Genomic DNA, 89,392 nt, shown 5'->3' on the forward strand with positions numbered 1-89,392 from the left:
TCAGTTTTCGTGTCGCCTCCAGCGTCATCGCCCCCCGGTTGTCGCCGGCGACAACCGGGGGGCGATCAGTTCCCCTCACCGGCCAACTTGATTGACGCCAATCGGCCAAGGGGCTTGACGCGGGACAAACCGCCGAGTAGTGGAGCAGGTCTCCATCAGCAGTAGGGATGGTCAGTCGCCCAGTGACCACCACAGCACCGCCAACCTCCTGAACGCTCTGAACCTCCCAGCACCAACCAGGAGCACGATGGTGAAGGTGACGGGCAATGGTGTTCCAAGGGCAGTAGGTCAGGGTTGCGGTTCCCTGCTTCCTTGTCTTGAGGTGCCGAGGGTCAATAGGGCGTGAGAGGTCTGCCAGGGTTTCGGCAGTGGGTCGCAAAGAAAACTTGATGGCAGTGGTTGCCTGAGTGCCGTTGCTGCTGGTCTTGAGCATTGGATTGACTCTCTGTGGAGTTCATTGTTTCAATTGTAATGCATATATGCTGCTTCCTTGAAGTCCTGTGCTCTGAGATCCTGCCTTCGCCCACAATGCTTCTACCACTTGAGCACTCTGGGTGTATTACCCCTCGTCACCGTTGCTTGATGCGCTGGATCACTTCCTTTATCGGATGGATGGGAACCGTGAGTTGGGGCGTGAGTTCTATGCCTCCAGCACCCCAGAGGAGATGGTTGAACTGGCAGAGCACTGCGGCATCTTGATTGATGCCGACGACTTCCGCGCTCTGCTCAGAAGTGGCAGCACTTAGTTTTGGGTTGTTGGTGGCGAGGCGGGTGCTAATCCCATTGCCCATCTACAGCAGGTCTTTAGCGTCTGATTCCTCAGAAGCAGCGCCCTCTCAATAAAAGGGCGCTACTCAGCGGATGATGTTGATTACCCTTCTTTTGAGTGTCGCTCTAGAAGGTGGGACGCAAGGTTGCTAAGTGACCTTCCCTCTTGTTCGCTTTTCATCACCAAATAACTATAGACATTGTGAGGGATAGTGACGCTGATTCGTTGTGGTTTTCTAAAGGCAAGAGGGGTTTGATCTCCGCCTAGGGATGCGTGAGTGCCCACGGTTGGTAAGTCTCGCCTGAGTTGAACGACGCAAGAATAACTTAAAAGTGAATTTGCGCAACCCTGCTAGTGCCATGACCCGCATTATGCCATTTGCGCATATTTTGCTTTTGTCTTTGCTGCTACAGCAAATCTTGCCTGGAAAGGATATCCGTAACCACTTCAGAGAATGAGCGACCAGTTCTCCCTGCTATCGCACTAATTTTTTCCACAATCTCATCGCTCAACTCTAGTTCTATTCGCTTAGGGAAGTCACTTGGGTCAAGGCGATAAGTGGTTTTATCGCCATCAATTACCATTATTTGTGGGTTTGTGAAAAAGGGATTTGGTGATTATTTCTTTTGTTCGTCACCTTTTTTATTTTATCCCCCCCCCCCTGTATCTATCTGGTTTTATTTGGAAATCAAAAGATAAGTGCTCACCAGCGGTTGTGCCCTCCCATCCCTTTGTGCCTGACCCTGTAGACCCTTTATCGCATCCCGAACTTCAGGGGCGTAGTCCCAACTGGTGCGGGTGCGTGAGCGTAGAACCCATCCACCAGGGGCACGAACACCAAAGCGGAGTTCGGCATCGCCAAAGGTGGAAAGCAGTTCGGCGTCTATGGCGTGGCGTTCCTGCTCCAGGGTCTTGATGGTGCCTGTGACCTCCACCCTCCTGCTGAGAAGGGCATCAGGCGTGAGAGATGCCAGATGGGGGAATGGATCTGGGCGTTCAGGTGGCAGGGTCTTGAGAACCCGTTGAAGGTCAGACGGTGAGATCGGTGGAGTCATCAGTCATTCTTGATGGCACCCTCCTTGACCAATCGGTTGTAGTGACACTGAATGGCGTCTTCCACGATGGAAGCGAGGGTGATGGGTTGATTGGTGCGCTGGCGGTGATGCTGGATTTCAGAGACCAGTTTCATCGCCTCCTCACTGAGGCGGATACCGAACTGCTTAGGAGCGTCGGGATGGTCGTATGCCATTGCTGCTGGTGCGTCTAGGGGGAGTGTGGCAGGGGATTCCGCCAGCACCAGCAACGGTCAGGGTTTTCATCGTGACGCCACCAGCACCTGCCTATCAGCGGCGGTGACTGCCTGATCCAGGGTTTGGCGACTGGAGAGGATGGTTGTCCGCCAGCACATCTCACCAACCTGGGTTCTGCGGGTAAAGATCAAACTCACCCGTGAAGCGGGAGAGGCGAATGGAAAGACCCTCGTGCTCAGGGGTTGTGAAGTGCCAGTGGCGGGGAATGGATTGCTGAAGCATCGGATGGAACCTCTGTGGGTTTCAAGGAAAAGGGTTGGAGGGGCGAACTGCTTTGAGTTTCTTGCCCCTCAACACTGAAATCATAGCACCTAATCAGCAAGGTGTGGTGCTTTGTGCTTGAAAGTCGTTAAACCGCAACCAGTTCTGGCACCTCCTGTGCTGCTGCCACCTCCAGAGCAACCGCATCAAGCATCTGATCGGCAACTGAGCGGTGAGTGGTGGGGGTCAGGTCACCAAAGCGGGCATTGAGTGCCTGGGAGAACAGATTCGTGAACTCGGTGCTGATGGTGGTGGAAAGCAGGTCAGCAGCAAATGCCCAGTGCTGAATCATTGAGGCAGCACTGAGGTTTCCGCCCGCAGCAGCATCAGCAGAATCCTGTTCCCACTGGCAGCAGCGGTCACGAAGGGCAGCAACCATCACGCCCTGGGCAGCGTTGAGGGTCGCAAGGTCAATGGTGGAGAAATCGGTAGGCATTGGTCTGAACCTCTGTGGGTTGCTGGTGAGTGGGTTGAGAGGGCGGGTTTCTTTGAACCTCTTGCCCTCAACGCAGTAATCATAGCACAGGGAACTGAGCAGAGGGCGCTTCACGCTTAGAAACCTGCGAAATGCCCCAGTGGATTCCACTGTATGTATCGCTACGGCATCGTTTCCGATTTGCTTTAGAAATGGGGTCGTAAGCGGAGTCGGTATGGTCGCAACTGGTTTCCCATCACTTCTTGCCTTGGTCGCCCTGGTGGGGTTTGTCGTGGTTCAAGCAGTGCTTAAGTTTGGTGCCTAACACTCTGATATCTGTGCCTAGCACGGGAGCATTGTCAGCAAGCACTGCTTTGCCCTTTCAGGGTGCTTGAGGTATTGTGCTCCTTATGGCAAAGCAAGTTCGTCTGACACTCGCCAAGGCACTTGCCAAGGCAAATCTGCGTCGTGCTGAGGCGGGTGAGAAGGCAATCACGATGAACGCTCTGGCAGTGGCGGCAGGAGTGGCAGCAACCACCATCACCCGACTGGCACGGAACGATCAGAAGGCGGCATCAGCACTGTCCCTGGATCTGGCATCCAAGATCGTGACGGTGCTGGATTGTGGGATTGAGGATTTGTTGGAAGTTGTTGAGGCGTGATCCTCCTTACTCTCTGGATAGCAGTGGTATCCCGAGTCTTTCTGCGATTAACTCAAAACCAAGTTCGTTCTTGAATTCCTCAATCTCGTCAAGCACTCCAGATAATCTGACTTTTTGCCAAACGCTGCGGTTGTCATGATGTTCTCTAATAAAGTCACTGCTAAGAGTGTAAAACTCAGGATCTCGCTTTCCTGATTTGCCATCCTTTTTCCCAGTTAGGAAGTTGCCTGCATTGAGGAAGGCAACAACCAGAAAATCAAAGCAGTCCAACTTATCTTCTTTGATTGGGAATGCTCGGTCGCAGTCGCTTGCATAGCGACTTTTCACCTGAATCCTGAGTGAAGGGGCGTCGTTGCTCCCTTTCCCGTCACGCCTTGGATCTGGGTGAATGCAGATAAGGTCATATCCCTCGTTCATGGGAGGTGCCTTGTAGGTGAGGATGTTTCTTCTCATCAGGTGCCCCATGACCAGATACTCTGCACCCTCTGAAAGAACGGGAAATCTCAGCATCTTAATTACGCCTTGATAAGGTCAAATCTGACCTCGTACCTATAGAACTCAATATTGGGAGCAACCTTCAGTGCCCGCCTGATGCGCAAGTCATCTTCCAGTGCAATAATCACTCCACTTACCCGCTGATGCTCTTCGGCGATCACTTCTGCAATGTACCCCATATACCTTTGAATTTGTCCGACCACTGAATCGCTTGCTCTCCCTTTCTTTAATTCAACCACCAGGATCTCATTCTTGTCTTTGCTGATCGCAAGTATGTCTATCGGTCCAGTATCAGTTGGGAACTGCCTGCCGAAGTTGTCTTCTTCTTGATAGATGTCATATTCCCTCCCGAGTGGGGTCTGCGACCAGTTGGCGACAAGGAAATCCTCTAGGTGCTTTTCTAAGGCAAAGACCGCTGGATCCTCAATTGTTTCGTCAGTACTGATTAAAACAGGTTTAGGAGCATCCCCCTTGATCAGACCTTCCAGTTCCTCTCGGTATTTGCTTATCTGACTGACGGTCCCAATTGAACCTGTTGAGTTCTTGAGAGAGTCACTCATTTCAGAGCGATCTATCTTTTCTTCAAACCAGTTGACCTGTCTTTGGTGCGGTTGGTCTACGCCAGGAACAAATCTGTATTCACTTTGTACCTCTCCAACAAAGTATTTTCCTTTGCCATCTGGAGACAGAATGATGTCCCCAATCATGATTCCTTTGCATATAGTCCAAAGTGCACCACAGCGTAAACCTGCAGAAATCTTGCTTTTGCCTGGATTCGCTTCCAGGTAAATGGGGATGAATTGTTTGTTGAATTTCCTCCACTCCTCTGGCAATGAGTTACTCAAATCTTGGTTGATGTCAAATCCAGCGCCGATATACCCTTGCTCTCGGCACTCCTGGGCGTACATACTGCCCTGACCGAGCATGACCCTGTAGAAACTTTTCATTGGTTACCTACTCCAAGTTTTTCTTCAATCAGATCCCATCGCCCTTCGTATTCGCTTATATCCCAACCATTGAACCCTTTTCTTGGTGGCAGGGCAACAGTGCGGATTGCACTTTCTTCGTGCATTCGTCCATTCATGCCTGGAGTCAATAACCACTTTTCATGTGCTTCCTTGATATTGTAGGACATCACTGCTGCTGGGATGATAAAATATTGGAAACCATCAGTTGATTCTGGTGCAGGTATGCCACCTAGGACCCAAAAGAAATTATCTTCATATGGTTTTTCTGCTTTCTTGCCGACGCTGCAAGTCCTTCGTCCTGGGATAAAGGTCTTGACTTGGATGTGAACAAATCTTGTACCATCAATATTGCTGCATAGAATATCGGTATTAGGCGTATTCCCCAGTGTAACGACTGCTGAGTATCCTCTTCTGCAGAGTTCGCCCGCAATAAAAAATTGACTGGCGTTGCCTCTTGTACTTTTATCCATTAGAGCAATCCCACCCCCTGCTCCTTCAACCACTGCCTGTGACCAAGGTAGTCCGTATCAAAGCGACCTACCAACTCCCAGAAGTCCTTGGAGTGGTTGGGGTGGATGAGGTGGCACAACTCATGGATCACTACATAATCCACGATGCTGTGAGGTGCCTTGATGATGTTCCAGTTGAAGACCACCTCTCCCTTTTTATCGCAGGACCCCCAGCGGGACTTGAAGTTACGGACGCTCACGCTTGCTGGCGATACCCCGATCTGCTGGGCATAGCGGTGTGTCTTGTCCTGCAGGCGTTCAAGTGCCCTGGAGCGATACCAGTTCTGCAGGTACTGCTGAATCCTTAGCGCCTGATGCTCACCTTGTTCTGCTGGGCGGATGGTTGCTCTGAGGTATCCACCCGAAAGGCAGACACCCACCTGATGACCCTCTTGAACCTTGAGGCGATAGTTGCGACCCAGGTATGGGAATGATTCACCACTGACCAGTTCCTTGGTGCGGTGAGGGGGGAGGAGTTGGATCTCTGCGACCTTGCTTCTGATCCAGGGGCGTTTCCGTTTGAGGAACGCTGCCACCCGCTCATCGCCCACATGATCAGGGACCCTCACCTGCAAGTCTCTGCCAATTATGTGGAGAGCAGCAGTCCGTCTGATGGATCGGACCACCTCCACCCGCAGACCCAGCACCTCCTCAGGAATAGCAGTCACCTGAAGTGCCTCTTGCCCAGGACCATGAACCTTTCGGTCACTGCATCCACCAGTGCCTTGTCGCCAAAGGGTTGATCCAGGATGGTCCGCTTGATCTGCTTTTTGATTCGGGTGACCTCATCCCATTTGTCAAAGAACCCGACGATCTGAGTTGCCTCTTGAAACTCGGTGACCAGTTCCTTGGTGAGGTCCAGAACCTTCTGGTGAGTTTCTTCGTCCAGGGTGTCGTCGCTTGATGCCTTGGTTATCTCTGCCATCAGTGACCTGTAAAAGGGTCCCTCTATCTCGCTCAGTCCCAGGTCCTCGTTCTGCTGGGTCTTCTCCTGCTCCATCCCGTCACGGAACAGCAGTAGTTGCTGGACAAGTTCCTCCCATTTCTGCTGGCATTTTTGAATGATCTCCTCTAGGCGTAGTGCCAGGGACTGGTAGTACTCAGGGTCATCGTCCATCCGCTCCTTCAGGACCTGCTTTGTGGCATGTTCTATTTCGGACGCCTTTGCTCTGTCGTTGGTCTGGGAGGCGAGAACCTGCTCAAACTCCACATCAAAGAGTTTGGTAGGGGGTACCCGTGGATCAACGCCCGTCGCTCGGACATGCTCTTCAATGAGTGCACGGACCTTCTCACCGCATCCCACGATGTTCAACTGCTCGTCCCGATAGCGGTTACGGCAACCGATGACCACCTTGCCCAGTGCTTTGAGGTCAGGCAGGAAGGGGGTTGCTGCTGGGTCAGGTAAGACGATCTCTACCTGCTTAGCGAAGGTCCGAAATTCCGTTTCAAATTTTTGCCGCTTGAGTTCGTCCTCCATTGCCTCAATGCAGGCATCAATGTCCTGGAGGTCCAGACCCTTGAGGTGCTGCTTGACCCTGGTGTGTGCTGCCTGAAGTTTGGGTATCTCGTCCTTCAGGTTCCTGAGGGCACCTTGGACATCGGTGGAGGAGAAAACCTTGAGGGCATCAGCGAGGTAGTCAGTCAGACCGAAGTAATCAACGATGTACCCGCTGAACTTGTTTGCCTTGGTCCGATTTACCCGTGCGATTGCCTGCAGCAGGGTGTGGTCGGTCAGTTTGCGGTCCAGATACATGACCTGAGCAATGGGGGCATCAAACCCCGTCAGCAGCATGTCCTTGACGATCAGGATGGATAGCGGGTGTTCTGATATGGGTTTTTTGAAGTTCTCAATCGCCTTCTTGTGGTCAGCAGGATTGGTCCATCTTGCGATATGTGCCTTGTCGTTCTGCTTACTTGAGATCACCACTGCTGACTCGGGTGCCCCTGGAATGGAATCCAGTTTTTGCTTGTAGATGACTGCTGCCTCCCTACTGGAGGTCACGATCATTGCCTTGAATCCATTGGGGAGGATCGTCTTGCGGTAGTGCTCCACCAGATCCAGTGCCACCCACTCAATTCGTTGGGGTGCTTCCAGTACTGCCCGCTCTGTGCCGTACTTCTTCTTGATCGCTGCTTTTTCCTCTGGGGTCTTGCCCTGGAAGTAGCGATCAAACAGGGCATCCAGCGAATCGCCTGTGACCTTGGTGGTTGCTTCTCTGCCCTCGTAGAGGATCTGACAGGTGGCACCATCAGCGACTGCCTGCTCAATCGTGTAGGTGTCTATGTAGGACCCGAACTCCCCAGTGGTCTTCTCAGTGGTGATCAGGGGAGTACCCGTGAAAGCGATCTTGGGGGCATTGGGCAGAGCGGTGTTGATGGCAGTACCCAAGGTCCCGTACTGAGTGCGGTGTGCCTCGTCCGCCAGAACGATGATCCGATCTGAGTCGTTGAGGCAGGAGTACCCGAAGTCCCCTTCCTGCAGTTTCTGGATCGTGGCGGTGACCAGATCAGAAGCGTCCTTGGCGAGCAGTTCCTTGAGGTGACTGACCGAAGAGGCATTGAGAACGGATTCCCCTTGAGCGTTTCGGAAGGTGGCAGTTAGTTGCCCATCAAGTTGGGTGCGGTCGGTCAGGAAGACGAGTTTGTAGTCCCGTAGCAGTGGGTCCCTACGGATCTTCTGGGTGAGGAAGACCATGGTGAGGGACTTGCCTGAACCCTGGGTGTGCCAGATGACCCCGCCTTTGCTCTTGCGGTCTCCTGGTGCCCTGAGGCGTTCAATGGTCTTCTGGACTGCCCTGAACTGCTGGTAGCGGGCGATCTTCTTGATCGTGCGACCGCTGTCGGTTTCGTAGAGCGTGAAGTTCTGGATGATGTCCAGGAAGTTCTGCGGTTTCAGCAGACCCTGGATCAGCAGTTGCTGTGCATTGGCAGGGGACCCCAGTTCCTTGGCATCAGTTGGGTATGGGTCCTTCCATTCCAGGTAGTACTCCACTGGGGATGAGATGGTCCCAACCCTTGCTCCATCCCGATGGGTGGAGACCATCACCTGGTTGTAGTGGAAGAGTTTTTCGCATCCTTCTGTGTCGCTTGGATTTCTGAGGTTGGCGTAACGGCGTAGTTGGTTGATCCCCTCTGCCATCGGATCGGTGACAAAGGGTGCTTTGCACTCAATGACCCCCAACGGCAACCCATTCACGAAGAGCAGGATGTCGGGAATGATGTTCTGTGATGGTCCTTGAATCTTGAACTGATCAACGCAGAAGAACTCATTGTTCTCTGGGTTGTCAAAGTCAATCAGTTTCAGGGTCTGACCACGACGACCACTGCCCAGGTCCTGATCCACGCTGAAATATTGGGTGAGTCGTTCCCAGAACCACTTGTTTGACTCCATCAAGGTGGAGAACTGAATCAGGGTGACTTCTCGGACGACCTTGCGGAGGTTGTCTTTGCTGATCCAGGGGTTGATGCGTTGGATTGCTTGCTCAAGGTTGGGCGTGAGGACCACATCCTTGAGTGATGAGCGGTGATTTGAGGTTCCTGGGACGAGTGTTGTGCCATCCAGATGAGACCATCCCAGACCCTTGAGTTGTTCAAGGGCAGGTGCCTCTACAAATTGGCGCTCGTCTCCTGCCATTAGATGCTGACCCTCTTGCGACCTGAGAGGAGGTCAGAGGAAATACTCTCAAATAGACAAACCAATTTACTTTGCTTGGAAAGCAATGCATTTCGGAGCGAATCAATTGAACGGAGAATCCTGACAATTTCGTCTTGTCTTGTGGGCGACGGGAGCGATACAGGAAAATCCTTTAAGATTTCAGTTGTGAGATTGGTAAAAATGCCTCCATGAGTGGCACTTGAATCAAAGATTTGCTGAAGCGGTTTGAAAAAATAGTAAAGATACTCCGTGTTGCATTCAGATGAAATATCTACGATTGCAAGAAAACCGTCATGAATGCAGGCATCAACTGACAAGATAGAAGGTACTCCCACGACCCCACTGCATACGATGGTTAGGGTTCCAGCAGGGACTGGTCTGCTTAGTTTTGCTCCCGCATCTGTCAGAAAGTCAATCCGAGGGGTGACATATTTGCCATCTCTAGTTACATCGGCGACCATTAGGCGAGGTACTCTGCCGCCGTAGTAGCGAGGGTCGCCTTTTGGTCGGGGACTCGCCCCCCTAATGACTCGTCCAATATCAGTTACTGCCACTTTCTTCCATTCCCCTCCCTCATTTTCGGAAAACAATGAAGATAATAGGCATTTTTCTAGATTGTCAAGTTTAGCAATCTCTTCTGCGACTGAATTCAGGTTGCCTTGAGTTCCAGAGAGTATCTCGGCGATCTTCTTCTGCTCGGGGACTGGGGGGAGGTGGATTTCAATCGCTGAGAGGATGGATAGATTGAGTCCCGCTCTCCCGCTGCCGCCCGACAATGACCTTAGTTCTTCGTATCTGCTGGATAGGTTGTAATAGAGAAATTCTGGATCGCAAATATCTTTTGCGACAATGATTGCTGCTATTGATTGATTGGTGGTTAGTTCAAGTTCACTAATTGCTACTTTGCCTCTGGTTTTGCCCTGCCCTGCGAGTGCGACAAGCACGGAGTCCTTTGGAAAGAACTTTGCACTTGAGTTTTTCAAACCAAGGGTTGTGATGCATGAATCTGTCTCTTTGATTCGCTGCTTATGGACCTCGCCTGAAGACATCCAGGGTATAGTTCCGTCTTCCCAGTATTCCTTAATGGAAGTGTCGGGCGTGCCACCTGCTGAAACCTCGCAGAAATCTCCAATCTGCAATCCTTTCCATTCGTCACTCATACCCCAACTCCTTTAAGAACCCGTGCATCACTGCTTCTGCTTCCTTAACCTCGACATCAATCTGAGCGAGTGAGACCCCGTACTTGTCCCACCACCTCTCAAATTGCTGAATCACCCCATCTGGTGCATTACCCAGGTGCTGACGGATCTGGGACTTCTCCTTGATGTCATCCCTAAACTTCAGATACTCCCCATCCTTCGGCACCAGAATCACGCTTACATCAAATCCTTCAAGAATCTCCTGGATGTAATCGCTCTGAGTTTCTTTGATCGGCACTCCACCATGAAGAATGCCACGAACATCAAAGGGTTCTGGCGGTGGTGATGTGTCTGCGTACCGACGGATGTTCAGGTTGTGGTCGTTCTCCCGTATCTCTTCAATCGGTACAATCCGTGAGAACCGCTTGATTTCGTTATAGGCGTCAAAGCATCCAACAATCTTTTCAATGTCTTGGTCTCTCAGGATATTTTGATTCTTGCCTTCCTGGTAGTCCAGTTCAGCGTTGATGAAGAGAACCTTTCCTTTTCGCTCGACACTCTTGTTCTTATTGATGATAATCAGTGAGGCAGGAATTCCAGTGCCATAGAACAACCCTGACGGCAGACCAATCACTGCTTCCACCAGATCATCTTCAAGGATGCCCTTACGGATCTCACCTTCTTGACCACCACGGAACAGGACACCATGAGGAACCACCACTCCCATGACACCTTCCTGATTCAGTGAGGCGATCATGTGCTGGACGAATGCCAGATCACCTGCATCCTTGGGAGGAATGCCGTAGCGGAACCTTCCATACCCATCGTGTTCGGCAGATTCCCGACCCCAGTTCTTCAAGGAGAATGGAGGATTGGCAATCACCCGATCAAACCGCATCAGTTCGCCGTTCTCCACATGCTGTGGTTCGCCCAGGGTGTCGCCCTTGCGAATGTCCGCATTGAAGAACCCATGCAGGAACATGTTGAGTTTGCAGATCGCCCAGGTGCTCAGGTTCATCTCTTGACCAAACAACTGAATGTTCTGCTCGTTCTCCCCGTGTCGTGACAGGTAGTTCCTTGATTGGAGCAACATCCCGCCTGACCCGCAGGTTGGATCCAGCACCTTCATCCCTGCATGAGGTTTGATGAGTGCCACCAGCAACTGCACCACCTCACCAGGCGTATAGAACTCACCACCTTTCTTGCCCGCAGAGTCAGCGAACATTTTGATCAGGTACTCGTAAGCACTGCCCAGAAGGTCAGGACGCTCAAAATCCTCCGTTCTCAGGCGGAACTTGGAGTAGTGGGAGAGGAGGTCCCGAAGTTTGCCGTCGTTGAGTTTGTTCTTGATGTTGAAGTCAATAGAACTAAGAACTCCCTCCAGCGTTGGATTCTGTTCCTCAATCGCTTCGGTTGCCTTGTTCATTTCGGCACCGATGTCGTGCTTGAGGTCCTTGAGGTTCTCCCACCTTCCTTTCTCTGGCACATAGAAGGTCTTGTCGTATTCGTCCTTGTCCTCTGCCAGTGCCTCTGCCTGCTCCTGGGTCTTGCCTTTGTCCAGGTAGTACTGGATCACTACCTCTTGTGCCTCGTCAAAGGCATCGGACAGGCGCTTGAGGAACAGCATCCCGAAGATGTAGTCCTTGAATTCCGAGGCATCCATGCTTCCCCGCAGGATGTCGGCACTCTTCCAAAGGAACCCCTCCAGTTGGGAGAGGGTCAGTTTCTGCCCGATCTGGAAGGTGGGTTCTTGGGTTACCCCATTGCCTCCAGTGGATCGGCGGGGTGTGGGTGCTGAGGGTGCCTCATAGCGACTGCCACCAGGGATTCCTTCCTCCAGTCCAATGGCACCACCACGACCACGACCCTTACGGACCATTCCCAGGGCGAGTGCTCTTTCCTTGACTGCCTCGTATTCCTCCTCGCTGATCTGGCGTTCTGCTGCCCGACTCAGTGCCTCCCGTGCTGACATGTTCCCGATGGTGGTTCCGTCCCCAGGAAGCACCTCCAACAGCAGGTCTCCTAGATCCACCTCTTGGTCTTCGTCGGTATCAGTTTCCTGGATCTGGGAGTCGGTCACTCGGTCTGGTCACTTCCGCCCATTCTCGCCTGCTGGACTGGGTTTTGCCCGTTATGTAGGCGTGCATAGAACCATCAGGATTTACGATGAACGCTTGCCCGACCGTCACATATGGCGTCATCCACCCCTCGCTGCATCAACTGCCAGAACTTCAACGGGTGCCAAGGCGCTAATGGCATCTGCAGGGTCTGGCAAGTCGTGTTGCCTGCTCAGGTGGCGACCAGTAACCGCTGTGAGCATTGGACGGCACCATTGGTTCGGTAGCAGCGCAATGGTTGCGCCTCTATCAACGCTTGGATGCCCCAGGTACTTCAAAGGCATGACTTGCTGGCGCTGGAGAAATTGACCACCATGAGCACCATCCTTGATGACAAGGCAGCGTTGTCACGCCCTTGGACCCCTCTAGAAAAACTGACCGTCCAGCAAGTGGGTATTGAGGATTTGCTTGAAGTTCATTGGCGGCGATGCCTCGATGACGAGGAATTCTCTCACTACCGACAAATCATACCCAGATTGGTTTCGAAAACTATTTAAGTGTCAACTCCGCTTCTCCTTGGGCAACCAATCCCAACCAGGTATATCATCAAGTAATTCTTGCTTATCTCGTGGCAGCATTCCTTTTCTATGCATCTGCCTTTGCCTGGCAACCCAATAGGAAAGTTGTGTTTCCGCTGGCACCTTTAATGTATTTGATGTTTTAACATGATCCACCAAAAATGTGTACATCTCGATCCACCTTGTTTCCGATGGATCCCATTGCCATCCAGGCAAATTTTCTAGTAGTCTAGTTTGATAGTCGCTTAGTTTCTGCCGATATCTGCGTTGATTTGTAATCCAGGTCTTGCTGCTGGTCGTCAATTCCTCTTGTCGACCAGTTGTGAGGTTTTCTCGGATACTTTCATATTGATGCAACCACTTTGAAAATAACGGGTCCCAAGACCAGAAAGGGAGTTTCTCCAGTTCTGTAATTTTCCACCCTTCAAGAATACCTTTAGCATAATTCTGCCTTTGTCTGGTTGCCCAGTAAGTCAATAAATGCTTTTCTGGCAGGCGTAAGTGGGCGTTTGATTCCCAAAACACACTCAACTCTTCGTATCTCAATTTCCATTCGCAGGTGTCCTTATTAAGTATGCACCTGGAAAGTTTATCAAGCATTTCTTGTTGGGTTTGACTGAGCACACCTTTTTTGCCTGCTTCTCGCACTTGTCTTAGTGCATCCTTGAAGATCTGGTCAAGACTGTCTGCTTCCTCAAGCAACTTTCTTTCCCATGCGTGCGGAAGTGTTTCGATTAACACTTTTATTTTTCCTTCAATGATATTGATCTGCTCCGAAACCTGGGACACATGACTTTTGGTAGCGATAATTAGTTTGCCTGTTTCGTCGATATAAATGCTTGGTTCTGGCATCTCAATTGATGCTTCCCTTCTCTGTATGCGTGGAAAATTAAGGCGATTAATTTTCGATGCCTGCTCTTCTGAAAGTTCATTTTCATTGCTGCGCTTGAACTGGTTCTTTAACCATTCTAATAATAGTCTACGCTCACTCCATGCTTCTGCTTGAAATCCGTATATTTCGATATTTTCCTTGGTGAGTCTATAATTCTTTTCCCAAATATCCATTTCTGGATTCCAACTCCATCCCGTGATGGAATTAAGCATGCTAATCCTTTCTTCGCTAAGTTTGCCTTTTCTATATTCTAATCTTTGCCAGTTTGCCCATTGATAATTATTTTGTTTGGAATCTTTATTGGCATTTGTTTCGCATAAACCCTTTGCCTCGTTGAATCTCTTGCGCCATTCGTCTTCCCTCGGATCCCATTGCCAACCTGGTAACGATGTAAGTTTTTCGCACCATTCCTGCTTTAGTTTATTCTGCTTGTACCTGCTTCGTTGCACACCAATCCACGAGTAATATTCATGACATATTGGAATTTCGTCTAATTTTCGATTCTCGGAATACTCTTTTACCCTTAAATACATAGATTGCCATGCTCCCTCGATTGGATCCCAACTCCACTCTGGCAGCGCAGAAAGCAAGTTGCACTCTTTTTGAGGTAGTCTATACTTTCGAAATTGTTTTCTTTGGTATACAACCCATTCTCCTAGTGAACTATGGGATGCGCGGATATTTGAACTTCCATTCTCTTCGACATAGTCCAGTAGTTCTCCATATTTCTCGAACCAGGCGCTCGTTGTTGACTTGACTATTAACGCTTTTAATGCGCTTTCCATTCCATTGCTGACGCTCTTTGGCAGGTCTATATGAATCTTACCGAGATCTATAAATGTGCTTTCCAAATTATTTCTTTTCCCCAGTTCAATCCTTAGTTTATCAAGTTGGTTGTCTAAGGTGTCATCCTGGGACCTCAGCGACAGGAGTACTTTCCACACGACTGCGAACCGACTTTTAAATAGTTCTTCCTCTATTTCGTCAGGTGAACTTATGTACACAGGGAGAATGATGTATCCAAAAGACTTCTCCTCACTCTTTCTGATTGCCCTCCCGACTGCTTGGATGATGTCAACCTGACTACTACGCGGATCTATGAATGCAATTCCATCAAGGGTGGGTACATCGACTCCCTCAGAAAGGCACCGTGCATTTGAAAGAATGCCAATTTCTCCATCCTTTAAATTGCGTAGTCGACCAATCTTGTTATTTCTCTCAAGAGAGGTCATTTCTCCAGAGACATATCCTGTCTGTATTGCTCGCTCTGTCTTTGATGAGATGGGCAACCAATCAACAATTGCTGGGTGATCTTCTGAAAATTTCTTTGCTCCCTTCACCCGACCATGGAAAGTGATCACCCTTTGCAAGTCATATTCGCGGATTGCCTTTGCAAGGGATATGTGATTCGCAAGTGTTTCGTAATCAGTTTCCACCCCGTTGCTGGTTGCAGATAGGGGTCTATGGATGATTTGTGCCTGGATTTCTGGATCATCCACCCCAATGACTACAACGCGATAATCGGTAAGAAGTTCTTTGCTGATCGCTTCAGAAAAATTGAGTCTGTGCAGGACTGTGCCAAAGAGATTCTCATCATCCATCGATGCAACCTCGATGTCCTCTGCGTCTGCTTTTGTTTTGATTTGATTAGATAGAACCCTCGGTGTTGCCGTCATGAACAGACGCTTTTGTGCTCGGATCTTCTGACTGTCGAGAACACATCCAAATGATTCTGAAACCTTTCCCGCACAACGATGCGCTTCATCAGCGAATACGACATCGAATGAAGGTATGCCTGTATCTTGTTGTGCTATTGTGACTAATGGGCAGGATTGGTAGGTGGAGAAAATAATTCCTTCTTCATTATTACTAAGGAACTGTCTGATTTCTGCTGGGTCACTTGTGACTGGGACACCTACTTCGGTTACATGCTCGATCCAGTCATCAACGCTCTTATCCTGCTTTGCTACCGACTTATCAGAACAGACACATATCCAGTTGAACTCTTCTCTGCTTGTTGCTGTCCACTCCCTCAAGGTCTGAGAGAGGAGACTGAGTGATGGAAGAAGAACCAGAGTCCTTTTCGCATTTAGTTCTTCCTTGATCCAAAGTGAGGTCAGGGTCTTGCCTGTGCCACACGCCATTAAGAGTTGCCCTCTGTCCTGGGTCTTGAGACCTTCCACGACATTTCGGATCGCTTCCTGCTGATGAGGTCTGGGTCTGCGCTTGTCCTTTCTGCGACCTGTTGCCAAGTCAAGTGCTGTGGATGGAAATTCGACCTCAGACTGCCTAAAGTGCTCACGGAGAAAGCAGACCACCTGCTTCTCTTGTCGCTCGATGACTTGCATGGCATTTTTCCCAATCCCGTCTGTTGACGCGATTAGAAGTCGCCCGTGAATTCTGGGATCGTTGGACTCACTAAGGAAACTATCAATCTCTGCCTTGGAGATTTCACGATCAGGTGATACGCATTTGGATTGGACTGCCCAGTGCTTGCCATTTCGATCTTCGTAGACAAGATCAATTCCGCAGTCTTTCCCCCATCGGTCAGGGTATTCATCCCACAACCAAATTTTCTGAATCTTGGTTGACCACTCAGGATCTTCCCTCAGGAACCATGGAACGAAGACCTTCTCAAAGAACTCCCCACGCTTCCCGCTGTCGTCAGGGAGAGACCTGTAGAACTCGTCAAAGGTCGCCATCGTTCAGACCTGCCAGCAGATTCCCAGGTGTTGCCCCAGCACACCATTGCCTGCTCGTACTGTGCTGTAGGTCGCTGAGTCGGTCACTCGGTCTTGTCACTTCCGACCATTCTCGCCTGAGTGCCTGGGTTTTGCCCGTTATGCAGGGGGTGCATGGTTCTGGATGGATGCCTGTGGGAACACTGTGAGCAGTCGCCACCAGACCGATGACCACACTCACTACTGCCTCTCTCTCCACAGAGGTGCTTGAGAGTGCTCTCCTGACGCTGGAGCAGGTCAGCACTCGCATCACGGTGCTCGCCCTCAATGCCTCAAGGAACCCAGAGCAGTCGCCCAGGGTGCGGATACTTCTGGGAGACCTGCTCGCGGATATTCAGGACTGTGAGAGCGAGTTGGGGACTTATGCCCCGCTGGATGCTTGAAACCGCTCCAGATAGACCCGCAACCATTGCGCTGCTACCTCTCCCGCTGTTCCTTCTTCCATATCCGCTCCAGTGACTTGCGGAACTCTCCACCGTTTTGCGGTTTTGCCAAGTCACGCTTCCAAAAAACGCTGCTGATCCACCAAACATGAAGACCGCCAAAGACCAGGGCGACAAGACCCACTAGTTATTCTACTCATTTCTAAGTTATCGATCCTAATAGTCGCTGCTTTGCTTAAAGCAATCTTGGTTCTACTTCGCAACCTTTATAAGTTCAATCACTGGGTCGCCTGATACTGCTTTTAGGATCGCTCCCGTGATACTTTCTTGTAACTTGCTGACAAGTGTGTCGTTTCCCCATTCCTTTAATACGACAAGGTACTCCGCGTAAGGGCAGATTGGTTTGTATGGAATAGGTTTTAGCGTTTTTAAGGAAAACGTTGTTAATGGAGTGCCCCAGTATCTCTTTTCTAACTCTATTTGACATTCTTTCGGGTGATTCGTCGTGAATATTTCGGCATCCATCTTTTCGCTACATACTGATGCCTCCGTTGGAACAAAATCTAGTTTTTCTAGTTTGCTTAGCGAGGCAATATCTGCTTTACTTAAACCCCTTTCCCTTGTGATTGCGGCACCGTTATTGGATAAGAGTTGCAGGAAGGAACTGTATAGCGGGATTATTGAGAAGTTTTGTGCGCTGACATTTGCAATGAGCGGGTAAGGAGCGCAGATTGCATCTATAACTCTTTCTTCAAGCAGGTTGACTGCGGGCGCCTTAGTCGCTGATATGCGTATTGGATTTACCTCCCAGTTTGTGGGAATCTCCTTGCGAATAAGTTCGTTTGTCCATTGATACAGATGAAGTCTCAAATGCCTTCCTTGCTTGAACCGTAGAGTTTGGTGAATCCTTCTTTCCGCAATCAGCAAGTCCTGCGCTCCAATTGCGACTAGTTCTGTTTTGGCAATATTAACTTGTTTTACTACTCTGCTAATGGTCGTTTGATGGCATTTTAGGTATTCGCTTGCCGCGATACCTGTCCCCAACCATTTATAGGCATCTGCAGTCCTTAATGCCTCTACTTCAAGCATTTACTTGCTTTTGCGCTTTTGCATTCTTGCGCCATTGCGCTTTCTTTGCAAGCATTGATGCCCTCTTTTGGGTACTTGACTGAACGTCTCAATGCTTCTCCTATTTTTCCCTGGTTCTGAAGACCACCAAAGACCAGGGCGACAAGACCCAGTTGGATGTATCCCCAGTTCAGGTGTTCCATTACGCCTGCTGCTTTGCCTTTTGACATCGCTTGGTCTGCTGGTGCTGCCTGAATGCCCACTGGTTGCCCTTCACGACCATTCCGCAGTGATCACAGGTCGTTGTTGGCACTTCTTTGACCCACTTGGCGGGGCGTTCACCTACAAGTTCCCTGCGTGTCGGGTCAATTCCTCTGCCGCGTTGGTAGCGACCCAGTGCAGGAGCAGTGGTTATGAATCCCGTTTCCAGGCAACGAAACACCAGATACTGCCCCCGAAGGTTTTGGAGTTTGGTCGGTTTGATGGTCGTGGGGATGTCTGGCACCGTTCAGGTATTTCACTAAAACTTACCCAGGTTAGGTTCTTTCGTCTGATCCTTTTTCAATTAATGTCCCCATATGGGGACTGGATAACCTCGCCTTAACCAGCGAATTCCGCTTACCTTGGATTTGGTCGCAATTGCAACGGTATGCGGATCACGCACTCGGATGGTGAGCATCTACTCGTGCTGAGTGACGCAGAAGCGGCGGCGCTTGTTGAGGCGTCTGCTCTGATTGTGCTCGCATCCCAGTCCATTGCTGGCGCAGCACTACCTCCAAGGATGGCAACGGTGCTGGGACAACTCTTTGATGGTCTCAATGTCCCTACTGCCGTCTCTGCACCTCAGCAGGACAACTGAGTTCACTGAACGCCAGGACTATGCGGGTTACATCAGTTGAAACCGATCACCTTTTGTGCCTCAGCGAGGAAGAGGTTGGTCTGCTGGTGGATCTGTGCCACGCAGGTGCCTTTTCAGAGCACATCGCATCTTCTTCTGAACGACGGGAGTGTGTGGATGCCTTTATGTGGCAGGTGCAGCAGTCGCTGTTGCCAGCAGTCCAGAAGCGTTACGGCAGAAAGGCGTTGAAGAGGTCTGGGGCGTAGGGGCAAGAGACCTACTTCTTGACGCCTTCCTGGGGTGTTGTGCCTTGCTGCCCATTCATCTGACCGCAGCAGCAGCACTGGGCATAAGCAGCAGTCCCCATCAGCAAGGTTCCAGTGGTCAGAGCAAGGAGCAGCAGGCGCTTCATTTGGGTCTTGTGCGGAGTCGTAAACGCACTCTATGGACGCTTTCTGCTGTTGGCGACTGCCTTGGCGATAAGGGACTCAATGGACTCCTTGACCTCACCACCTCAGCGTGAGTAGTACAGGTGTATCTGCTCTTGTGCGATGCCTGCTGCTGCTCCTGTGCCACCTGCCGTCCCCGCTGAGGAATGGGAGTTCCTTGAGTGGAATGTCCTCAAACCATCCCGCCCCTCAAGCGTCTGTATCACCTGCCAGCACTTCCGCTACGAGGTCGGCAGGCACTGCGTCACCCTGTTGACCTGTCCGATCCATCAGGGTCTGATTCCCCAGGGGGAGCACCTCACCAAGCGATGCTCTCAGTGGGTTGCTCGGCAGGAGGTGGCGGTTGGGTGGTGTCCCGAGGGTGGGTAGTGCCTTGAGGGTGTCCACATGAACACCTTCGGCAATCACCCCATGTCGTGAGTGTAAATGCCTAATAGCGTTGGGGAGTCGTCATGAGCGACGGGAAGTATGTCCTTGGCGGAGTCGAACACGCCAGGGATTTTTTTGTGAACAAACCTTGCTGCTGCTCGCGTTCAACGCCTGTGCCTGACTCAAATACCGCTCTATGGCGGAGTTCGACCCGTCCATAGGTCGAGGAAGTGGGCGGAGATTTCGTCCCCGTCGCTCACGCCCCACTTCTCTCCCTTTTCCCTAACACCGATGAAGACCGTCATTGCTACTGGTCTGACGGGCGTTCTGGCATCCCTTGCTTTTATGACCAGTTCTGCCCTTGCTCAGCAGATGTTCCCTGCTGGCGGTAGTGGTGGGACCTCCTGCCCAGGTGGTTCCAGTTACAAGGGCAGCGGGTATTGCCGTGCCACCAAACCAGGGCAGCAGTTCTTCCCTGCTGGAGGCAGTGGCGGCACCTCTTGCCCAGGAGGTTCCAGTTATGCGGGGTCTGGATACTGCAAGACGCGCTGATCCTTCCGATTCATCAGGGTCTGATTCCTCAAGGCGAGCATCTGACCAAGCGGTGCTCTCAGTGGGTTGCACGGCAGGAGGTCGCGGTTGGGTGGTGTCCTGAGGGTGGGTGAGGTGCCTTGCTTACGGAAAAAATCCGCTTCTGCCAATGGATTTGAGAAAAAAGCATCGACTTGAACGTATCGACTTCCTGATGGGCACTGGGAATTACGTCTGTCTCCTCCGTAAGCGTTCCGTAAGCGTCACCCAGTTACCCCTCAAAACCCTTCCAGCGCAATGGATTTGCCTCTACGTCGTGTAATCGGCGTTGATGCGGACATATTGAGCCGAAAGGTCGCAGCCCCAGGCGACGCCTGTGCCGGGGCCATTGCCCACCACCAGGCGAATAATCACCGTGTCGCTCTGCAGATAGGTGCTGGCGGCGGCACGATCAAAAGCCAGGGGCTGGCCAGCGGCCATCAGCTGGTGCTCGCCCAGCCAGAGGGCCACCGCCTCGGAATCCAAGGGCACGCCGGCCCGGCCGACGGCAGCCACGATCCGGCCCCAGTTGGGATCGCGGCCATGCACGGCGCATTTCACCAGCGACGAGCCGCAAACAGTGCGGGCAATGGCACGAGCGCCGGCGTCATCCGCCGCGCCCTCTACCTGCACCTCGATCAGGCAGGTGGCGCCCTCGCCATCGCGGGCGATCGCCTTGGCCAGGTGTTGCGACACCGCCGTCAGGCCGGCCTCCAGCGCTTCAAAGTGCTCGTGGCCTAGGAGCTCCCCGGCTGCAAAGGCCAGGAACGTGTCATTGGTGCTGGTGTCGCCGTCCACCGTGATCGCATTAAAGGAGCGATCCACCGCCCGCCGCACCATCGCCTGCCAGACCTCGGCGGGCACGCCCGCGTCGCAGCTGAGGTAGCCCAGCATCGTGGCCATATTTGGGTGGATCATTCCCGAGCCCTTGGCCATGCCGCCGATGCGCACGCTGCGGCCGCCCAGATCCGCCTCTAGGGCGATCTGCTTAGCCACCAGATCGGTGGTGAGGATGGCAGTGGCTGCGGCGGTGGCTGCCGCGGCGCCACCCTCGGGACTGAGGGCCGCCACCAAGGGATCCAGGCCCGCCAGCAAGGTGTCCATCGGGATCGGCACGCCGATCACACCGGTGGAGCAGATCAGCACCTCTTCTGGCGCTAGTCCCAACCGATCGGCGACGGCCTGGGTGGCCCGCAAGCTATCGATCAGGCCCCGATCGCCGGTGCAGGCATTGGCCTGGCCGGAATTGGTGAGCACCGCCCGGGCCTGACCGCCGGAGGCCGCCAGGCGCTCGGCGCAGAGGTCAACGCAGGCGGCCCGCACCACCGAGGTGGTGAAGGTGCCGGCGCAAACCGCGCCTTCGGGCGCCAGCAGCAGGGAGAGGTCGGGATTGCCGGAAGCCTTCAGGCCCGCGGTAACAGCGGCTGCTTGGAAGCCCACCGGGGCGGTAATGCCGCCGGGGATCGGGTGCCAGGGGTGGGTCAAGGGCTGCAGCTGCTGCGAACCTGAGCATGGAATAGCGCCACGCCCCTCCTCAACCCATGGTTGCTGCACGCCGCATCGGCCTCACCGGCGGCATCGCCAGCGGCAAGAGCAGCGTGGGCCGGCTGCTAGCGGCGCGAGGCCTGCCGCTGCTTGATGCGGATCTATATGCACGCGAAGCGTTGGCACCCGGGAGCCCGGGAGCTCAAGCGGTGCTGGAGCGCTACGGGGCTGGGGTCCGGGCACCCGGCGGAGAGATCCATCGCGCCGCCCTGGGGCAGATCGTGTTTGGCGATCGCACCGAGCGGCGCTGGCTGGAGCAGCTAGTCCATCCGCTGGTGCGGGCGCGCTTCGCAGCCGAGCTGGAGGAGCTGGGGGCGGCGCCGATAGTGGTGCTGATGATTCCGCTGCTGTTTGAGGCGGGCCTCGAAGCGCTCTGCAGCGAGGTTTGGCTGGTGGACTGCGACGAGATACAGCAGCTGCAGCGTTTGATGGCCCGGGATGGCCTGGGCGAGGCCGATGCCCGCGCCCGGATAGCCGCCCAGTGGCCGCTGGCGCGCAAGCGCCAGCTGGCAGATGTGGTGCTCAACAATCGGGGCACGCCCGAGCAACTCGCCGCCGAAGTGGAGCAGGTGCTCAGCCGTTGAGCTTCTGGATCAGTAGCTGGTTGGCGAGCTTGGGGTCGGCCTTGCCGCCGGTTTTTTTCATCAGCTGACCCACAAAGAAGCCCTGCAGCTTGGTTTTACCGCCGCGGAAGGCTTCCACCTCCTCGGGGTGGGCGGCAAGCAGCTCCTCCACAATCGCCGTTATCGCGGCAGGGTCGCTAATCATGCCAAGACCACGCTCCGCCACGATCGCCTTGGCGGAACCGCCCTGCTCAAGCAACTCGGGCAGAATCTCTTTAGCAATCTTGCCGCTAATAATTCCGCCCTCAATTAGCTGCACCAGCTCAGCTAGCTGCTCGGGCTTAAGGGGCAACTCGGCAATAACCAGCCTGTTGGCATTTACATAGGCAGCAATATCGCCGGTGACCCAGTTGGCGATGCCCTTGGCGTCAGCGCCGGCGGCCACCGCGGCCTCGAAGTATTCAGCCATCGAGCGCTCATCGGTGAGCACTCGGGCGTCGTAGATCGATAGACCCAGCTGCTCGGCGTAACGGTGGCGCTTAGCAGCGGGCAACTCGGGCAGCTCGGCTCGCCAGCCCTCCCGCTGGGCATCACTTACCTCGATGGGGCCAAGATCGGGATCGGGGAAGTAGCGGTAGTCGCTGGCACCCTCTTTACCGCGCATGCTCTTAGTGAGCTGCTTGGACTCGTCCCAAAGGCGAGTTTCCTGCCGCACCGGCTCACCGGCTTCGTAGGCCTTGATCTGGCGCTGAATCTCGTAATCAATCGCCTTCTGAATAGCCGAGAAGGAATTCATATTCTTGATCTCCACCTTCGTGCCAAAGGGGGCATCAGGGCCGCGCCGCACGGAGATGTTTACATCGCAACGCAAGGAACCCTCCTGCATGTTGCCGTCACTCACGCCCAGATAACGCATGATCCGGCGAATCTCCGAGGCGTATTCCGCCGCTTCTCGGCCGGTGCGCAAATCCGGTTTGCTGACAATCTCAGCAAGAGCTACCCCGGCGCGGTTGTAGTCCACCAAGGAGTGGGTGGAGCCGTCTAGACGATCACTGCCGGCGTGCACCAATTTGCCGGCATCTTCTTCCATGTGAAGCCTTTCTATACCGATACGCTTCAAATAGGTTTCTTTGCCTTTTTCGGCCACCTCCACCTCAATCCAGCCGTCCTCGGCGATTGGCTCGTCAAATTGGGAGATTTGATAATTCTTGGGCAGGTCGGGATAAAAATATTGCTTGCGATCAAACTTACTGTGCTCAGCAATATGCAGGTTGAGGGCAAGGGCTGCCTTTACTGCATACTCGAGCACCTTTTGATTAAGCACTGGCAAGGTGCCAGGCAGGCCACACACCACGGGGTCGATATGGGTGTTGGGGGCATCGCCGAAGGCGGTGGAGGCGCTGGTGAAAATCTTGCTGGCGGTGCCCAGCTGCACATGGGTCTCCAGGCCAATCACCGCCTCCCAAGGAGCCTGCTGAGATGGGGCTAGTGATGCTGGTGCTACTGCCGCGCCTGCCATGGCCTGTATCAATGCCTCAGCTGATCCTATGGGGAGGCACTGGACGCCGGCTTAACAGGGACTAGGGGACTAGGGGACTGGGGGACTGGGGACTGGGGCTCCCGGGCGGACAGTAATTTGAGTTGGTTAGCTAAGCTAAAACTAAGTCCAGAGGTTTTTGCAGCCGTGGCCTTCCCGCCATTCCCCACTGAGCCAACACCAAGCAACCAGCCCCAGCTGGTGAATGTGCATGAGGCCAAAACCCAGCTCTCACGCCTGCTGCTCCAGGTGGAGCAGGGCGAGGAGATATGGATCGCTAGAGCAGGCAAACCGGTAGCCCGCCTCAGCGCCTGGGTGCCAACCCCCAGCGCCGCCCACGCACCGGGCGCCATGCGCCACGCCATTGCCATCGCCGCCAACTTCGACGCACCGCTGCAATGAAACGCCTGCTGCTCGACACCCAGGTGCTGCTCTGGTGGCTAGCCGACGACCCGCGTCTGCCGGCCTGGGCCATCGCGGCCGTGCAGGCGCCGGGAGCAGAGGTGTTCGTGAGCCAGGTGAGCCTCTGGGAACTGGCCCTCAAGCAACGACAAGGGCGGGTGCAGCTGGACCTGGCTCGCCTGGAGCAGGAGGTGACCCGTCAGCATTTCCATTGGCTGCCCCTGCGCAATGAGCACCTGCTAGCCCTGGCCGAGCTGGATTGCAGCGCCACCCCCAGCGACCTGTTCGACCAGCTGCTGCTCGTGCAAAGCCGCCAAGAACCACTGCTGCTACTCACCGCCGACGCTGCCCTGCGCTCCTGCGGAGCCACGGTGCTGGGGCTGGAGCCAGCGGCGCCTGCCCAGCCATGACTGCAGCCAAGGGGCCAGCCATCACGGTGCTGGGAGGCGGCCTGATGGGCCTGGCCATGGCCCACCAGCTCGCCCGCCGCGGCGAAGCAGTGCGGGTGTTGAGCCGGCGCCGCAGCGAGGCAGCAGGATTCGTAGCCGCCGGCATGTTGGCGCCCCACGCCGAGGGGCTCAACGGCGACCTACTCGCCCTGGGGCAGGCCAGCCTGCAGCTCATCCCCTCCTGGGTGGCCCAGATCGAAGCCGACAGCGGCCTGAGCTGCGGTCTACGGCCCTGCGGCATCGTCGTGCCCTTCGCCACCTCGGCGGAGCGTGATGCCTATCCCACCGCCGCCTTCGGCCAGGGGCTCGATCGCCGCGGCCTGGAGCAAGAGATACCGGGCATCGGCGAGCGCTGGCAGACCGGCCTGCTGTTTGAACAGGACGGCCAGATCGACAACCGCCGCCGGCTGATGCGCGCCCTGGAGCGGGCCTGCGTGGAACTGGGGGTGACCTTTCAGGAGGGCAGCCAGGTGCTGGAACTGGTCTGCGGCCCGACCGGCGCCCTTAGCGGGGTGCGTCTACGCAGCGCCGAAGGGGAGGAGCACCATCTCACCGCTGAGCGGGCGGTGCTGGCCTGCGGTGCCTGGAGCGCCCAGCTACTGCCCCAGCTGCCGATCGCTCCTGTGAAGGGCCAGATGCTGTCGCTGCAGGGGCCGCGGCAGGCCTTGGGGCGGGTGATTTTTGGGCCCGGCACCTACCTGGTGCCGCGGCAAGACGGTCTGCTGGTGGTGGGGGCCACCAGCGAAGCCGAGGCCGGCTTCAGCGAGGGGCTCACCCCCGCTGGCCAGCGCCAGCTGCAGGAGGGGCTAGCCAGCCTGCTGCCGGAGGCGAGCGCCTGGCCGCCGATGGAGCGCTGGTGGGGCTTTCGGCCCCACACCCCAGACGAAGCACCCCTGCTTGGAACCAGCCCCATCCCCGGCCTGTGGCTGGCCGCGGGGCACCACCGCAACGGCGTGCTGCTGGCAGCGATCACCGCTGAATTGGTGGCGGGAGCGATCCTTGGCGACCTAGGAACGGCAAAACAGGACCAGCTGAATAACTTCAGCTGGCGGCGATTTGAGCGGAACTGATCAGCCCTCGACGCGCCACACCTGATCGGCGGGGCTCCAATCGCTCAGCTCGGAAGGCTGGAACCACAGGCCAATTTCGAATTCAGCGGTTTCGGGGGCATCGGAACCGTGGATCACGTTGCGACCGATGTTGACGGCCAGGTCGCCGCGGATCGTGCCGGGCTCGGCCTCGAGGGGCTTGGTGGCGCCAATGAGCTTGCGGGCGCTGGCGATGACGCCGTCGCCTTCCCACACCATCGCCACCACTGGGCCGGAGGTGATGAAGTCCACCAGGCCGGCGAAGAAGGGGCGCTCGCTGTGCACGCCGTAGTGACTTTCAGCCAGCTCGCGGCTGGGGGTGAGCTGCTTAAGGCCCACCAGCTTGAAGCCCTTGCGCTCGAAGCGGCCGAGGATTTCGCCGACCAGACCGCGCTGAACGCCGTCGGGCTTGATGGCAATGAAAGAGCGTTCGGCGGCCATGGAGGAGAAGTCAATCCGGCCCATCGTCCGCGGCGGCCCTGCCCATTGGCAAGCACAGTGGTGCCGTGATCACCGCCCCCCACCAGCCCCCTGCCGTGAGCGCGTCGAACAGCGACACCTGGACAGCCGCCGCCGGCGCCGCCCTCTACGGGCTGGATCGCTGGGGCGACCCCTATTTCTCCGTGAGCGATCGCGGCCACGTGATGGTGCAGCCCCGGGGCGACCGGGGCGGCTCCCTCGACCTGATGGAGCTGGTGCAGGAGCTGCAGGGCCGCGACCTCAGCCTGCCCCTGCTGATTCGCTTCGACGACATCCTCGAAGACCGGCTCGAACGCCTGCACGGCGCCTTCGAGCGGGCCATCGCCCAGTACGGCTACGCCGGCCGTTACCAGGGGGTGTTTCCGGTGAAGTGCAACCAGCAGCGCCACGTGGTGGAGGAACTGGTGAGCAGCGGCCGGCGCTGGCACTTCGGATTGGAAGCCGGCAGCAAGGCGGAGCTACTTATTGCCCTGTCGCTGATCGACGACCCCGAGGCCTTGCTGATCTGCAACGGCTACAAGGATCAGCGCTACATCGAGACCGCGATCCTGGCCAGGCGCCTGGGGCGCCAACCGGTGGTGGTGATCGAGCAGGCCGATGAGGTGGAGCGGATCATCAGCGCCAGCCGCGAGCTGGGTGCGGCGCCCCTGATCGGCATCCGCGCCAAGCTCTCGGCCCGCAGCACCGGCCGCTGGGGCAGTTCGGTGGGGGAGCGGGCCAAATTTGGCTTGGGCATCCCCGACCTGCTGGCCACGGTGGAGGCTCTAAGGGCTGCCGATCTGCTGGGCGAGCTGCGCCTGCTGCACTTCCACGTAGGCAGCCAGATCAATGACATCGCCGTGCTCAAGGACGCCCTGCAGGAGGCCGGCCAGATCTACGGAGAGCTCACCAAGTTGGGGGCGCCGATGGGCTACCTGGATGTGGGCGGCGGCCTGGGCATCGACTACGACGGCAGCCGCACCGCCAGCGCCGCCTCCACCAACTACTCGCTGCAGAACTACGCCAACGACGTGGTGGCCACGGTGAAGGAGTGCTGCGAACCCCACGGCATCCCCGTGCCCACCCTGGTGAGCGAAAGCGGCCGGGCCTTGGCGAGCCATTTCTCGGTGCTGGTGTTCGACGTGCTCGGCGCCGGCAGCCTGCCCGGTGCCGTGCCCACACCCCAAGAGGGCGAAGCCCTAATCCTGCGCAACCTGCGCGACACCTACGCCGCCATCACAGCGCCTGAGGCCAGCGTGGAAGCCCTGCAGGAGGCCTGGAACGACGCCCTCAAGTTCAAGCACGACGCCTTGGCCGCCTTCCGCCTCGGCTACCTGAGCCTGCCGGAGCGGGGCCTGGCCGAGCAGCTCACCTGGGCTTGCTGCCAAGCCATCGCAGAACGGCTCAAAGGGCTGCCCGCGGCCACGGTGATCCCCGAGGAGCTACGGGCCCTGCCGGCAGCCCTGGCCTCCACCTACTACGCCAACCTCTCGGTGTTTCGCTCGGCCCCCGACACCTGGGCGATCGATCAGCTGTTTCCGGTGCTGCCGATCCACCGCCTCGACGAAAAACCAGAAGCCCTGGGCAGCTTCGCCGACCTCACGTGCGATTCCGACGGCAAAATCGCCCGCTTCATCGATCCGGCCGGGCACACGGGGCGGGGCCAGGTGAAACCCCTGCTGGAGCTGCACACGTTGCGTCCAGGGGAGCCCTACTGGATCGGCATGTTCCTCGGTGGCGCCTACCAGGAGGTGATGGGCAACCTGCACAACCTGTTTGGCAGCACCAACGCCGTGCACATCCGCCTCAAGGCCAGCGGCGGCTACCAGCTAGATCACGTGGTGCGCGGCGACACCAATGCCGAGGTGCTGGAGGTGATGGAGCACAACCCGGAGCTGCTGCTGGAGCGGCTGCGGGTGGCCAGCGAGGCAGCCATCGGCAAAGGCTCACTGGGCATCAGCGACGCCCGCCGGCTGATGGCCCACCTGGAAACGAGCCTGCGTCAGACCACCTATCTGCAGAACTAAATTTTCTGCAGATATTTTTCAATATCAACCTCGTTGATCTGCTCGGGGCGCAGGTAGCGCTCGGCATAGGTGCGGTAGAGGCCCGAGCGAAGCAACAGCTCAAACAGGTCGGGATCGATATGGTTGCGGTCGCGGAAGCCAGCCAGGATGTCGATGCACGACGACAGGGGCTTGCCCTTCTTGTAGGGCCGATCAGCGGCGGTAAGGGCTTCAAAGATGTCGGCGATGGCCATGATCCGCGAGGGCACAGAGAGCTCGGCCGCCGTGAGCCGGCGCGGATAACCCTTGCCATCGAGGGTTTCGTGGTGGGTGCCGGCGTATTCCGCCACCCGCGAGAGATTGCGGGGAAAGGGCAGGTTTTCCAGCATCACAATCGTCTGCACGATGTGATCGTTGATCTTGTAGCGCTCCTCGGCGGTGAGAGTTCCCCGTGAGATCGCCAGGTTGTGGAGTTCGCCCAGGTTGTAGAGATGCTCCGGCACCTCCATCTGGAAGCCATAGCGGGGATCGGGAAGCAGCTGGGGCGAGCGGGGAATCACGTGCCAGGCCTTATCTGCCAGCAGCGGCTCGCTCACCGGCAGCACCTCGGGCTCGGTGCCAGCGGGGCAGCGCCGGGCCCGCTCCTCCCAGGACAGTCCCAGGCTGTCGTCGAAATGGCGCTGCCAGCTGCGCTGGGCGATCTGCTGCAGACGCTCCACCTGCTCCGGCCCAAAAAATTCGCCCCCCTCGTTGCTCTCGGCCACGAAGTGAAATTCCTCCTGCAGCGCGGCGACCGTGGCGTCGTAGCTCTGCTGCAGTGCGGTGGCATCCCCGCCGGCCAACTGGCCCTCGAGCTGGGCGATGCGGGCGTCGCGCAACAGCACCTCAAAGCGGGTGCGCACCTCGTGGATGCGGTTGTAGTTGGTTTCGAGCTTGGTGGCCTTATCAACCACGTATTCCGGAGTAGTGACCTTGCCGCAGTCGTGCAACCAGGCGCCGATGCGAAATTCCCGCCAGGCCTCCTCACCCTCCAGGTGGAAGTCGGCTAGGGGGCCCTGCTGCACCCCATTGGCCGCTTCGGCCAGCAGCAGCGCCAGCTCCGGCACGCGCTCACAGTGGCCACCGGTGTAGGGGCTCTTGGCGTCAATCGCACCGGCCAGCAGGGCGATGATTGCGTCGATCAGCTGCTCCTGGCTCTGCAGCAGTCGGGTGCGCTCCACACAAACGGCCGCCTGGCTGGCCAGGGCCTCGATCAGGGTCTGGTCGAAGGCATCAAAGGGTCGGGTTTGGCCATGGGCTGTCTCTGGGGTGATCAAGGTGGCCGCATCGTGCTTGCGGTTGATCAGCTGCACTACCCCAACGATCTCGCCGTTGGTGGAGCGCATGGGCACCGTCAGCATCGACACGGCCCGGTAGTCGAGCTTCTGGTCCATGCCGCGGTCGAAGCGGTAGGGCAGCCCAGGATCGAGCTGATAGACATCCGGAATATTGAGCACCTCCCCCGACAGGGCACTCCAGCCCACCAGCCGCTCCGGCGACAACGGGAAGCGAATGTCGAGCACTTGGGCCTCCATGGCGCCACCGCTGCGGGCCTCGATGGTGGCGTTCTGGGACACCGCAAACCACAGCTGATCACTGGCCTCAGGCTGCTGGCGAGGATCGGGGCGCTCCACCAGGAAGATGCTGCCGGCATCGCTGTTGGTGAGCTGGCGGCACTTGCTGAGGATCAGGTGCAGCAGGGTGCGCAGATCGCTGGCGCTGCTAAGGGCGGTGGCGATATCCAGCACCTCCACCAGGGTCTGGTCGACCAACTGCTCAGCACTTTTCGTAGCCATGCCCAGAGCGCGGTCGTGAGCCAAGCCTATGGAAACTGGGCTAGAGCGTCAGCCCAGAGGCGGGGAAACAACTCACAGCCACCAAGGTCCAAACCAACTTGCAAAGCAGGTGCAGACCTTGATCCATGCCCATGCCGTAGGAGCGGCGGCACTTACCCAGATCAATCAGGCCATGGAGCAACCACTCCGCCAAGCCAAGCAGGGGCACGCCCGTAATCCAGGCCACAAAAAAGCCATGGATGCCGGCATGGGCAACCAACCACCAGCCCCAGCCCAACACCACCCCCTGGCCAGGGCACTTTTCAACGGCCATGCGATCACCTTGCAGGGCGAAATCAGCCACAAAGTGGCCCATCGCCAGCATCAAAAACAGGTTGAAAGCTTCAAATGGCGCCACGCCGTAGGGGAGAGAGGAGGCCTGAGGGCTCCACAATGGAGCCAATATCCAGGTTTGACCCCAATTGAATCGTTAGTGCACCTCAACGGGCGCAGAAACGCACCTGCAGGCTGAGGCGCTCCATCGGACCGGGCAGCTCAGCGGGGTCAAAGGGTGGAACTGCCGCATCAGCCATGGCCAGCGCCCGCATGGCCACTGGCCTGCCCCCACCTTCAAGCTGCACCTCCAGGGGCTGCAGTCCCCGCAGGCCGATCGCAGCAGCCACGTCCTGGGCCTGCTGCAAGGCGTCCTGGTAGGCGGCTCTCAACAACTGCCGCCTGGCGGCCCGATCACCCGCCGCATCCGCCTCGGTGGCCACGGGCGACAGGCGAACCCCCGGCAGCCCGCCCACCTGACGCACCAGTGGCTGCAGCTGGGCAGGCGCCAGCTGGCCAGACACCTGCAGGCTGGCCTGCACCGCCCCAGCTTTGTCACGGCTAGCGGGCCGCTGCCAGGTGGAAGGGGAGGTGACCTCCAGATCAACCACCTGCAGGCTTTTGAGCCTGGTGCGCACCTCGGCCAGGCGTCGCTGCAGGCGGGCCAGAGCCGCATCGGTGCTGGGCTCCTCCGCTTCCAGGGTCAGGGAAAAACGCAGGCGCTGGGTGGGTCGCTTCAGCTCAGCGCTGCCGCGAGCCTCAACCAGGGTGCCCGTGCAAGCAAGCTGCACCTGGGACTGGGCCAACCCAGCCGCGGGAAGCAAGGGCAACAGCAGCGGCAACAACCGGAGCAGATTCCAAGCCATGGAGCCTCGGTGATTTCTGGCAACAGCTTGGCTGAGTCAGGCTCAACCCAGCTCCGCCACGAGCTGGGCCTGGGCCTGCTCCAGGGCCCCATCCAGCGCCGCCCCATCGCGCCCGCCCGCTTGGGCCAAATTGGGCCGGCCGCCGCCGCCACCGCCGCAGGCCTTGGCCACCGCGCCGATGAAGGCACCAGCCTTGGGGCCGGCCGCGATCACCGCCTGGCCAAAGGCCGCCACCAGAATCACCTTGGCCAGATCGGCCGGATCCGGCAGACCACCCAGCACCACGGCGGCGCCAGCGCCGAGCTGATCAGCCAGGCCCTGGGCCGCGCTCTGCAGGCCAGCCCCCTCGACACCATCCAGGCGGGCCACCAGCAGCTGGAACTCGCCAAAAGCCTTGGCCTGGCCCGCCAGCGCTGAAGCCTTGGCCAGCGCCAACTCGCCGCGGGCCGCCGCCAGGGCCTTACCGCTGGCCTTCAGCTCGTCGGCCAGTGCCGCCACACGCTCAACGATCTCGCCGGGCTGGGCCTTGAAGCGCTCGCCCAGCTGCTTCACCACCGCATCGCGCTCATTGAGATAGGCCAGCACCGCCGGGCCTGCCACCGCCTCGATGCGGCGGATGCCGGCAGCCACGCCGCCCTCGCTCACGATCTTGAAGAGGCCGATCTCGGCGGTGTTGGCCACGTGGGTGCCGCCGCAGAGCTCCATCGAGACGCCTGGCACATCCACCACCCGCACCACATCGGCGTACTTCTCGCCAAACATCGCCACCGCACCGGCGGCCTTGGCCTGCTCGATCGCCATCTCCTGCACTTGAAGGGTGTGGGCATCGCTGATCCAGCCGTTGATCAGGGCCTCGATCTGCTCCAGCTCCGCCGGTGTCACGGCCCGGGGACAGTGGAAATCGAAACGCAGCCGATCAAAGGTCACCAGCGAACCAGCCTGGCCGATGCCGGGATCCACCACCTGCTTAAGAGCCGCCTGCAGCAGGTGGGTGGCCGTGTGATTCGCCTGGGCGCGGCGGCGGCAGGCCCGGTCCACCTGGGCATTCAGCAGATCACCCACCGCCAGGCTGCCGCGCTCGATGCGGCCGCTGTGCACAAACACGCTGCGGTTGCGACTCACCGCCTCGATCGCCACGATCACGCCATCGCCGGAGAGCACACCGCGGTCGCCGATCTGACCGCCGCCTTCGCCATAGAAGGGCGTGGTGTCGAGCACCAGCTGCACCGTGTCGCCGGCGCTGGCGCGCTCCGCCGGCTTACCGTTCACCACTAGGGCCAGCACGCAGCTGGGGTGTTCGAGCGCCTCGTAGCCCTTGAACGCGGTGGCGGCCGCAGCGGCTGTCACCTGATCAATAGCGCCCTGCAGGGTGAGGTCGATGCTCACCGCCGCGGCCTTGGCCCGCTGGCGCTGGGACTCCATCGCCACCTCAAAGCCGGCCAGGTCCACCGTGAGCCCCTGCTCCTCAGCGATCTCCTCGGTGAGCTCCAGCGGGAAGCCGTAGGTGTCGTAGAGCTCGAAGGCCTGCTCGCCGCTGATCTGGGTTGGCTTGGCTGCCAGCACCTCAGCCAGCAGCTTCTCGCCCCGCTCCAGGGTTTCCAGGAAGCGGGCCTCCTCGCGCTCCAGCTCGGCCAGGATCACCTCACGGCGCTCCAGCAGCTGGGGGTAGGCGGCCTGCATCAAGGCGATCGACGCCTCACCCATCGCCGTCAGGAAAGGCTTGTCGATGCCAAGGAGCCGGCCGTGGCGCACGACGCGGCGCAGGAGGCGCCTGAGGATGTAGCCACGGCCCAGATTGCTGGCCGTGACGCCATCGCAGATCAGCTGGGTGATGGCGCGGCTGTGGTCGCCGATCACCTTGAGCGATGTCTGGCCCTTGGCGTCGAGGCCGCGGTAGTCGACCCCAGCCAGCTGCGCCGCCGTTTCAATCAGCGGGAAGATCAGATCGGTTTCGTAGTTGTTGGGCACCGCCTGCAGGATCTGGGCCATGCGCTCGAGGCCCAAGCCCGTATCGATGTTGCGGTTGGCCAGCGGCGTGAGGGTGCCGCCTGCGTCGCGGTTGTACTGCATAAACACCAGGTTGTAGAACTCGATGAAGCGCGAGTCGTCTTCCAGGTCGATGCCGTCGTCGCCGAGTTCGGGCTTGAAGTCGTAGTAGATCTCCGAGCAGGGGCCGCAGGGACCGGTGGGGCCTGAAGCCCAGAAATTGTCGGCCTCATCCATGCGGATGATCCGCTTGGGGTTCACCCCCACCACATCGCGCCAGATCGCGCCGGCCTCATCGTCTTCGCGGAACACACTCACCACCAGGTTGTTGGGCGAGAGGCCGAACACCCCGGTGCTCAGCTCCCAGGCCCACTGGATCGCCTGCTCCTTGAAGTAGTCGCCGAAGGAGAAGTTGCCGAGCATCTCGAAGAACGTGTGATGCCGCGCCGTGCGGCCCACGTTTTCGATGTCGTTGGTGCGGATGCACTTCTGGGAGCTAGTGGCCCTAGGCGCCGGCGGCGGCGCCTGGCCAAGAAACACCGGCTTGAACGGCAGCATGCCGGCGATCGTGAGCAGCACCGTCGGGTCGTCCGGGATCAGCGAAGCGCTCGCCATCGCTTTGTGGCCCCGCTGCTCGTAAAAATCGAGGAAAGCGGCGCGGATCTCAGCACCGGTGCGAGGACGACCGGTATGTGCTGTGACGGCCATGGCGAAGCAATACAACCCTGAGCAGGGCATGATCGCTCAGCGCAGCGCCTGGGGCAGTCGACATCGATAACTGCTGAACAAACATTTTGCCTCCTCCTGCAGCTCCTGATCCAGCACCAAGCCCCTGGTAGCACCAATTAAAGAGTGGGAAAAGACGTTGTCCCACGGCTGAGCCCAAACCCGCTGGGCAAAACGCACGTTGCTGGCCCCAAGGCTTTGCTCCAGCAAGACAGGCAAGCGCCCCTGCCAACCGTTAAAGCGTTCATTAACCCAGCCTCGTTGACGCGAAAGGGTGCGAATCCTGGCCGTCAAACGATTTAACCCGTGCTCCGCAATCAGCCGGTTGCGGCGGATTGGCAGGGCATCAAGCTCGGCGTTCAGCAGGTAGGCCAGGCCCAAGCCGCGCCGACCCAACTGTTCATTGGCTTGTGCTGCAGGTGCCGGACGCCAGGCTGCCTGTGGCAGACCCACAGCATCGAGAAGCTGCTCAAACGGGTCCTGCCGCCTGGGCGCAAAAGGCAAAAAGCTGGTGCATAAACCCGGTGCCATGAGCAGGGATGCGAAGCGTTGCTCCAGGTCAAGGGCCAGCGGGGCAATGCGAATCCAGAGACGCCGGGCAGGGCCACGCAGGCGGCGACCACCGAGCTGGGCCTTCACATAGGCACCGAAACCTGGAGTGCCGTAGAGCCGCCCCAAAACATGGGCATAAAAGGAATTAAGCAGTTCTGCCTGGGGCCGTACAAAACTGATCACATGCAGGCCGAAGCCGTGCCTAGAGCTGACTTGCTGCAAATGGGCCAGGCTGCCGGCATCAGCCAATAGGGGCACAAAGTGTTCGGCGCTGAGCAGCAAATCGCCACTCCAGGGGCGTTGACGGCCCAAGAGCTGCTCCAGGGCTTCAAATCGACCCGTTTGCAGCTCCCGAGCGAGATGGCGATGGGAATCCTCTCCCCATGGCGTGGGATATCGCAGACCTAGTCCTGCCAAACCGCGCCGATTCAGCTGCAACCTCGCCTGCAAATAGGTGCTGGCGGTCTTGTGAGGACCAGCGTGGAGGTGGAGAGTGCGTTGGGGCTGCCGCAACGGTCCCTGACTCATCGACACTCAAACAGGCCTTAACAAGGCATGATCGCCCAGCCAAGACCCGACCCCATAGGGGCCCCAGCGTGAGTCAGGTCGCCTCCTCGCCATCTCGCCACCAGCTGCGCCTGCGCTCAATTGCCTGGGCCCTTGGCGCCGGACTGGCAGCCCTTGCCCTGGGGTTGCCCTTGGGCATCGAATCAAGCCTCCGGGCTGGCGGCTGCGGCTTTTTCTATGGCCTGCTGGCGTTCCATCTACAGCGGGTAGACCCTGATGACAGCCACCTCCAGGCGGGCCTGGTCGGAGCCGTCTGCGGCATCCACAGCCTGGGCTTGCCGTCTTTCGCCAGCTGGCCATCTCAGCTATCTCTGACAGCGGCGATGGTCAAGGTTGCGCCAACTGTGATGATGGGGATGGTTCGTGCCTGGTTGCCGCTGGTCGGCGCCGCTCTGCTGCTGCATCTGTTGCGGCACGGATCACGCCTGCTATCGCAACGCGTTCTGTCTGCCCCCGGGCCGACGCCCATGCCCTGATCCACCGGTGCTGATCCGCCGGCCCTGAATATTCTGGGATGAGCCTGCTGCACGCCACCTGGCTGTTTCCCCCCGAGGGTTCGGGCGGCCGCCTATTCCTGTGGGCCGACACCTGGCGGGTGGCGACCCCTGCCGTGCCAAAGCTGGAGGCCCCTGAGCACCCCCTGGCCCTCAACGAAGACGACCTGGCCACCTGGCTCGATGACAACGGGCTGTGGTCAGAGGCCCTGCGCCCAGCCCGGGCCACCCTGAGCCTGCCCAGCCGCAACCAGGCGGCCAAGGGCCGCCGCACCAGTGCCAGCAGCTGGAGCGGCCTGCCCCTGCAGGCCGGCGAACCGATTCCCAAACAGCTCGAATGGTGGCCCTGGCAGGTGGAGGGTTGGGCCCTCGATGCTGCCAATGCGGGCGAATGGCTCAGCCAGGTACCCCTGGCGGGTGAGCACCCGGAGATGGCCGATGAGCTGCGCTGGTGGAGTCACCTGCAGCGCTGGGCCCTGAGCCTGATCGCCCGCGGCCGCTGGCTGCCCCAGATCGCCGAGGGCAAGGCCCGCTGGCTGCCCCTGCTCAACCGCGAAGACGACCGCCGCCGCCTCGAAGACCTGGCCAGCGGCCTGCCCCAGGTGGCCACCTGCGCCCTGGCCGCCGGCCCCAGCGGCGACCCCTCCCTCGCCTGCCGCCGTCCCGGCAGCGGGCGTCTGCGGGTGGCCAGCCTGCTGGAAGCCCTGCTCGATGGCCAGCTGCGGGTGGGCTTCAATGCCAGCACCGAGGGGCTCGATCCCTTGCTGGCGGCCTGGCAGAAGGCCCTGGGCAAGGGCGATGGCAGCCTCAGCCTGGGCGAGGAGGAGCTAGAGCGGCTCAGCATCGCCACCCACCACTGGCGTGAAGGGGTGGCGGGCAAGGTGGAGCCAGCCCGCACCTGCCTGGAGCTATTCACCCCCGCCGAGGGCGAGGAGCTGTGGGAGCTGCGCTTCGGGCTGCAAGCGGAAGCCGACCCGAGCCTGCGGGTGCCCGCCGCCGCCGTCTGGGCCGCCGGCGATCGGGGCCTACAGATGGGCGAAGTGGCCGTGCCCCAACCGAGCGAGCTGCTGCTTGAGGGCATGGGCCGGGCCCTGACGGTGTTTGAACCGATCGTGCGGGGGCTGGATTCGGCCACCCCGGAAACGATGCAGCTCACGCCAGCCGAGGCGTTTGTACTGGTGCGCACCGGCTCCCACCAGCTGCGCGATGTGGGCGTGGGCGTGGTGCTGCCGGCCAGCCTCGCAGGGGGCCTGGCCAGCCGGTTGGGCCTGTCGATCACCGCCGAGCTGCCTGAGAAATCGCGCGGCTTCACCTTGGGCGAAACGCTCACCTGGGAATGGGAATTCATGATCGGCGGGGTCACCCTGACCCTGCGGGACCTGGATCGCCTGGAGACCAAACGCAGCCCCCTGGTGCAGCACAAGGGGGCCTGGATCGAGCTGCGGCCCCTCGATCTCAAGAACGCCAATAAATTCAGCGGCGCCAAACCGGGCCTGAGCCTCGACGACGCCCTGCGGCTCACCGCCAGCGAAGGCGACACCTTCCACCGGTTGCCGGTGCACCACTTCGATGCCGGCCCGCGGCTGCAGGCCGTGCTGGAGCAATACCACCAGCAGAAGGCCCCCGACCCCCTGCCCGCCCCACCTGGCTTCTCAGGCCAGCTGCGGCCCTATCAGGAGCGGGGCCTGGGCTGGCTGGCCTTCCTGCACCGCTTCGACCAAGGAGCCTGCCTGGCCGACGACATGGGCCTGGGCAAAACGATCCAGCTGCTGGCCTTCCTGCAGCACCTCAAGGCCGAAGACGAGCTCAAACGGCCGGTGCTGCTGGTGGCGCCCACCTCGGTGCTCACCAACTGGAAGCGGGAAGCCCACGGCTTCACCCCCGAGCTGGGCGTGTGGGAGCACTACGGCCCGCGCCGGCCCTCCAGCCCCGAGGCCCTCAAAAAAGCCCTCAAAGGCGTGGATCTGGTGCTCACCAGCTACGGCCTGCTGCAGCGCGACAGCGAGCTGCTCGAGAGCATCGACTGGCAGGGGGTCGTGATCGACGAAGCCCAGGCGATCAAAAACCACACCGCCAAACAAAGCCAAGCGGCCCGGGACCTGGCCCGCCCCAGCCGCGGCGGCAAAGGGGGCAGCCGCTTCCGGATTGCCCTCACCGGCACGCCGGTGGAAAACCGGGTCAGCGAGCTGTGGGCGCTGATGGATTTCCTCAACCCCAAGGTGCTGGGCGATGAGCCCTTCTTCCGCCAGCGCTACCGGCTGCCGATCGAGCGCTACGGCGACATGTCGTCGCTGCGGGATCTCAAAAGCCGGGTGGGGCCCTTCATCCTGCGGCGCCTCAAAACCGACAAGTCGATCATTTCCGACCTGCCGGAGAAGGTGGAGCTCAACGAATGGGTGGGCCTGGCTCCAGAGCAGAAGAAGCTCTACAACAAGACAGTCGACGAGAGCCTCGATGCCATCGCCCGGGCACCGCTGGGCCAGAAGCACGGCCAGGTGCTGGCCCTGCTCACCAAGCTCAAGCAGATCTGCAACCACCCGGCTCTGGCCCTAAAGGAAAACGCCGAGACCGCCCTGGCCAGCGGCAACGGCAGCTTCAGCAGCCGCAGCGCCAAGTTGCAGCGGCTCGAAGAGATCCTCGAGGAGGTGATCGAGGCGGGCGACCGGGCGTTGCTGTTCACCCAGTTCGCCGAGTGGGGGCTACTGCTCAAGGCCCACCTGGAGCGCAAATGGCGCCAGGAGGTGCCGTTCCTCTACGGCAGCACCAGCAAAACCGAACGCCAGGCGATGGTCGATCGCTTCCAGGACGACCCCCGCGGCCCCCAGCTATTTTTGCTGTCGCTCAAAGCTGGCGGTGTGGGCCTCAACCTCACCCGAGCCAGCCACGTCTTCCACATCGACCGCTGGTGGAACCCGGCCGTGGAAAACCAGGCCACCGACCGGGCCTATCGGATCGGCCAGCAAAATCGGGTGCTGGTGCACAAGTTCATCACCAGCGGCTCGGTGGAAGAAAAGATCGACCGCATGATCAAGGAAAAATCAAAGCTGGCCGCTGAGATCGTCGGCTCCGGTGAAGACTGGCTCGGCGGCTTTGATGTGGGCCAGCTCAAAGATCTAGTGGCCCTGAGCGAGGAGGATTGAATCCATGACCCTCACCCCCACCACCTACGCCAGCACCATCAACACCCAGCTCGGCGACCAGGGCCTGGCCCAGCAGCCCTGGTGGGTGGAGCAGTGGATGGAGCTGATCAACTCCTACCGCTTCAAGAAGCGACTGGAGCGCGCCTGGGAATATGCCCGCAGCGGCAATGTCACCTCGATCCGCTTTGAGGGGCGGCGAGTGCATGCCCGGGTGCAGGGCACCGATGAGGAGCCCTACAAGGTGAAGCTCTGGCTCGACGTGCTCCACGACGACGACTGGAACTACGTGCTCGACGCCCTCACCCAGAAGGCGCGCTGGTCGGCCCAGCTGCTGGCCGGTGTCATGCCCCAGGACATCGAGCGCGCCTTCGCGGCCAGCGGCAAGCGCCTGTTTCCGTTCAAGTTGCAGGAGGTGCGCAGCGAATGCAGCTGCCCCGATAAGGCGAACCCCTGCAAACACGTCAGCGCCGTTTATTACCTGATGGGCGATCGCTTCAGCGAAGACCCCTTTGTGTTGTTCCAAATGCGCGGCCGCACCCGGGCCCAACTGCTGGCCGACCTGGCCAAGCGACGGCGCAAGGCGCTGGCAAAACAGGCCAGACAGGCTGCCGCCAAACAGGGCTCCCAGCCGGTCGCCGCGGTGGCCCTGCAACCGGTGCATCCAGCCATCAAGGACCCAAACCGCTGGTGGCGCTACGGCGCAGCCCTCGATTCGGATCTGGTTGTGATCACTCCAGCCCTGGAGGGCGACACCGGCCTCGATGCCGCCGGTCCCCTGCCCCTTGCGGAAGAACCCCGCTTCCCCGAGGCCAATCTCCACTTCCTGGAGCACCTCAAGGCCCACGGCCAGCAGCTGGCTGCCCTAGCCATGGCCAAGGCCATGGGCCCGGCCAACGGTGATGACGGCTGATCCCCTAAGCCCGCCCCCCTGGCTAACGCCGGCGGCCCAAAGTCTGGCCCTGTGCCTGCTCAGCAATTACCAGCGCGCCTTCGGCACCCCCCTGATCGCCGGCCTAGCCGCCGACGCCTCGCCCCTGCTGGTGGCCCAGGAGCTGTTTGCAGCCGAACTGGTGCTGCTGGCCCATGACGGCGCCGATCCCAGCAGCGATCCAGGGCCAAGGCTGATCTATGCCAACCGGGCGGCCCTGCGCCTGTGGCAGCGCCCCTGGGCCGAGCTGGTGGGCATGCCGTCGCGGCTCACCGCCGAGCCAGCCGAGCGGGCCAGCCGCCGCCAGGCGTTGCTGGTAGCCCAAGCCCAAGAAGCGATCGCGGGCTACCGGGGCATCCGCATCGACAGCCGCGGCCGCCGCTTTGCCATCGAAGCCGCCCGCCTCTGGACCCTGCGCGACGGCAGCGGTCAGCCCTGCGGCCAAGCCGCCCGCTTCAGCCGCTGGTGGCTGTTGTGATGCACCCAACTGTTGTGAAGGCAAACCTGTTGTGATCGCCGCCATCCCAGCACCGCCGCCCCAGCTGCCCGCCGAGCTGCGCCCCCTGGTTAGCACCCTGCAGCAGCGAGGCTTTCAGGTGCGGCTGGCCCCGCCGCCAGTACGCGGCGCCTACGGCCTGTTCCAAGCCAAAACGCGCACCCTCTGGATCGCGCCGGTGGCCTTCGAGCTGGGCATCGGCCGGCAGGTGTTGCTGCATGAGGCCATTCACGCAGCCCAGAGCTGTCCCACCGGCGTGCTGCAGCCCTTGGGCTGGAGCGTGCGGCTCAACCCGGTGGTGGAGCAGGAAATCAGCGGCATCCTCACCACCCGATACCACCACGGCAAGCGGCAACTGGAGCGGGAAGCCTTCAGCGTGCAGGGCCATCCCGACGCCACCGGCCGGGTGATCGCCGCCTTAAAGCAGCGCTGCCGGTTGCCCCTACCTGCCAGTGGTGCCAACCGAACGGGGCCGTAAGGGCCGAACCAAATCGGGCGGTTGCCCCCTGCCGTCGCCCGGCTGGCCGCAGCACATTGGCTGTGTCCCGGAGAACATCCGATGCTCACCCTGCACCAACACCCCTTCGAGTTACTCGAGCAACAACTGCGCGCTGCCGAGCGTCCCGCCGCCGAGCGAGTGCCGGCCGCCGAGGTGCACGAAACCGACGACACCTATGTAATCGCCCTGGAGCTTCCCGGTGTCGATAAGACCTCGATCGACGTCAAGGCCACCGACCGCAGCCTGGTGATCAACGCCGAGCGCCGCCAGCCAAGCCCCGATGGCTCTCCCCCGGTCGCCAAACAGACCTCCTTGATCAGCGAATTCCGCTACGGCACCTGGAGCCGCAGCTTCCGCTTTCCCGGCGGCATCAACCGCGAAAGCCTGCAAGCCCACTACCGCGATGGCCTGCTCACCGTGACGGCACCAAAGGCCCAGAACCTCACCACGGTTCAGGTGCAGGTGGAGGGCTGATCAGGGCCGAGCGGACACGAGAGAGAAGAGAACCCTCCCAGGCCCGGCCGACCCGCCGGGCCTTTTTTATGGCCGTCGCCCGCGACGACTGTTGGGCCCTGCAGACACTCGGCTAATTGCCAATCCCAAAAAACAAATCAGGATGAGCTGAAACCCTTGCCATCGGCGGGAAGCCAGATTGATCACTTGGTTCAACCGCTGGTCTGAAGCGCAGGCGCGGATCGCCCGCTGGGCCCTGCTACTCGGCTGGCTCGGGCTGCTCGCTCTGTTGCTGAGGCCGGAACTAGGCCCTGCCTATCGCTCCATCGCCTGCCGGGAGGCGACCATCTACCGTCCCGGCATCGGCAACGACCTCTTCTGGAATGTCGGCCTGCCGCTGGTGATCCTGGCGGTGCTGCTCAGCCATGAACTCTGGCGGCGCATCTGCCCGCTGTCCTTTGTTTCCCAGCTATTCCGAGCGCTGGGATGGCAGCGCACGGTGCTGAACCGCGCCGGCAAGCCCCAGGTGGCGGCGATTTCGGAGTCGTCCTGGCTGGCGCGCCACCACATCCAGCTGCAGTGGAGCCTGCTGATCGCCGGCCTGAGCCTGCGGCTGCTGATCGCCAACAGCAACGGGCCGATCCTGGCCCTGCTGTTTGCAGCCTCCCTGCTGGCCGCCCTGATCAGCGGCTGGGCCTACGGAGGCAAAACCTTCTGCCAGTACCTCTGTCCGTTCGCTCCGGCCCAGCAGATCCTCAGCGGACCGCGCAGCCTGCTCAGCTCCCAGGCCCACTTGGGCGGCGGCAGCAAAACGACCCAGTCGATGTGCCGCACGGTGGGAGCCCAGGGCCAGGACATCAGTACCTGCGTGGCCTGCGCCAAACCCTGTTTCGATATCGATGCCGAGCGCACCTACTGGCAGAGCCTGAGCGGCAAGCGGGGCATGGCCTGGGCCTGGTACTCCTACCCAGGCCTGATCCTGGCGTTCTTTCTGCTGATCCAGAGCGACGCCCCAGCCGAAGCCAGCGGCCATGGGATCGACTACCTGCGCAGCAACCTGTACACCTACGACGGCCGCCTGGCAGCCATGGCGTGGCAATCGCTGCTGCCGGCGGGCTGGCCCCAGCTGCCGCGATTGCTTGCCGTGCCGGCCCTGCTCAGCGCGGGGGGCGTCGTGTCGGAACGGCTGTTCCACCAGATCGAACAGCTGCAACGGAACCAGCTCAGCTCCGCCGCCCCTGAGCTGGCGAAGGAACGGGCGATCCACCGCACCCGGCTGCTGGCCACCTTCACGGCGATCAACACCTACTTCTTCTTCAAGGGCAATCTGCTCGACAGCGGCACAACGCTGCTCTCGCTGAAGCTGGAGCTGAATCTGGTGATCGTGGCTATCAGCTCGGTGTGGCTTTATCGCAACTGGGATCGCGACCGCGGCCTCTACGAACGGGAGAGCACCAGCACCAGCCTGCGGCGGCGGCTGGCCAGGCTCGGACCTGATCTTCAACCCCTGCTGGCCGGGCGCCAACTGGACGATCTCAGCCCGGGGGAGGTGTTCGTGTTGGCCAATGCCCTGCCGGTGCAGGAAACCTCCCAACGCCGCAGCATCTACCTCGATGTGCTGAGGGATCTGATCAGCCAGGGGCGCCTGGATCGCACCGCCTCCCTCAAGGCCCTGGTCGACCTGCGCACCAGCCTGGGGCTCGATGATGCCGATCACCAGAGCGCCCTGGAGATCCTTACCAGCGAAGACGCACGAATCACCAGCCTGAGTGCCGAGGACCTTGCCGGTCTCAACCTCTGCCGCAACGCTGCCGCCCAGGAGATCGAAGACCTGCTGCTCCTGAGCGGATCCACGGTGCTGCATATCGATCGCCTCGATGCCCACGGGCGCGGGCGGCTCAACCGCATCCAGATCGAGAGTGGTCTCGATGACGACAGCTGGGCCCAGCTGCTGAACGACTTCGGCCCCGGATCCCAATTCGGCGAACGGCAGCTCAGCCAGCGATTGCAGCTCGTGAACCAGGCCATGGCCCGCAGAGAGAGCCTCGCTGAAATGAGCCAGCGGCTGCCCCTGGCCGCGCCGCTGGTACTCAGCCTCGACCGCCAGATCGCCCGTTTCCTCCCCGACCTGGTGGCCCTGATCCGCAGTGGCCTTACCGCCCGTGAGGAGCACCGGCCCGATGAAGCCTGCCTAGCCCTATTGCGCGGCCTCTCGCCCAATGTGCTGGCCTTCCTGGCCGCTGAGGATGACACCACCACGGCGATCAACACCTGGCTCGATGGAGTGACGTTGAGCCCGCTCCAGCTGTCCCCCTTACCAGCAGCAGGGGAAATACTGGAAGGGCTCTGGCTGGATACCGACCCCAGCGTGTCGCTGTGGGCCCTGATGGTGCTGCGCCAGCTGGACGCCCCGCGCTCCGAACGCCTGACTCAGACACCCCGCACCGGCCTGCCGACCAGCGCAACGCTGACGGCCTTTCTGCAGGGCGAGCAGCTGGCGAGCCGCGAGATCCTCACGCTGATCACCGAACAGCCCCTGATCCAGCGCCTCGAACCCGGCGCCCTGCTGGCCCTCCATCGCCTCTGCAGCCTGCAGCAGTGGCGTCAGGGGGATCCCATCGAGCTACCAAGCGCTGGGGTATTGATAATTTTAGATGGCTGCTGCGAGCAACGGGAGAGCCTGGTGCCGGGTTCGGCCCCGAAAACGCTCGCCGAGCATCGCGGGGGCTCGATCGTTGGGCTAGCCGATTATTTCGGTGATCACGGCAGTGCGGCGAAGGCCAGATTCGTGGCCGCCTCCCAGGGCTGCAGCGCCCTGGTGTTCATTCACACCGGCTTCAGTGAACTCATCGATGTGTCGCCGATCTTCGAGCAAGCGCTGATCCGCGAATTGGCCTTGCAGTGTGAATCCCTTCAACGCACGCTCCAGTCCGAACGGCAGCAACAACAGCACCAGCGCATGCGGCGCATGGACAGCGAGCAACTGGGCCGATCGCCCGAGGACACAAAGCCATAGCGGTGTTGAGCCAGCGAGCCTGGGGGGCCGAGAATTCAAACCTGATCCCGCCGGCAACAAAGGCGGAGGCGGGCCACAGCATCGACAATCCAGGCCGTGACCCGCTTGGAAGTGAAAGTGGAAATAGAGATGGAGATCCTTAGCGATCCTGGCAACCAACCCCGGCCCAGGGCTGGGTTTGGCCTGGGACAAACCGAGCCCAATGGAGCCTGCCTAAAGTTGCACTACCAAAGCCATCAGGGAGCCATGGAAGTAGCCAGCCACGGCACCAATCAGGCCAGTAGCACCGTTAACGGCAGCACGCCTGCTGCGGTGGGTGGCAGCCGCCTCAGCCTGCAGTGCGAGCCGATCGGCCCGGACACCACCGCGATCCGCTCGCTCGACTGGGACCGCTCCCGCTTCGATATTGAGTTTGGCTTACGCAACGGCACCACCTACAACAGCTTCCTGGTGCGGGGCGAGCGCACCGCCCTGATCGACACCAGCCACCTCAAATTTGAAGGCACCTGGCTGCCGCTGCTGCAGGAGCAGATCGACCCAAAAGCAATCGATCACCTGATCGTTTCCCACACAGAGCCCGACCACTCGGGCCTGATAGCCCACCTGCTCGAGCTCAACCCCGAGATCGAGATCGTGGGCTCCAAGGTGGCGATCCAGTTTCTTGAGAATCAGGTGCACCGGCCCTTCAAAAGCCGGGCGGTGAAAAGCGGCGAAGAGCTCGATCTGGGCACCAACCCCACCAGTGGCGTGGCCCACCGCTTCGAGTTTCTCAGCGCCCCCAACCTGCACTGGCCCGACACGATCTTTTCCTTCGACCACGGCACCGGCATCCTCTACACCTGCGATGCCTTCGGCCTGCACTACTGCTCCGATGACCTATTTGATGTGGATCCGGGGGCGATCGCGCCCGACTTTCGCTTCTATTACGACTGCCTGATGGGCCCCAACGCCCGCAGCGTGCTGCAGGCCTTGAAGCGCATGGATGGCCTGCCGGAGATCAGCACAGTGGCGGTGGGCCATGGGCCGCTGCTGCGCCACCACCTTGGCCTGTGGCTGGGCGACTACCGCGAGTGGAGTTCTCAGCGCAGCACGGGCGAAAACTATGCAGCCGTTTGCTATCTGAGCCAATACGGCTTCTGTGACCGGCTCAGCCAGGCGATTGCCCGCGGCATCGGCAAGGCCGGCGCTGCAGTGCAGCTGGTGGATCTGCGCGCCACCGACGCCCAGGAGCTCAGTGCTCTGATCGGTGAAGCCAGCGCCGTGGTGGTGCCCACCTGGCCAGCCCGGCCCGATGCCGAGCTGCAGGCTGCGATCGGCACCCTGCTGGCGGCCCTCAAGCCAAAGCAGTGGGTGGGCAGCTACGACGCCTTCGGCGGCGACGACCAACCAATCGACACCGTGGCAAGCCAGCTGCGCAGCCTCGGCCAGAAAACTGCCTTTGAACCGTTGCGGGTGCGCCAGGTGCCTGGCGGAAACGATTATCAGCGCTGCGAGGAAGCCGGCACTGACCTGGGTCAGCTGCTCACCAAGGAGAAGACAATCGCCGCGATGAAGTCTCTCGATGCCGATCTCGACAAGGCGCTGGGTCGCCTATCCGGGGGGTTGTATGTGGTGACAGCGCGGCAGGAGACACCGGAGGGGACGCGCAGCTCAGCGATGGTGGCCAGCTGGGTTAGCCAGGCAAGTTTCGAGCCCCCCGGCCTAACGGTGGCGGTAGCCAAAGACCGGGCCATCGAGGCGCTGCTGCAAGTAGATGATCGCTTCGTGCTCAACATCCTGCGGGAGGACAACCACCAGGAGCTGCTGCGCCATTTCCTCAAGCGCTTCCCGCCCGGCGCCGACCGCTTCGCCGGCGTAAGCACCCTCGAGGGCGCCGCCACTGGCGGGCCGGTGCTCGGTGATGCCCTGGCCTACCTGGGCTGCCGCGTGGTGCAACGCCTAGAAGGCCCCGACCACTGGATCATCTATGCCGAGGTGGAGCAGGGCAACGTGGCCGACACCGAAGCCAGCACCGCGGTGCACCACCGCAAAGTGGGGAACCACTACTGATGCTCAGGTGTCGTCCTTGATTCAGGTGTCGTCCTTAATAACGTAGTCACCCTGCCCGTTGACCCTCAAGGCGAACACCGGCACCTTCACGCGGTTGCCCGTGATCGGGTCGATGCTGATGCGTCCGGTCTGCCCCTCGTATCCCTTGGTCTGCCGCAACTGGTCCAGAACCGTCTTGTAGCGGGTGCTACCGACCTCCTCCATCGTTTTATCCAGAAGCTTGAGTGAGTCGTAAGTGAAGGCACCCCAAACGTTGGGTTCGCGATCGAAACGTTCCCTGTACGCGTTCACATAGTTCTGGGCGTCGGGGAGCTGGGCCGACTCAGGCGTGCCGCTGAAGGTGCAGCGGCGGGCCACCTTCAGGCCCGCTTCAGTCACAAAGGCCGCATCCACATTGCTGAGGCACATGAAGGGCTCAGCAGAGGTACCGCTGGCCACCAGGGCGCGGGCGATCTTGCTGCCCTCCGGGTAGTAGCTGCTCGAATAAACCAGCTGGGGATTGCTGGCGAGGGCTTGGGCGATCTCGGCCTGGTAGTCGGCACTACCGGGCGTGATGCTGAAGCGCTTCACCTCGACCCCATCGGCCTTGAGCCCCTTCTCCACCTGATCGGCCAGGTCGCTGGTGAAATCAGAGGGATCCACCAACATCGACACACGCTTCACCTGGCGGGAGGTGATGTAGGCAATATCAACAGGTGCAATCTGATCATTCTTAGGCTGCACAGTCACCCCCAGGCCATCTGTCTGGTTAGTGGAGGTGAGATGTACCGGCAGGATCTTTTGATCCACATACCAGGGCAGGTTGATCACGCCCACACCTGAGTTGTAGGGACCGATCACGGCATCGGCGCCACGGCGCAGCAGGCTACGCGCTACCGGTAGGGCCCGCTCAGGATCGGCTTGGTCGTCAGCACGCAGCAGCTTGACGCGCCGGCCGAGGATGCCTCCCTCAAGGTTGATCTGCTCCGCCGCGAGCTTGGCGCCACGCCACATGTCGCGACCATTGGCACGTTGGTCCCCACTCAGGGGGGCTTCCAGTCCAATCAGCAGGGGATCAGGGCGCGACCAGGCATGCCGTTTGGAGAAGCCGCCATTGGAACGACTTGCATCCCCTGTAAGGAGAAAACTATCGCCAAAGGAAAATGGTTCTTCGATGAAAAGTCGAGCCTGCTACAAGAACGTTAAGGACGCTCCATCGATGGGGCAAGTAAACAAATCGGTCGGGCTGTCTTTCTAGAGTCCTCTCCTCCCCAAAGGGCGAACCATGGGCGCAAAAAACCTGGAGCGTCGGGTGATCCAGCTCCCCATCGAGCCGGGGCTGATCTGCCTCAAGGGGCTGAGCCCCACCCGGCTGCGCTTCGAGGTGGAATACGGCCTGGAGCGCGGCACCACCGCCAACAGCTTCCTGTTCCAGCAGGTGCCCCTGCTGGTCCATCCCCCCGGGGCCTCCTTTGCCGAGCCCTTCCTGGCGGAGCTGGCGAAGCTGGTGCCGGCCGAGGCCCCCTTGAAGGTGGTGGTGGGTCACGTCAACCCCAATCGGGTAGCTCTGCTGCACCAACTGGCGGCCCGCTGGCCCAAGCTGCTGCTGGTTAGCTCCAACGCCGGCGCCAAGCTGCTCGAAGAGCTTTGGAACCTGCAGAAACCGGCCGCCCCCGGCAGCGAAACAACCCCAGAGCCGATCCCAGCGCTGCCTCGGATCGATGTGGTGAAGCAGGAGGCCAGCCGCAACCTCGTCGATGGCCACGTGCTGCGCCTGATTCCCACCCCCACCCCCCGCTGGCCCGGGGCGCTGATGGCCTTCGAGGAGACCAGCGGCCTGCTGATGAGCGGCAAATTTTTCGCGGCCCACCTCTGCAGCGAGAGCTTCGCTGAAGCCAACCGCAGCAGCAGTGAGGAAGACCGCCGCTACTTCTACGACTGCCTGATGGCACCGATGGCGCGCCAGGTGGAGTCGGTGGTGGAGCGGCTCGAAGCACTCGAAATCCGCACCATTGCCCCCGGCCACGGGCCGGCGATCAGCGAGAGCTGGCGCAGCCTGCTCAACGACTACCACCGCTGGGGCGCAACCCAGGAGCGGGCGCGCCTATCGGTGGCACTGCTATTTGCCAGCGCCTACGGCAACACGGCCGCCATCGCCGATGCCCTCGCCCAGGGGGTCGCCCGCACCGGCGTGCGGGTGGAGAGCATCAACTGCGAGTTCACGCCACCTGAGCAGCTGCTGGCGGCGATCCGCAGCTGCGATGCAATCTTGATCGGCTCTCCCACCCTCGGCGGCCATGCCCCCACACCGATCGTGTCAGCCCTGGGCACGGTGCTAGCTGAGGGCGACCGCAGCAAGCCGGTTGGGGTCTTTGGCAGCTTTGGCTGGAGCGGTGAAGCCCTGGATCTGCTGGAGAGCAAGCTGCGCGATGGCGGCTTCCACTTCGCCTTTGAACCGATCAAGGTGAAGTTCAGCCCCGATGCGGCCAGCCTCAAAGCCATCGAAGAAACCGGCACCGCCCTGGGCCGCCAACTGCAGAGCGAACAGCGCAAGGTGCAACGCCGAACCGCCAGTGGCGGCCTCAGCGAGAGCCGCAGCAATCCAGCAGTGCAGGCCCTGGGCCGGGTGGTGGGCTCCCTGTGCGTGCTCACCACCAGCAAAGGGGAGGGGGGGAGCCGCCTCAGCAGCGCCATGGTGGCCAGCTGGGTGAGCCAGGCCAGCTTCTCGCCACCAGGCTTCACCGTGGCCGTAGCCAAAGACCGGGCGGTGGAGGCCCTACTGCACGTCGGCGATCGCTTTGCTCTCAACGTGCTGGCCGCAGGGCGTGAAACCGGTCCGATGAAGCAGTTTTTGCAGCCGTTTGCCCCAGGCGCCGACCGCTTCGCCGGCCTGGAGCTCGAGCACAGCCCCAGCGGCCAACCGCTTCTACCTGAGGCCCTCGCCTGGCTGGACGCCACGGTGCAGCAGCGCATGGAATGCGGCGACCACTGGCTGCTGTATGCCCAGGTGAGCCAGGGCGGCGTGCTAGACGCCAGCGCCACCACGGCCGTGCACCAGCGCCGCAGCGGCGCCAACTACTGAGAACCGCAAGGCCCGGGGCCATCGAGCCACGCCAGCAGGGCTAACTCATAGTCGTTTCGACTTCGGGCAAGCTAAACTCTCCATTAACTGCAACACCTGCCAAGCCATGGATATCGCCAAGCCCAGCACCAAGGCGAATCTTGAAGCCGCTTTTGGCGGCGAGAGCATGGCCAACCGCAAATACCTATTTTTCGCGGAGGTGGCCAAGCAGGTCGGCAACCCCGAGCTGGCCAAGCTGTTTCGCGATACCGCTGCCCAGGAAACAGAGCACGCCTTCGCCCACTTCCGGCTGCTCCATCCCGAACTCGTCATCGACGATCCCGCCAACCTCTCCGGCGAGAAGAAGCAGGCCCTGCTCAACCGCTGCCTGGAGCTCGCAATCGAGGGCGAAACCTACGAGTACACCACCATGTATCCGGAGTTTGCCGACCAGGCCCGCATCGATCGCGATGGCGAAGCCGCAGCTGAATTCCAGGAGCAGATCGACGAATCACAGCAGCACGCCGGCATCTTTCGCACCGCCGCCAAAAACTTCGGCCTGCTGACGCCGATCGAGCAGCACCACGCCGAGCGCTATGGCATCGCCCTCGAAGCCCTGCAGGGCAAGGGGGTGGCCGGAGAGGCAGACGAGCCCGTAGCGGGCAAGTGGATCTGCAAACTGTGCTCGATGATTTACGACCCCACCGCCGGCGACCCCGATTCCGGCATCGCTCCGGGCACCCCCTTTGAAGCGATCCCCGACGACTGGCGTTGCCCGATCTGCGGCGCCCGCAAGGCCAGCTTCGTGCCCTACCGGGAACCCCAACTTCTGGGCGTTTGATACCCCAACCGGGCTGCAATTTTTGTAGCCCAGCACACCTTCTTCACCTATCGCTACGACGAGGGCAACAGAACAAAAACCCAGTGCTCCAAAGGGGTTTCAGGGGTCTAGGACTAGACCCGCCCAGGTTTTTTGCAGGGTGTAACGGCAATCCCAAAGCAATTCAGTAAACGGCCGCAAATTTGCCGCAAGCCCGCTGCAATGGCTGCAGTTTTGACCCCAGGGATGGCCAGCGCCAGCACAGCTATCGCCTCAACTGGCAACCATCCCCGCGGGGTGCGGGCAACGGTGCGTTATCGGGGGTTCGTGCTAATTCCCCAGGCCGATTTCACCTGGCTGGTGCGCCCGGAGCGCAGTCCCATGCATCTGCTGCCATTTCGGGCCCCCGCCAGCTCGCTGGCTGACGTCAAAGCCCTAGTTGATTGGCGCTTGGACGAAGCAATTTAAGCGGCTTGATTTAGCCAAACCCAACTTCAAGCTGCCTGGGGGGGTGGCGTTGGATCGTGGTGGATATGAAAAGGCAGCACCAGGGTGGCCCAGTGATCGGGGCGCTGGGGACGGGGGCGGCGGGAGCGACGCACACCAAAAGGAACACGCACCACGTTGGTGCCCTCCACCCGAAGCACCTGGCCCGTTCCTGTACCAGTTCCGTCGTTGCTGCCCTTCATGGTCCCGAAGATGAATGGCTTAGGCGCTGATTTTGCCTGTTAAGAGGCGTCAAGCCCGCACAGTGTGCGTCATGACGGCACTAAAGAACAGTGGCAGCTGCCACCACTTGGGCCAGTTCCTGCTCTGCCAGCGCCTGCCCTGCAAGCTCCTCCATGCTCGGGCAGGTGCACACCAGGTTGCGATCGCCGTAGGCGTTGTCAATCCGGGCCACCGCCGGCCAAAACTTCGATAGGCGCTGATCCTCACCAGCCGGAAATGCCGCCTGTTGGCGGGTATAGGGCCTGTCCCACTGGTCGGCAGTCACGGCGGCCAGGGTGTGGGGGGCTCGCTTGAGGGGGTTGTTGAGGGGATCGGCGCTGCCGGCCTCCAGCGCCGCGGCCTCCTGGCGGATCGCCACCATGGCCGCGCAGAAGCGGTCGAGCTCAGCGAGCGACTCGCTTTCCGTGGGTTCCACCATCACCGTGCCCGCCACTGGCCAGCTCACCGTGGGGGCATGAAAGCCGTAGTCCATCAGACGCTTGGCCAGGTCATCGACCTCCAGGCCGCAGCTGCGCTTGAGCGGCCGCAGATCGAGGATGCACTCGTGGGCCACGCGCCCGCCCATGCCCCGGTAGAGCACGGGGAAGTGGGGCTCCAGGCGGGCGGCCAGCAGGTTGGCAGCCAGCAGGGCCACCTGGCTGGCCTGGCGCAGGCCCGCGCCGCCCATCATGCGGATGTACATCCAGCTGATCGTCAGAATCGAAGCACTGCCCAGGGGTGCCGCAGCCACAGGCCCCACCCCTCCGCACTCAACCCCTACGGCACCCGGCAAGAAAGGCAGTAGATGGGATGCCACCGCAATCGGGCCCACGCCGGGGCCGCCGCCGCCGTGGGGAATGCAGAAGGTCTTGTGCAGGTTGAGGTGGCAGACATCGGCGCCGTAGAGGCCTGGCTTGCACAGGCCCACCTGGGCGTTGAGGTTGGCACCATCGAGGTACACCTGGCCGCCGCGGGCGTGCACCAGCTCGCAGATACGGCGAATAGCCGGCTCAAACACGCCGTGGGTGGAGGGATAGGTGACCATCAGCGCCGCCAGCTGCTCGGCGTGGGCAGCGGCCTTGGCCTCCAGGTCGGCGAGATCGATGTTGCCGGCCTCGTCGCAGGCCACCGCCACCACCTGCAGGCCAGCCATCACGGCGCTGGCTGGGTTTGTGCCATGGGCGCTGGTGGGAATCAAACAAACGGTGCGATGGGCTTCCCCCCGGCTGCGGTGCCAGGCCCGGATCGCCAGCAGGCCGGCATATTCCCCCTGGGAGCCGGCATTGGGCTGCAGCGACACACCGGCAAAACCGGTGATCAGCGCCAGCCAGCGCTCCAGATCCGCCGCCAGAAGCTGGTATCCGGCGGCCTGCTCAGCCGGGGCGAAGGGGTGCAGCTGGCTGAAGGCCGGCCAGCTCACCGGCGCCAGCTCGGCGGCGGCATTGAGCTTCATGGTGCAGCTGCCAAGGGGGATCATCCCGTGCACCAGAGATAGATCCTTGGCTGAAAGGCGCTGGATGTAGCGCAACAGATCGGTTTCACTGCGGTAGCGGTGGAAGACGCTCTGCCGCAACCAGGGCTGCTGGCGCAGGGGCATGGCCGGGCCAGAAGGCGGGCTGTTGCCCAGCTCCCGCCAGGGCTCAGCGCAGCCAGCCAGCGCCAGCAGCAGCCGCTCCAGCTCCGCGGCGCTGCTCAGCTCATCAAGGCTGATGCCAACGCCATCTTCTGCCTGGTGCAGGTTGAAGCCGGCCGCCAGGGCAGCGGCCACCAGCACCTCGGCCTGATCCGGAGGCAGGGGCAGCCACACCGTGTCAAAACCCTGGCCCGGCAACACCGGCAGAGCGAGGGCCTCCAGGCCAGCCACAAGGTCCGCCCGCAGGCTGAGCAAGCGCCGGGCGATCGCCTCGAGGCCATCAGGGCCATGGTGCACGGCATAAAAGCCAGCCATCACAGCCAACAGCACCTGGGCGGTGCAGATGTTGCTGGTGGCCTTGTCGCGGCGGATGTGCTGTTCGCGGGTCTGCAGGGCCAGGCGCAGGGCCGGCTGGCCTGCCGCATCCAGCGAGCGCCCCACCAGGCGGCCGGGGATCTGGCGCTTGAACTGCTCGCCCGTGGCAAAAAAAGCGGCATGGGGACCACCAAAACCGAGCGGCACCCCCAGGCGCTGGGCGCTGCCGACGGCGATATCAGCGCCGAGGTGACCCACCGGCTCCAGCAGCACCTGGGCCAGGGGATCGATCGCCACAGCCGTGATCACCCCGGCCTGGCGGGCGCTAGCCAGCAGTTCGCTGGGATCCCAGAGCCGGCCCTGGCGGCCAGGCAGCTGGATCAGCAAACCAAAAGCATCCGCTGGCATGGGGGCTGCAGCCAGCGACTCGGCTGCCACCAGCTCGAGCTGGATGCCCAGGGGCTCGGCCCGGGTTTGCAGCACCGCCAGGGTCTGGGGGAACACGGCCCGATCCACCAGAAAGCGCACTGCAGCGGGGCGCTTGCAGACAGCGCTGGCCATGGCCATGGCTTCGGCCGCGGCGGTGGCCTCATCCAATAAGGAGGCATTGGCGATCGGCAGGCCGGTGAGCTCGCTGATCAGGGTCTGAAAATTCAGCAGGGCCTCAAGCCGGCCCTGGGCAATTTCGGCCTGATAGGGGGTGTAGGCGGTATACCAGGCGGGGTTTTCAAACACCTGGCGCTGGATCAGCGCCGGCGTGGCGGTGCCGTAGTAGCCCTGGCCGATCAAGCTGCGCTGCAGCTGGTTGGCCGCAGCGATCTCGGCAAGTTCGGCCAGGGCCTGGGCCTCACTGCAGGGCTCGGGCAAACCCGCAGCCGAGGCCGCCGGATCTAGAAGCAAATCGGCGGGCACCACCTGGGCGGCCAGGGCCTCGAGGCTGGACGCTCCGAGTTCCGCCAACATCCGCTGCTGCTCAGCGGCGCTCGGACCGATATGGCGCCCAATAAAAGAGAGGTCTAGTGCGTCCGCAGCTGCCATCAGGCGCCTTGCACCTTGGCCGAGTAGGTGGCCGCATCCAGCAGGCCAGCGAGCTGGGCCGGATCAGCTGGCTGGAGCACCAGCAGCCAACCCTCACCGTAGGGATCGTTCTGCAGCTCCTCCGGGCTAGCGAGCACCGCCTCATTGCGGGCCAGCACCACACCGCTCACCGGCGCCAGCAGATCTTCCACCGCCTTCACCGATTCAACGCTGCCAAAACTGGCCCCCTGAACAAGGCTGGCGCCCACTGCAGGCAGCTCGACAAACACGATGTCGCCGAGCTGGTCGACGGCGAAGGCACTCAGACCCAGCCGCAGCCTCTCGCCCTCAGGGCGCACGTATTCGTGGCTGTCGGCGTAGCGGCAATCACCGGGGATGGGGAGCGCCATCACGCAGCAGCAAGGTGGCGCCAGTCTGTCGGCCCTGGAGTGATAACCAGCGGCGAGATCTGCGTAATCAGACCTGGTGGCCTGCCTGCGCCAGTGCCACCAGGGCCCGTTCCAGGGCGATCTGGGCATGGGCGCGGTGGGTGCCGCCCTGGGCAAACAGCACGTAGGGCTCCCGCAGCGGCGCATCGGCGGAAAACTCGCTGGTGCTGCCGTCGATGAAGGTGCCGCCAGCCATCACCAGGGCACTGGCGTAGCCGGGCATCGGCGCCGGCACCGGATCGAGGTAGGCGCCCACCGGTGATGCGGCCTGGAAGGCGCGGCAAACGGTTTTGAGCCGCTCGGGATCGCCGAGCCGCACCGCCTGGATCACATCGCTGCGGGGGGCACCGGGCAGGGGCTGCACCGCGTAGCCCAGATCCGAGAACACGGCCGCCACCAGCTCGCTGCAGATCAGGGCCTCAGCCACCATCTGGGGAGCCAGGAAAAGCCCCTGGGCCAGCAGGCGGTTGAGGTCGAAGCTGGTGCCCCCCTCGCCGCCGATGCCGGGCGCCGTGAGCCGGCAGCAGGCCTGCTCGACCAACTCAGCCCGGCCGGCCACGTAACCGCCGGTGGGGGCGATGGTGCCGCCGAGGTTTTTGATCAAGGAGCCGGCAATCAGATCGGCCCCCACCGCCGTGGGTTCCTGGGCCTCCACCAGCTCGCCGTAGCAGTTGTCGACAAACACGACGCAGCCGGGCTGGAGCGCTTTTACCCGCTCGCAGAGCAGGCCGATCTGGGCCACCGACAGGGACGGCCGCCAGCTGTAGCCGCAGCTGCGCTGGATCAGCACCATGCGGGTGGGCAGCGCCAGGGCCTCCTCCAGGCCGTCGAAATCGACCAGGCCTGCGTCGGTGAGCGCCAGCTCGGCGTAGGCGATGCCGAATTCCGCCAGGGAGCCCTGGCCGCTACCGCGGATGCCAATCACCTCCTCAAGGGTGTCGTAGGGGCGGCCAGTGAGGGCCAGCAGGCGGTCGCCGGGGCGCAGCACACCAAACAACGCCGCTGCTATGGCGTGGGTACCACTGACAAATTGCAGTCGCACGGCCGCGGCTTCCGCCTGCAGCACCCGGGCAAACACCCGATCGATTACCTCCCGGCCCTGGTCGCCATGGCCATAGCCGCTCACCGAAGCGAAGTGCTGGGTGCCGAGCCGCTCAGCGGCGAAAGCCTCAAGCACCCGGGCCAGCCGGGGCTGCACCTGGCTGGTGTGGTGGGCGGCGGCAGCGGCAGTGGCGGCCACGGCAGCGGCCACCCGTTCGGCGGCCTGACGGGCCAAGGCCTCCGCTGGATCCGCCATCTGCCTAACCCTCAGGGAGTCCCATGTTGCCGGGCGACGCCTAGCTAGATTTCCGCCGCTGCCCAGGCGTGAATCGGGCGAGCACCACCCGGAGAGTTCTTTGGTAGTCATCACCGATTCGGCCCAAGTTTTGGGTGCGGCCACACCCAGCGCGCTTGAGGATCAGCGCATCCGCGCTGCTGTATCCGAAAGGCGCCAACCCCTGCCGGGCCGCCAGCGCAAGTTCAAGGGGGGCACCACCAGCTTCATGCTGGCGATGCACGTGGGTGCGGTGTTTGCCCTGCTGCCGCGCTTCTGGAGCTGGCAGGCCGTGGTGGTGCTGGCGGTGCTCTATTGGACCACCGTGCTGGGGGTGACCCTGGGTCTGCACCGGATGCTGACCCACCGCAGCTTCAGTGCGCCCCTGTGGCTGGAGCACCTCCTGGTGCTGATGGGAGCCCTGGCCTGCCAGAGCGGCCCGATCGAATGGGTGGGACTGCACCGCCACCACCACAAGTATTCCGACCAACCCAACGACCACCACGACGCGGCCCGGGGCCTGTGGTGGGCCCACAGCGACTGGATGCTGCACGAAATCCCGGCCCTGCAACACGTGGGCCGGCTCACCGGCGACCTGCAGCGCGACCCCTTCTACCGCTGGCTGGATCGCTGGTTTCTGCTGCTGCAACTGCCGCTCGGCGTCGCGCTCTATTGGTATGGCGAGCTGGCCGGCGTCCATGGCGGCGGCCTGGGCCTGGTGCTCTGGGCGATCCCGTTGCGTCTGGTGATCGTGTATCACGTCACCTGGCTGGTGAATTCAGCCACCCACTTCTGCGGCTACCGCAACTTCAATTCCCCCGACCTTTCGCGCAATTGCTGGTGGGTGGCAATCCTGAGCTTCGGCGAGGGCTGGCACAACAACCACCACGCCTTCCCCCACTCAGCGCGCCACGGCCTGCGCTGGTTTGAGTTCGACATCACCTGGCAGCACATCAAGCTGCTGCGCAAGCTGGGCTGGGCTAAGCGAGTGCGGGAAGCGAGCTACAACCCCTCCTAAGGGCTAGCTGGCGGAGCCTGGAGCTGCTGCCTAATGGCAGCGGCTAGATCCAGTTTTGCCATGGCGCCGGTAGCCGTTAAACCCATGGCTTTGGCCTGCTGGCGCAGCAGCTCAAGAAACTGATCCGGCTCCAGCTCCGCCTCACCCGTCGCCCCAAGCCGAGCCAGGGTGAGGCGCAGATCTGGGAGTTCGCTGTCGAGCTCAGCTGCCGAAAAATCGCGCTGGCCGGCCATCACCTCGGCAAACCGCTCCCGCCGCTGCCGCTTCTCGACCGGATAGGCAGCCAGCACCGGCTCGCGGCACAAACGCCAGGGCCGCCCCGCCGTGAACAACTGGGCCAGGGCCGCACTCAAGGGCACCGCCTCGGCTGCATCGATACGCAGATCAAAGGCCACCGGCGGCTGGCGCAGGCCCACAAACACCTCAAGCAGTTCGCCGGGCCCCAGCACCGGAGCGCCCTCGTCCTGCACGGGCAGGGCGGATGTTTCCAGGGCCGCCACCAGCTCGGGGCTGTCGGCCAGGCGCTGGCGCAGGCCGTCGCCCAGGCTGCCGCCACGCACCTCGCAGGCCAGCAGCTGATTGATACGACCAAGGGCCAGGAACACCTCCGGGCCGGGGGAGGCCAGCTTGCCGTTGCGCAGCATTGAGAGCTGGGAGTTGTGGACCCGGCCCAGATCGAGGGCCTCAGCCAGGGCCGGCAACACCCGGTGCGACCAGCCGTTGCGCTCGTGCCACACCTTGATCAGATGGGCAAAAGCGACCCGGCCCGATAGGAGATCTTCCCGGTATCCCACGCGATATGGATCCGTATTGCTACTATTCTACCGATCAGTATGGAGTCGGTCCGTTATGGCCGCACCAGTTAGTCCCAGCGCACCAGCCACCCAGCGCCTTGCCACCCGCAAGCCCGCCTTCATCAACCAAGGCGTCAGCGGCCAGCGCCGCGCCGAGGCCCTGCACCGGCCGCGCCATGGCGAAGCCGCTAGCACCCAGGGGTCGAAAACCACCCCCTGGGTCACCATCGGCTTCATGGCCGTCATCCATGTGCTGGCGCTGGTTGCCCTGCTGCCCCAGTTCTGGAGCGTGCCCGCCGTGGCCAGCTTCCTGGTGCTCTATTGGGTCACCGCCTGCCTGGGCGTGACGATCGGCTACCACCGCATGCTCAGCCACCGTGCCTTCCGGGTACCCCAGTGGCTGGAGCGTTTCTTCGCCACCTGCGGCGCCCTCAGCTGCCAGCACGGCCCGATCGACTGGGTGGGCCTGCACCGCCACCACCACAAGTTTTCCGATACGGAAGTGGACCACCACACCAGCCTGAAGGGCTTCTGGTGGAGCCACATGGCCTGGATGCTCCAGCCCATCCCCGCCATGGCTGCCGTGCCCAGGTTCACCGGCGATATCGCCAGAGATCCCTACTACCGCTGGTTGAACACCAATTTCCTGTTGCTGCAGGCGCCCCTAGCGGCCCTGCTGTTTTGGATCGGCACCGCCACGGGCGCTGGTGGCTGGGCCCTGGTGCTCTGGGGCATCCCCCTGCGCCTGGTCGTTGTTTACCACTGCACCTGGCTGGTGAATTCAGCCACCCACCTTTGGGGCAGCGTTGCCCACGACAGCGGTGACGGCTCCCGCAACAACGCCTGGGTCGCGGCGCTCACCTTCGGCGAGGGCTGGCACAACAACCACCACTCCTTTCCCCACTCGGCTCGCCACGGCTTTGGCCCCCAAATCGATCTCACCTGGCAGCACATCCGCCTGATGCGCTTCCTGGGCCTGGCCAAGCACGTACGCCTGCCCGCAGCCGCTGCACCTCAGCGGACCTGAGGCCTGATCACCCCCTGATTTAAGGTGTTGGATCGGGTCTTGATCAATCTCCTAATTATTTGCCATGGCTAAGCGCGTTCAAGTCGTCCTCAACGCCGACGTTCTCAGCCTGGGAAAGAACGGTGATTTGGTGGAAGTAGCCCCCGGCTACGCCCGCAACTTCCTGGTTCCCACCGGCAAGGCCCAGCCCGTCACTGCAGCTGTGCTGCGCCAGGTGGAAGCGCGACGCGCCAAGGAGGCGGAGCGTCAGGCAGCCCTCAAGGCTGAGGCGATCGCCTTCCGCACCGCCCTCGACACGATCGGCCGCTTCACGGTCAAGAAGCAGACTGGCGGCGACGACGTGCTGTTTGGCACCGTTACCAACGGTGACGTGGCCGAAGCGATCGAAGCTGCCACCAAGAAAGAGGTCGATCGCCGCGACATCACGGTGCCCGAAATCCACCGCACCGGCTCCTACAAGGTTCAGGTGAAACTCCACCCCGAAGTCACCGCCGAGCTCAACCTGGAAGTCGCCAGCTTCTGAGGCCAAAGCCAGCAGTTGAAACCCCAGGGATAGGGCAGCTTGTGTGTTGAACCCCCACCGGTAGGGCCCGTGGGGTGGCCAAATAGCGCCGCGGCGCTCAAGATTGCCCTCCTGGCTAAGCGCCCCCAAGATCATGGTGAGCGTTCCCCTCAACCAATCCAGCAGCCGCGAATCCCGTTCAGACGGGCGCTCGGAAGCCCGTTTTGAGGCCCTGCCCGATTCGGTGCCGCCCCAGAACCTCGAGGCTGAAGAGGCCGTGCTGGGCGGCATCCTGCTGGACCCAGACGCCATCGGCCGCATCGCAGACGTGCTGCAGGCCGAGGCCTTTTATCTCGGCGCCCACCGCGAGATCTACCGCACGGCGGTGATGTTGCACAGCCAGGGCAAACCCACCGACCTCACGGCGATGTGCGCCTGGTTGGCGGACACCGGTGCCCTGGAGAAGGTTGGCGGTCAGGGCCGGCTGGTGGAGCTGGTGGAGCGCATCACCTCGACAGCCTCGATCGACCAGGTGGCTCGCCTGGTGATGGACAAGTTTTTGCGGCGCCAGTTGATTCGCTCCGGTAACGAGGTGATCGCCCTGGGCTTTGATCAGAGCAAGCCGATGGAGCAGGTGCTCGATGAGGCCGAGCAAAAGATCTTCGCGATCAGCCAGGAGAAGCCCAGCACCGGCCTCACCCCCACAGCCGAGATCCTCACCAGCACCTTCAACGAGATCGAGAGCCGCTCACTGGGCACCGCCGTGGCCGGCATCCCGTGCAACTTCTACGACCTTGATGCCATCACCCAGGGCCTGCAGCGCAGCGACCTCATTATTGTGGCCGGCCGGCCGGCGATGGGCAAAACCTCAATCGTGCTCAACATCGCCAAAAACGTCGCCCAGCTGCACCAGCTGCCGGTGTGTGTGTTCTCCCTGGAGATGAGCAAGGAGCAGCTCACCTACCGCCTGCTGTCGATGGAGGTGGGCATCGAAAGCGGACGGCTGCGCACCGGCCGGCTGCAACAGGAGGAGTGGCCCCTGCTGGGCCAGGGCATTAACAGCCTCGGCCAGCTGCCCCTTTTCCTCGACGACAAACCCAACTCCGGCGTGCTGGAGATGCGTTCCCTCTGCCGCAGGCTCATGGCCGAAACAGGCAAGGAGCTGGGCCTGATCGTGATCGACTACCTGCAGCTGATGGAGGGCTCCACCCCCGACAACCGGGTGCAGGAGCTCAGCCGCATCACCCGGGGCCTCAAGGGCATGGCCCGCGAGCTCAACGTGCCGGTGATCGCCCTTTCCCAGCTGAGCCGCGGCGTCGAATCGCGCACCAACAAGCGCCCGATGCTCAGTGACCTGCGCGAATCGGGCTCGATCGAGCAGGACGCAGACCTGGTGCTGATGATCTACCGAGACGAGTACTACAACCCGGAAACCCCCGACCGGGGCATCACCGAAGTGATCGTGACCAAGCACCGCAACGGCCCGGTGGGCACAGTCAAGCTGTTGTTTGAGCCGCAGTTCACCCGCTTCCGCAACCTGGCGGCTTGAGCGGTGCCGCCTACGCAAGCGCCCCTCAAAGTAGTGACGGTGCAAACCGGCGATCGCTACCCCGATCTTTGGGTGAGCCGGCTGGCGGCGATGGTGGCCAGGCAGTTGGGTGAACCCCATCACTTCATCATCTACACCGAAAGGCCCGAACCAGGTCGCTTTGGCGAGCCGTCCGCCAGCCATCAACAGCTGGTGCAACAGGACCTAGAGGAGGGCAGGCTGCGGGGCTATTTCAGCAAGCTGCGCCTGTTTGATCAGGCCCTCACGGGCAGCGATCCCTTCCTGTTTCTCGACTCCACGCTGGTGATCAGGGCCGACCTAGCCCCCCTAGTGGAGCTCGGCCGCAACGCAAGCGCCAGCCTGATGGGCGTGCGCGACTGGAACTACCCGATCCTCAATTCCTCGGTGCTGTGGTGCCGGCCCGACGCCCACACCCAGGCGGTGTGGCAGTGCTGGCAGGAGGGCCGCTACGCCGGAGCACATTTTGCTGGCGACCAGAACTTCATCTTCCGTGTCTTCCAGGAGCTGGCACCGGCAGCTCTTGCCTATTGGCCTGAAGAGCTGGTGCGCTCCTACAAGGTCCTGCGCAAGCTCGCCAGCCGCGATGCCGCCGCCGCCCGAAGCCAGCTAGAAGCCTGCACAATCCTCAAATTCCACGGCCGGCCCAAGCCCGAGGAAGTGCTGCACCCCTGGCGCCATCCCCAACGCACGATCCTGCGCCATCCACTCCAGCCCAAGCTCTGGGGCTACCTCGCCGGCGAGATCCGCAAACACTGGCACTGAAAAAGGCAGGTTTGGCTCTTAAATAAACAAATGCCGTTCAGCACCCCAGCCAGCCAGACGTGCGTCGAACCCTGCACCGAGCACTTCGACTTGATCGTGGTGGGCGGCGGCCACGCCGGCTGTGAGGCCGCCATCACCGCCGCTCGGCTAGGGCTAAACACGGCCCTGTTTTCACTCAACCTCGATCGCATCGCCTGGCAGCCCTGCAACCCGGCGGTGGGCGGTCCGGCCAAGAGCCAGCTGGTGCACGAGGTGGATGCCCTCGGCGGCGTGATCGGCCGGCTGGCCGATGCCACGGCCCTACAGAAGCGGGTGCTCAATGCCAGCCGCGGCCCCGCTGTGTGGGCCCTACGCGCCCAGACCGACAAGCGCCAGTACGCCCGCCAGATGCTGCAGCTGCTGCAGCACACGCCAAACCTGGCCCTGCGCGAAGCGATGGTGACCGGGCTGGTGGTGGCGGGCACCCCCGGCGAGGACGCCCGCATCAGCGGCATCAGCACCTACTTCGGCAGCAGCTACGGCGCCGCCGCCGTAATCCTCACCACCGGCACCTTCCTGGGCGGTCAGATCTGGGTGGGCAACCAGTCGATGAGCGCCGGCCGGGCAGGAGAGCAGGCCGCCGTTGGCCTCAGCGAAGCCCTCGAGGCGCTGGGCTTCCAAATGGGCCGACTCAAAACTGGCACCCCAGCCCGGGTAGACCGGCGCAGCATCGCCCTCGACCAACTTGAAGAGCAGCCAAGCGATGCCGTAGATCGCTTCTTCTCCTTTGATCCGGCCTCCTGGGTGAGCGGCGAGCAGATGAGCTGCCACATGACCCGCACCACGGCCGCCACCCACCAGCTGATCCGCGACAACCTGCACCTCACCCCCATCTACGGCGGCTTCATCGACAGCAAGGGCCCCCGCTACTGCCCCTCAATCGAAGACAAAATCGTGCGCTTCGCCGACAAGGAAAGCCACCAGATCTTTCTCGAACCCGAAGGCCGCGACACCCCGGAGATTTACGTGCAGGGCTTCTCCACCGGCCTGCCGGAGCGGCTGCAGCTCGAGCTGCTGCGCACCCTGCCGGGCCTGGAGCAATGCGTGATGCTGCGGCCCGCCTACGCCGTCGACTACGACTACCTGCCCGCCACCCAGCTCAAGCCGTCGCTGGAAACCAAGCGGGTAGCCGGGCTGTTTTGCGCCGGCCAGCTCAACGGCACCACCGGCTACGAGGAAGCCGCGGCCCAGGGCCTGGTGGCTGGCCTTAACGCCGCTCGCCTGGTGCGCGACCAAGAGCCGGTGCACTTCCCCAGGGAGGGCAGCTACATCGGCACCATGATCGACGACCTGATCTGCAAGGATCTACGCGAGCCCTACCGCGTACTCACCAGCCGCAGTGAATACCGGCTGGTGTTGCGGAGCGACAACGCCGACCGGCGCCTCACCCCCCTAGGGCGAGAGCTGGGCCTGATCGACGAGCGGCGCTGGGCCATCTACACAGCCAAACAACAAGCCATCAGCGGCGAAAAACAGCGCCTGGAATCGGTGCGGCTCAAGGGCAGCGATCCTGCCGCCGCCGCCGTGGAGACCCAAACCCAAGCGCCCATCAGGGGATCGATAACCTTGGCCGACCTGCTGCGCCGCTCCGGCTTCCACAGCAGCGATCTGGTGCGCCTAGGCCTGGCGCCGGCGGAGTTGCCAAGCGACGTGCGTGAGGGCGCTGAGATCGACATCAAATACAGCGGCTACCTGGCCCGTCAGCAGCAGCAGATCGACCAGGTGAAAAAGCAGGAGCACCGGGCCTTACCAGCAGACGTGGATTACGCAAACATTGCCACCCTTTCAAAGGAAGCCCGCGAAAAACTCAACTCAATCCAACCCCTCAGCCTCGGCCAAGCCGCCCGCATCCCCGGGGTTAGCCCTGCCGACGTCACGGCCCTGCTGCTCTGGCTGGAGCTACGCAAACGCCAAAACTCGTCAAGTCAGCAAAGGGCCGGTAATCTTGATCCCATTAGGTAAGAGGTAGCAGCAAGTGAGTCCGGTACGAGGCATACCCACCTCCCGGGCCTACTGGGAGCTCAAGGCAGAGCAGGTGCTCAATCGGGTGTTCGAACCCGAAAAGCCGATTGAGGTGGAGGTCTGCGACACGCCTGCAGCATTTTCCGATGCCGGCAGCATCCCCGTAGAGCTGCACGACCTGCCGCCAGCAGCAGTCTCTAACGCTGCTCCGTCTAATTCTGCTGCGTCTAAGCCCCCTGCCTCCAGGCCAGCCCCAGCTAAACAACCGACTTCCAAACCAAAGCCAGCTTCAGCAAGGCGCCGCCCAGCCTCGGCGGCCAAACCCTTGCAGCGGCTTGCAGATCAGGTTGGCCGCCAGCCCAGCCTGCTTCTGGCAGGCGCCAGTGTGACGGTGATGGTGGTAGCAGGAATGGCCCTGGCCGTGCTCGGCCTCTGGAACCAGAGCCAGCAGGCCATCCGCCAGGAGCGCAACATGCTGCTGATCGAGCGGCTGCGCACCATGGGGCCAGGCACAACCCCAGCCCAAGCAAACGAGCCCGCCCAGGCAGCCACCGCAGTTGGGGCAGGGGAAGACGGAGAGCTGCCCCCACCGCCGCCAGGCGAACCCTGGATGGAAGAGCTGGCAACCCTGCCAGCCAGCAGCGCCCCAGCAGCGGACGTACTCAAAGTACCCATCAACAGCCGCATCACCAGTCCGGCACCCGCTGCCACCGGCTCAGCCAGCAGCCCTGGGGGCAGCGCCTCGAGTGGTGGTGGTGGCAATAGTGGCGGTGGTGGTAACGCTCCCCAGCTCGTGGGAGTGGTGCAGGTGCCAGGGCAAAGCGGCTCAGCAATCTTTCAATTGGGGGGTAGCTCTACCAGCGCCGCCGTGGGCGAGAGCATCGGCAGCAGCGGCTGGCGCTTGCGCTCTGCCAGTGGTGATACGGCGGTCATTGAAAAGGGCGGCGAACAACGCCGCATCAGCATCAGCAGCGGCTACTAAGAACCCTTGCCCCAAGTCCCACCAAGTAGCCAGACATGGATGAGATAGCCATTGTTGGCAATGGCGAACTAAAACAAGCTGATCTAACCGCAATCGAGCAGGCAAATCTGATAGTTCGCTTCAACTCACCTCCCCCGAGCCATATATACGCAGCCGCGAAAACCGACATCCTCGTGCTTTCGAATTCATCCAAGCAAACCAGTCAGCTTTTAGGATGCAGCCAATACATCAAAGGACCAATATTTAGACAAGCTAAATCCCTAATGCTTCCCTATCACCCCCAAATAATTGCTAAATACATGCCAAAACCAAATCCCCTTTCCTGGCTAAAGGGGAGACGGGCCGACCTCACTCAGCAATGTAAAGACCTGGCAAGCCAGCACCAAAAGCCTTGCACAACTCTGAGCGCAGAGGCCTACCAGAAAGCTTGCCAGTCCCTTCAGATTGAAGGCATGGGGTTACGGAGCAGATTCCCAAGCAGCGGCTTGTTAGCCGTAAGGCATATTGTTGACCTGCATGCAAAGAGATCCAATATCAGACTATTTGGCTTTGGCTTCCAAGGCTGGAAGCGACACGACTGGAGCCGCGAAAGAGCGTACATTGAAAATTTAGCAGCGAACCAAGTACTAAACCTTAACTAATGCCAATGCGTCGAATTAAGGCCCTATTCATTAATGATACGGACGGCCGAGAGAATGTCGGCTGCCGGCTAACAAGCCGCTTACTTAAGCGAAATCTGACTCAGGCTTTTGCGCTCAATGGCTTAGAACTTCAGCTAATCCCAGCGCCATGGCGATTTGGGCGAAGTGTTGGGATTCAAATAGCATCTAGGCTCCTCATGGCAGACATGAGAAAACCAAGTCTTGCCGGAATGAACGCCCTTGCGGCCCATGAATATGGCGAATATTGCGTTAGAACACTAGGGTCTTATGATTTAGCCATCTTCCAGCCAGAGGGAACAGTTAACGAGTGGGATGGGCCGATGCGCATGCTCAGACTACTCTCCCTCCCCCTTTTATTTGGCAAAGCATATACGGCACCCCTAATTACAATAAACGGAACCTTCCCACTATTTAGCGACGAAAGATCGCAGCTCATTAAAACACTAATAAACTGGTCAGCACACTTCTCCGTGCGCGATCAATTCAGCGCAGAGGCTTACAAAGTCAACTTTGTTCCCGATGCCGCCTGCTCGTGGCAGCGCGCAAATATCAAACCACTATCTGATCGCACCCATCTACTGATAACCACCAGCGCCGGCCTAAACCGACAGGCCAATATTGAAACTGCAAGGCGGGCAATCGACTACTGCAAGCACTCCGGTCATTTGCCACTCGTGCTCACAAAGCAATGGCAAGATCTACTGCCTTTACGAGATACAATTTTAGAGCTTGGCGGTGAATTTTGCTATTATGAAGAACTGGAGGATGCAGCACAAAAAATCTCTAAATGCCGGCTTCATATCGGCGGTCGCTATCACATGGCAATTCTATGCGCCTGCATGGATGTACCCTCTTTTCTAGTTGCTGCCAATACCCACAAAAATGAGTGGCTAGCTCGCGATTCCCAGGGAATTACCCTCCTGGCGAATACAGGCCCAATAGCAGAAACAATCGAAGTAGAGCTGCAAAAGCTTTCACACGGCGACGTTATGCAAGGGATGCGCCAGCTAGGCAAAAAGCACACCCTGGAAGTATCAAAATTTGCCGAGATTTTTTCGCTCGGCCAATTAACTAAGGCTAGCCATAAAGATGCCACCTCCTATGACTTTAATGAATTGAGCACTTGCTGGCCTGGCGGCTCGAAACAATTAATTCAACGAACTCTTAGTGGTTTGAGAAATAAGTCATAGCCACTGATCTAAGCCAAGCTCAGCTCGCTTGATACGCAACCTGCGGGTCTCGGCACGTAACTCCTTGCTGCGATCCAGCATTTCAGGTGTGACATAACTATGGCGATGAAACAAATGCACAGGCACCGTAGAAAATCTTAGATGGCGCCCCCTAATGCCAGAGAAATTAAGTCGCCAGCCAAATTCCACGTCTTCGCCTCCATATTGCATCTGCTCATTAAATCCATTAACGGCAATAGCATCTGCTCGATAGCAGGATGAATTGTGTCCGTTCCAAGTTCGCTTCGTGGGGGTAAGACGATTAGCAAGTCGATCGAATGGCGCCACAAGCATTAGCTTGAGTAGCGATGCAGATGGCTGCAAACCATTACTGACCAGCCAAGCCGGCTTAAATACGCGACCCTGCTTAATATCCTCGAGCGAAATCAGGTGCGAAAGCGATTCTGGCAACTTCAAATAGCCACCAGTGAGAAAACTGCCAAAGCGCGCCCGCTCAGCATGCAGCTTCACCATATGAGGTTGGGGCACGCAGTCGCCATCAGTCAATAGCAGAAGCTCACCGGCGGACTTGGCAATTGCTTTATTGAGAATTCTACATTTCTGAAATCCTTGATCAGGCTGCCAGAGATGTATTAAAGGCACTGGACTGCGGCGACTCAGAGCTTCAATCAGTCGGCCCGTTTCCGCGGTCGAACCGTCATCGGCAACAATGATCTCAAAGGAACCATTAAAGCTTTGCAGAAAATAGCCCTCTAATACAAATTCAAGCCAACTCGGCGAATTATATGTGGAAATAATGACGCTTACATCTGGCCTGGCAGCCGCTCTCATTGCTGCTGACTCCTCGATTTGGTTAAGGACGTGGAGTACAGGGAATTGATCTGAGCCGCCTCCTCTTCAATAGAGAACTCCTGAAGCGCGACCATGCGGGCTTTCGCTGACATTACCTGGAGACGCCCTTCATCACTCATCAAGTCGCGAAGTGCGGCTGCCAACTGCAGGTGGTCACCGTTTTCGAAAATAAGACCAAATTCAGGCCGCACAATCCACGGCCAAGCTCCAGCCTGGGATGTGACCGGTACACAACCACTGGCCATAGCCTCCAGCGGGGTGAGGCCAAACCCTTCACGGCGCGATGCTGCAACACAAATCGAGGCCCGTTGATACCAACGCCGTATATCGACAGGATCAAGATCTCCCACAAAATGAATTCTTTGCTCTAGGCCAGCCAAGGCAATCTGCCGTCTTAAAGCGGCAAGATAAGCCTGATCACGGCGTTGACAAAGGCCCGTAATCACCCCCACCCAGCCAGGAAACTCGGGCAATAACGCAACCAATGCCTCCACCAGCAAATCAGTGCCCTTGCTGGGTCGGATTCGGCCAAAGCTGGCTATGCACTTGAGGCCTTCCATCCCCACTTCGGCCAGGGCTGCCTCTCGGTGTGCTGCAGGCTGAAACTGCTCGCAATCGACACCGTGAAAAATCACGGCATCACAGCGCTCAAGAAAGCCAGCTGATCGGGGCGATGTTGCGATCACCAAATCAGTGCAGCGGATCAACTGGCGCAACCACCAACCTGGTCGCTTTGGCGCTGCAGAGGTGAAGATCACCTGCCAGGGCTGACGCAGTAGGGAGCGCAGGACCAAACCCAGCAAGATCTCATTGTCACGACGCGCGTGCCAGATACGCCAGGGCCCTTTGTGGGGACTAGTCCAGCCCCAGCGCAGCAGGGCCCAGAGACCCAAACGGTCGGGCAATTCCAGGTTGCCTTGATCCCAGAGCCCAATTGCCAGGGTCTGGCGCTGACGCGGCAGCAGTGCCTTCACCGTGGCCGAAACGCCCGTGTAGCGGCGATGCAGGTTGAGCACGACCACGTCTGGAAGCATGCAGTTCGCCTCCTCCAGGCAGTTGCAAAGATTCTGACGAACGGGCAGCGTTCACGCTGGGCTAGCGAGCCTGATCAGGATGGGCCCAGATGATTGCGGAGCCCTCCGGCGTGAATCCCGGCAATTCCCTGATGGCCTCGCCCGTTCCAGTTGACGGCTGGGGGCAGGAAAACCTGCTGGGCTCCACGCTTGCGGCCAGGCTCAGCGGCCCCTGGCGCCTGCTGCTGCTGGGTGACGGCAGCCCCACCCGGCACCTGGAGTCGCTCACGGGCAAGCCGGTGGAGATCGAGCTGATCGCCATGGCGCCTGAGCCAGCCGGCCCCAGCACCGGCGCGCCACCGCCCCCGGAAATCGTCGAGCTCGATGGTCCCCTGCTGCGGCGTCAGGTATGGCTGCGCTGCGGCGACAAGACCCTGGCCTGGGCAGAGAGCTGGTGGAATCAAAGCCAGGCTGACGCCTACCTGCAGCAGCGGGAGCTACCGATCTGGCGCAGCCTGACGGTCAAGCGGGCTGAACTGTTCCGCGAGGTGGATGGCCTGGCCCTTGTTGCTGCTCCCTGGCTGGAGCAGCGCTTTGGCTTGCCGGGCCCCTTCTGGAGTCGCCACTACCGCTTCTTCCGCGGCGGCAAGGAGCTCACCGTGATTCGGGAGGTGTTCTCACCAGCCCTTGAGCACTGGCTGGGCCCAGCCAAGCTTTGTCACGATTTACAAACTCAGTAACGGCTTACAGCAATTCGAGGTTGACGGATTGACGCGCCTAGTGCTGTGCCCAGCATGGGGCCACTTGCGCCGGGGAGCCTGGCCATGACTACAAGCCCCTGGTTGAGCCTCACCGACCTCGGCCGCATCTACGGCATATCCGCCGTTCATTGCGGCCGGCTGCTCAGCGATGCCGGCCTGCGCCAGCAGAACGGTGCCCCCAGCAGTACGGCCCTGCAACAGGGCCTGGCCTATCAACACCATCCCCATGCCAGCTGCCCCAACGCCGTTTGGAACGGGGAAGGCTGCGCAACCCTGCTGCAGGAGCAGGGTCTGCGGCCAATGGCCGAGCGCAACCTGATCGACCAATGGGCAGACCTGCTCAGCGCCCTGGAGCAGGGGTCACCCTCGATCAACACCTCCGCCGAGGAAATGGCCAGCGACCTACCTGCAAATCTGGTTACCCAGGTGAATCAGGAGCTGCGCCAGCGGGGCTGCAACTTTCAGGTGGGAGCCCGCACCCCCAGCCCAGCGGCTCAACCCAAGCGCAGGGCCTCTGCCTGCAGGCGCGCCCGCTCCAGCAGCTCCCGCAACTGATCCTCGTCGGTATGGCTGAGGTTGCTGCGTAGCAACTTGGCGTGAGGAGCATGGGCGCGCAGGCGCTCAATCACCCGATCAGGCGTGGCTTCCCGCACCAGCAGGCACAGGGCCGCGCTGCCTCGGGGCAGGGTCTCGCCCAGCTCGCGCATGAAGCCATCGTTGATGCCGATGTCGGAAAGGGAGCCCGAGGCTGCGCCCACGCCCGCGCCCACGGCAGCACCCAGCAGGGGATTGAGAAACAACAGGCCCACCAGGGTGCCCCAAAAGCCACCGCCTAGGGCGCCAGCAGCGGTGAGATTGATGGCCTGACGCAGGTGCACCTGGCCCTCGCTGTCGTGCTCCACCACCACCGCATCCTCTAGGGCAATCAGCTGCTCACGCTGAATGTCCACCAGCTCGCGCCGCACCTGTTCGGCTTCTTCCGCCTTCGGAAAGCCAACCACCACAAGGCTGCCCATCTTGTAAATGCATTTGAGGCCAACCTAACCAGCTTGCCGGAGTGGGCCCTCAGCCACCAGCTCGGCGTCTGCTGGAGCGGGGCATGGCCCGCCCCGTGAGCTGGGACTGAGCTGGGGGCTGGGTTTGGGGCGCACTGGGCGGCTGCCGCTGCCAACGGGGCAGGGCGAAAGCGTCATCTTCGGGCCATTCTTCCTGCTCCCTTGCTTGCCTGGGCTGGCCCTGGGGTGGCGCGGCACTGCGACGAGAAATGGCATCAAGGCGGCGGCGCGGCCGGTCCTGGGAACCCAGTTCAGGGCGAGTCTCCTGCCAGGGCTCTCGCCAGTCGTCCTCGTCTTCAAGGATCCAATCGAGCTTGTTTTCCACCCAACGACCCAGGCCATCGAGCCGGCGGCCTTCACCCCGGTTGCCGCTGCGAGAGCCTGGGCGGGCGCCCGAGACGCCATCTACCAGCTGGCGGCCCGCACTCACCAGGCGATCTAGGTCTTTCCAGGATTCAGGCATGGTCCCAGGCTAAAGATCCAGCTAGCGACGACGACTCGCCCGCCAGCGCTCCCGGCCCATCCCCACCAAGGCAATGGTGAGGCCTCCGAATTCCAGGGTCCAGAGGAAAACGCCCATGGCAGTGCCGTGCTGCCGGGACCTTAGGTCGCCTGCTCAAATCGCAACAGACAACTGGCGTGCCAACGGCCGCCGTGCAGCCGATCGCAACAGAAGCGGCAGGCCAAACCCTGCACCCGGCGGCGGTAGGGGGCGCTGACGCCGCAATTGGGGCAACAGGCCAGCCAGCGGGGCGCCCTGGTGCTGGCGGGCACGGGATAGCGGTGGCGGATGCTCACCTTGAAGCCAGCCTGGGCGCCGTTGATAGCGGCCATGCGGGCGCGGAAGTGGGGGCCATGGGCCTCCTCGACACCCACCACCCGATCCACCCAGGCATGGATCATTTCGTGGCAGAGGGTGCTGAGGGTGGCTTCCTGGGGCAGGGGATCAAGCAGGGGCCGCGAAAGCACGATTTCGCACAGGGGCCGGCCATCGGCATGGCGTCCGCGCCGGTAGAGCCCGGCGGTGCGGCGCATGCGGCCGTCGCTCCAGCGCAGATCCACTAACCGCTGACCAGCAGGCGCCAGGCTGCCGTCAAACCATTCCCGGTCGAGCCGGTGAAACAGCGGCAAGAGAGGCTCAAGGGGCATGCCACCAGGCTGCACAGGGGCTGGGCGCATTGTGCCGAGCCCAGGCGCCAGGTCTCAAGATGCAGGGTCGTCGGTCAGACTCTGCACCTCTCAAGCGCAGCTGGAATCGAGATGGATTGGGGTATCGCCCGCGAGATCGGCACCAAGGCCCTAGCGGCCGGCGCAGGCTCCCTGCTGCTCTTCTGGACCGTGAACGCCGTGAAGCTGGTGCTCAGTGCCCGCGGCATCAACCCACTGATCAAGCAGTTCTTCACCCAGGTGGCCAGCGGCCAGGTGGACGGCGCTTACATGCTCACCACCAAGAACTACCGATCCCACGTCAACCGGCAGCAGTTCATCCGCTTTCTGGCGGGACTGCAGCTCAACAAATATCGCAACCTCAAATCCGGCCGGCCCCGGCTTGATGAAGGCCAGCTGATCCTCACGGTGAAGCTCAAAAGCGATGGCAAGGACGAGCTGCCCCTCGACTTCACCTTCGTCAAAATCGAAGAGCAGTGGCGGGTAGACCGGATCACCAAGCTCGCAGCGGCCTGATTCAGTTGCCGTGAGCGCCGCTCCCCCCAACCAGGCCCGCGCCGGCGAACTGAGGCGGCTGCTGCAAAGAGCCGCCCACGCCTACTACGTGCTGGATGCTCCAGAAATGGAGGATTCGGTCTACGACGGGCTCTACAAAGAGTTGCTGGAGCTGGAAGCAGCCCAGCCGGAGCTGATCACCCCAGATAGCCCTAGCCAGCGGGTGGGGGGCACTCCGGCTGAGGGGTTCAGCAGCGTGGAGCACCGCATCGGCCTGCTCAGCCTCGACAACGCCTTCAACCCGGGCGATTTAGAAGCCTGGTATAGCCGGCTGCTCAAGGTGCTCGACCGCACGGGCGATCTCGCCATGGTGGGGGAGCTGAAGATCGACGGCAACGCCCTAGCCCTCAGCTACGAGCAGGGGCTGTTGGTGCAGGCCGCCACCCGGGGCGACGGCGAGCGGGGCGAACAGATCACCGCCAACGTGCGCACCATCGCCTCGGTGCCCCTACGGCTGCAGCTCGAGAACCCACCTGCCTGGGTGGAGGTGCGCGGCGAAGCCCTGATCCCCGATGACACCTTTGCTGCCATCAACGCCGAGCGGGCGGCCCGCGGCGAGGCCCTGTTTGCCAACCCCCGCAACGCCTGCGCCGGCACCCTGCGCCAGCTGGATCCAAAAGTGGTGGCGGCGCGGCGGCTGGATTTCTTCGCCTACACCCTGCACCTGCCGGAGGAATGGCAGTCAGCTGGGGGGGACCCGCCGCGGCCCAGCAGCCAGTGGCAAAGCCTGCAATGGCTGCAGGCCGCAGGCTTCAAGGTGAACCCCAATGCCGAGCTGCTGCCGAATCTGGCGGCGGTGCAAGCCTTCTTCAGCGCCTGGGACACGGGCCGCCGCGCCCTGCCTTATGCCACCGATGGCGTGGTGGTGAAGCTCAACGACCTACGCCTCCAGGACGCTGCTGGCTTCACCCAAAAGGCACCTCGCTGGGCGATCGCCCTGAAATACGCCGCCGAGGAGGCGCCGAGCATCTTGCTGCGGCTGACCTGCCAGGTGGGGCGCACCGGGGTGGTAACCCCCGTGGCCGAATTTGAGCCGGTGCCCCTGGCCGGCACCACCGTGAGCCGAGCCACCCTGCACAACGCCGGCCGGCTGGCGGAACTGGATTTGCACGCCGGCGACACAATCGTGGTGCGCAAGGCCGGCGAGATCATCCCCGAGGTGGTGCGGGTGCTGAGCGAACTGAGGCCAGCGGGGGCCGTGCGGCTGGAGCTGCCCCAGGTATGCCCCGAGTGCGGCTCGGAGCTGGTGCGGGAGGAGGGCGAAGCGGCCACCCGCTGCGTCAATTCCAGCTGCCCGGCGATCCTGCGCGGCGCCCTGCGCCACTGGGTGAGCAAGGGGGCCCTGGATGTGGATGGCCTGGGAGCCAAGCTGATCGAGCAGCTGGTGGATCGGGGCCTGGTGGGCTCGATCGCCGACCTCTATGGCCTCGATGGGGCCCTGCTGGCCAGCCTGGAGCGCATAGGAGCCAAGAGCGCCGACAACCTAGTGGTCGCCCTGGCCGCATCCAAACAGCAACCATGGCACCGCCAGCTCTACGGCTTGGGCATCCACCACGTGGGCGAGGTGAACGCCAAAGCCCTGGCCAAGGCCTTTCCTAGTGCTGCTGATCTGGCGACCGCCACGGCCAACACACCCGAGTCGATCACCGCCGTGTTCGGCATTGGCGCTGAAATCGCCCAATCGCTGCAGCAGTGGTTTGCCACCCCCGCCAATCAACTGCTGCTGGAGGATCTGGAGCGGCTGGGCTTCTCGCTGGCAGCCGGGCCCGAGGAGCCTGGAACTGGGCCCGAGACGCCCCTAACCGGGCAGACTTTTGTGCTTACAGGCAGCCTGCCGTCTTTGAGCCGCAGCGCCGCCCAGGCCCTGATCGAGGCGGCCGGCGGCAAGGTGAGCGGCTCGGTTAGCAAGAAAACCAGCTACTTAGTGGCCGGAGAAGAAGCCGGCAGCAAGCTCAGCAAGGCCGAGAGTCTGGGGGTGGCGGTGCTGGATGAAGCGGGGCTACTGGAGCTGCTCAAGGCTGGATCTGGTTAAGGCTGGAGCAAAGCGATCACTTCAGCCATAGATCCCTCCTCATCGCCATCAAGGGTTTCCTTCACCTCAATGAGCTGCCTGCAAAGCTGCACGATCTGATTTTTTAGCGATGCATCCAGCAGCGCAAGCCGTTGCATGGCCAGCCTGAAATCATCGCGATTTGGCACAGGCTTCCAGGCCAGATCATGGGCGATCTCTTCAACTTGCAAGGCTCCACCTGTAAATCGCCCCGCCAGGTAGTGGGCAATTAGTTCTTTTTCGCGCCGCTGCAAAACCCCATCGGCACGCCCCACATATAAAATAACGGCCAATTCATCTTGGTGGCTTTGATAGAGACGGTCAAGCTGTCCCTGCTGACTAGCAGCATGGCTGGCCTCAAGAAAGGCGGGCAGATCATCGATCCGTTCGCCACTCTGCAAATCCAAACAGCGCTGCAGCGACTGGCTATTGAAATCCAGAAAACGCTTAAGTAGCTGACAGTGAGCTCCCAGAATTGCCTGATCTCCCTGCTTGCTAAGGCGATAGCGCTTAACGCGGATCTGCCCCCTCAAAGTTGTGCCATCAAGCTGAAGGTGATCAACCTCCAGCAACAGATTAATCGGTCGATCAGGCTGCCATTGCCCTAAATCGAAGGAGGTTGGCGCAGCAAAAGTTTTCTCGGCTAGGGGTTGCTCGGCTAGAGGTTGCCCGCCTTGGGGCCGGCGGCGTGAACGCCGAGCACCCAGTAGCCACAAAAGCAAGTCGATGGCCCTACCCCCAAGCAGGAAAAAGTTATGGGCAAAGATTAGGGATCAGACAGCGCTTCGGCGGGCCGCAACGCATCACTGCCGCAGCGCACACAAAAGCGGTGCTGGCCCGCTTGGCTGTAACCGCACTTGCCGCATACCTGCAGCACAGGCGCCACATTGCGCCCATCGGCAACCCCATCGCTCAAATCAAGCTCGGCCACCTTCTCCAGCAGCTGGGCTTCACTGAGCAGCCCTCCAGCCGCCAAGCTTTGCCTCAGCGCCTCAACGATGAGGGCAAGCCGCTGCATGCGCTCCTCAACGCCTACTAGGTAGGCAGTGAGGGCCTCCGGCGAGCCGATCTGACTTAGATCCGGGGGCTGGGGGGCTCGATCGATAGCCAGCCAATCCCAGGCGCTGGGTTGCGGGGGTTTCATCAGCTGTGAGCGCTCTACCCACTTAAGGCCCAAAAGCGAACCACAGTTCCCTTAAGGGGCTGCGCGGCAAGATGGCTTCATGGACCATCCCCTGCCGCAGGCCTACCGCTGGATCAAAACGGAGTGCGGTCGCGCCAAATACGACCAGCTCGCCGCCCAGCAGGGGCTGCTGGCAAAGCTGAGGCTGGCTTGGTTTGTGGTGATCGCAGCGCTGCGCGATTGGCGGCTGCCCTAAGGCAGGCAATAAAAAAGCCCCCCTTTCGGGGGGCAAGTGAATCCGAGCTGGAGAACTCAGATGGTTTGTTGAATCAGATCGATCTGACCACCTTCCCCCAAGTAGCCGGAGCCGCCGATGTTGCCGTCCTTGATGCTGTGGGCCTGAACATTGGCCAGGAAGTAAGACCCAGCTGTGGAGTCGTAAATCGCCGAGACATCGATAATGCCCGAAGACTCCCAGTTGCCAACGCCATTGAGGTCTGGGTTGGTGTAGGTGGGCTGGGTCTGCCCATAAGCCGTAGGAAAGGCGGTGCGGTCGATCTGGGCCCAGCGGGTGGGATCCCCAATGGAGTCACCGGTGATCGAGTCGATTTCCAGCTGCCAGATCGAGGCCTCCTGGGTGCCGAAGTTGCCGGCGCTGATGTCAGTGCCGCCGCCGTTGGCCCGGTCCTCCTGGAGGTAGGCAAAACCATCGGCACTGATGGTCATGTTGTCGGGGTTGCGGATGCCGGTGGTGGGGTCATCCAGCAGATCGCCGTCGTAGACAACCTTGAGCACCGATTCACCAGAGGCGGCAACCAAGCCATCACTGCCGAAGGCGTCACTGAAATCCAGGGTGTAGACGTTGCCGTAAAGATCACCCTTGTTGAAATCAGCCGTACCGGTGGATACGAACACCGCCTGCTGGCTGTTGAGAGGATTCACCTCGCCGTCTTCGATCCGGCTGAGCTGCAACGCACCGGCATTGACCGCCAATTCGCGCAGGGCGGGAGCGCCCAGACTGGCGTAATCGGCATTAAGGCTTGCCAGATCAACCCAGCTGCCGTTGATGGCTGTATTGATGCCATTCACCTCGGTGAAGGCGAACAGATCGGAAGAGTCCGGGCCTGTGCTCGCACCAGTCTCGTAACCATCGAGCGCCGTGGTGACGTAGGTGTAAAGCGTCCCCTGGCTAGCTGCCAGGCCATTGCGCTCCAGGAAGCTGGCATCTGCCGCTGTGCTCTTGGTGCCCACCCACATGTAAAGCGGGGCCTTGGCGTCGTCAAAGAGCAACACCGCCACCGTGTCGGTGCTGCCGGTGTCGATGCTTGTGGCCGACTCCCAGGTGCCCTTGCCGAAGCCCACCACCTCGTGGATGGCGCGGCCATTCACATCAAGGGCAAAGAAGGAGCCACCAGCACCCACGAACTCCTCTTCACCCACTAAGTAGATGCGATCGGCAAAGCCCATGTCTGCACCGAAGCTGTTGGCTTCCACCAGATTTGCGGCGCAGAAGCGCTTGAATCCGGCACCAAGATCGGCAGCCTCATCGATCGCCGTGTCTGAGCCATCTAGGTAGATGCTGTCGTAGGCCAGGCCACCGGCAATCACGGCACTCTGGTAGCCGTTGCTGGCGTCATCGTCGACGTCCTTATCGATCACCAGGCTGCTAACGCGGGCGCCAGTGAAGCCACCCTCAACCCCAGGCAGCAGGTAGCCATAGCCGCTGGTGGAACCGAGCTCGCTATTCACCAGGAGGGTATAGGTGCCATCGCCATTGTCGTAAGCACCCTGGCCATCAAAGATGCTGGTGGGGGCGTAGACGCTGTCGCCCGGGTTTAGGCCATTGGTGAATTCACCGGCCGTGAGCAGGCTGGTGATCTGCAGCTCCGGGCCACCCTCCACATCCTTGAGCATGGTGCTGGTGAAGGTGCCGGCACCGGCCACAGGAGGCGCCGCGATCAGGGCCTCGAGGTCGAAGATGTTGAGAGTGTTGGAGATTTCGTTAGACACCACCAACTGCGTGCGGCCCGTGGGGCTCTGCTTGGCATCTACCACCAGCAGGCCTTCAGGTGAAATACTTCCGGCGATCACCGTGCTGGTCACAAACTGACCGGCGGTGGGATCGCTCACGTCGAACACGGCCAGCATCGAGCTGACGCCCCGCTCCAGCGAGACGATGGCGTAGGTGCGGCCGTCCACCTTGGCGACCACCACGCCCTCGGGCTCCACGCCCTTGTCATCGCTTCGGCTATCGGCGTAGTTGCTCACCAGAATTGGATTGCCATTCTTATCAGTGGAGGGAACCCACGCCGCGAAAGCAATGGTCTGCAGAGTGTTGCCGCTGTCCCACAGGATTGCACCGGTATCAGCATCGAAAATACTGATGCTGCGGCTACCGAAGGTGGTGATTCGATCTTCACTGCCAACGGTGGCGTCATCTGTCAGGCGCTTCACTCGGTCATTGTCAAAACCGCGCTCTTCATCGATGTAGACGGGATCATCCTCATCAGGATCAGCACCGATGGCGAAATACTCACGGCCATCACCCTCGTTGGCGGTGATGAAGTAGTCCTTACCCTTGACGCTGTAGGCAGCGATGCCGTCGGCCATGCGCAGGCCCTCATAGTCCTGGCCCAGCACGGGCTTGAAACCACCATCCTTGTCGTTCAGATCCACCAGCAGGGTGCTGTAGTCGACCGTGCCCAGAGAGAAGATCTTTTCGATCGTGTTGGTGGCCAGATTCACCTTGGCCACGCCATTGTTCTCTTGCAACGTCACGTAGGCGTAGATGCCCTGGATCGCGACGTATTCAGGCTCGATGTCGGTGGCCTGGGTGGTGCCAGCGGGACCGGAGATGCGGATGCCCTCCGGCAGGGCAATATCATCAAACAGGAGTTCGGTATAGGTGAAAACAGGGTTCACGCGACCCTGAATGTCGATGATGCCGATGCTGCCAGGGCGATCCAGTGTGTAATCGGCCGCAGGCTGGCCCTCATTGGCAATCACCAGCTTGGTGCCGGTTTCATTGAAGGCGATCCCATCGGGCAGATAGCCAACCGGAACATCGGCAATCTTGGTGAGCGTGCCGTTGACGCCGACGCGATAGAAGCGCACCAGGCCCTGGCCGCCGGTGGTGTCGTAGTCGGCCGGCGACAGGGCCACAGCCAGGAGATCTCCGTAGCTGGCTACTGATGTGGAGACGTAGCCGTCGCCATAGGACTCACGGCCCACCAGCTCTGGCTGGGTGGCATCGGTGGCATCAGTCACCTGCAGGGTGCTGCCGCCGCCGCTGGAGAGCACAAACAACTTGCCGCCGATGGTGACGGTGGCGGAAATTTCGGTCTGGAACTGTTCTCCCGAGGTGCCAGTGGGCGTCAGGTTGAGAGTTCCCAGCAGGGGAGCTTCGGGTGCTTCAGCAGGCTGACCAGGGAATGCATTGCTGTTGGCCAGAGCCGGGGCAGCAGGCACTGCTGCTGGTGCGGCTGCAGGTGCTGGTGCGACTGCAGATGCTGCTACTTGAACGGCACTCTCAGATTTGCGGGCAGATGCCGGGACTTCGAAATTGACGCTGGATTTGGCCTTGGGGGCGGGAGCCCATGGATCAGACAAATTCGGTCTGACATCACCGTGGCTTGAGCACCAGCCCCCGCTGTTTATGGCCTGGTTAGGAATTTAGGCAAAATTGGCAGTAATGTCGTAAAGGCAACAAGTGCACCGCATAGCTCATCACAAAGCCCCTCTAATCACAATCAATCCTTAACTTGAAGTGCCCGCTGCGCCGCCTTGCCAGCCACCCACACCGAGACCACGGTGGCCAGCAGGCCCACAATCCGCAGGGCCCAGGTGCCGGCATCGGCCTGGCCGGAGAGCACTTCGCCGAAGCGGGCCACATCGCCGGCCAAGGCGCCCAGGCCGCAAAACAGGATCGTGCCGGGCAGGATGCCGATCAAGCCAATGGTGTAGTCGCGCAGGCTCACCTCACTGAGGCCATAGGCGAAATTGAGCAGGGAGAAGGGAAAGGCCGGTGAGAGGCGGGTGAGCAGCACCAACTTCAGCCCCTCCCGGCTCACCGCCTGCTCGATCGCCAGCAGCTTCGGCACCACCGCCAGCCGCCGGCGGGCCCAATTGCGCATCCAGGTGCGGCCGAGCAGGAAAGCGGCCTCGGCCCCCAGGCAGGCCCCTACAAACACGATCAAGCTGCCCCACCAGGTGCCATACAGGGCGCCAGCCAGCATCGAAGCCCATACCCCCGGCAGCAACAGGGTTACCCAGAGCGCGTAAAGGGGCACAAAGGCCAGGGCACCTGCAGGGGAGCGCAGGAGGTCAAGCAACTTGGCTGTCGTCTCAGGATCCAGCCAGTCGCCGGGGATGGGCATGGATGAACGGAAGCTGCGACAGCCATCCTGCAGCGTGAAGCGTGGGTCGGCTGGTCCTAGTCGGCGGCCGCCACCCGCTCTACAACGGGTAAAGAAAGAGAAGCTGCCATGGCAATCCGCCCCTCGGGTGCACCGAGTCGACCGTGGCCCCGCTGGCTGGTGCCCGGCCTGGCAGCCCTGGCCCTGGCCGGTGTGGGGATCGGGCTGGCGGTGCGGCAGAACCAGCGGCACCAGGCTGAACGGACCCAGCAGCAGCAACCACTGCCGCGGCGGATCGCCGCCCTAGGGAGGGTGGAGCCGCTCGATCGGGTGGTGAAGCTGTCGGTGCCGGCCTCGCTCAGCAACGATGCCGTGCGCGAGCTGCGGGTGAAGGAGGGCCAGCAGGTGAGCAAAGGCCAGGTGCTGGCGGTGATGGACAGCGCCCAGAGCCTCGATCGCAGCGTGCGGGAAGCCCAGGCGGCGGTGCAGGTCGCGGAGCGCAAGGTGACGGCCCAGGCCAGCGTGATCAGCCGCTACCGGGCCGAGCTGACCCAGGCGACGGTGGAGCTGCGGCGCTACAGCCAGCTCTACGCCCAAGGGGCCAGCAGCGCCGAGGTGCGCGACCGGCGGATCACGATCGAAAGCACCAGCCGGGCCAACCTGGAGCAGGCCCTCAGCGACGAGGCCACCCTGCGAGCCGAACGGGACGAATCGCGGGCGACCCTGGCCCGCGATCAGGCCGAACTGGCCAAGGCCACGATCCGTGCGCCCTTCGGCGGCACGGTGTTCAAGATCAATGCCTACCCGGGCGACAAGGTGGGAGATGAGGGCATTCTCGAGTTGGGCGACAGCAGTCGCATGGGGGTCATCGCCGAGGTGTACCAGACCGACCGGGGCGGCATCACCCTGGGCCAGCGGGCGGTGATCAGCGCCGACGGCTTCCCCAACAAACAGATGGAGGGCAAGGTGGTGGAGATCGCCCGCCAGGTGAGCCGCCAGAGCGTGTTCAGCGGTCAAGCAGGCGAAAACCTCGACCGGCGGGTATTCGAGGTGAAGATCGGCCTGGGGCCGGAGGCGGCCGCGATGGCCAGCGCCATCAACTACCTGCAGGTGAACGTGCTGTTCGAGCCACTCACGCCCGAGCAGCAGCGCGAGCAGCGCCAGCGGTTGGAGCAGCTGGTGGACCAGCAGCGGCGCGAACAGAGCGGCCTGTCGCAGCCGAGCCCACGATGAGCCAAAAGATCCCGCGCCTGCCACCTTTGCCCTTGGTGCTGCGCCGCACGCCCCTGGCCTGGCGCCAGGCGATCCACCGGCCAATGCGCCTGGCCGCCGCCATCGCCGGGGTCAGCTTCGCCAACGTGCTGGTGTTCTTCCAGCTAGGGCTCTCCGGCGGCCTCTACGACAGCCAGAAGCGCCCGATCCAGCAGATCAACGGCGAATTGGTGATGGTTAGCGGCCGCTACCTCTACCTGGGTGAGCAGGTGAACTTTCCCCGTGCCCGTCTCACCCAGGCCCTAGGGGTGGAAGGGGTGAAGGCCGTGACACCGCTGTATTTGGGCCTGAGCCAGTGGCTCAACAGCGACACCCGCCAGCAGAAACAGGCGCTGGTCTTCGGCATCGCGCCGGAGAACCCGGCTCTGCGACTGCCCGAGCTGGCCAACGATCGGCTGCTGCTGCAACGCGGCGATGCCCTGCTATTCGATGTGCGATCCAAGGCCAACGCCGGTCCGGTGGCTGCCACAGTGCGGCGCGAGGGCAGCTACGAGACCGAGCTGGGCGGCGTGCGGTCGGTGGTGACCGGTCTTTTCTCGCTGGGGCTCACCTTCGCTGCCGATATCAACCTGGTGACATCGGCCACCAACTTCAAAAACTATTTCCCCAACCAGAGCGCCGACGACATCCAGATGGGCGTGATTCAACTGCAGCCAGGCGTAGACCCGCTGCGGGTGAAGACCACCCTGGCCACCTTCCTCGATCCCTCGGTGAAGGTATTCACAATTGAGGAGCTAGCCGCCGCCGAGGAGGCTTACTGGCGCCGCAACAGCTCCTTCGGCCTGATCTTCGGCCTGGGAGTGCTGGTTGGTCTGGTGGTAAGCGGCATCATTGTTTATCAGATCCTCTACTCCGACGTGAGCGATCACCTAACGGAGTACGCCACCCTCAAGGCGATTGGCTACGACGACGGCTTCGTGGTGGGAATCATCCTGCAGGAGTCGCTGATCCTGGCCCTGCTGGCCTTCGCCCCCAGCCTGTTGCTCTCGCTGGGGCTCTACGGCTTCCTGGCCCGCTCCACCTCACTGATGGTGGTGATGAGCGCCGGCCGAGCGGTGCTGGTGTTTGCCTTCACCCTGGGGGTGTGCGGCGTGTCGGGCTGGCTGGCTACCGCCAAGCTGCGCCGCCTTGATCCAGCCGACATCTTCTGACTATGGCGCCACCAATCACGCCACCAATCACACCCCTGATTACGGTCGAGCACCTCGACCACGCCTTCGTGGAGGCTGGTGCGGCCAAGCCGGTGCTCCACGACATCAGCCTGACCGTGCAGCCAGGCGAGATCCTGATCCTCACCGGCCCCTCAGGTTCGGGCAAAACCACTCTGCTCACCATGCTGGGCGGGTTGCGGGCGGCCCAGTGCGGCAGCCTGCGCATCCTGGGATCGGAGCTTCTGCACGCTGATCGGACCACCCTCACCCGGCTGCGTCGCCAGGTGGGTTTCATCTTCCAGGCCCACAACCTGCTGCCCTATCTCAATGCGCTCGAAAACGTGCGGGTAGGCCTGGAGGTACACCCCAACTGGCTGGAGCGAGGCCGGCCGGCGATGGACGAACGCTGCGCGCTCATGCTGGCCGAGATGGACCTGGCCGAGCGAATCGGCTACTACCCCGAGAAGCTCTCCGGCGGCCAGAAGCAGCGGGTGGCGATCGCCCGTGCCCTGGCGCCCCAGCCCCAGCTGCTACTGGCCGATGAGCCCACTGCCGCCCTCGACAAGGATTCGGGCCGGATGGCTGTGGAGCTGTTCCGGCGCCTGGCCGACGAGCAGCGGGCGGCGATCGTGATGGTGACCCACGACAACAAGATCATTGACATCGCTGACCGAGTGGTGAGCCTGGAGGACGGCCGACTGGTGGCGAGCGCCTGAGCCCAGGCCCTGAGCCTGCCCCCGGTAGCTTGAGCGCCGCCACCCCATCCTGCCAATGGAGATCAGCCTGCTGGGCACCGGACTGCTGGGCGGCGCGATCAGCGAGCGGCTGCTGGCCTGCGGCCACCGGCTCACGGTGTGGAACCGCAACCCCAAGCGCTGCAAGCCCCTGCTGGCCCTGGGCGCCCGGGCCGCCGCCAGCCCCGCTGAGGCCGTAGCCGCCGGCGAGCTGGTGATCACCGTGCTCAACGACGGCCCCACCACCAGCTCCGTTCTGCTGGAGCAGGCCGGCATGGCCCTGGCGGGCAAGCTTGTGCTGCAAGTGGCCACGATCGCCCCTGGGGAAAGCGAGGCTTTGGCAACTGGCTTGGCTGAGCTTGGTGCCGAGCTGCTGGAGACGCCGGTGCTGGGCAGCAAGCCAGAAGCTCTCTCCGGCTGCTTACAGCTGATGGTCGGCGGCAGCGCCGCGGCCCTGGAGCGGGCCCGGCCCGTGCTCGCCCACCTGGGCGGCGGCCCCCACCACCTGGGGCCGGTGGGGGCCGCCCTCACTACCAAGCTGGCCCTCAATCAATTGATTGCCAGCCTCACCCATAGCTTCAGCCTCAGCCTGCACCTGGTGCAGAGGGCGGGCGTGGATGTGGAGAAATTCATGGCGATCCTGCGGGCCAGCGCCCTCTACGCCCCCACCTTCGACAAGAAGCTGGCCAAGGAACTAGCCGACGACTACGTCAACCCCAACTTCCCCACCGCCCATCTACGCAAGGACCTGCAACTGTTTTTACTCGCTGCAGCTGACGCAGGAATAAACAGCGAGGGGCTCAGCGGCCTGGCCCAGCTGCTGGAGCGATCCACCGCAGCCGGCCTAGACGACCTCGACTACAGCGCCCTGCATCGACTCACGGGAGGCTGCGACTAGGCCAGATCAGCCCAAATCCCCCAGGCGCCTGCGGGCCAGGGCCGCCTGGGCTTCGGCTTCGGCCAGGTTTGCCTTGCACTCCAGCACCACCTCAGGTGGGGCCTTATCTGCAAAGTTGGGATTGGCAAGGCGACCCGCCAGGCCCTTGATCTCCCTATCTGCCTTGGCGATGTCCTTCTCCAGGCGGCCGCGCAAGGCATCGAGATCCACTAGGCCCTCGATGGGCAGCAGCACCTGCAGCTCACCACTCACGCCGGCCAGGGCCCGCGCGGCAGAGCTGGCGGCGGTGGCGGCGGGATCGAGCACCGCCACGCTCTCGGCTCGGGTGAGGGCGGTGATGTCAGGGCTGGCCTCCTGCAGCAGGGCTGCCAGCTCAGCGCGGCCAGTCACAAACGACACCGGCGCGCTCTGATTGGGCTTGAGCCCCGCCAAAGCCCGCAGGTTGCGCACCACCCGAATCGCCTCGATCAGCTCGGCAAACTGGGCTTCAAGCTGGCCGTTTAGAGCGGCCTGATCAAGCGCCGGCCAGCTCTGCAGGGCCAGAAAGCTGCTCTCTGGCTGGCCAGTGAGGCCGTGCCAAAGCTCCTCACTCAGGTGCGGCATCAGCGGATGCAGCATCACCAGCAACTCGCCAAGAACCTTGGCCAACACGGCGCGGGCGGTGCGCTGGTCGGCAAGGGCTGCTGGGCTCGGGTTTTCACCTGGGTTGAGCCGCCGCTTGATCAGCTCCACATACCAATCGCACACCTCGTTCCAGGCGAACTCATAAAGCCCCTTGGCCGCCTCGCCCAGGCCGTAGTTGCCATAGCGCTCAGCCGTATCAAGGTTGACTCGCGCCAGCCGCGACAGGATCCAGCGATCCGCCAGCTGCAGCGCCGCCGGATCCGGCTCGCCCAGCGAAGCGGGCATCTCGCCCCCCAGGTTCATCAAGGCGAAACGGGTGACGTTCCAGAGCTTGTTGGCGAAGTTGCGCGAGGCCTCCACCGTGGCAGAGGTGTCGGATTTGCGGTCGTAGTCGAGGCGAATGTCCTGGCCGGCCCCCGCCACCTCACGCACTAGGGCAAAGCGCAGGGCATCGGCGCCATAGCGCTCAATCAGCAGCAGCGGGTCGATGCCGTTGCCAGAGGACTTGCTCATCTTGCGGTTCTGTTCATCCCGCACTAGTCCGTGGATGTACACGTCTCTGAATGGAATCCAAGGGGTTCCAGAACCTTCCCGGCCACTCATCAGGGCGCCGGCCATCATCGTCATCCGGGCCACCCAGAAGAAGATGATGTCGAAGCCCGTCACCAGCACGCTGGTGGGATACCAGCGCTCCAGGTCGGCAGCATCGGCATGAGGCCAGCCCAGGGTTGAGAAGGGCCAGAGGCCGCTGGAAAACCAGGTATCGAGGGCGTCGGGGTCCTGCTCCAGCACCACGGGATGGGCGTGGGTGCCAGTGCCGTAGATGGATTCGGCCTTCGCCATGGCTTCTGACTCATCACGGGCCACCACATAGGGCGTGGTGTCGGTGATGGCACCGCCGGTTTCGCTCACCACAAACCAGGCGGGGATGCGGTGGCCCCACCACAACTGGCGGGAGATGCACCAGTCGCGGATGTCAGTGAGCCAGTCGCGGTACACCTTGCTCCAGCGCTCCGGCACGAAACGGGGATCGGCGTTCTCGAGGGCCTCCCGGCAGCGGGCCGCCAGCGGCTCAGTTTTCACAAACCACTGGGTGGAGAGCAGCGGCTCCACCGGCACCTTGCCGCGATCTGAGAAGGGCACGCTGTGGCGGTAGTCCTCCACCTTCACCAGGAAACCGCCTTCCTCCATGGCAGCCACCACGGCCTGGCGGGCCTCGAAACGATCGAGGCCCTGGAAGCGGCCGGCGGCCTCGTTCATCGAGCCGTCCTTGGCCATCACCGTGATCAGCGGCAGGTTGTGGCGCTGGCCGATCGCGAAGTCGTTGGGATCGTGGGCCGGGGTGACTTTCACGCAGCCGGTACCGAACTCCGCATCCACGTGGTCGTCAGCCACGATCGGGATCTCGCGGCCCACCAGGGGCAGGGTCAGGGTCTGGCCCACTAGCTCGGCGTAGCGCGGATCCTTGGGATTCACCGCCACGGCCGTATCCCCCAGCAGGGTTTCGGGACGGGTGGTGGCCACTTCCAGGAAGCCGTTGCCGGTCGTGAGTGGATAGCGGAAGTGCCAGAGATGGCCGTCCACCTCCTTCATCTCCACCTCCAGATCGCTCACCGCAGATCCCGAGGCGGGGCACCAATTCACCAGGTATTCGCCCCGGTAGATCAGCCCCTGCTCGTGCAGGCGGTTAAAGGCCTCGATCACGGCGGCGCTGCAGCCGGCGTCGAGGGTGAAGCGCTCGCGCTGCCAGTCCACCGAGTAGCCCAGGCGCCGCAGCTGGCCCACGATCGTGCCGCCGCTCTCGGTCTTCCAGGCCCAGGCCTGCTCCAGAAAAGCTTCGCGGCCTAAGTCTTCTTTGCGTTTGCCTTCGGCTTTGAGCTGCTTCTCAAGGATCGTCTGCACGGCGATCGAGGCGTGATCAGTGCCGGGCAAGCACAGAACGTTTTTGCCGCGCAAGCGCTGGAAGCGCACGATCGTATCGATCAGGGCCGTGTTGAAGGCATGGCCCATGTGCAGGCTGCCGGTCACGTTCGGCGGCGGGATCACCACGCTGAAGGGCTCGCCGGGGGCGGCGGGATCCGGGTGGAAGGCGCCGCTGCTCTCCCAGGCTTGCTGCCAGCGGCTTTCCGTGCCCGCCGGGTCGTAGGTCTTGGGCAAGGCGTCGGTCACGGCGTAGCTGGGGCTGGGGGGCCATGGTCGCAAAGAGCCACCGCAGCGGGATGATGGGTTAGCTCGTGCCATCCATGGCCCCGCCTCCTGCCGCTCATAAATCCCAACGCCGGCGCGACCGCCTGCTCAGCCTGCTGGGCGGCCTGGCCCTGCTCGCCCCCCTCGGGGGCTGCACCCTGGGCCGTGAGTGGCCCAACGTGGTTTACGTGGCGATCGGAGCCAACAAAGACCAGCTCATCACCGCGGAGCTGAAAGAGCAATTTCAGGATCAATTGGTAAAGGTGGGAGCGCGATTCCGCCAGATCCACCCCGACACCCATTTTCAATTCGGCATTTACCCCGAAGATGAGATGGTGGAGGTCATGCGCCGGCGCAGCCGGAGTGGACTCGCCCCGGATCTGCTGCTGGTGAATGGCGACACGGCCCTGCGCTTGCGACAGGCCGGCCTGGTGGATCCATTCCCCATCCGCAAGGACCAACTGGCCATCTTCAACGAAGAAGAGGTGAGGCGGTTGCGCAGCCCGGATGGGCAACTGGCAGGCTTGCCTTTGCTGGTGCAGACCCAGTTGAGCTGCTTCAACCGCCAGCGCCTGAGCGAACCGCCGGCGACCTTGCAGGAGCTGCTCAATGCCAGTGCCAACGGTCACCCCATGGGCCTGTCGCTGGACGTCTATTACCTGTTCTGGATCGTGGGCAGCACCGGAGCCCTTCCCGCCATGGACCAAGCCGTGCTGGGACACTCGCTCAACCCGGCCGATCGCCAGGCCCTGACGGGCTGGCTGGCCTGGATGCAGAACGCCAGCAACCAGCAGCGGGTCACCTTCTTCCCCGACCAGCCAACAGCCGAAGCCGAATTCAAGGCCGGCCGGCTCGACTGGATCCCCTGTCGCAGCACCGTGCTGCCCCAGCTGCGCCGGGTGATGGGGAGCGCCCTCGGGGTGGCCCCTCTGCCGGATGGGGAAGGTCACCTGGCCAGCCCGATCAACCGGCTGCGGGTGCTGGCCCTGGGCCGCAGCTCGAGCGCGGCGGGGCGTCGCCGCGCCCTGGCCTTCAGCCTCTACAACGTCAACCCGCTCACCCAGCGCACCCTCACCCTGGGATCCCAGACGGTGCTACCCGCCAATCGCTTCGTCACCGTGCCGGTGCAGAGCTCCCAGGTGCTGGCCGCCATGGTGGCCGCCGCCAACCAGGGCCTCCAGGCCAACAGCCTGGTGACCCTGGTGCACACAAATGACCCCCGCCTTCCCCGCGTGCAGACCCTGCTGACCGAGCTGGTGTTCGGGGAGAGCAGCCCCGAGGGCGCCAGCACCGAGCTGATCAAGATCCTGCAGGCACGCCCATGAAAGAGCTGCTGCTGGAGATCTTCGGCTGGCTGGGCTACCTGGAACGGCCCACTGTGCTGCTGCAGCTGGGCCTGGTGATCGCCGTGGTGCTGCTCACCCGACGGGCGCGGCGCCGCCGCTGGCTGCCGGCGCTGCCGCTGCTCGCCTATACCCCCGTGGGGATATTGGCCCTGGCCTTGGGCTGCGGGGCCCTGGCCGCCCTGGGACTGCCCCAGGGGCTAGCGAGCCTGCTGGGGCTGCAATGGCTGGGCTGGTACGGAATCAGCCTGCTACCCCAGCGGCTGCATCAACTCGAATCCCGGCTGCTGCGGCCGGCCTACCTGATGGGATCTGCCCTGCTGCTGATCCGGGAGGTCGACAACTTCAACGACATCGCCGTGATCCAGCTGGGCGAGGTGCTGGGGGTGTCGGTGAGCTTCGGCAAGCTGTTCAACGCCCTGGTGGTGATCTATCTGGTGCTGGTGGGCTGCGGACCACCGGCGGCCGGTGTGGCCTGGCTGGCCCAGCGCAGCCTGGGCCTGAGCGACGGCAGCCGCAAGGCCATGGAGCTGATGCTGCGCTACCTGGTGGTGAGCCTGGGGCTGGTGGGCGTAGCCATGCACCTAGGCATCAACACCACAGCATTAATTGCCGTGGCGGGCGGCCTATCGGTAGGCCTGGGCTTTGGCATCAAGGAGGTATTTTCCAACTTTGTAAGTGGCATCTGGCTGCTGTTTGAAGGATCCGTACGTCCAGGCGAAGTGCTGATGCTCGACGGCGATCCCTGCGAAGTTCGAAGTCTTGGACTGCGTGCCACCTTGCTTTGGCGTGATCGTGACAATGCCGAACTACTGATCCCCAACCAGACCTTCTTCACCGAGGCGGCCACCACCTACACCGCTAGCGACCGCATGCGCCGCAGCCAGGTAAGCATTGGCGCCGCCTATCACCACAACCCAGCAGAAGTGATTGCCCTGCTCGAGGCCACAGCTCTGGAAGTGGCAAGGGTGCTTCCCCAGCCAGCCCCGAAAGCCCTACTGCTGAACTATGGCGACTACGCCATTAATTACGGCCTGCGCTTCTGGATTGCCAACCCGATGGATAACGTGGGCATCTGTAGCGAGGTGAACCAGGCGATTTGGCAGGCCTTCCGCAATAACAACATCGAAATTCCTTTCCCACAACATGTGGAATATTCTATGCAATGGCCGCCTGAGCAACATCAAACCAACAAATTTACTTAGAGGCAACCCTAAGGCGATCAACCGCCTTTTCCAACAATTCGATCGACACGTCCTCTGCCGAATTTATGTCAGACAGGCCGAAAGGATTATCAATATCGTCGATCAAGCGCAACAACAAAATTACAATAAAGGAAATTACTGCAAGAAAAAATACAGACTCGGGAAGGTTTTCAGCTTTTGCCATTACCAAACCCGCAAAGAGGAGCACTGCGGCTATGTCTGCCATCCAATAGACAAGCGGCACAAATGATGTATCTCGTATGGCTTGGACCCGATTAACCTTTGCAAGAACTACTGCTAAATCCTGCATAAGCCTTCCCCTCAAAGTAGACGCATCACCCTTGATCTGCAGCGCAGCACCCACCACCGCTGCATGAGCTTGAGTGTGGCACGCCAGCATTTGCTCAGTACTGATCCGCTCCTTCAACCAATCCAGCAAAGACTGGCCAAGGCCAGTTACCGCGGAGAGGGCTGGAGCAATCTGAGCCTCAGGGTGATAGATCTGAATCGCCTGGATTTCCAAATTGAGCGTCTGAAGAGAGGTCGCTAATTCAGCAGGTATTTTCTCACTTTCTTTAAAGTCGGTAAGCACACCATTCAACAAAAAGCCCAACAAAAAAATAGTCGATGCAACCATAGCCGAAAACAATTGATTAACGCTTATTCGCTCAAGACCACAAAAATGAACTGCAACTTTGACAGCACAAAGCACTAGGACCTGCATAAAGACGCCACGCACCTTGCGAAGACGCCTGAGCCTTGCAGCTGAAAACCTAATCAAAGGCAATTTTTTGATTTGACGCGGATCAAATGCCAAAGTTTATTCCGTTTCAATGAGAATTACAGCTCTCCCCTCCCTCCACAGGTATTGCAGAACACAAGCTGGTGCTCGCACTGCACCTTGGGCCCTAAATTAATTTAAAAGCTCCACGAAGCCATGGTTGAAGATTTCTTGCGCGCAGTTCGTAGCAACGAAGATCTGCAACGCCAGCTGCGCGGTGTCACAACTGCTGCTGGTCTAGGGAGACTCTGGAGAACCAGTGCCATTCGCGGGACAATGGCCCTGTAATCGCTGACCAGGACTGAGGTAATGGGTGGCAAGCAGCTCGGCTTCTCTGATTACGAGCTCACCACCGCCAAAAAGCA

Annotated in this window: 79 protein-coding genes; 39 read left to right on the plus strand and 40 right to left on the minus strand. The window is 61.4% G+C overall.

Annotation, left to right across the window (positions count from 1 at the left end; translation table 11 throughout):
* The first annotated feature begins 554 nt into the window (after positions 1 to 554).
* Complete coding sequence (locus tag KBY75_RS05885; protein WP_255023306.1) at positions 555 to 746, plus strand: hypothetical protein; 192 nt, start codon at positions 555 to 557, stop codon at positions 744 to 746.
* Positions 747 to 871: 125 nt separating this feature from the next.
* Here the strand turns inward: KBY75_RS05885 and KBY75_RS15370 are convergent, their stop codons facing one another.
* From KBY75_RS15370 to KBY75_RS05905, 5 genes are all read right to left on the minus strand, one after another.
* A complete protein-coding gene (locus tag KBY75_RS15370) occupies positions 872 to 1,054 on the minus strand; it encodes a ribbon-helix-helix domain-containing protein (protein ID WP_255023307.1) in 183 nt (60 codons plus the stop codon).
* Positions 1,055 to 1,176: 122 nt separating this feature from the next.
* Entirely contained in the window at positions 1,177 to 1,353 is a 177-nt protein-coding gene (locus KBY75_RS15440) for a ribbon-helix-helix protein, CopG family (RefSeq protein ID WP_396098023.1), read from the minus strand.
* A gap of 470 nt (positions 1,354 to 1,823) precedes the next feature.
* Positions 1,824 to 2,018, minus strand: a complete 195-nt coding sequence (locus KBY75_RS05895; protein WP_255023308.1) for a hypothetical protein — start codon at positions 2,016 to 2,018, stop codon at positions 1,824 to 1,826.
* 160 nt (positions 2,019 to 2,178) lie between these two features.
* Positions 2,179 to 2,301, minus strand: coding sequence for a hypothetical protein (locus tag KBY75_RS05900; RefSeq protein ID WP_255023309.1), 123 nt, complete (start codon positions 2,299 to 2,301; stop codon positions 2,179 to 2,181).
* A gap of 127 nt (positions 2,302 to 2,428) precedes the next feature.
* A complete protein-coding gene (locus KBY75_RS05905) occupies positions 2,429 to 2,776 on the minus strand; it encodes a hypothetical protein (protein WP_255023310.1) in 348 nt (115 codons plus the stop codon).
* Between the two features lie 389 nt (positions 2,777 to 3,165).
* Between KBY75_RS05905 and KBY75_RS05910 the strand changes: the two genes are divergently transcribed.
* Positions 3,166 to 3,417: a helix-turn-helix domain-containing protein gene (locus tag KBY75_RS05910; RefSeq protein WP_255023311.1), complete on the plus strand. Its 252-nt coding sequence runs from the start codon at positions 3,166 to 3,168 to the stop codon at positions 3,415 to 3,417.
* Positions 3,418 to 3,423: 6 nt separating this feature from the next.
* On the opposite strand, the gene KBY75_RS05915 is transcribed toward KBY75_RS05910, so the two are convergent.
* The 7 genes from KBY75_RS05915 to KBY75_RS05945 are packed head-to-tail and all read right to left on the minus strand — an operon-like array spanning position 3,424 to position 12,263.
* A complete protein-coding gene (locus KBY75_RS05915) occupies positions 3,424 to 3,927 on the minus strand; it encodes a hypothetical protein (RefSeq protein WP_255023312.1) in 504 nt (167 codons plus the stop codon).
* A 5-nt stretch (positions 3,928 to 3,932) separates the two neighbouring features.
* Positions 3,933 to 4,859 carry an endonuclease NucS domain-containing protein gene (locus KBY75_RS05920; protein WP_255023313.1) on the minus strand — a complete coding sequence of 309 codons (927 nt, stop codon included), beginning with the start codon at positions 4,857 to 4,859 and terminating at the stop codon, positions 3,933 to 3,935.
* The gene (locus KBY75_RS05925; protein WP_255023314.1) at positions 4,856 to 5,350 is read right to left on the minus strand and encodes a hypothetical protein; all 495 of its coding nucleotides are present in this window, start codon (positions 5,348 to 5,350) and stop codon (positions 4,856 to 4,858) included. The genes KBY75_RS05920 and KBY75_RS05925 overlap by 4 nt, the downstream gene beginning before the upstream one ends.
* Positions 5,350 to 6,057 carry a M48 family metallopeptidase gene (locus KBY75_RS05930; protein WP_255023315.1) on the minus strand — a complete coding sequence of 236 codons (708 nt, stop codon included), beginning with the start codon at positions 6,055 to 6,057 and terminating at the stop codon, positions 5,350 to 5,352. Before KBY75_RS05930 ends, KBY75_RS05925 begins: the two co-directional genes overlap by 1 nt.
* Complete coding sequence (locus KBY75_RS05935) at positions 6,054 to 9,023, minus strand: type I restriction endonuclease subunit R (protein WP_255023316.1); 2,970 nt, start codon at positions 9,021 to 9,023, stop codon at positions 6,054 to 6,056. Before KBY75_RS05935 ends, KBY75_RS05930 begins: the two co-directional genes overlap by 4 nt.
* Positions 9,023 to 10,204, minus strand: a complete 1,182-nt coding sequence (locus KBY75_RS05940; RefSeq protein ID WP_255023317.1) for a restriction endonuclease subunit S — start codon at positions 10,202 to 10,204, stop codon at positions 9,023 to 9,025. The genes KBY75_RS05935 and KBY75_RS05940 overlap by 1 nt, the downstream gene beginning before the upstream one ends.
* Complete coding sequence (locus KBY75_RS05945) at positions 10,197 to 12,263, minus strand: type I restriction-modification system subunit M (protein WP_255023318.1); 2,067 nt, start codon at positions 12,261 to 12,263, stop codon at positions 10,197 to 10,199. Before KBY75_RS05945 ends, KBY75_RS05940 begins: the two co-directional genes overlap by 8 nt.
* A gap of 297 nt (positions 12,264 to 12,560) precedes the next feature.
* On the opposite strand from KBY75_RS05945, the gene KBY75_RS05950 reads away from it, so the two are divergent.
* A complete protein-coding gene (locus KBY75_RS05950) occupies positions 12,561 to 12,797 on the plus strand; it encodes a hypothetical protein (protein WP_255023319.1) in 237 nt (78 codons plus the stop codon).
* 3 nt (positions 12,798 to 12,800) lie between these two features.
* Here the strand turns inward: KBY75_RS05950 and KBY75_RS05955 are convergent, their stop codons facing one another.
* The 4 genes from KBY75_RS05955 to argJ form a co-directional block, all read right to left on the minus strand.
* Positions 12,801 to 16,412 (minus strand): DEAD/DEAH box helicase, encoded by a 3,612-nt coding sequence (locus tag KBY75_RS05955; protein ID WP_255023320.1) that lies wholly within the window; start codon positions 16,410 to 16,412, stop codon positions 12,801 to 12,803.
* A 674-nt stretch (positions 16,413 to 17,086) separates the two neighbouring features.
* Positions 17,087 to 17,923: a hypothetical protein gene (locus tag KBY75_RS05960; RefSeq protein ID WP_255023321.1), complete on the minus strand. Its 837-nt coding sequence runs from the start codon at positions 17,921 to 17,923 to the stop codon at positions 17,087 to 17,089.
* On the minus strand, positions 17,911 to 18,165 hold the full coding sequence (locus KBY75_RS05965) for a hypothetical protein (protein WP_255023322.1): 255 nt from the start codon (positions 18,163 to 18,165) through the stop codon (positions 17,911 to 17,913). The genes KBY75_RS05960 and KBY75_RS05965 overlap by 13 nt, the downstream gene beginning before the upstream one ends.
* Before the next feature lie 2,233 nt (positions 18,166 to 20,398).
* Positions 20,399 to 21,613: a bifunctional glutamate N-acetyltransferase/amino-acid acetyltransferase ArgJ gene (gene argJ / locus KBY75_RS05975; RefSeq protein WP_255023324.1), complete on the minus strand. Its 1,215-nt coding sequence runs from the start codon at positions 21,611 to 21,613 to the stop codon at positions 20,399 to 20,401.
* Between the two features lie 56 nt (positions 21,614 to 21,669).
* Between argJ and coaE the strand changes: the two genes are divergently transcribed.
* Positions 21,670 to 22,257 (plus strand): dephospho-CoA kinase, encoded by a 588-nt coding sequence (gene coaE / locus KBY75_RS05980; RefSeq protein WP_255023325.1) that lies wholly within the window; start codon positions 21,670 to 21,672, stop codon positions 22,255 to 22,257.
* Here the strand turns inward: coaE and gatB are convergent.
* Positions 22,247 to 23,755: an Asp-tRNA(Asn)/Glu-tRNA(Gln) amidotransferase subunit GatB gene (gene gatB, locus KBY75_RS05985; protein WP_254935461.1), complete on the minus strand. Its 1,509-nt coding sequence runs from the start codon at positions 23,753 to 23,755 to the stop codon at positions 22,247 to 22,249. The two genes, coaE and gatB, sit on opposite strands and share 11 nt — an antisense overlap.
* A gap of 165 nt (positions 23,756 to 23,920) precedes the next feature.
* Here gatB and KBY75_RS05990 point away from each other — a divergent pair, with 165 nt between their 5' ends.
* Genes KBY75_RS05990 through KBY75_RS06000 form a run of 3 tightly spaced genes read left to right on the plus strand, consistent with a single transcriptional unit; the run spans position 23,921 to position 25,694 of the window.
* A complete protein-coding gene (locus KBY75_RS05990) occupies positions 23,921 to 24,175 on the plus strand; it encodes a type II toxin-antitoxin system Phd/YefM family antitoxin (protein WP_254935460.1) in 255 nt (84 codons plus the stop codon).
* Positions 24,172 to 24,585 (plus strand): type II toxin-antitoxin system VapC family toxin, encoded by a 414-nt coding sequence (locus tag KBY75_RS05995; protein ID WP_254935459.1) that lies wholly within the window; start codon positions 24,172 to 24,174, stop codon positions 24,583 to 24,585. The genes KBY75_RS05990 and KBY75_RS05995 overlap by 4 nt, the downstream gene beginning before the upstream one ends.
* Positions 24,582 to 25,694: an FAD-binding oxidoreductase gene (locus KBY75_RS06000; protein ID WP_255023326.1), complete on the plus strand. Its 1,113-nt coding sequence runs from the start codon at positions 24,582 to 24,584 to the stop codon at positions 25,692 to 25,694. Before KBY75_RS05995 ends, KBY75_RS06000 begins: the two co-directional genes overlap by 4 nt.
* On the opposite strand, the gene ndk is transcribed toward KBY75_RS06000, so the two are convergent.
* Entirely contained in the window at positions 25,695 to 26,153 is a 459-nt protein-coding gene (ndk, locus tag KBY75_RS06005) for a nucleoside-diphosphate kinase (protein WP_255023327.1), read from the minus strand. It abuts the gene before it with no gap.
* Between the two features lie 95 nt (positions 26,154 to 26,248).
* Here ndk and speA point away from each other — a divergent pair, with 95 nt between their 5' ends.
* Complete coding sequence (gene speA / locus KBY75_RS06010) at positions 26,249 to 28,198, plus strand: biosynthetic arginine decarboxylase (RefSeq protein WP_255023366.1); 1,950 nt, start codon at positions 26,249 to 26,251, stop codon at positions 28,196 to 28,198.
* Here speA and KBY75_RS06015 read toward each other — a convergent pair.
* The 5 genes from KBY75_RS06015 to KBY75_RS06035 form a co-directional block, all read right to left on the minus strand.
* The gene (locus KBY75_RS06015) at positions 28,195 to 30,036 is read right to left on the minus strand and encodes an HD family phosphohydrolase (RefSeq protein WP_255023328.1); all 1,842 of its coding nucleotides are present in this window, start codon (positions 30,034 to 30,036) and stop codon (positions 28,195 to 28,197) included. The two genes, speA and KBY75_RS06015, sit on opposite strands and share 4 nt — an antisense overlap.
* Positions 30,037 to 30,052: 16 nt before the next feature.
* Complete coding sequence (locus tag KBY75_RS06020) at positions 30,053 to 30,409, minus strand: DUF3307 domain-containing protein (RefSeq protein WP_315858391.1); 357 nt, start codon at positions 30,407 to 30,409, stop codon at positions 30,053 to 30,055.
* Positions 30,410 to 30,491: 82 nt separating this feature from the next.
* Positions 30,492 to 31,190: an SIMPL domain-containing protein gene (locus tag KBY75_RS06025; RefSeq protein ID WP_254935455.1), complete on the minus strand. Its 699-nt coding sequence runs from the start codon at positions 31,188 to 31,190 to the stop codon at positions 30,492 to 30,494.
* A gap of 42 nt (positions 31,191 to 31,232) precedes the next feature.
* The gene (alaS, locus tag KBY75_RS06030) at positions 31,233 to 33,884 is read right to left on the minus strand and encodes an alanine--tRNA ligase (protein ID WP_255023329.1); all 2,652 of its coding nucleotides are present in this window, start codon (positions 33,882 to 33,884) and stop codon (positions 31,233 to 31,235) included.
* A 36-nt stretch (positions 33,885 to 33,920) separates the two neighbouring features.
* Positions 33,921 to 34,982 carry a hypothetical protein gene (locus KBY75_RS06035; RefSeq protein ID WP_255023330.1) on the minus strand — a complete coding sequence of 354 codons (1,062 nt, stop codon included), beginning with the start codon at positions 34,980 to 34,982 and terminating at the stop codon, positions 33,921 to 33,923.
* 68 nt (positions 34,983 to 35,050) lie between these two features.
* Between KBY75_RS06035 and KBY75_RS06040 the strand changes: the two genes are divergently transcribed.
* From KBY75_RS06040 to KBY75_RS06075, 8 genes are all read left to right on the plus strand, one after another.
* Positions 35,051 to 35,497, plus strand: a complete 447-nt coding sequence (locus tag KBY75_RS06040; protein WP_255023331.1) for a hypothetical protein — start codon at positions 35,051 to 35,053, stop codon at positions 35,495 to 35,497.
* Positions 35,498 to 35,535: 38 nt separating this feature from the next.
* Positions 35,536 to 38,655, plus strand: coding sequence for a DEAD/DEAH box helicase (locus tag KBY75_RS06045; protein WP_255023332.1), 3,120 nt, complete (start codon positions 35,536 to 35,538; stop codon positions 38,653 to 38,655).
* A 4-nt stretch (positions 38,656 to 38,659) separates the two neighbouring features.
* The gene (locus tag KBY75_RS06050; protein ID WP_255023333.1) at positions 38,660 to 39,565 is read left to right on the plus strand and encodes an SWIM zinc finger family protein; all 906 of its coding nucleotides are present in this window, start codon (positions 38,660 to 38,662) and stop codon (positions 39,563 to 39,565) included.
* A complete protein-coding gene (locus KBY75_RS06055) occupies positions 39,555 to 40,061 on the plus strand; it encodes an MEKHLA domain-containing protein (RefSeq protein ID WP_254929306.1) in 507 nt (168 codons plus the stop codon). The genes KBY75_RS06050 and KBY75_RS06055 overlap by 11 nt, the downstream gene beginning before the upstream one ends.
* Positions 40,062 to 40,092: 31 nt before the next feature.
* The gene (locus KBY75_RS06060; RefSeq protein WP_255023334.1) at positions 40,093 to 40,557 is read left to right on the plus strand and encodes a hypothetical protein; all 465 of its coding nucleotides are present in this window, start codon (positions 40,093 to 40,095) and stop codon (positions 40,555 to 40,557) included.
* Positions 40,558 to 40,638: 81 nt separating this feature from the next.
* Positions 40,639 to 41,052: an Hsp20/alpha crystallin family protein gene (locus KBY75_RS06065; protein WP_254935623.1), complete on the plus strand. Its 414-nt coding sequence runs from the start codon at positions 40,639 to 40,641 to the stop codon at positions 41,050 to 41,052.
* Positions 41,053 to 41,230: 178 nt separating this feature from the next.
* Positions 41,231 to 44,047 carry a cyclic nucleotide-binding protein gene (locus KBY75_RS06070; RefSeq protein ID WP_255023335.1) on the plus strand — a complete coding sequence of 939 codons (2,817 nt, stop codon included), beginning with the start codon at positions 41,231 to 41,233 and terminating at the stop codon, positions 44,045 to 44,047.
* Positions 44,048 to 44,293: 246 nt separating this feature from the next.
* Positions 44,294 to 46,096 carry a diflavin flavoprotein gene (locus tag KBY75_RS06075; protein WP_255023367.1) on the plus strand — a complete coding sequence of 601 codons (1,803 nt, stop codon included), beginning with the start codon at positions 44,294 to 44,296 and terminating at the stop codon, positions 46,094 to 46,096.
* A 21-nt stretch (positions 46,097 to 46,117) separates the two neighbouring features.
* On the opposite strand, the gene KBY75_RS06080 is transcribed toward KBY75_RS06075, so the two are convergent.
* Complete coding sequence (locus tag KBY75_RS06080; RefSeq protein ID WP_315859066.1) at positions 46,118 to 47,251, minus strand: branched-chain amino acid ABC transporter substrate-binding protein; 1,134 nt, start codon at positions 47,249 to 47,251, stop codon at positions 46,118 to 46,120.
* 109 nt (positions 47,252 to 47,360) lie between these two features.
* Here KBY75_RS06080 and KBY75_RS06085 point away from each other — a divergent pair, with 109 nt between their 5' ends.
* The 3 genes from KBY75_RS06085 (at position 47,361) to KBY75_RS06100 (ending at position 50,424) form a co-directional block, all read left to right on the plus strand.
* On the plus strand, positions 47,361 to 49,157 hold the full coding sequence (locus KBY75_RS06085; protein WP_255023336.1) for a diflavin flavoprotein: 1,797 nt from the start codon (positions 47,361 to 47,363) through the stop codon (positions 49,155 to 49,157).
* Between the two features lie 106 nt (positions 49,158 to 49,263).
* Entirely contained in the window at positions 49,264 to 49,977 is a 714-nt protein-coding gene (locus KBY75_RS15325; protein WP_261347253.1) for a rubrerythrin family protein, read from the plus strand.
* Between the two features lie 225 nt (positions 49,978 to 50,202).
* Entirely contained in the window at positions 50,203 to 50,424 is a 222-nt protein-coding gene (locus KBY75_RS06100) for a hypothetical protein (protein ID WP_255023337.1), read from the plus strand.
* A 26-nt stretch (positions 50,425 to 50,450) separates the two neighbouring features.
* On the opposite strand, the gene KBY75_RS06105 is transcribed toward KBY75_RS06100, so the two are convergent.
* The 4 genes from KBY75_RS06105 to KBY75_RS06120 form a co-directional block, all read right to left on the minus strand.
* Entirely contained in the window at positions 50,451 to 50,645 is a 195-nt protein-coding gene (locus tag KBY75_RS06105; protein WP_254929651.1) for a hypothetical protein, read from the minus strand.
* Positions 50,646 to 50,725: 80 nt separating this feature from the next.
* Entirely contained in the window at positions 50,726 to 53,650 is a 2,925-nt protein-coding gene (gene gcvP / locus KBY75_RS06110) for an aminomethyl-transferring glycine dehydrogenase (RefSeq protein ID WP_255023338.1), read from the minus strand.
* On the minus strand, positions 53,650 to 54,039 hold the full coding sequence (gene gcvH / locus KBY75_RS06115; RefSeq protein ID WP_254960702.1) for a glycine cleavage system protein GcvH: 390 nt from the start codon (positions 54,037 to 54,039) through the stop codon (positions 53,650 to 53,652). The genes gcvP and gcvH overlap by 1 nt, the downstream gene beginning before the upstream one ends.
* A 67-nt stretch (positions 54,040 to 54,106) precedes the next feature.
* The gene (locus KBY75_RS06120; protein ID WP_255023339.1) at positions 54,107 to 55,375 is read right to left on the minus strand and encodes a methionine gamma-lyase family protein; all 1,269 of its coding nucleotides are present in this window, start codon (positions 55,373 to 55,375) and stop codon (positions 54,107 to 54,109) included.
* Between the two features lie 130 nt (positions 55,376 to 55,505).
* Here KBY75_RS06120 and KBY75_RS06125 point away from each other — a divergent pair, with 130 nt between their 5' ends.
* Positions 55,506 to 56,411: a fatty acid desaturase gene (locus KBY75_RS06125; protein WP_255023340.1), complete on the plus strand. Its 906-nt coding sequence runs from the start codon at positions 55,506 to 55,508 to the stop codon at positions 56,409 to 56,411.
* On the opposite strand, the gene KBY75_RS06130 is transcribed toward KBY75_RS06125, so the two are convergent.
* Positions 56,408 to 57,205 (minus strand): hypothetical protein, encoded by a 798-nt coding sequence (locus tag KBY75_RS06130; protein ID WP_255023341.1) that lies wholly within the window; start codon positions 57,203 to 57,205, stop codon positions 56,408 to 56,410. The genes KBY75_RS06125 and KBY75_RS06130 overlap by 4 nt on opposite strands.
* A 55-nt stretch (positions 57,206 to 57,260) precedes the next feature.
* Between KBY75_RS06130 and KBY75_RS06135 the strand changes: the two genes are divergently transcribed.
* From KBY75_RS06135 to KBY75_RS06170, 8 genes are all read left to right on the plus strand, one after another.
* Positions 57,261 to 58,232 (plus strand): fatty acid desaturase, encoded by a 972-nt coding sequence (locus KBY75_RS06135; RefSeq protein ID WP_255023342.1) that lies wholly within the window; start codon positions 57,261 to 57,263, stop codon positions 58,230 to 58,232.
* A gap of 64 nt (positions 58,233 to 58,296) precedes the next feature.
* Positions 58,297 to 58,755 carry a 50S ribosomal protein L9 gene (rplI, locus tag KBY75_RS06140; RefSeq protein WP_106502692.1) on the plus strand — a complete coding sequence of 153 codons (459 nt, stop codon included), beginning with the start codon at positions 58,297 to 58,299 and terminating at the stop codon, positions 58,753 to 58,755.
* Positions 58,756 to 58,888: 133 nt separating this feature from the next.
* Positions 58,889 to 60,283: a replicative DNA helicase gene (gene dnaB / locus KBY75_RS06145; protein ID WP_106502691.1), complete on the plus strand. Its 1,395-nt coding sequence runs from the start codon at positions 58,889 to 58,891 to the stop codon at positions 60,281 to 60,283.
* 3 nt (positions 60,284 to 60,286) lie between these two features.
* The gene (locus KBY75_RS06150) at positions 60,287 to 61,066 is read left to right on the plus strand and encodes a hypothetical protein (RefSeq protein WP_255023343.1); all 780 of its coding nucleotides are present in this window, start codon (positions 60,287 to 60,289) and stop codon (positions 61,064 to 61,066) included.
* A gap of 30 nt (positions 61,067 to 61,096) precedes the next feature.
* Entirely contained in the window at positions 61,097 to 63,067 is a 1,971-nt protein-coding gene (gene mnmG, locus KBY75_RS06155; protein ID WP_255023344.1) for a tRNA uridine-5-carboxymethylaminomethyl(34) synthesis enzyme MnmG, read from the plus strand.
* A gap of 13 nt (positions 63,068 to 63,080) precedes the next feature.
* Positions 63,081 to 64,049 carry a hypothetical protein gene (locus KBY75_RS06160; RefSeq protein ID WP_255023345.1) on the plus strand — a complete coding sequence of 323 codons (969 nt, stop codon included), beginning with the start codon at positions 63,081 to 63,083 and terminating at the stop codon, positions 64,047 to 64,049.
* A gap of 35 nt (positions 64,050 to 64,084) precedes the next feature.
* Positions 64,085 to 64,690: a hypothetical protein gene (locus KBY75_RS06165; RefSeq protein ID WP_255023346.1), complete on the plus strand. Its 606-nt coding sequence runs from the start codon at positions 64,085 to 64,087 to the stop codon at positions 64,688 to 64,690.
* Between the two features lie 197 nt (positions 64,691 to 64,887).
* A complete protein-coding gene (locus KBY75_RS06170) occupies positions 64,888 to 65,901 on the plus strand; it encodes a polysaccharide pyruvyl transferase family protein (RefSeq protein WP_255023347.1) in 1,014 nt (337 codons plus the stop codon).
* On the opposite strand, the gene KBY75_RS06175 is transcribed toward KBY75_RS06170, so the two are convergent.
* A complete protein-coding gene (locus KBY75_RS06175) occupies positions 65,896 to 66,732 on the minus strand; it encodes a glycosyltransferase family 2 protein (RefSeq protein WP_255023348.1) in 837 nt (278 codons plus the stop codon). The two genes, KBY75_RS06170 and KBY75_RS06175, sit on opposite strands and share 6 nt — an antisense overlap.
* On the minus strand, positions 66,729 to 67,787 hold the full coding sequence (locus tag KBY75_RS06180; RefSeq protein ID WP_255023349.1) for a glycosyltransferase family 4 protein: 1,059 nt from the start codon (positions 67,785 to 67,787) through the stop codon (positions 66,729 to 66,731). Before KBY75_RS06180 ends, KBY75_RS06175 begins: the two co-directional genes overlap by 4 nt.
* A gap of 89 nt (positions 67,788 to 67,876) precedes the next feature.
* Between KBY75_RS06180 and KBY75_RS06185 the strand changes: the two genes are divergently transcribed.
* Together KBY75_RS06185 and KBY75_RS06190 are read left to right on the plus strand one after the other, a co-directional pair.
* Positions 67,877 to 68,506: a chorismate lyase gene (locus tag KBY75_RS06185; protein WP_254935431.1), complete on the plus strand. Its 630-nt coding sequence runs from the start codon at positions 67,877 to 67,879 to the stop codon at positions 68,504 to 68,506.
* 84 nt (positions 68,507 to 68,590) lie between these two features.
* Positions 68,591 to 69,082 carry a hypothetical protein gene (locus KBY75_RS06190; RefSeq protein ID WP_255023350.1) on the plus strand — a complete coding sequence of 164 codons (492 nt, stop codon included), beginning with the start codon at positions 68,591 to 68,593 and terminating at the stop codon, positions 69,080 to 69,082.
* Here the strand turns inward: KBY75_RS06190 and KBY75_RS06195 are convergent.
* The 3 genes from KBY75_RS06195 to KBY75_RS06205 all read right to left on the minus strand — a co-directional run bounded on the left by KBY75_RS06195 (position 69,022) and on the right by KBY75_RS06205 (position 70,731).
* Positions 69,022 to 69,543 carry a DUF1269 domain-containing protein gene (locus KBY75_RS06195; RefSeq protein ID WP_106502683.1) on the minus strand — a complete coding sequence of 174 codons (522 nt, stop codon included), beginning with the start codon at positions 69,541 to 69,543 and terminating at the stop codon, positions 69,022 to 69,024. The two genes, KBY75_RS06190 and KBY75_RS06195, sit on opposite strands and share 61 nt — an antisense overlap.
* Before the next feature lie 49 nt (positions 69,544 to 69,592).
* Complete coding sequence (locus KBY75_RS06200; protein ID WP_255023351.1) at positions 69,593 to 70,045, minus strand: hypothetical protein; 453 nt, start codon at positions 70,043 to 70,045, stop codon at positions 69,593 to 69,595.
* A 140-nt stretch (positions 70,046 to 70,185) separates the two neighbouring features.
* Positions 70,186 to 70,731 carry a SprT family zinc-dependent metalloprotease gene (locus tag KBY75_RS06205; RefSeq protein ID WP_254935427.1) on the minus strand — a complete coding sequence of 182 codons (546 nt, stop codon included), beginning with the start codon at positions 70,729 to 70,731 and terminating at the stop codon, positions 70,186 to 70,188.
* A gap of 111 nt (positions 70,732 to 70,842) precedes the next feature.
* Here KBY75_RS06205 and KBY75_RS06210 point away from each other — a divergent pair, with 111 nt between their 5' ends.
* Together KBY75_RS06210 and ligA are read left to right on the plus strand one after the other, a co-directional pair.
* Positions 70,843 to 71,265 (plus strand): hypothetical protein, encoded by a 423-nt coding sequence (locus KBY75_RS06210; protein WP_254935426.1) that lies wholly within the window; start codon positions 70,843 to 70,845, stop codon positions 71,263 to 71,265.
* Positions 71,266 to 71,275: 10 nt separating this feature from the next.
* Positions 71,276 to 73,336 (plus strand): NAD-dependent DNA ligase LigA, encoded by a 2,061-nt coding sequence (gene ligA / locus KBY75_RS06215; protein ID WP_255023352.1) that lies wholly within the window; start codon positions 71,276 to 71,278, stop codon positions 73,334 to 73,336.
* On the opposite strand, the gene KBY75_RS06220 is transcribed toward ligA, so the two are convergent.
* Positions 73,333 to 74,076 (minus strand): TerB family tellurite resistance protein, encoded by a 744-nt coding sequence (locus KBY75_RS06220; protein WP_255023353.1) that lies wholly within the window; start codon positions 74,074 to 74,076, stop codon positions 73,333 to 73,335. The genes ligA and KBY75_RS06220 overlap by 4 nt on opposite strands.
* 44 nt (positions 74,077 to 74,120) lie before the next feature.
* Entirely contained in the window at positions 74,121 to 74,498 is a 378-nt protein-coding gene (locus KBY75_RS06225; RefSeq protein WP_255023354.1) for a hypothetical protein, read from the minus strand.
* A gap of 79 nt (positions 74,499 to 74,577) precedes the next feature.
* Here KBY75_RS06225 and KBY75_RS06230 point away from each other — a divergent pair, with 79 nt between their 5' ends.
* Positions 74,578 to 74,733 carry a hypothetical protein gene (locus KBY75_RS06230; protein WP_255023355.1) on the plus strand — a complete coding sequence of 52 codons (156 nt, stop codon included), beginning with the start codon at positions 74,578 to 74,580 and terminating at the stop codon, positions 74,731 to 74,733.
* A 56-nt stretch (positions 74,734 to 74,789) separates the two neighbouring features.
* Here the strand turns inward: KBY75_RS06230 and KBY75_RS06235 are convergent, their stop codons facing one another.
* Both KBY75_RS06235 and KBY75_RS06240 read right to left on the minus strand, forming a co-directional pair.
* On the minus strand, positions 74,790 to 77,945 hold the full coding sequence (locus KBY75_RS06235; protein ID WP_255023356.1) for a choice-of-anchor I family protein: 3,156 nt from the start codon (positions 77,943 to 77,945) through the stop codon (positions 74,790 to 74,792).
* Between the two features lie 281 nt (positions 77,946 to 78,226).
* Positions 78,227 to 78,853, minus strand: coding sequence for a TVP38/TMEM64 family protein (locus KBY75_RS06240; RefSeq protein ID WP_255023357.1), 627 nt, complete (start codon positions 78,851 to 78,853; stop codon positions 78,227 to 78,229).
* Positions 78,854 to 78,961: 108 nt separating this feature from the next.
* Here KBY75_RS06240 and KBY75_RS06245 point away from each other — a divergent pair, with 108 nt between their 5' ends.
* The 4 genes from KBY75_RS06245 to KBY75_RS06260 are packed head-to-tail and all read left to right on the plus strand — an operon-like array spanning position 78,962 to position 82,887.
* Entirely contained in the window at positions 78,962 to 80,065 is a 1,104-nt protein-coding gene (locus KBY75_RS06245) for an efflux RND transporter periplasmic adaptor subunit (protein ID WP_255023358.1), read from the plus strand.
* Positions 80,062 to 81,255: an ABC transporter permease DevC gene (devC, locus tag KBY75_RS06250; RefSeq protein WP_255023359.1), complete on the plus strand. Its 1,194-nt coding sequence runs from the start codon at positions 80,062 to 80,064 to the stop codon at positions 81,253 to 81,255. The genes KBY75_RS06245 and devC overlap by 4 nt, the downstream gene beginning before the upstream one ends.
* A 2-nt stretch (positions 81,256 to 81,257) precedes the next feature.
* Positions 81,258 to 81,971: an ATP-binding cassette domain-containing protein gene (locus KBY75_RS06255; RefSeq protein ID WP_255023360.1), complete on the plus strand. Its 714-nt coding sequence runs from the start codon at positions 81,258 to 81,260 to the stop codon at positions 81,969 to 81,971.
* Between the two features lie 55 nt (positions 81,972 to 82,026).
* On the plus strand, positions 82,027 to 82,887 hold the full coding sequence (locus tag KBY75_RS06260; protein ID WP_255023361.1) for an NAD(P)-dependent oxidoreductase: 861 nt from the start codon (positions 82,027 to 82,029) through the stop codon (positions 82,885 to 82,887).
* A 6-nt stretch (positions 82,888 to 82,893) separates the two neighbouring features.
* On the opposite strand, the gene KBY75_RS06265 is transcribed toward KBY75_RS06260, so the two are convergent.
* Entirely contained in the window at positions 82,894 to 85,680 is a 2,787-nt protein-coding gene (locus tag KBY75_RS06265) for a valine--tRNA ligase (protein WP_255023362.1), read from the minus strand.
* Between the two features lie 74 nt (positions 85,681 to 85,754).
* Between KBY75_RS06265 and KBY75_RS06270 the strand changes: the two genes are divergently transcribed.
* Both KBY75_RS06270 and KBY75_RS06275 read left to right on the plus strand, forming a co-directional pair.
* Complete coding sequence (locus tag KBY75_RS06270) at positions 85,755 to 87,023, plus strand: extracellular solute-binding protein (RefSeq protein WP_255023363.1); 1,269 nt, start codon at positions 85,755 to 85,757, stop codon at positions 87,021 to 87,023.
* Positions 87,020 to 88,246 (plus strand): mechanosensitive ion channel family protein, encoded by a 1,227-nt coding sequence (locus tag KBY75_RS06275; protein WP_255023364.1) that lies wholly within the window; start codon positions 87,020 to 87,022, stop codon positions 88,244 to 88,246. The genes KBY75_RS06270 and KBY75_RS06275 overlap by 4 nt, the downstream gene beginning before the upstream one ends.
* On the opposite strand, the gene KBY75_RS06280 is transcribed toward KBY75_RS06275, so the two are convergent.
* Positions 88,239 to 89,063 carry a hypothetical protein gene (locus KBY75_RS06280; protein WP_255023365.1) on the minus strand — a complete coding sequence of 275 codons (825 nt, stop codon included), beginning with the start codon at positions 89,061 to 89,063 and terminating at the stop codon, positions 88,239 to 88,241. The genes KBY75_RS06275 and KBY75_RS06280 overlap by 8 nt on opposite strands.
* Positions 89,064 to 89,392 lie beyond the last annotated feature (329 nt).

Origin of the sequence: Cyanobium sp. T1G-Tous, from assembly GCF_024345455.1 — a bacterium.
In the GTDB taxonomy this organism is placed as follows: Bacteria; Cyanobacteriota; Cyanobacteriia; order PCC-6307; family Cyanobiaceae; genus Cyanobium_A.

Excerpts from the sequence above, each read along its gene's own strand:
- KBY75_RS15440 (WP_396098023.1), bottom strand. The coding sequence starts at position 1,353 with ATGGTAATTGATGGCGATAAAACCACTTATCGCCTTGACCCAAGTGAC.
- KBY75_RS05895 (WP_255023308.1), bottom strand. The coding sequence starts at position 2,018 with ATGGCATACGACCATCCCGACGCTCCTAAGCAGTTCGGTATCCGCCTC.
- KBY75_RS05900 (WP_255023309.1), bottom strand. The coding sequence starts at position 2,301 with ATGCTTCAGCAATCCATTCCCCGCCACTGGCACTTCACAACCCCTGAG.
- KBY75_RS05905 (WP_255023310.1), bottom strand. The coding sequence starts at position 2,776 with ATGCCTACCGATTTCTCCACCATTGACCTTGCGACCCTCAACGCTGCC.
- KBY75_RS05910 (WP_255023311.1), top strand. The coding sequence starts at position 3,166 with ATGGCAAAGCAAGTTCGTCTGACACTCGCCAAGGCACTTGCCAAGGCA.
- KBY75_RS05915 (WP_255023312.1), bottom strand. The coding sequence starts at position 3,927 with ATGCTGAGATTTCCCGTTCTTTCAGAGGGTGCAGAGTATCTGGTCATG.
- KBY75_RS05920 (WP_255023313.1), bottom strand. The coding sequence starts at position 4,859 with ATGAAAAGTTTCTACAGGGTCATGCTCGGTCAGGGCAGTATGTACGCC.
- KBY75_RS05925 (WP_255023314.1), bottom strand. The coding sequence starts at position 5,350 with ATGGATAAAAGTACAAGAGGCAACGCCAGTCAATTTTTTATTGCGGGC.
- KBY75_RS05935 (WP_255023316.1), bottom strand. The coding sequence starts at position 9,023 with ATGGCAGGAGACGAGCGCCAATTTGTAGAGGCACCTGCCCTTGAACAA.
- KBY75_RS05940 (WP_255023317.1), bottom strand. The coding sequence starts at position 10,204 with ATGAGTGACGAATGGAAAGGATTGCAGATTGGAGATTTCTGCGAGGTT.
- KBY75_RS05950 (WP_255023319.1), top strand. The coding sequence starts at position 12,561 with ATGCCCCAGGTACTTCAAAGGCATGACTTGCTGGCGCTGGAGAAATTG.
- KBY75_RS05955 (WP_255023320.1), bottom strand. The coding sequence starts at position 16,412 with ATGGCGACCTTTGACGAGTTCTACAGGTCTCTCCCTGACGACAGCGGG.
- KBY75_RS05960 (WP_255023321.1), bottom strand. The coding sequence starts at position 17,923 with ATGCTTGAAGTAGAGGCATTAAGGACTGCAGATGCCTATAAATGGTTG.
- coaE (WP_255023325.1), top strand. The coding sequence starts at position 21,670 with ATGGTTGCTGCACGCCGCATCGGCCTCACCGGCGGCATCGCCAGCGGC.
- gatB (WP_254935461.1), bottom strand. The coding sequence starts at position 23,755 with ATGGCAGGCGCGGCAGTAGCACCAGCATCACTAGCCCCATCTCAGCAG.
- KBY75_RS05995 (WP_254935459.1), top strand. The coding sequence starts at position 24,172 with ATGAAACGCCTGCTGCTCGACACCCAGGTGCTGCTCTGGTGGCTAGCC.
- KBY75_RS06000 (WP_255023326.1), top strand. The coding sequence starts at position 24,582 with ATGACTGCAGCCAAGGGGCCAGCCATCACGGTGCTGGGAGGCGGCCTG.
- ndk (WP_255023327.1), bottom strand. The coding sequence starts at position 26,153 with ATGGCCGCCGAACGCTCTTTCATTGCCATCAAGCCCGACGGCGTTCAG.
- KBY75_RS06025 (WP_254935455.1), bottom strand. The coding sequence starts at position 31,190 with ATGGCTTGGAATCTGCTCCGGTTGTTGCCGCTGCTGTTGCCCTTGCTT.
- alaS (WP_255023329.1), bottom strand. The coding sequence starts at position 33,884 with ATGGCCGTCACAGCACATACCGGTCGTCCTCGCACCGGTGCTGAGATC.
- KBY75_RS06035 (WP_255023330.1), bottom strand. The coding sequence starts at position 34,982 with ATGAGTCAGGGACCGTTGCGGCAGCCCCAACGCACTCTCCACCTCCAC.
- KBY75_RS06045 (WP_255023332.1), top strand. The coding sequence starts at position 35,536 with ATGAGCCTGCTGCACGCCACCTGGCTGTTTCCCCCCGAGGGTTCGGGC.
- KBY75_RS06050 (WP_255023333.1), top strand. The coding sequence starts at position 38,660 with ATGACCCTCACCCCCACCACCTACGCCAGCACCATCAACACCCAGCTC.
- KBY75_RS06055 (WP_254929306.1), top strand. The coding sequence starts at position 39,555 with ATGACGGCTGATCCCCTAAGCCCGCCCCCCTGGCTAACGCCGGCGGCC.
- KBY75_RS06065 (WP_254935623.1), top strand. The coding sequence starts at position 40,639 with ATGCTCACCCTGCACCAACACCCCTTCGAGTTACTCGAGCAACAACTG.
- KBY75_RS06075 (WP_255023367.1), top strand. The coding sequence starts at position 44,294 with ATGGAAGTAGCCAGCCACGGCACCAATCAGGCCAGTAGCACCGTTAAC.
- KBY75_RS06085 (WP_255023336.1), top strand. The coding sequence starts at position 47,361 with ATGGGCGCAAAAAACCTGGAGCGTCGGGTGATCCAGCTCCCCATCGAG.
- KBY75_RS15325 (WP_261347253.1), top strand. The coding sequence starts at position 49,264 with ATGGATATCGCCAAGCCCAGCACCAAGGCGAATCTTGAAGCCGCTTTT.
- KBY75_RS06100 (WP_255023337.1), top strand. The coding sequence starts at position 50,203 with ATGGCCAGCGCCAGCACAGCTATCGCCTCAACTGGCAACCATCCCCGC.
- KBY75_RS06105 (WP_254929651.1), bottom strand. The coding sequence starts at position 50,645 with ATGAAGGGCAGCAACGACGGAACTGGTACAGGAACGGGCCAGGTGCTT.
- gcvP (WP_255023338.1), bottom strand. The coding sequence starts at position 53,650 with ATGGCAGCTGCGGACGCACTAGACCTCTCTTTTATTGGGCGCCATATC.
- gcvH (WP_254960702.1), bottom strand. The coding sequence starts at position 54,039 with ATGGCGCTCCCCATCCCCGGTGATTGCCGCTACGCCGACAGCCACGAA.
- KBY75_RS06120 (WP_255023339.1), bottom strand. The coding sequence starts at position 55,375 with ATGGCGGATCCAGCGGAGGCCTTGGCCCGTCAGGCCGCCGAACGGGTG.
- KBY75_RS06135 (WP_255023342.1), top strand. The coding sequence starts at position 57,261 with ATGGCCGCACCAGTTAGTCCCAGCGCACCAGCCACCCAGCGCCTTGCC.
- rplI (WP_106502692.1), top strand. The coding sequence starts at position 58,297 with ATGGCTAAGCGCGTTCAAGTCGTCCTCAACGCCGACGTTCTCAGCCTG.
- dnaB (WP_106502691.1), top strand. The coding sequence starts at position 58,889 with ATGGTGAGCGTTCCCCTCAACCAATCCAGCAGCCGCGAATCCCGTTCA.
- mnmG (WP_255023344.1), top strand. The coding sequence starts at position 61,097 with ATGCCGTTCAGCACCCCAGCCAGCCAGACGTGCGTCGAACCCTGCACC.
- KBY75_RS06165 (WP_255023346.1), top strand. The coding sequence starts at position 64,085 with ATGGATGAGATAGCCATTGTTGGCAATGGCGAACTAAAACAAGCTGAT.
- KBY75_RS06170 (WP_255023347.1), top strand. The coding sequence starts at position 64,888 with ATGGCAGACATGAGAAAACCAAGTCTTGCCGGAATGAACGCCCTTGCG.
- KBY75_RS06175 (WP_255023348.1), bottom strand. The coding sequence starts at position 66,732 with ATGAGAGCGGCTGCCAGGCCAGATGTAAGCGTCATTATTTCCACATAT.
- KBY75_RS06180 (WP_255023349.1), bottom strand. The coding sequence starts at position 67,787 with ATGCTTCCAGACGTGGTCGTGCTCAACCTGCATCGCCGCTACACGGGC.
- KBY75_RS06185 (WP_254935431.1), top strand. The coding sequence starts at position 67,877 with ATGATTGCGGAGCCCTCCGGCGTGAATCCCGGCAATTCCCTGATGGCC.
- KBY75_RS06190 (WP_255023350.1), top strand. The coding sequence starts at position 68,591 with ATGACTACAAGCCCCTGGTTGAGCCTCACCGACCTCGGCCGCATCTAC.
- KBY75_RS06195 (WP_106502683.1), bottom strand. The coding sequence starts at position 69,543 with ATGGGCAGCCTTGTGGTGGTTGGCTTTCCGAAGGCGGAAGAAGCCGAA.
- KBY75_RS06200 (WP_255023351.1), bottom strand. The coding sequence starts at position 70,045 with ATGCCTGAATCCTGGAAAGACCTAGATCGCCTGGTGAGTGCGGGCCGC.
- KBY75_RS06205 (WP_254935427.1), bottom strand. The coding sequence starts at position 70,731 with ATGCCCCTTGAGCCTCTCTTGCCGCTGTTTCACCGGCTCGACCGGGAA.
- KBY75_RS06210 (WP_254935426.1), top strand. The coding sequence starts at position 70,843 with ATGGATTGGGGTATCGCCCGCGAGATCGGCACCAAGGCCCTAGCGGCC.
- KBY75_RS06225 (WP_255023354.1), bottom strand. The coding sequence starts at position 74,498 with ATGAAACCCCCGCAACCCAGCGCCTGGGATTGGCTGGCTATCGATCGA.
- KBY75_RS06230 (WP_255023355.1), top strand. The coding sequence starts at position 74,578 with ATGGACCATCCCCTGCCGCAGGCCTACCGCTGGATCAAAACGGAGTGC.
- KBY75_RS06240 (WP_255023357.1), bottom strand. The coding sequence starts at position 78,853 with ATGCCCATCCCCGGCGACTGGCTGGATCCTGAGACGACAGCCAAGTTG.
- KBY75_RS06245 (WP_255023358.1), top strand. The coding sequence starts at position 78,962 with ATGGCAATCCGCCCCTCGGGTGCACCGAGTCGACCGTGGCCCCGCTGG.
- devC (WP_255023359.1), top strand. The coding sequence starts at position 80,062 with ATGAGCCAAAAGATCCCGCGCCTGCCACCTTTGCCCTTGGTGCTGCGC.
- KBY75_RS06255 (WP_255023360.1), top strand. The coding sequence starts at position 81,258 with ATGGCGCCACCAATCACGCCACCAATCACACCCCTGATTACGGTCGAG.
- KBY75_RS06260 (WP_255023361.1), top strand. The coding sequence starts at position 82,027 with ATGGAGATCAGCCTGCTGGGCACCGGACTGCTGGGCGGCGCGATCAGC.
- KBY75_RS06270 (WP_255023363.1), top strand. The coding sequence starts at position 85,755 with ATGGCCCCGCCTCCTGCCGCTCATAAATCCCAACGCCGGCGCGACCGC.
- KBY75_RS06275 (WP_255023364.1), top strand. The coding sequence starts at position 87,020 with ATGAAAGAGCTGCTGCTGGAGATCTTCGGCTGGCTGGGCTACCTGGAA.